Below are 111906 nucleotides of genomic sequence, written 5' to 3'. Positions count from 1 at the left end.
GCGTGACGCTGGCTCCCGTGCGCGCCGCCGACACCGCGGCGGAGATGCCAGCCGGTCCGCCGCCGACGACGACCACGTCGGAGCGGTCGACGATCCTGGCATTGCGCAAGGGTTCTCTGATTGTTTCCATAATCGTTCCTCCATAGGGGACCTGTCCGGCGAAATGTGAGGAGCTCACAGCCAGTGACTTCGTCGGTTGACCGGACCCGGATACATCCAGGTCCAGCAGCAAAGGGTTTGTGGGTCAGTGGTCCGTCGTCGGTTTCCAGCGGACGATCTTCGATTCCGCGAACGAAACAGCGAAGAAGAGAACCACGGCAAGCGAGGCCGCAATCACCACCGTCGCATAGAGCAGAGGCGAACGGAAATTGTAGGTCGCCTCGATGATCAGGGCGCCGAGGCCGTAGCTGGAGCCGATCCACTCGGCGACGATAGCGCCCATCACGCTGCTGGTTGCCGCAATCTTCAGCGCGGCGAAAAGGAAAGGCAGCGAGCCTGGCAGCCGAACCTTCCAGAAGATTTCGGAGTTGCTGGCAGACAGGATGCGCATCAGGTCGAGCATTGCGGGGCTCGCCGACTTCAGTCCCTGCACCATGTTGACGAGGGTCGGGAAGAAACAGATCAGGCCCGCGATGATGATCTTCGGTGCGATGCCGTTGCCGACGAGCAGCACCAGGATCGGCGCCAGTGCGATGATCGGGATCGACTTGATGATCACGGCGATCGGATAGAAGGCTCGCTCGGCGAGCGGGCTGTGGACGAACCAGACCGCTAGAAGGACGGCAATGACATTGCCGAATATGAAGCCGAGAACCGCTTCCATGAGCGTCGGCCAGAAGTTCGTCCATAGGATGCCGGCGTTTTCGCCGAAGGCCTTGATGACGTCGACTGGCCCGGGCGCCATGAACGTTGGCACCGAAAAGCCCCAGACGACGAGCTGCCAAAGCAGGATGCAGCCAAGGATCGCAAGCGTCGCCGGCAGATGTCGCAGGGCAGCGCTGACGGCAGCGTCGATCGCCCTGAACCTGTTGCCGTCGGTCAAGTCGCGGCCATCCGCTTGTGATGGAAGGGCATTTGCCATCAGCATTCTCCCAAAAGTTTGCGCAGGTAGGCGGTAACCTGAATGAACTCGACCGTGTCGCGCATCGCGAGAGATCGCGGATAGGGCAAGTCGACCTTCATGAACTCCTTCACTCGGCCCGGATGGGCCGCGAGCATCAGCACATGTTGACCGAGAAAGACCGCCTCGGGGATCGAATGGGTAACAAAGAGGATGGTGGTCCCGGTTTCCTGCCAGAGGCGCAGCAACTCTTCGTTCAACTTGTCGCGCGTAATCTCGTCGAGCGCGCCGAAGGGCTCATCCATCAACAGGATGCGGGGCCGGGTCACCAGCGCGCGGGCGATCGCCACGCGTTGGCGCTGGCCGCCCGACAGTTCGTGCGGCATCGCCTTTTCGCGCCCCTTCAGCCCGACGAGGGCGAGCAATTCTTCCGGATCGGCATAGGTCGCGCCCGCTTCGCGTTTTCCCACCAGCAGCGGGAGACGCACATTGTCGATCACATTGCGCCATGGCAGCAACGTCGCCTCCTGGAAGACGAAGGCGAAATCGCGGCCCTCGCGCGCCTTGCGCGGCGTCTGGCCATGCACGGACACGGAGCCATCGGTGATGTGCACGAGATCCGCGACCGTTCGCAACAGGGTGGACTTGCCGCAGCCGGACGGGCCGAGCATGGTCACGAGCGAGCCGGCAGGTATCTCGACCGAGACGTCGGAGAGTGCGGTGAAGCCGGAATCATCTGCGCCGAAGCGGATATGAAGATTCTTCACCGACACGGCGGCGCTACCGACTGCTGCATGGTTGGGTCTGCTACGCGTTTCCAGCATCGCCTTACCCTACGCTCTTGCGGACATCGGCCGTCGCATCCAGGATTGCCATGGTGTAGACGTCGTCAGCATTCGGGACCGGGCCCTTGAACTGGCCGAGGTCCGCATAGGTCTTGATCTGCTCTTCCCAGTTCGCACGTTCCATGCCACCCCAGCCGACGGCAGCTGTCGTTTCGTTGAACACGAATTTCATCAGCGGCCCGATGGCCTCCAGTTCGCTTGCCTTGTCCAGGTTCGGATAGGATTCGAGCAGGATGTCGACGGCCTCTTCCTGGTGATCGCGCGCATAGCCCCATCCCCGCGCCGAACCCGACACGAATGCAGCAAGATGGTCCGCGTGATTTTGCAGCTGGTCGTCGGTGGTATAGTAGACGTTGGCATAGAGGCGGATACCGCCGTCCCATAGGGTCAGGTCGACCCGGTCATCACCCAGAACCTTCAAGGCGTTGACGTTCGTCAGCCAGCCACAGACCGCATCGGCCTGGCCGGTCACGAGCTGGTTCATGTCCGAACCCATGTTGACGATCTTGACCTGGTCTTCCGATATCCCGTTCTTGGCGAGGAGCGCGCGAAGCAGAATGACCGAAGTCGGGATCGCTGCGATCGTCTTGCCGATCATGTCCTGAGGCTTGGCAATCGGGTTTGCCTTGCGGGAGAAGTACGCGAAGGGATGTTTCTGGTAGCCGGCTGCGAATGCCTTGATCGGCGCACCGGCCGAACGTGCCAGCATCACCGATGGGCTGGAGGAGATCTGGCCAATCGTCGACTGGCCGACGGCGACGCCAGCAACGCCGTCGACATTCGGTCCGCCAGGCACGATTTCGAGCTCGATGCCCTTCTCGGCATAATAACCCTTCTTGCGGGCAACGAGTTCTCCGAGAAGCCCGTTGGAAGGCAGCCAACCGAGCTGCATCCGAATCGTCGTGGAATCGGCGGCTAGGCCGGGTGAAACATTGATAAGGCTATGGGTCGCAGCAATCGCGCCCATTGCGGCCGCATTCGAAAGGAAACCTCGGCGGTTCATCATAAAACGAGACATATCGTTCCCCTTGCTTGTTATGGGGTCGATGATGATGGAATTTGGCATCTCATAAAGCACAATTTTTAGCGGTTGGTATTGCCGATATGGCAACGCTCAAGGGCCATTCAGGTTTGCCGTTTCGGCAATGTCGGGCTCGAAAGATTGTGCTTTGTGCGAGTTCGATCCCGTCCGATAAGCGAAGACAGGATCAAAGTCTGAACGCCGCGGAGGTATAGATATGGTGCAGAAGAACCTGATCGACGGGGAATGGATCGCCAGTAGCGAAGTGTCCCGCAACATCAATCCATCGAACACCAACGATGTGGTGGGCGAATATGCCCGTGCGTCTGCCGATGATGCCCGCGCCGCGATCGCCGCTGCCAAGGCGGCGTTTCCAGCCTGGTCGCGCTCCGGCATCCTCGAGCGCCACGCGATCCTGAGGAAGACCGCCGACGAGATCCTTGCCCGCAAGGACGAGCTCGGAAGGCTGTTGTCGCGCGAGGAAGGCAAGACGCTTGTCGAAGGCATCGGCGAGACGGTGCGTGCCGGCCAGATCTTCGACTTCTTCGCCGGCGAATGCCTGCGACTGGCGGGCGAAGTGCTGCCGTCGGCGCGACCCAATATCGGCGTCGAGATCACCCGCGAGCCGGTCGGCGTCGTCGGCATCATCACGCCCTGGAACTTCCCGATCGCCATTCCCGCCTGGAAGATCGCGCCGGCGCTTTGTTACGGCAACACCGTCGTCTTCAAGCCGGCCGAGCTGGTGCCCGGCAGTTCCTGGGCCATCGTCGACATCCTCCATCGTGCCGGCCTGCCGAAGGGTGTGTTGAACCTCGTGATGGGCAAGGGCTCGGTGGTCGGCCAGGCGATGCTCGATAGCCCCGATGTGCACGCCATCACCTTCACCGGCTCGACCGGCACCGGCAAACGGGTGGCGCTCGCCTCGGTCGAGCACAATCGCAAATACCAGCTGGAGATGGGCGGCAAGAACCCGTTCGTCGTGCTTGACGATGCCGATCTGTCCGTGGCGGTCGAGGCGGCGGTCAACTCCGCCTTTTTCTCCACCGGCCAGCGCTGCACGGCGTCTTCCCGCCTCATCGTCACCGAGGGCATTCACGACCGCTTCGTGGCCGCAATGGGCGAACGGATCAAGGGGCTGACAATCGACGACGCGCTGAAGGCCGGCACCCATATCGGTCCGGTGGTCGATCAAAGCCAGCTCAACCAGGACACCGATTATATCGCCATCGGCCAGCAGGAGGGCGCCAAACTCGCCTTTGGCGGCGAACTGCTGAAGCGCGACACGCCCGGCTTCTACCTGCAGCCGGCACTGTTCACCGAGGCGACCAACCAGATGCGCATTTCGCGGGAAGAAATCTTCGGGCCGGTCGCGTCCGTCATCCGCGTCCGCGATTATGACGAGGCGCTCACGGTGGCCAACGACACCCCCTTCGGCCTGTCCTCGGGGATCGCCACCACCAGCCTCAAGCATGCGACCCATTTCAAGCGCAATGCCGAGGCCGGCATGGTGATGGTCAACCTGCCGACGGCGGGCGTCGATTTCCACGTGCCGTTCGGCGGCCGCAAGGGCTCGTCCCATGGCTCGCGCGAGCAGGGACGCTACGCCGCCGAATTCTACACAACCGTCAAGACGGCCTACACGTCGGCGTAGATGTGAGCATTCACCCCGCCGTTCGACTGGCGATTAACGTGTTGAACGGCGGGGCAATTCCAATGATCCGACTGACGCAGCAACCGCTAACACGCGGCTCATCAACTCTGGGGATTAAATCCGCTCTCAGAGGACGGCATAGAGGGAGCGCGACGACACCACATACTGGATCGCCGCAAGCAGGAGCGCGACCGCAACGATCACGCCGATACGCAAAATCCTATCAAGGAAGGTTTCCTGGCCCTGCATCGTCAAACCTCGTTCTTCAACAGGTGTATTCGACAATCGCCAAAGCCAAAGGACCACCCTCGCGAGTCTCAGGACAGACCCGCGATGGTGGTCGCAGACGCGATGGATGACTTTGTAGGCCCGTCCGCGGCTCTTGATCAGCTACGAACGGGCTCAGGGAGGTCGAACTGACTAGAGGGCAGCGCGCTTGTCATGCCTTGCGACGCGAGCAAGCAGATAGTCGACTTCTGCTCGCGCTGTCGGGGTCAGCATCTGGGCCGGCTTGCGTTGGGCGTCGGAGGCGATGACGCCGCGGCGTTTCAAAACGTGCTTGCGAACGGCAAGGCCGATGCCAAGCTGTTGCTCGTAACGGATCAAAGGCAGGTGCGCATCGAAGAGGTCGTGCGCTTCATCCCTCTTTCCAGCCGCAAACAATCGCATCAGTTCGGTGAGCATGTCCGGGAATCCATAGCCGGTCATGGCTCCGTCCGCGCCTCGTTCGGGCTCAAAGTCGAGGAACATGCCGCCGTTGCCGCAGAGCACGGAAAAGTCGCGAAGTTCTCCCGCCTTCTGCAGGGCGCGCAGCTTCGATATCTTTTCAAGGCCGGGCCAGTCCTCGTGCTTCAGCATCAGGCAGGACGTGTGGTTGGACATGATCTTCGCGATGACACCAGGCGTCATGACGACCGTGAGGGTCAGCGGATAGTCCTGTAGAACCCACGGCACATCCTCGCCGACAGCTTCCACCGCGCCTGCGAAATAGTTGACGATCTGGTCATCGGTGCGCAGGGCGGGAGGCGGAGCGATCATCACGCCAGCGGCACCCATGTCCATCGAGTGACGCGCCAACGAGCGCATGCTGGCAAAACCTGGAGCGGAGACGCCGACGATCACCGGAATTTTGGACCGAGAGACCACGCGCTTGACGATGGCTCTACTTTCCTCCGGCTCGAGCTTTGGGGCCTCGCCCATGATGCCGAGGATCGTGATGCCGGTGCAGCCGCTCTCCTCATAAAACTCCGTCAGCTTGTCGATCGATTTGAAATCGATCGAGCCGTCCTCGAGGAACGGTGTGGTTGCGATGGCGTAGACGCCCTTGGATTGCGTGCTGAACGTCATTTCTGGCTGTCCTTCCAGGCCTCATACCGGGCCTTCGTTTCTGCATTCATTGGGTAAAGACCGGGAAGCGGCACGCCCCGATCGACTTCACTCATGATCCAGGCCTCCATGCGCTCCTGTTCAGGCGCTTCGGCGAGCACCTCGTCGAGAAGCGCTGCCGGGATGAGGACTGCACCGTCGTCATCGACCACGACAATGTCGTCCGGAAGCACGGCAACGCCGCCGCAATTGATCGGCTCCTGCCATCCGACAAAGGTCAGCCCTGCGACCGACGGCGGTGCTGCGATGCCATTGCACCACACCTTCATGCCGCTCGCCAACACTCCCTCGGCGTCGCGCATCACGCCGTCGGTGACGAGGCCGACAACGTTGCGTTTCGCCATCCGGGCACACAGGATGTCGCCGAAGATGCCGGCATCGCCGATGCCCATCGCGTCGACGACCGCGACACAGCCCTCGGGCATCGCCTCGATCGCCGCCCGGGTGGAGATCGGCGATGCCCAGCTCGCAGGCGTGGCGAGGTCCTCCCGGGCAGGGATGAAGCGCAGGGTAAATGCCTTGCCGACAACCCGCCCCTGGCCAGGCTTCAGCGGCTTGGTGCCACGCATCCAGACATTGCGAAGCCCTCTTTTGAGCAGAACCGTCGTTAGCGTCGCAGTGGATACGCCCTTCAGGGTTTCAACGACGTGAGGCTCAAGTGTCATGATCGATCTCGCCCAAATCAGATGCTGTTGATCAGACCGCCATCGACGCGGATGACGGAGCCGGTGATGTAGGATGCGCGGGGGCTGGCAAGGAAGGTGACGGTGTCACCGTATTCCTTCGGGTCGCCGTAGCGCCCGACTGGAATGGACCCGGTACTTTCGGCGGTGACGTCGGCGACCGGCCGGTTTTCACGCTTCGCCTTCTGCTCGTCCAGGAACACGATCCGCCCGGTGGCGATCCGTCCCGGCAACACGATGTTTGCGGTGATGCCATCGCGCCCGACCTCGCGCGCCAAGGTTTTTGACCAGCCCACAAGCGCCAGGCGCAGGCTGTTCGAAATCCCGAGATTTGCAATCGGTGCGACGACGCCTGAAGACGTGGAGGTGATGATGCGTCCCCATTTGCGCTCGCGCATCGTCGGCAGAACGGCATCGGTGACCGCGATCACCGAGCGAACCATGAGGTCGAAGTACTTCGACCAATCGTCGGGCGACTGGCCTGCGGCCGGCGTCGGCGGCGGGCCGCCGGTGTTGTTGACCAGGATGTCGACCGGGCCAAACGCATTGTTTATGGCGTCGAGCTTCCGACCAACCAGGGACAGGTCGCCAATATCCCAGGTGAGCGGAATGGCCTTGCCACCCTCGGCCTTGATTGCATCCGCGGTCGCCTTGGCGCTTTCCTCGTGGATGTCGGCGACGACGACGGAAACATCTTCGGCCGCAAGCGACCTTGCGATTGCGCCGCCAAGTCCACCGCCGGCGCCGAAGACAAGCGCCGTCTTGCCGTTCAAATGTAGATCCACCTCTTCCTCCTTTGTTTCCGGGGCACTATGGCAACGCGCAAACAAGAGAAAAACCTTCCTTTTTATTCCTTCAGACGATAGTAAAAGTATCGATGGAAACCCGCTTTCTCGAAACCTTCCTGGCCGTCGTTCAACACGGCTCTCTGGCTGAGGCGTCGCGCCGCCTGGGTGTGACGCCGGCCGCGGTCGCGCAACGTATCCAGGCGTTGGAAGACGAGATCGGGCTGCCCCTTCTGGCGCGATCAGGCCGGCGGGTGAAGCCAACCGAAGCGGGCGTCGCGATCCTTGAAAAGAGCCGACGCGTTCTATCGGAAGTCAGACAGTTGAAAGGACTGGCACACGACGACCAGGCATTCGGAGAACTGCGGCTTGGTGCCATCTCGACGGCACTGACGGGCCTGCTTCCGAATGCGCTACGAAAAGTGTTCGACACGACGCCGGGCGTCGACATCTTCCTGCTGCCGGGAACGTCGGCAGAGCTCTATAACAGCGTGCTGGAGGAAAAGATCGACGCGGCGATCCTCGTCAAACCGCCCTTCCCGATACCCAAGACCTTACATTGGGAACTGATCCGGTCGGAGCCGTTCGTCCTTCTGGCGCCGCCCGACCTCGCGAACTTCACCGCCGACCGCTTGCTTCGCGAGCAACCATTCATCCGATACGACAGAAGCAATTGGGGCGGCCGCTTGGCAGATGCCTATCTTCAATCCCAGCGGATTCTTCCTCGCGAGTGGCTGGAACTCGACTCGCTCGAAGCCATATCGGTCATGGTTGAAGCTGGACTAGGCGTATCGCTCATGCCCGACTGGCGTTCGTCCCTCTTCGACAACCTGCGCGTTGCCCGGCTTCCGCTGCGCAACGCACCGTGCCGCGAGATCGGCTTGCTCAGACCTCGCAACGTGCCATCAGCCCGACTGATACAGGCCATTCTCGATGCCATTCGATTATAGAGCGGACCGAACTTCCGGCCGCAGGGGCCGTCCTCGTTCTGGTCTTTACGCGCACCACGATGGCTCGAAGCCGACCCGACGATGGGCTCGTAGACCAACAGTGGATATCTCCGAGAGATCAGTGACTTTCCGGGCCCTGCATCCACTGCGGGATATCCCGTTTGGCATGAAGCACACGCCAAACGTCGATATAATCAGCCTGCTCGCGATAGAAGACGAGATATGGGTATCTCTTCAAATAGACGTTCCGCAAATCAGGTAATCCCAATTCGTACGAATATCTCAATGATCCAGATTCCGGATGGTTCGCGATCAAATCGTATGCCGTTTGAAGAGCGTCGATAAATCCGTGGGCAACTTCAGGTCCCGCCTCGCTTGCGTAATAGTCGACGGCCGCTTCGGCATCATTGCGAGCCAATTCACGTGGAATAATCCGTTTGTAACTCACTTGGCCTGCCGAACTCGTTCGCGCAACCTGGTGAAATAATCAGCGTCGGCCGGTTCAGTCTGATCAGAGGAAGCACCGTCAAGCAACAGCCTGCGCAATGTGAGCCGGTCCTGATCTCGACGAATCAACTCCCGGATATACTCACTGCTCGTCCCATAGCCCCGCCCGGCGACTTGCTCATCGACGAAGCTCTTCAAATAGTCCGGCAGAGAAATGTTCATTGTGCTCATGTGAAAAAGAATACCGTCCTTGGCAAAAAATGGCAAGGACGGTTGATTCCAACAACTTTCACGAGACGCGATAATGCCTAACGCGGTGGCGTTCACCTGATGCGGATTCTACTCGGCCGGCACGGGCCTTGTTTCGCACAGGCGGATGGCGGTGCACCGCCGGGGCCGCCTGAGCTATGCCGGCGTACCCGCAGAGCGCATGCGGTCCTATCTCGGCCGCTTCGCCGAGGCGCTTTCCTGGCCTTGAGGCTGCTGCCGTCGAGCCCCAAGGGACCAGCCGGCAAAGCGGACCAGGAGCCCGCGAAAATGCGCCTCTATGAAGCGCGCCCAATCGCGCGGCTCCTCGGGATTGTCCAGATCCCGCCGGGCAACCACATAGCCGATCCCCCGCAACATCGCGGCCGCCTCAGTGCCGAAAGGCACGCAGCGGTTTGCCGCTGCGCTGGGTGACGCCGACGCCGGGAGCCGCGCCGACCTCCGCATTGGAGGCAGCAAGCAGCGGCTTGCCGCGCACCATGTCTGAGCCACGCTCGGCGAGCATGATCGTCGGCGCGTTGAGGTTGGCGTTCGGCTCTGCCGGGAAGACGGAGCTGTCGATGACCCGGAGGCCGCCGATGCCGCGCACCCGGAGTTCGCTGTCGACGACGGCCATCTCGTCCTCGCCCATGCGGCAGGAGCCGCAGGGGTGGTAGGTGCTTTCCATGGTCTCACGCACCCAGGCGTCGATCTCGTCGTTGCTGCGCACATCCTTGCCGGGCGCGATCTCCTCGCCGCGGAAGCGGTCGAAGGCGGGTTGGGCGATGATTTCGCGGGTGAGCCGCAGGCAGCGCCGAAAACCTTCGCGGTCCTCCTCGCGGTCGAGATAGTTGAAGAGGATATCCGGCTGCTCGTGCGCCTCCGGCGAGCGCAGCCGCACATAACCGCGGCTCTTCGGCTTGTTCGGCCCCGTCAGCACCATGAAACCGTGACCGTCGAGCGGCTTCTTGCCGTCATAGCGCATGGCGGCGGGCAGGAAGTGAAACTGGATATCCGGCCACTGGAGGGAGGCGTCGGAACGAATGAAGCCGCCGCTCTCGAAATGGTTGGAGACCGAAAGCCCCTTCTTGAAGAGCAGCCACTCCGCACCGATCAGGGCTTTGCTCAAAAGCCCCATCTTGCCGTTGAGCGTGATCGGCTCCTTGCAGGCATACTGGATGTAGACCTCGGAGTGGTCCTGCAGATTCTCGCCGACGCCCGGCAGATCGTGCAGCACCTCGACGCCCGCCTTTTGCAGCACGGCAGCCGGGCCGATGCCGGAGCGTTGCAGGAGGTGCGGCGAGCCGATCGGGCCGGAGGAAATCAGCACTTCGCGGCTTGCCTTCGCCACGACGCGCTCCCCACCCAGCTCGTATTCAACGCCGACGGCACGTTTTCCCTCGAGCAGTACACGCCGCGTCATGGCGTGGGTGACGACCGTGAGGTTCGGCCGGCTCATCGCCGGCTTGAGATAGGCATTGGCCGTCGACCAGCGCACGCCGTCCTTGACGGTCATGTGCATCGGCCCGAAGCCCTCCTGCATATGGCCGTTCGGGTCTTTCGTCGTGATATAGCCCGCCTCGCGGCCGGCATCGACGAAGGCCCGGTAGAGCGGGTTCCGCATCCTGTTGCCGGCATTGGTGGCGAGCGGGCCGGCGGCGCCGCGATAGGCGTCGCCCCCGTCCTGCCAGCTTTCGGCGCGCTGGAAATAGGGCAGGCAATTGGCATAGCGCCAGCCGCGCGCCCCAAGCTCCTCCCACTCGTCGAAGTCGCGGGCATGGCCGCGCATGTAGACAAGCCCGTTGATCGAGGAGGAACCGCCGATGACCTTTCCACGCGGGCAGTGGACCCGGCGGCCGTCGAGGCCGGGCTCCGGCAGGGTCATGTATTTCCAGTTGTATTTCGTGCCGTTCATCGGGATGGACAGCGCCGTCGGCATCTGAATGAAGATCGACTTGTCGCTGCCGCCGTATTCGAGGACCAGGACTTTTACGGCCGGGTCTTCCGAAAGGCGGTTGGCGAGCACGCAGCCGGCCGATCCGGCACCGATGATGATGTAGTCGTAGGTATCGCTCATGGCGGTCATCCCGATATTACGGATAGAGGCCCCAGCCACGCCCGCGGGCGAAAAGTCGGGTCAGGACATAGTGGACCGCGCCGGCTGCAAGGCAGGAAGGCACGGAGGCGGTGAGGTACTTGAACGCCGGCAGGCTCGCGAGTGTCTGCGGATTGAAGACGAGCACGTAGACCGCGAAACCGACGGCAAGCGCAAAGAGGCCGATGGGATTGAAGCCACCCCAGAAACGGTAGGGACCGTTTTCCTGCGGACCGTGCAGGCTGCGCATGTCGAGCTTCTGCCCGCGCAGGAAGAAGTAATCGGCAATGCCGATGCCGGCGAGCGCGGAATTGAGCGCCGAGGTCCAGACGAGGAAGATGAAGAAGCCGTCATACATCTGCGGATAGAAGACCACGAGGCCGAGCGGGATGACGCAGAACAGGAAGAGGATCGCCCCCCAGGAGATGGCCCGCACCGAGGCCGTGCCCACCTGCCGCAGACCGACGATGGAGGTGTAAAGGATGTTGGCCATCGAGGTCATGTTGGCGAAGGCGACGAAGAGCAGCGCGATGATGCCGATGACGGGGCCGGCGATCTTGGTCATCCAGATCGTCGGGTCGCTGTCGCCGAGTGCGACGGCGGCGAGCAGGCCGACAATTTCGCCGAGTGCGGCGGCACCGAAAATGCCGAGGATGTTCGGCCAGAAGGCGGTGCGTTCGTTCTGGGTGAGGCGGGCGAGATTGCCGATATAGGGCCACCAGGAGAAGCCGGCGGCAAGGTTCACTTCGATAGCGATAATGAAGTTGAGCGTATTATCCTCAAACGGCGGGGAAAGCGCCGGCATCGCCAGCAGCTCGGAGAAGGAGCGGTGCTGGAGAATGAGGTAGAGCATCACGATCATCAGGATCACCAGCGCGGGCGAGACGACCATGTTGAAGAACTTGATCGAGGTCGGCCCTTTGGCGACGATGACCCAGGTAACGAGGATGGCGCCGACGGCGGCGACGATCATCTTGATGCCGGTCGGGTTGGTGGCCTCGCCGGAGCTCAGCGCCGTCAACCCGTCGATCGAGCGGCCGAACATCATGGCCAGCACCGCAAGCCAGCCCATGGTGAGCACCACGACGGCCAGCACATAGACGACGCGGCTGCCGTTATAACCGAACTGGCTGCGCAGCGCGACGAACTGCTCGATGCCGTAGCGGCCGGAAAGCGGCGTGGTGGCAAGTGCCGTCAACATGACACCGACGATGTTGCCGATGATGATGGCGGCGATGCCCTCCTTCGGTCCGACGAAGAGGCCTACGGAGCCGCCGATCAGGAAGGCCCAGGTGGCGATGGCGAGCGCCGAATTGGCGTAGGTGAATTCCCAGAAACCCCAGAGCCGTTCAGCGGGCAGGAGCGGTGCATCGCCGCGTTCGGCCGCGGCTCGGTTGGCGGAGGCTTCCTCCCGTTGGATTTCTGCGGCGGCAAGCCCGCCATTGGCGACGTGATCGGTCATGTCATGCCCCCCAGAACCAGGAACCGAGGACCAGCACGAGCGTCAGCACGGTCATGCCGGCATAGTCGAGGACGGTCATCGTGCCTTCGAAGCGGTGACCCGCCTCGATGTCTTCATAGATGCGGGCGCGGCGTCCCAGTTCGTTCTGCCAGGCGATATCGTTTTCCATTTTTGGTTCCCCTATCGCGTCGCGCCTTCGGCGTCTTTCTGCGATGAAAGGCGGCTCCATCAGCCGCCGGTGGTGCGAAGCGGCCGCCCATGGGCGGCGGCCGCAAGGTTTACGGCAACGTGATCCACACCGCCTTGGTCTCCATGAGGTAGTCGAGTTGCTCCGGCCCCAGGTCCTTGCCGAAGCCCGAAGCCTTGAAGCCGCCGAAGGGCATGGAAGGATCGATCGTGCTGTGGGCATTGACGTAGACAGAGCCCGCATGCAGGCGCGGGATGAGCGTGTGCACGCGCGCGAGATCGTTCGAGTAGATCGCGGCGGCAAGGCCGAACGGCGTGTCGTTCGCCAGCGAAACTGCGTCCTCCGGCGTGTCGAAAGGGCTGGTGACCAGCACAGGCCCAAAAATCTCCTCGCGCACGATGCTCATCTCCGGCTTGCAATAGGCAAAGATGGCGGGTTCGACGAAATGGCCCGGTCGGTCGGGGCTGCCGCCGCCATGGATCAGCTCCGCGCCCTCGCGGCGGCCGGCCTCGATATAGCTGGAAACCACCTTCTTCTGCTGCGCCGAGACCATGGGGCCGATGTAGCAATCATGGTCGAGGCCTGGCGCGAGCTTCAGCGTGCGGGTGACAGCGACCAGTTCTTCGAGGAAGGCGTCATGGACCGACCGCTGGACATAGACGCGGGTGCCGGCATCGCAGACCTGGCCGGAATTGAAGAACACGCCGTTTGCCACCGCCCGGGCAGCACTTGCCAGATCGGCATCGTCGAGCACCAGCACCGGTGATTTGCCGCCGAGTTCCAGCGTGACGTGCTTCAGATTGCCGACCGCCGTGCGGCCGACCTCCTGCCCGACGGGCGTCGATCCGGTGAAGGTCACCTTGTCGATGCCCGGATGGGTGGACATGGCCGCGCCGATGACGCTGCCCTTGCCCGTGACGATATTGACCACGCCATCGGGAATGCCGGCCTCCTGCACCAGTTCGGCAAAGCGCAGGGTGGATAGCGAGGTGAGTTCCGCCGGCTTGACGATGACGGTGCAGCCGACAGCAAGGGCAGCTGCGAGCTTCCACGCCATGGTCTGCAGCGGAAAGTTCCACGGCACGATGGCGGCGACGACGCCGAGCGGTTCCTTGCGGGTATAGGCGAGATAATTTCCGGGAATGGAAGGTTCGACGGTGCGGCCGTGCAGCTTTGTCGGCCAGCCGGCGAAATAGCGGAACGTATCAACCGTGCCCTGGATATCGATCTCGCGGGCAAAGGTCACCGACTTGCCCATGTCGATAGCTTCGATTTCCGCCAGCTCGTCGGCATGGGTCTCGATGAGGTCGGCGAGGCGGTGCAGCAGGCGTTCGCGTTCGAGCGGCTTGAGGAGACGCCACGCGCCGCCATCGAACTGGGCGCGGGCAGCGCGGACGGCCCGGTCGAGATCGTCCGTAGTGCCCGAGGGGGCGCGGGTGATCAGGCCGCCGGTGGAGGGCTCGAAAATGTCGAAGGTCGCGCCGTTGCCGCTGTCGACCCAGGCGCCGCCGATGAACATCTTCTGGGGCTTGGCCAGAAACCGCCGCGTCGCATCGCTGACGCCGTATTGATCCAGATAATTGCGGACGCATTCGTCCATGTCTCTTCCTCCTCGTCGGCCGCCGCAGGCGTGCCGGCCCTCCCAGGGTCTTCGCTCAGCGTTTTTCGGCTCTCGCATGCATGACGCGGCCGATGAGGTTCATGAGAACCTGCGCGGCCAGAATCGAGGTGCCTCCGGTGTGGTCGTAGTCTGGCGCCACCTCGACGAGATCGATGCCGACGATGTTCCCGCGCTTGGCAAGCGCCGCCACGATCTCCAGCACCTCGTAGTAGATGAAGCCGCCATGCGACGGCGTGCCGGTGCCCGGCGCGATCGACGGATCGAAGCCGTCGATATCGATGGTGACGTAATAGCGCGCGCCGGCCGGCACCCGGTCCACCACGGCGTCGGTGCCGAGTGCCCGGATCTGACGGACCGAAAGGATGTCGGAGCCCATCTTGCGGGCATCCTCATAACCTTCCTTGGCGGTGGAGGAGACGTTGCGGATGCCGAGTTGCGACAGGCCGCTGACATAGGGCTTTTCCGCCGCACGGCGCATCGGGTTGCCGTGGCCGTAGCGCACGCCATGGCGCTCGTCGACGAAATCGAGATGGGCGTCGATCTGCACGATGTGGATCGGCCCGTTCTTCTCGCAGTCGTCGGCAAAGGCATTGACGCAGGGGATGTTGATGGAATGGTCACCGCCGAGCACCACCGGCAGTGCGCCGGCGGCCAAAATCTTGCGCACACCGAACTCGATGTTCGCGTGGCTCTTCATCGTGTCGGTGTGGACGATGTCGGCATCGCCGATATCGACGATCGAGACCGCGCCGCTCGGCAGATAGGTGACGTCGTCCTCGTGATCGTAGGCGCCGCCGTGGCCGAAGGAAAAGAGGGTCGAGGCCTCGCGGATCGAGCGCGGTCCGAAGCGGGTGCCGGCACGCCACTGGGTGCCGCAGTCGAACGGAGCGCCGAGGATCGCCACGTCGGCGTCGATCGCGTCCCAGTCCGGCTGGTAGGGATATTTGCCGAAGGTGCAGATGCCGACGAACGGCAAGTTCAGACGCCCGGTTTCATAGGAATTGCTGGTCATGTGTCTCCTCCACAGATGAAGGAGTGTGCGGAAGGCCGATACACTTAAAAATATCTATGATTGGATGTTTAGTTGTGACTTAATCAATGCATGATCAACAAGGTTCGCCACCGCGTTCTCAACCTATCGCTGGGCGATGCCGAGCTCCGGCTGCTGCGCGTCTTTGCTTCAGTCGTGCAGCACGGCGGCTTTTCTGCCGCGCAGTCAGCGCTCGGCATGACGCAGGCGACAATCTCCACCCATATGCGCAATCTGGAACAGCGGCTGGCCTTGCGCCTGTGCACCCGCGGCCGCAGCGGCTTCCAGCTAACCGAGGAAGGGCGGCTCGTCTATGACGCGGCGCTCGAGCTCTTCGGCTCGCTGGAGAAATTCCAGAGCCGCATCGGCGAGGCGCAGGGTGAGCTTTCCGGCAATCTCAGCTTCGGCACCGTCGATGCGATGATCACCAATCGCGAACTCGACCTTCAGGGCGCGCTCGCCAGCTTCCATGCGAAAGCGCCGCGCGTGCATCTGGAAATTGATGTCGCAGCACCGCAGGTGCTGCACCAGGGGCTACTGAACGGCTCCTACCAGGTCGTGCTCATGCCATCGGTCGGCAGCGTCACGCCGCATGTCCGCAGCCAGCCGGTGTTTTCCGAAGTCCAGAAACTCTACTGCGCTGAGCGCCACCAGCTCTTTGCCCGCCCCGACGAAGAGCTCACCGACGCGGTGCTGGCATCCCAGTCCTTTGCCGGCCGCACCTATATGCTCAACGAGACGATCTGCGGCGTGAACTTCACCTGGGCCGCCGCAACGCCGCATATGGAGGGCACACTGCTGCTTCTGCTTTCCGGCGCATATATCGGCTTCCTGCCCGATCACTATGCAGACGAATGGGTGCGCACCGGCCGTCTCAGGATACTTGCCCCCGAGCGCATGACCTTCGAGGATATGTTCCATATCGCCTATCCCCGCAACAAGCCTTCACGCGCGGCCGAAACCCTGGCAGAGGCGATCACCGAGAGCGTACGAAAGCCGCGCTGATGTTTTCCGCTGCCCCGGAAACCGGGCCAGACGGCTCAGTCCTAGGACAATTTCAGGAAATGTGTGAAACGGTTTCCGTCCGGAATTGCGTTGCTTCAACGAGTTGGATCATTTCACTGTTTCGATGAAACGATGAAATGATCTGGGGCCGGTCCAGGTGTAGCAACCGCCGCATCGCTGAGGGCAGACATGGTGCAAAGCGGCGCAGCATGCGCCCTGCCCAGCCGGAAAACGCAAGGCAGACCGCAGTTTCACTCACGTCCTCACCGCCCCGCTTTGCAACCACGTAGCCGATGCCGCGCAGCATTTTCCGCTCCCTGCCCTACCGAACCCGAACGGGCTCGGCGTAGTAGGGCAGCCGGTCGATCCGCGGCGACCACAGTCCCTTGTCGACGACCGTGCGCACATGCGCCGCGATCTCCTCCGTCGGCGCGAACCAGACGTCCCCGCGCTGAAGAACCTGCTCAAGGAAGCGGTGCACTACTTCCCAGCGCGCAAGGCGTCCGGTGGCGAATGGATGCACGACCGGCACCCAGAGCGCGCCGTGCCGGTAGGCGGCCTCGAACTCCTGCGCGAAGGCGGCAAAGCCCTGCTCGGGCGCGCGGATCGGCATCATGTAGTCGAGATCCATAGACTGGACATATTGCGCCCAGTCGTCGAGACCCCAATGCGAGGGCAGCTCCACCAGGCGGCCCGCATCGCATTCCAACCCGCGGTGCAAATTCCTTCGCCCAGGAGCGCACCAGCCCGAGCACCCCATGCTTGGAGGCGACATAGGGCGATAAGGTCTCGCGGCGGTAATAGACCAGGTCGGACGCGGTCATGATCAGACGGGGCGGCACCTCCACTGTCCCCTCCATCAGCCCGATCGCCATTCTTCCAACGAAGAAGCTGCCGCGCAGGTTAATGGAGATCACTCGGTCGAAATCGGCGGCTGGAGTTTGCTATTGGGAGACGGTGCGCGTGCGTCCGAAGGCGCGCAGTAGCAGGTTCACCGAAACAGCGATCTTGTCGATGTCGGGGACGTCTCGGGAGTAGCGCCCGGTATAGAGCTTGACGATCATCTGGTCGCGCTCTTTGCCGCTGAGTTCGTAGTGAAGGTGAAGGTAGAAGCGCCTCTTGTCTCCGGCGCGCGAGATGTCGCCGCGCCGCTGCGTCACTTGCCTGAGATCTGCATGTAGCGGCTCGAAGCCATCAAGTCTGAGCGTCACCTGTGTGGACTGGAAACGCACTTCAGTCGGAACGGCGACCACCGCCTTGTCGAGTGAGAGGCTGACCACGCGCCCCGGCGTGCCGTCGACATTGGCGGGCTCATCGAGCCTAAAAGCCTGGAAAAGGCGACACGGTTTCTCAAAGCAGATGAGAGAAGCGATGACAAGGACGACGATGTTGATCCCCGACCATACGGCCCCAATCGCCGAAAAAGAGCCGTGTATCCGCGCCGTTTCCGGAACAATGTTGATCAGGAGCCCCAGTGCTGTGGCAGTGATGAAGCCCGCGATCCAAGAGAACGTGTAGGCATCGAAGGCGTTGGCCTCGTTACCGGTGCCTTTCGGGGTCACCTTGAACGGCTTGCCGAAGGGCCGTACGAGGCTGGAAACGACCGTCGGCAGCATGCGAAAGGTTGCGAACGTCCCGACGGCGCTGGAAACTACAGGGAGGTAGCGCGTCGGGGTGATCCACAGCATCAACAGGAAATAGGCCGCCAGAACGGGGAGCTGGTTAGAGACATAGTCGGCAACGCCGGTGAAGTGCAGCGGCAAGGCGCCGAACCAGAGATAGGCGATTGGCACCATCAGGACGATCAGGCGCACGACGTACTGCACGAGCCAGGACATGGGAAGAAACATGATCCGCTGGAACAACGACAAGCCCGGTCCGCGCAAGGGGCCGTTGTGGAGATAGAGCGTCTGGATGCCGCCCTGGCACCAGCGCTCTCGCTGGACGAAATAGCCCGTCAGGTTCTCGGCTGCCAACCCCATCGACAGGCGCTCGTTCAAGTAACGGGTCTTGTAGCCTTTGTTCAGCATCGACAGTGTCGTCAACAAATCTTCGGTGATCGACTCCGTCGGGAAGCCGCCAATCGCGTCGACTGCCTTGCGGCGGGCGATCGAGCACGACCCACAGCAGAAGCTGACATCCCAGACGTCGCGGCTCGGAGCGATCTCGTCGAAAAAGAGGCGCTGTTCGTCCGGCCAGATGTTCTCCAGGCCCAGGTTTGACTGGACCGGATCGACATTGAAGAAATGCTGCGGCGTCTGGACGATCCCGATCTCCTCGTCCGAGAAGAACGGCAAGGTACGCTTGAGAAAATGGCGATAGGGGACGAAGTCGGCATCGAAAATGGCAATGAAGTCGCCCGAACTCGCTCGGAGCCCGTTGTTCATGTTTCCGGCTTTCGCGTGCGCATTGTCCGTTCGCGTCAAGTGGACCGCGCCTCGCTCTGCGCAGAAGGACTTCAGCCAATCACGCCGGCCGTCATCGAGGACATAGACCTTGAACTTGTCTTTCGGATAGTCGAGTGCCAACGCCCCGACGATCGTCCGCTCCAAGACATCGAGCGGTTCATTGTAGGTCGGAATAAAAACGTCGACTGTAGGCAAATCCTGTTGTTCGCGAGCGAAGTACGTCTTTCCCAAGCGGTCCGCTTCGGAACTCCGGTCAACGTATCGGCTCATCAAAATGAGGAAAAGAACGACCTCGGTGAAGGCAAGGAGCTCGATGATGAAGACAACCCAAACCCACCACGCGTTCGCGCCATCGGCTGGATAGGGAAGAACGGTCTCGAAAAGACGCCAGACCATATAGCGCAGTGCGACAGCGCCAACGACGGCGCAGGTGATGGCGCGCGCCCAGCTTTGATGCCGTGACCAGTTGGATGGCCCAAGCAGGAAGAAGGCGATAACCAGCAATGTGGGCGCGAGCGCTAAAAGAGGTTGAACCACAAGCCTTTGATCCACTGCGTCAGTTGCAGATTGTGCCTGGAGATGCGTACCTGGGCGGTCCGCCCCACCTGGCAAAAATTGCCGAAATCGGTGTTGAGCGCTGAGGGTATGAGTTGAACGCGGATCCTGGCATCGCGCTCCTCGGCCTCCGGCTCCTTGGCAGCTAGATTGTCCTTCTCGACAACGGCAGAAGAGCCTTTGACTGCCTGCACTTTCGCCTTGAAGACTTCGCTCCGACCGAGGAGCCGAACCTCCGCTTCGCGACCCGGATAGATCTCGTCGTAATCGACTTCGGGAACGAGGATATCGACGAAAAGCTCGCGGCAATCGAGGATACGCAGCAGCTCGTTGTTCAAGATGACATTGGAACCGTTGACGACGTTCCGGGTCCACACCACGCCGCTGAATGGCGAAGAGACCGCCGCCAATTCGAGACTGCGAACGCGCTTCTCTTCCTCGACCAATTGATGGTCTATCTGGTCGGCGCGCGTGCTGTTTTCGACTATGCGGGTGTTGATATCGTTTATGCGAACGATCACCTCGTCCTGGCGCTGGCGGGAATAGGGTACATCGTTTTGACCATCGCCCACGATGAATATCCCCTGACGAAGCGCCGTCAGTCGTTGTTCGAGCAGCTCGAGCGACAGATTGCTGATCTCGACCTCGCCGCCCGTGGCGGCGCCCGCGGCAGCGGCCGACTCCACCATTTTGCGCGTAAAAATCCCTTTCGACTCCAACTCCTGCCGTCGGTCGAGGTCTACCTTGGCGACGAAGTCCTGGGCGCGAGATACCTCGACCCGCTTCTGCAGGATGCGAAGCTCGCGTTCCAGACTTGCAATGGTGGCGTTCTTGAAATTCTCGAGCCGATCGGCGAGTTGGGTGCGCAACGCGACAAGTTCGTCCCGTTCCCGTTCGAGCGCCGCAACGCGATCAACCGCGGTCTTTCCTTCCGCCTGCAGCGAAGCAAGGATCGCCCGATTGACCCGATCATTGCGGATCGTCAGAAGCGTCTCGTTTGCGGCTACCGGGGTGCCGATCCGGGGTGGTGCCTGCTCAATCTCGCCATCGATCGGCGCGTTGATCACTGCAAAGCGAGCGTTGACCGTGCCATCAAGGCTGGTAAAGCCCGTGAGCCCCGGCAAGAGCACGACAATGGCAAGTGCCAGAAGCAGGATCCCAACGACAATGCGTGTGACGCGATGGTTCAGGAGCTGCATGCGCAATCCCACTCACTACCGTTGACAACGACGACGGGGCTAGCGACATGCTCCCACCGCCGGGTTAACTTCCGGTGAGATGACGAGATGAACAACCCTCAAAATTGTATGTTTTGCAGCTGAAATTTGTCCCATTTTCGGAAGATTCGGACGGGCTACCGCCTTGTGTGCGGCCGATTTTCAGACAGAGGCGCGGGCGTCCGCGGGCCTCCTCTTCTCTCAGCAAACCATCGCACTTGAGTGATCGTGCACTTCTCCGCCAAATAGCGGAGCGAGGGTAGGTTCGGAGAGCAGAAACCCTTGAACATGTGTTGCTCCCGCGGCCTGCGCGGCTTCAAACTGCGCATAGGTTTCGACGCCTTCAATGACCACGACCGGGGCGACGCAGGATGCGAGACCGACCATGTGCGAGAGAAAGCGCTCCGCGTCGTCACGACCCAGACGCAAAAAGAATCCGTCGATCTTCACGATGTCGACGGGCAGCGACAAAAGCGCCTCAGGTGTCGAGAACCCAGTGCCAAAGTCGTCGACGGCGATCCTGTAACCAAGCGCCTGCACACTTTGCAGAAACCGGCCGGCTATCGGAAGTCCCGATACGGGCAGACTTTCCGTCAACTCGAGCACAAGCCGCGATGCAAATCTCGTATTTGCAGACAGCAGATCGAAGAGAAGTGCTCTGTTGCGTTCGTCGGAAATACTTTCGACTGAAATGTTGCACCCGAGGACACCGGATGGCTGGCACGCGAGCCAGTTAAAAGCGAGGGCGAGCATATGCCTGTCAAGCGCGGCAACACGGCCTGCCGCCTCCAGATAGCCTATGAACTCGCTGGCTGCCATGATCTCGCCATCGGGTTTGACGAGCCTTCCCAGGCATTCCGAGTAAAGGACGCGGCCGACGTCGGCGACTGAGTTGATGTGTTGAAGAGAAAAGCCGACACGTCCCTGTTTCATTGCGTGGTCGAAGGCTTCCGCAACACGATCAAACATTCGAATTCCGCCTGGTTTGGCAACCGGCCCGACAACAATCAACCGGAGCCGGCTGCCTGTCTTTGTTTTACTGGACGCTTTCTACTTCCGGATCCGTTTCTACTTCCGGATCCGTCTCATCTACCGTCGATGGCGGCAGCGTTTCGCGGATTTCGTCGATCTTGCCGACCGCAGGGCCAACGCCGAGTATCTCCTTGGCTTCATCGACCATGTCGTCAGTCACCACACCGTCCTTGGTGAAGCTGGCAAGCGCATCACGCAGCGCTTCGTCGCTCAGCGCCGGGTCCGTGGGGATGGCATCCTCACCGTTTTCAGCCTCAAACTCGGCATAGGCGATCGCATAGGCCCGAACCCCGGCCATCTTGGGATCGTTCGAATTGAGGTAAGCGTGGTAATTCCGGTTGAGCGAACCAAAGCCCGGCGCGTTCCCCGGCGTTACCGGTTCAACAACCGGATCCGACTCCACCGGCGCCGATTTGACGACCTTCTCGGCCTTCGCCGGCTTGGACGCTTTTTCCTTGCCGCTTGATGTGTGGGTCTTCTTATGCGATTTCTCGCCGGACTTGTTTCCCTTCGTCTCCTTACTTCCGCGCGCATTATCGGACTTGCCGTGGCCGGAACTGCCACCACGATCACTGCCGTGGCCGCCACCATGGTCACCACCGTTTCCGCCACCATGGTCGCCGCCGTTGCCGCCCTTGGCATAGGCGAAACCGTTCAGCCCCAAGTTGCCGCCAGCCACCGGCGCGATTGCCAGTGTCAGTGTCATGATGCTTCGCGCGATCAGTCTCGTCATGGCCATGATAATCTCCTTATTCCAACTTGCTGTTCACTGTCCTTTCGCGGACTCAGGCGAACGATCATTGATGCACGGACGATATCTGCGCCCCGGACACGGCGCCATTGGCCCCAGACCATTGCCTTCGCGCTTGGGACTTAGGTCCGGGCCCAAAGCATCAAAGGTCCGATCAAGCTCGCGTCGATCGTCCTGCCATTGACCGCGTTTCGAGAGTGGTTAGGTTGAGCTGAGCTTGCTACAATCGTCGCGCCGCACGAGCCGGCGGCCCGATCCGAGAGACCTGGTGCGCTTCAATCAACTTATCACCCGCTGGAATTCTCAATCGCTCGCCAGGCAGTTTCTGCTGATTGGGGGAGCAGTCTCCGCATGCGCCATGGTGTTGATCGGAGCCTTTGTTTCGAACCGGATCGAAGATGCGGTCACCCGGAACTCGGCCGCGACGACTGCACTCTATGTCGATAGTGTGATTGCGCCGCTGCTGCCCGACATGCAGAGGAACGAAGTCCTAGACGGGACCGTGGCACGCGCGCTGGATGAGACCCTCGGCCAAGGCGCACTGGGTGACCGGCTTCTCTCTTTCCGCCTTTGGCGCGCGGACGGCACGCTCCTCTATTCGAGTGATCGGGCCGCTGTCGGCACGAAGGTTGAGCTTAGCGGTGAATTGCAAACCGCATTTTCCGGCAAGATGGCCGCGCGCTTCGATCGGGAAAGGAACATAGCGACTGATAAAGGTTCAAGGGTACCGGCGCTTGTGATCTACAATCCCGTACTGCAGCCCTGGTCCGGGCAGGTGGTTGCCGTGTCGGAATTCCACGAGGTCGCCAATGAGTTTCAGCAAAGTCTCAATGAGGCGCGCATGCATACTTGGTTGGCGGTCGCGGCCTTCACACTTGCCTTCTTTGTCGTGCTGTCGGCAATCGTGCTTCGCGGTAGCAAGACGATCGAGAGCCAGCGCCATGCCCTCAAGCAACGGGTCGAGGAACTCTCGGAATCGCTCGCGCAGAACGAAAAGTTGCGGGGTCGCCTCCAACGCGCTTCGCAGCGCGCCACCGCGTTGAACGAAAGTTATCTGAGACGTATCGGAGCGGACCTGCATGATGGCCCGGCCCAACTCGTCGCCTACGCCTCGCTCAGGTTGGATAGTGAAGCCTTGAAGCGCAGCAAAACGCCGGCCGGCACGCGCGACCGCGAAATTGGTGCGATAAAGGCGAGCTTGGACGAAGCGATGCAGGAGATTCGCACGATCTGCGGCGGCCTGGTCCTTCCGCAGATAGAAACGGCGGGTCTGACCGAAATCCTGCAGCGGTGCGTAAAGGCGCATCAGCAGCGGACTGGTTCACCCGTCGAGCTGCACTTGACGAAGCCTCCCGAACGCCTCTCGCAGGCGGCGAAAATATGCATCTACCGGTTCGTGCAAGAGACCCTCAACAACGGCTTTCACCACGCCGGCGGTGTCGGACAGCAGGTTACGCAGCGGACGGATGGCGACCGTGTCACGATCGAGGTTACCGATAGTGGACCCGGTTTTGACCCGGACACAGTTCTGCCCACAAGTCTTGGTCTTGCCGGCTTGCGAGAACGGATCGAAAGTCTCGGAGGAACGTTCGAGCTCGTTGTGGCAGCGACAGGTACAACCGTTCGCATGACGACCAGCGTCAAGGAGATATGACAATCATGGTGTTTCCCATTCGCGTTGCTATCGTGGACGATCACCCCTTGTTTCGGGAAGGTGTGACGCGGAGCCTGTCGGAGATCGAGGGCTTTGAAATTGTCGCCGAGGGCAGCTCGAAGGACGATGCCACCCAGATCGCGGAGCGCCTTGGACCGGATATCATGCTCATGGATATCTCCATGCCCGGTGGTGGTTTGGAGGCCATACCGGCGATCCTGAAAATCGCCCCATTACAGAAGATTATCATGCTCACCGTTTCCGAAGACGGCGACGACGTGACAACTGCGCTGGATCGAGGTGCCACCGGGTATGTGCTGAAGGGCGTCGGTGCAAGAGCGCTTGCCGAGGTCATTCGCACCGTGGCTTCGGGAGAGCGCTATGTGGCGCCGACCTTGTCTGCCAAGCTTCTGTCCAGCCGGACACCAGCGGCAGGCGGCAAGTCCGGCCTGATCGCCGGTCTAACGCCTCGTGAAAGGGAAGTTCTGGAATTGGTGGCAGCAGGTATGAGCAACAAGCATGTCGCAATCCAACTGGACCTGCAGGAAAAGACCGTAAAGCATCATATGACGCAGATCATGACAAAGCTGGGTGTCGGCAACCGCACTGAAGCGGCCATGGTACTACGCGACGCGCGCGAAGTCTGATCCACGTCGAACAAGGATGGCGCAACCGGCTTCGTGCGCCTACCCTCACCTAATGCAAGAATGAATCTATCCGTTTTCTATCGTTTGCCGTCGCGCGGCGGTTGATGATGGTGCGTCCGCGGGCATCCTTCATGATGTAGCGGCCATTCGCGATCTCTTCGGTAATGCCGCCTTCGTGGCGAACGCCGACATCCTGTCCATTGGCCTTTGCGTTCCCACGATTGGAGTTCTTGGAACGCTCGCTGTTGGAATTGGAGCGGTCACTGCCATTTGAACTCCCACCACCGTTCCCGCCGCCGCCTCCACCATTCCCGCCGCCGTTGCCGCCACCGTTCCCGCCATTTCCGCCCCCGCCTCCATTACCATTGCCACTGTTGGCGAAGGCGACCGTCTTGACGATCGTAAGCCCAGCGCTCGACGTTTCGAGGCTGTAGGGTAAGGAGATGGCGAGGGTGCAGACTGCCGGCAAGAATGCTGTCAGGATCATCCGACGCGTGATCATAATGTCTCCAAGGTCATTTCGTGCGCAAGCGCACTCAGCGCGGCGGGTATCCAACCGACTTTGCCCTTGACCGAGACGCACAGTCAACTCGCTCCAGCAAAGATCCTGGCTGCACAGGACCTTTCCCTTACCCCGGCTGGACCTTCGTCCCATCCAAGCCAGACTATGGTCGGAAGACCGGGCGGGGGTCCGCTGGTGCGATCCGGCGGATCAGCCAGGCAAACGCGCTTGAGCCGGTCTCTGACTGGAGGGTTGCCGGGTTTAGCCTGATGCCGCCGTCTGGTTAAAAAGACGGCCCCCGGAGGAGCCGATGAGGTAAGCGAAGGGGCCAAATGTCAGGATCACCGATCTATGAAGGCTCCTGGTTGACCCCATTTGAAGGGCATGCTGTTCGGGCGGGGCTAGATATTCGTCGATTGCCGCGCCGGCGTATGGTACTTCTCCAAAAGGTAGAGTGGTGCCAAAGGTTCCGCCATGGGACTTCAGTCTCACTCCTCGCGGCAAAGGTCTTAGTTCCGTTGTCGCGCGTTCCGTTCACCCTAGTCTTCCTGTTCAGCCCATGGCACTTCGGCCCGTACCGCCATGGGAGGGTAGCGGCTTCGGAGCGGTCCTATCGTCCCCGCCCGACGGCTCTGGTGCCGCTGCCCCATCTTTCCGGAGGGTCGTCAGAAGTACTTTCGAAACCTCTCATCGCGGCGTGAGATAGGTGTCCGGGAATTCTCGTTCTGAAACGGCAAAACTCTCGCCTGGTAGGAATCCCAGAGGACAAAAGCCTATCGGGCAGGTCCCCTTCCGTTGAGGCTCAGGCGGTCATCGCGAAAAAAGAGCCTCTACCCGCCAAGGAAGAGGCTCAGTCGGTGCTTGCGATTGGCCTCTGCAGCGGGGACTGCATCGAGGGTGGCAATCGCAATGAGAAAAGGGTGACTGAGGCCCCGCCCAAAGACAACTTCCCTAAAGGGACTAGCCCTGATTAGCCGAAGATATAACCGGGTGCCTGCACAACAAAATGCCGGGCAGCGGTATAAGAGCGTGGCAGCCGCACACCTTACAATCTATTCCTCATGAGCGATTTCAAAGCCAGCGTCCTGCGCAAGAACCAACGTCTCAATCGGAACAGTGGCGTTGCAACAGTCGACCAAAAGGCCTGTCGTCGTATACCAAGACGGGCGGACGCCCGGTTGAGGATTAGATTGCTTGTCGGCCTCGCTGCTGGGGTCCTGTCCGACATAAGACCTAAGTCCTATTTGCGCCGGCAAAGGTCCTACTCTGCTTGTGACGCAATTCAATCCCAGAATATCCTAACTACAACCATGGCGTCATCCACCGCCACGGCCGCAAAAGTGGTTCCAGAGTCGCTTGTGACGCCTTTCCGGGCGACTCTGGATCACAGCGCCAAACTTGCTCGCAGGTTCATTAATAATAATTAAGAATCCGAACCTGCTGCATCTCATCTCTGCTTTTCGCTGGGACATTTATGCCAGACGGCTCGGCCGCTCAGCCGCAACGCTATCGATGCCCTTACGCTGATCCGGCTTCGCGAAGCGGCACAACTTCTGATATATTAGATAGTCCTTAAGGATGACTTGAAGGGCCCATACGAGAGGCGTAGCGTCACAGTCTAAACCAGGGGCCTCATCGTAGAGCACCTGACAAGGCGTGATGAGAACACGCATAGGGGGGGAATTTCCCAGAACAAATCTGCTTTTCCTAAGTGGATAGAGGCCATAACGCTTCGAGGGCCCCTATCCCTTTTCTTTGGCCAATTCATTTTCGTGGAGGATAACCTCGATGGCGCTGGACATCCAGCCTCAAGACATCATCATCGACGAGAGTACTCTACTTCAGGACGACGATATTAACCCGTCGGATCCGCCTCACGACACCAACCCCACCCTGTTGTATCTCCTAACTCTCGACGATACGGGCGGGCTGACCTCACCAGAGGTCGCTTACCAAGCCAATTTCGTGCAGGCCTCGGCGAGCGCAGGGGAAACCATCTCCGGGATCGTTCTCGCGCAGGATGCCTCCGGCACACCCTTTTCCAAAACCGTCGGCGTGAACAGCGGCATCCAAACGGTCGATGGCAACTATGTCTGGCTGTTCCAGGACCCAACGAATCCCAACGTCGTGATCGGCGTCATCGGAACCTCCGACCCGGACGTCCCGCCCGCTGCTGACGGGTCGCTCGCCTTTGCGTTTGGGCTGGACCCCACAAGCGCCACTAAAGCGGACCTTTACCTGGTTCAGTACGTGCCGCTACTCCATCCGGATGAGACCGACCCGGACGACCGGATCGATCTGACTGATCACGTGTTCGCCTCGGTCGCGGGGACCTCGGTGGTCAGTTTTACCGGTGAGAATGCCCATCCCGGCAGCAATGATGACGGGGCTCGTGCGGTCCTCCCAGGCCGACCCGAACAGCGCGCTGGTCAACAGCGAGTGCAACGTGAGTCAGCAGGGTTTTGGCGTCGATAACCAGAGCATCCAACCGGACACGGACGGGCAAAATCAACCACTCGGACGCGAAGTGCTGCAGATTGATTTTGTGACCGGCGGCACCCCCGATGCAGGTGATGGCGCGGACATCGCGTACGGCAGCCATCTCGAAAACATCACGCAGGCTGGCTTCATAATCAACCAGCTCACGCCGTCTCAATCGGCTGGGCGGGCGGACATCGCGATCCGCGCCTTCAACGTTCAGGGCAACGAGCAAGGCTCGGACTTCTTCAACGGCAGCCCGACCACCGCCGTGGACATCACCAGCATCAAGCTGACTGGTGCATCGGGGTTTGCTTCCACCATCACCGCGGACGGAACCTATGCCACCGCGAGCGGCAACGTCACCATCACCGGGCTCAGCGGGACCGGGAATGCTGTCACCATCACCGGGCTGGATAACACCACAACCGTCGATATCACTACCAGCGGCTTTATGGATCAACTGCATGTCGAGTCGGTCGATTCGAATGAAGGGATCGACATCACCGAGGTCCATTTCTCAGCGACGAACACCAACGCCCACACCGAAGAGGTCGGCTCGTTCATCAACTTCGATGACTCTGGACCGACGCTGTTGATCACGGCCGCACCGGTGGTTGGCGCCGCCGAGGTTGTCGAGGCAAGCGGAGTTGCCGGGCAGAGCCAGGCGACGATCACGCCCCCGACCTTTGATTCCAGCGCGGTTGACGGCAAGACGACCAATGTGACCTACGCACTCGCCCTGGCGGGCGGAGCCGCGACCGGGCTCACGACGACGGACGGCAACCATGCGATCACGCTGGTGGCCGACTCGGCCAGCCAGATCTCGGGCAAATACGACAGCGACGGTAACGCCTCGCTCGATGCGACGGCGTTCACGGTGACGCTGTCTGGCACGACGGTGACGCTGACCTCGTTGGTCGCCCTTGAGCACTCGAACGCGCCGCAAGGTGCTGGTGAGGACAACACCCTCGATCTCAACGGCCTGATCAACGTCGTTGCGACGGTGATGGTGACGGACGGCGACGAAGACGTCGTGTCGCAGCAAAGCACGAGTGCCGGGCTGTCGCTGACCTTCAACGACACCGATCCGACGCTGTTGATCACGGCCGCACCGGTGGTTGGCGCCGCCGTGGTGGGTGAGGCGAGCGGGGCTAGCGGGCAGAATCAGGTAACGATCACGCCCCCGACCTTCAACTCAAGCGCGGTCGACGGCAAAACGACGAATGTGAGCTATGCTCTCGCCCTGGCGGGCGGAGCGGCGACCGGGCTCACGACGACGGACGGCAACCATGCGATCACGCTGGTGGCCGACTCGGCCAGCCAGATCTCGGGCAAATACGACAGCGACGGTAACGCCTCGCTCGATGCGACGGCGTTCACGGTGACGCTGTCTGGCACGACGGTGACGCTGACCTCGTTGGTCGCCCTTGAGCACTCGAACGCGCCGCAAGGTGCTGGCGAGGACAACACCCTCGATCTCAACGGCCTGATCAACGTCGTTGCGACGGTGATGGTGACGGACGGCGACGAAGACGTCGTGTCGCAGCAAAGCACGAGTGCCGGGCTGTCGCTGACCTTCAACGACACCGATCCGACGATCACGGCAGCGTTCGACGCTGATCCCGGCACTCCTGGCATCCAAACCCCGGAGCACCTTGCCAACACCGCGGCAGCAACGGCCAGCGGAACCTTTGGCTACGACATGACCGACAGGCACACGGCCGCGGAGTATGTGGCGGGTATCAGTGACTTTGTCGATGCCAACGGTGCTTTGGCAGGCACCAGATCGGGCTCACCGGTACGGTCGAGAACGTGCAGAACCCGAACATCACCCAAGCGGTCGCAACCCTCACGGCTGAGACCGAAACATCTGCCACGTTCAACTTCTCGTTCCACTACGACAAGGATCCGATCACCGCTGGCGTGCAGGACGCAACGGCGGGCGGCACTCTTGTCTTCGACAAGGTGGCCGACACCTACACCTTCACCTTGACGGACGTGATCGACGGGTTCAGCTTCGACGTGCTGCACACCAGTGAGTTGGTGGCCAAGGCCCCCACCGGCAACACCGGCCATCCGCTGATCGTAGCGGAGCAGCTCACGCCCAACGGCGATCCGGATCCGTTCTTTGTACAGTTCACCGCGAACACGATCACCCAGAAGATCGGGTTCGGGTTCAACTCAACCGGCGATGGAGCGCCGACTGGGCCGCCGACCGATGTCGCATTCACGCAGGGTGCACATGACATGGTCACCAACGTCAACGAAGACTGGGTTAGTGCAACCCAAGCGACAAACGGGGTCGCCGGCGACACGATCCAGAAGGGTGAACTTCTGACCTTGCGATTCTTCCAAGAGAACATTCTGGGGGATGTAAACCCGGGCGCCCCCGATGGTGGCACTGAGCGGCTGGATCCGACCGCGAAAGCTGGCGGCATTGTCATCAAGTTCGATGGCATCGGCAACAGTGAAGACCTGATCGTGATCCTCGACCTGAAGGATGCCAACGGGAACGAGGTGACGAGGGCGGTCAACGTGCAGAACGCGGACCTGATCAAAGGGAACGCAAATGTCCCAGCCCCGTACAACACCGAGTTCACGCTCGATAACAACGATGCCCTGCTCATCATCGAACAGAACGACTACACGGTCGCTGGCGAGACCTACCAGATACAGGGCGTCCAGATCATGCAGAGCGCCGACATCGGGTTTGTCCAAAACACGTCGGGGACGATCCCGGCCGACCTCGACTTCGCCTTCCAGGTCGCGGACGCGGACGCCGACCAGACAGCGACGCAGCACATACTTGTTGACGTCAGCTGACACTTCTCCACGGGGGCAGCCAAGCCTGCCCCCGTGGTTTGCCGGGGCGTCGTCCCGCTAAGCGTTCGTCTTGTTCCTCGTCCTAGAGTTATAGAAGATGAAAACCAGCCAACTACGCCCCGCCCTGCAGGTTGTGATGACAGAAGCCAGACGCGCCATCCGGCCGCTAATCTGGTTCAGTGCCGGCATCAACGTGCTGATGCTGACCGGCGCGATCTATATGCTCCAGGTCTACCATCGCGTGTTGTCCAGCCACAGCCTGGAAACGTTGGGGATGCTGTCGCTGATGGCGGTGGGCGCGCTCGCCACAATGGCGGGGCTGGAAATCGTGCGCGGGCGTCTGCTCGCAACAGTCGGATCCTGGATGAATGCGCGGTTGGCGCCGGTGCTCCTGACAGCAGCGGTGGAATATGCCGCTTCAGCGCCCGGTCAGGTCAATGCCCGCCCATTGCGCGACCTGGATCAAGTCCGGAATTTCTTCACAAGCCCGAGCATCTTCCCGATCCTTGACGCACCTTGGGCACCGCTGTTTCTCGGGGCCATATTCCTCATGCACCCTTGGCTCGGTTGGCTGGCGCTGGGTGGCGGGATCGTCCTGTTCTCGTTGGCATTGCTCAACGAATACCTCACACGCAAGCCATTGACCGAGGCCCAAAGCGCCCAATCGCGCGCATACGTGCAGGCCGAGGCGGCTATCCGCAATGCAGAGGTCGTGCAGGCGATGGGCATGCTGAAGCCACTGCTTGAGGGATGGAAGGCGCAGCAGGACGAGGCAAACCATGGACAGGTTCTCGCCGCCAACCGTGGCGGCTTCATCGCGGCCATCGCGCGGTGTCACCGACTGGCCTTGCAAATGGCCATACTGGGCCTCGGGGCCTATCTCGTACTTCGCAACGAGGCTTCGCCCGGCATCGTGATCTCCGCCTCGATCCTCATGGGTCGCGCATTGTCCCCGGTCGAGCAAGCGATCGGCACCTGGAAGGCGACTGTTGGAGCGCGGGCCGCCTACCGTCGTCTTGCCGCAGTCGCCGGCAAACACCTGGAGGCCACACCGGTTCTGCCACTACCGCGGCCGAAGGGTAGGTTTGAGGCCGACAATCTTGTGCTTGCCCGGCCGGGCGGCGAACATATCCTGAAAGGGATCAGCTTCCAGCTCAAACCGGGCGAGGTCATGGCGCTGATTGGCCCAAGCGCGGCCGGCAAGACGAGTCTGGCGCGGATACTGGCCGGTGCCTGGCGCCCATCCGGAGGACGCGCGTTGCTTGACGGCATGGATGTCGCCCAATGGGCGGCAGAGGACCGTGGCCGCTATGTCGGTTACTTGCCGCAGGACATCGAGCTCTTCGCCGGCACTGTCTCCGAGAACATCTGCCGCTTCGCGAAGCTCGACACGCCGGTCTTCAACAACGTCGTCAAGGCCGCGCAACTGGCAGGAGTTCACGAACTGATCAAGGGACTGCCGAAGGGTTACGCTACCGAGATCGGCGAGTCGGGCGCGACACTGTCGGGCGGGCAGCGTCAACGCATCGGGCTAGCGAGGGCACTTTACGGCGATCCGGCACTCCTTATCCTGGACGAACCAAATTCCAATCTCGACCGCGAAGGTGAGGATGCGTTGACCGTAGCCATCAGCGCGATCAAGGCCGCAGGCACGACGATTATTCTGATCGCGCACCGACCGAGCATCATGCAGAAAGTTGACAAGATACTGGTCCTCAACCGAGGCCAACAAGATCTCTTCGGTCCGCGTGACCATGTCTTCAACGAACTTGCCAAGCGCAACGGCGCGGTAACCCGGATCACAGCCATAGCCGCGAACCAAGGCGTCGGCGCTGGTCCGGCCGGTCGATTCACAGTCCGAAATTCGTCACCTATGTCAGAAATTGTTGCCGGAAGCATTTCAGGAGGAGATGCAGACGCGGCACAAGCACCCGAATGGAAAAAGATATGACCGTTGTGCCGCTACCCGCGCCACCGTCCCCGATGCCGAAGCCGATACCCTTGCGTATCGCGGGCGTGACGTGGGCCGGATTTGCCATCATGTTCCTGTTCTTCGGGATGGCCGGAGGTTGGGCGGCACTGGCGCCGTTGGACAGCGCCGCAGTGGCACCGGGCGTTGTCAAGGTCGCCGGCGACCGCAAGCTCATCCAGCACCTTGAGGGCGGCATCATCGCGGAGTTGAACGCCGCCAACGGTGACATCGTCAAGGCTGGCAAGGTTCTGATCCGGCTCGACGACACGCAAGCCAAAGCACAACTGGACCTGGTTCAGAACCGGATCACAACGCGCGAGGCGCTGGCCGCGCGGCTCAGGGCGGAGCGTGACGACAAGGCCGAGATCGACTTTGATCCGGCGCTGCTCGCAAACCGTGCGACCGCTGCCAAGAAAGCGGTGGCCACGCAGCGCGACGTGTTCGCGGCAAAGCGCCACAACTTGAACGACGAGCGGACCATTCTCGGACAACGCCGCCACCAGGCCGAGGAGGAGATAACGGGACTGGAGAGACTCGTTGCGACCGAGGACAAGCAGATCGAGGCTCTCGAAGGGGAGACCAAGGATCTTGAAACTCTGCTCAAGAAAGCACTCACCACCCGCGCACGGAACCTGCTGCTCAGACAACAACAGCGCGAGATCGAGGGGGAGCGCGCTACCAATATCGCGGCGATCGCTCGTGCCAGAAGCGCCATGGCCGAAATTGACGCGCAGATTCTGAAGCTTAACACCGTGCGGCTGAAAGATGCTGTCGAGGAATTGAGCAAGGTCGAGGCGGATTTGTTCGACCTCAAACAGCAGGAGCGTTCCGCCAACGACGTGCTTGCCCGCACCGACATCGTCGCACCGGTTGACGGTATCATCATGGACCTGAAGGTCCACACGGACGGCGGTGTCGTGAAGCCCGGCGAAACCTTAATGACCATGGTGCCTCTCGGACAGCAACTCGTGGTCGAGGCTATGGTCAGGCCGGAGGATGTCGAGACGATCGCCCCCGGACAGCCGGCGCGTGTCAGCTTTCCAGCCTTCGCACGCTACAACCTGCCGCCACTCGACGGCGTCGTGGAGATCGTATCGGCTGACCGCATGGTAGAGGAACGCAGCGGGGTGCCATACTTCACCGCAACCGTGTTGATTGACAGACACGAACTCGCCAAGCTCGAGGGTCGCAAACTGTTGCCCGGCATGTCGAGCGAGGCAATGATCCGGACGGGTGTCCGCACCGTGCTTGCCTACCTTGCAGAACCAATCACGCAGAACTTCCGCCGGGCGCTACGGGAAAAATAGGGAGCCAGCCCGGTTGCGGTAGAAGAGCGACGAACGGGTTCGTTTGGCTTTGGGCGAGCGAGAAGGGACGTGATGAGCCTCTGGTCGTTTCAACCGAGCGGATGATGCGTGGATAGATTTGCTCCTCAAATGCAATGCGACGCCCGACACCACGGTCCAACATCTGCCAAGAAAGCCCACGCCACGCGCGTCGTTGCCCGATAGTCGTTCCGACCTCAATTCTCCCGCATAGCCCTACGAAACGTTCGTGTTCGACCGACCGAGCTCAGAGGTCTGTCCCCTATTCCGATGGGGAGCCCAACGGATGCACTTGATAGGCGCAGTGGTCGATTTTCGGGGGGCCATTTTGAGATCTTATCAGACCTAGGTCTGGTGCGCTCTGGCAAAGGTCCTAGCGGCGTTGCTCATTCCGAATCCGCCCGCCATGCTGTTTAAGCGCCAAAGAGCCAAGGACTGCCCTCCGTCATTGGCGCTAGTGATCCCAGAGCGCTCGCCCCAGTCCCATTCGACTAAGCGCTCTGGGATCCCCCCCACTCCTCGTTCCGGCACAAACGCGTTTGGTCATTGGAGGGCCGAGACGCGGCTGTCGAGCGAGTGACCTCGGCAACAACACTCTTGACGCTACTGATCTCACTGGTCGGATTGAGGATTTCCATCTCGCGGTCCTGCCGCGCTCAATTGCCGCTACAGAGCCTGCACGGTCATATTCATGTTGCTACCCCTCGGATTGTGGAGGACACTGGCCTTCAGGCGTTACCTGAAGGCGGAAACGATGGATTTTGAGAAGATCGGACGGGCACGCCTGATGATGCGGCTGCCGAGGCATCGGCAACAGCTTGCGGAGCTAAGGTTCCTTTCCCTGAGTACCCTGTTAGAGGCTTATGGCATCGCGGTGATCACCCGGGATGAACTCCGAGAACACGCGATCTCAGGCGAACCTCTGACCGCCCGATACGAGAACGACTGTCAGGCGATCGAAGACAAAGTCGTGAGTTTGCTTACCAATGTTAGTCCTCGCTTTGTCAATTGATTGCTCGCCTCTTGGCTCCTGAAGGGATCGAACGGTCGCAATTTCTGGGTGCCGGCTAAAAGCCACTGCCCCAAGGTCCGTGATGGCTGTCGGCACCGTCAATGCGGTCGAAGCCGTGGGCGCCGAAGAAGTCGCGCTGCGCCTGGATGACGTTGGCCGTGCCGCGACCGCGGCGGTAGCTGTCGAAATAGCCGAGCGCTGAGGCAAGTGCCGGCACCGGCAGGCCGCCGAGAGCCGCTGCCGAGACGACGCGGCGCAGGGCTGCGTCGGTTTCCTTGACCATGGCGGCAAAGGCCGGGGTGACGATCAGATTGGCGGCATCCGGCGCCTTGGTAAAGGCGGTGGTGATCTCGTCGAGGAACTGCGAGCGGATGATGCAGCCGGCGCGCCAGATCTTGGCGATCGTCGGCATCGGCAGGTTCCAGTTGAACTCCTTCGATGCCGCCGACATCACCGCGAAGCCTTGCGCATAGGCGCCGATCTTGGCGGCCAGCAGCGCGCTTTCGAGATCCCTGATGAAGGCGGCCTTGTCGGCGACCTTGAAGTCGCCGACTCAGGCAGCCCGAGGATCTTCTCGGCCGCCTCGCGCTCGTCCTTCATCGAGGAGATGCTGCGTGCGGCAACCGCCGCCTCGATGCCGGTTGCCGGCACGCCCATATTCTGCGCCTCGATCACCGACCACTTGCCGGTGCCCTTCTGGCCGGCCTTGTCGAGGATCAAATCGACGATCGGCTTGCCGGTCAAAGGATCGGCGGCCTTCAGCACCTTCTCGGTGATCTCGATCAGGTAGGAGTTGAGGCGGCCCTTGTTCCAGGCGCCGAAGACCTCGCCGATTTCGGTCGCCGACATCTTCAGGCCATCGCGCAGGATGCCGTAGATTTCGGCGATCATCTGCATGTCGGCATATTCGATGCCGTTGTGGATGGTCTTGACGAAATGGCCGGCGCCGTTTTCACCGAGCCAGGCAACGCAAGGGTCGTTGTCGTATTTCGCGGCAATCGAGGTCAAAACGCTCTCGACGCGTTTCCAGGACTCCTCCTTGCCGCCGACCATGATCGACGGACCGTGGCGCGCGCCTTCTTCACCGCCGGAAACGCCCATGCCGATGAAGGTCAGGCCGCTGTCCTTCAGCGCCTCGAAGCGGCGCATCGTGTCGCGGAAGTTGGCGTTGCCCGCATCGATCATGATGTCGCCCTTGGAAAGATAGGGCTTCAGGATTTCCATCTGCTGATCGACCGGCTCGCCGGCCTTGATCATGATGATGATCGGCCGCGGCGGGCGGATGGCGGCGACAAACGTCTCAATGGTGTCGCAGGGCACGATCTGGCCCTTCAGCTCGCCGGCTTCCGCGTAGAATTTATGCGTCGCCTCGACGGTGCGGTTGAACACCGCGATCTTGTTGCCCTTTTCAGCGATGTTGAGCGCCAGGTTCGAGCCCATGACGCCGAGACCGATTAGGCCGATTTCCGCCTGTGACACGTGATTGCCTCCATTTGATTGGACGCTAGCTGATGTTTCCGAGCGTTCGGGGTGAAGGCTCCATGCGATCACAGTCTCCCGCGGCCGCATGGAGCAATGGCGGCTAGAAGGCGAGTTGCACCTTCATCGAACGACTGCGGTCGCCGGCCGTCTCGAAGGCGCACACCGCGTCTTCCAGGGGGAAGATCCCGGTCAACAATGGGGTCAGGTCCACCCGGCCGGCGTTGATGAGATCGACGGCCAGCCCGAACTCCTCGTGGAACCGGAATGTGCCGCGCATCTCGATCTCTTTTGCCACCACGAGGTTTTGCGGGATGGCGACGTCGCCGCCAAGCCCGAGCTGGACGAGCACTGACCTGGGTTTGAGGACGTCGAGACCGGAGCGCACCGCCTGCGCATTGCCCGAGGCCTCGAACTGAACGTCGAAGGTGCCCTTGTTGGCGGCATAGGCGGCAAGCTGATCGGGATTGTTGGCAACGTTGATCACCCGGTCAGCGCCGATCGATAGCGCCTTGTCGAGCACACCGTCCATGACGTCGGTCGCGACGATCTCACGCGCGCCGTGCGCTCGGGCGGCGATGATCGCCAGCGCCCCGATCGGCCCGCAGCCGGTGACCAGGACCCGCTTGCCGAGTAGCGAGCCTGCACGCGCCACGGCGTGAAGCGTCACGGCAAAGGGCTCGGCCATTGCCGCTTCGTTGCTCGAGACACCGTTAGAAATCTTGTGGCACTGCCACGCCTCGGCAACCAGCCGCTGCCGGAACGCCCCCTGGATATGCGGCATCGGCATGGCGCTGCCGTAGAAGCGCATGTTCAGGCAATGGTTCTGCTGGCCGCGCTGGCAATAATCGCAGGACCCGCAGGGGCGACTCGGCGACACCGCCACTCGGTCGCCGACGGCCAACGTCGAGACACCGTCGCCGAGCGCCTTGACCGTGCCGGCAACCTCATGACCGAGGATCATCGGTTCGCGCAGCCGCACGGTGCCGAAGCCGCCATGGTTGTAGTAGTGGAGATCCGACCCGCAGATGCCGCCGGCCTCGATCTGAACCTCGACCTGGCCCTTACCAGGCGCGTGCGTCTCCCGATCCTCGATCCGCAAATCCTTGGCGGCGTGAATGACAACGGCTTTCATTTCAGGACCTCAAACGACTGGGGTGGGCAGAGCTTCGCCGGCAAAATGCGCAGCGAGATTGTCGCGCACCAGCTTGCCCATCGCCTTGCGGGTCTCGATAGTGCCGGAGGCGTGATGCGGCTGCAGCAGGACGTTGTCGAGCTTGAGGAAGCGGGGATTGAGCATCGGCTCACCCTCGAAAACATCGAGCGCCGCCGAACCGAGCGCACCGCTCTCGAGCGCATCGAGCAGCGCATCCTCGTCGATGTTGGAGGCGCGCGAGATGTTGATCAGCATGCCCTCGGGACCGAGCGCCTCGATCACCTGCTTTGAGATGATGTGGCGGGTCGCGGCAGAGGCCGCGAGCGTCACGAACAGCACATCTGACCGTTCTGCCAGAGCAACCGGATCGGCGATGAAGGTCATGCCGTCCGCGTAGGGCTTTTCGGCAACGTCGCTATAGGCGATGTCCATATCGAAGCCCTTGAGGCGCTTGGCCACCTCAAAGCCGATGCGACCGAGGCCGAGAACACCGGCGCGTTGCCCCCAGACCCGCCGTTTCAACGGGTATAGGCCCTTGGCTGCCCAGCTTCCGTCCTTCACCCAGCCTTCCGCGCCGATCATCCCCCGCGAGTGGCAGAGCATCATGGCGACGCCGAGATCGGCAACGTCGTTGGTCAGCACGTCAGGGGTGTTGGTGACGCGGATCCCGCGCTCCCGGCAGGCGGCGAGATCGACGGCATCGTAGCCGACACCATAGACGGAGACGATTTCGACCTGCGGCAGCTTGCCGATCAGATCCGCCGATGCGCCGAGCTCGCCACGGGTCGCAATCGCCTGGATGTTCGGCCCATGCGTTGCAAGGAAGGCGTCCCGATCCTCGGCCTCGTAGATCTTGTGGACTGCGTAGCGCGCTTCCAGTTCCACCAGGTCCCAATCCGGATAGGGGCCCATCAGCAGGATGTCCGGTTTCGTCATCAGTTTTCTCCCGTGGTTTGTTCACTGGTCGCGCGTTCGGCGCGGATCGCCAGCGTGTTCATCGCCAACGCAACGATGCGCTCCAGCGACTGATCGATTTCAATGGTAACGACGTCCGCCTCCCCCGAGGGCAGTTCGAGGGTGGCAAGTTGGCTGTCGAGCAGCGACAGCGGCATATAATGTCCCTTTCGCTCTCCCAGCCGTGCCGCGAGCAGTGCCCGGGTGCCCTGCAGAAAGACGAAGGTGATCGGCTGCCAGGCGACTTCCCTCAGCCGTTCGCGATAGGCTCGTTTCAATGCCGAGCACGACACGACGGTCGCGGCCGGACTGGCCAGACGGGTGCCGATCTCGTCGAGCCAGGGCCAGCGGTCAGCATCGGTCAGCGGGGTGCCGCTGCGCATCTTCTCGACATTGGCGGCCGAATGCAGGCTGTCGCCCTCGATGAAGCGCGCGCCGAGATAGCTGGCGAGCCGTTCGCCGACCGCGGACTTGCCGCAGCCGGATACGCCCATGACGACGACCGGGCCAAGGCCGCGACGGAGTTCAGAGACTGGTCGTGATGCCGCCATCGACATAGAGCGTGTGTCCGTTGACAAAAGAGGAGGCGTTGCTCGCCAGGAAGACCGCTGCACCCACCAGTTCTTCGACGTCACCCCAACGGGCCGCCGGCGTGCGCTTTTCCAGCCAGGAGGAAAACTCGGCGCTGTCGACCAGCGCCTGGTTCAAGGGCGTCTTGAAGTAGCCGGGCGCGATCGCATTCACCTGCAATCCATACTTTGCCCAGTCGGTGCACATGCCGCGCGTCAGGTTCCTGACTGCACCCTTCGTCGCCGTGTAGGGCGCGATCGACGGGCGCGCGAGCTCGCTCTGCACCGAGGCGATGTTGATGATCTTGCCGGCGCCGCGACCGATCATGTGCCGGGCGACCGCCTTGCCGACATAAAAAACGCTGGAGACATTCGTCTTCAGCAATTCCTCCCAGCGCTCGGCGGGAAAGTCTTCAAGCGGCGCGCGAAACTGCATGCCGGCATTGTTCACGAGGATGTCGATGGCGCCGACATCCTGCTCGATCTGATCGACGCCGCGCTTTACCGCGTCCGCGTCCGTGACGTCGAAATCCGCGACATCGACAGTGTAGCCGGCATCCTTCAATGCGGCAGCGGCCGCCTCCAGCTTCGAACGGTCGCGACCGTTGAGGACAAGTGCCGCGCCGTGTTCGGCAAGACCACGCGCCAGCGCCAAACCTATCCCTTGCGACGAGCCCGTCACCAAGGCGCGTCGCCCTTTGAGGTCAAAAAGTGGAAATGACAAACCTGTTCTCCTTCACCGCCGGGCGCTCGCACGAGACGTCCCGGCCCTTGGTCAGCGTTCGATCACGAACCCTTTTGCCTTCAGCACCGGCTCGAGCTTGCTGACTTCGATGACCGATTTTCCTGCCTTGTACGCGGCAATGTACTCGGCTTCGGCATCCTCGCGCGCCTGCGACAGCTTTGCGACCTCAAATGCTTCTTCCCGCCGCACTACGACCAGGCCATCAGCGTCGCCGACGATGATGTCGCCGGGATGGACAACCTCTCCACCGATGATGATCGGGTCGTTGGTCGAGGTCAGGGTTTCCTTGACCGTGCCCTTGATGCAGACGCTGAGCGAAAACACAGGGAAACTGAGTTCGCGCAGTTGCAGAGTGTCGCGCACGCCGCTGTCGGTCACAAGACCGCCAATTCCCTTGGCAAGGCAGGCGTTGGCTAGCACGTCGCCAAACGATCCGGCCTCTTCGTATTCGCCCGCCGAAACGACGATGATGTCGCCCGGCTGAGCGTAGTTGATTGCAAGCTGCAGCATGATGTTGTCGCGCGGTGCGCAACGGACCGTAAAGGCCGGACCGCAGAGCTTCATGCGGTAGTCGACGGGCTTGATGCGGGAGGACAATGCCCCCCGGCGTCCCTGCGCCTCATGGATCGTTGCCGGCGAAAACTTGGCCACCGCTTCCACTTCGGCGGCACTCGGGCGAACGGGCATTTTCTTGATATGCGTCATGATTTTTCCCATGGGTGGTCGCGGCGGGCGCGATGCCCGCCGTTTGCGTTGTTCAAGTCATTCGGAAAAACGGGGTCGCTTACGCGTGACCCGGCCCCATCAGGGGATCGGGTCGAACTTCAGTTCGGAGAGCGGTGCAACCTTGTCGGTGCGAGCCATCTTGTATTCGGTGTTCGGGCCGAGCCACTTGTCCCAGATCTGGTTGATCTCGCCGCTATCATCGAGCTTGTGCAGCACTTCGTTGATCTTGGCCGTCAGTGCCGGCTGATCCTTCGCCATGCCGACGCCGATCGGCTGGAACAGCATGGGCTCAGGGATCATGCGCATTTCTTTGCCGCGGGTCTTCGATTCGTTGACCAGCTTGGTGGTCGTCATCGTGTTGGCGACCATGCCGCGGGCCTTGCCCTGCTGCACGGCGAGATAGGCCGATGCCGTGTCCTGGAAGGTGAGCGGCTCGGACTTGTTGAGCTTGATCGACATTTCTGAGGTCGAGCCCTTGGTGGAGGCAAGGCGCTGTCCGGCATAGTCTGTCTTTGCCTTGCCTGCATCGTCGGCCGGCACGATCAGCATTTCCTTGGCGAGGTAATAGGGGTCGCTGAACTGGATCTGTTCGGCACGGCTCTGGGTATAGGCAAGGTTGGCGACGGTGATATCGACACGGCCAAGTTTGACCTCCGGTACGCGGGCTTCAACGGAAACCGGTTTGATCTCGGCCTTCACGCCGAGTTCACGGGCGATCGCGCCGCAGAGATCGACGTCGAAGCCGACCATTTCACGCGTCTTTGCGTCCGTAGCGGCGAAGGGCGGCACGTCCGCGAAAGTCGCACACCGCAGTGTCTTGTTTGCGAGGATATCTTCAAGCTGATCAGCCTTCGCCGGACCTGCGAGCGATGCCGCCGCGACGGTCATTCCAAGAATAAGATGGCTGCACTTCATTGCTGTTCTCCTTCGTTGTTGGTCTTGTTTGTTCTAGTGGCGCAGGTCGGCGAGAAACCGCTGCGCACGCGGATGCTTGGGGTTCTTGAAGAATTCATCAGGCGTTGCGGTCTCGATGATCTGGCCTGCATCGATGAACCAGATGCGGTCGGCGACATCACGGGCGAAACCCATTTCGTGCGTGACGCACATCATGGTCATGCCTTCGGCGGCGAGCGACTTCATGACGTTCAGCACTTCTCCGACCATTTCCGGGTCGAGCGCGCTGGTCGGCTCATCGAACAGCATCACGGGCGGCTCCATGGCGAGCGCGCGAGCGATCGCCACGCGCTGCTGCTGCCCGCCGGACAATTGGCCCGGATAGGAGTTGGCCTTTTCGCGAAGTCCGACACGGTCGAGCAGCTTCAGCGCCTTCTCGTGTGCCTCCGCTGGCGCCACCCCCTTCACCCGGATCGGGGACATCGCGATATTGTCGACCGCGGAAAGGTGCGGGAAGAGATTGAAGCTCTGGAAAACGAAGCCGATGCGGCTGCGCAGGCGGTTGAGGTCCCGCCCGCTCATCTGCGCGTGAACGTCCTGCCCTTCGAAGAAGATCGAACCGCTATTGATCTCCTCGAGCCGGTTCACCGTGCGGATCAAGGTTGACTTCCCCGAGCCTGAGGGACCACAGATGACAACCACCTCGCCCCGCGCCACGGTCGCGTCGATGCCTTTCAAGACGTCATAGTCGCCATAGCTCTTGCGGACATCGGCGAGCCGGATTGCCTGATCCTTTGCAATAGTGGAGGTTGACGCGGTCATGGCTGCTCCGTGGCGTTCGGTGTCAGGGAAATCGGCAACTGCCCACGGCGTTTCGGGGCGATAAGGCCAGCGCGACGGCGTGTAATGCGCCGCTCGACGACATTGGTGAGCCAGGTGAGCGACCAGCAGATCACGTAGTAGGTCAGCGCCAGGATGAGGAAGACCTGGAAGGGCTGCGTGAGGAGCTGGTTGTTGACCTGGCTGGCAGCGAAGGTGAGATCCGGCACGTTGATGACGTAGCCGAGCGTCGTGTCCTTGATGGTTGCGACGAAGGTCGACAGCATGCTCGGGATCATGTTGTAGAGCGCCTGCGGCAGGATCACGTAGCGCATCGCGCTGAAATAGTTGTGACCGAGCGCACGAGCTGCATCCATCTGGCCCTGCCCCAAGGCAACGATGCCTGCCCGGATGATCTCGCTCAGGAACGCGCCCTGGTAGACAACCAGGGTCGTCAGCATGGTGAGGAAGCTCGGCACATCGGCGCCCGTCAGCAGCGGCACGAGGAAGTAGCTCCAGAGCACGAGCATCAGGAGCGGCACGCCGCGCGTCACATAGACGAGTACGGTCACCGGCCAGCGCAGGACCCGGTATTTAGAGAGCCTGGCGAAAGCGAGAAGGATCGCGAACGGAAAGGCAATCGCGATGCTAAGCGCCGAAAGGATCAGCGTATTGGCAAGGCCGCCGAGCGGTCCGTTCGGGTACTGCCCAATAAGGAGCAGCAACCAGTATTGGTCGACGATGGCGATCAGGTCATGGATCATCGTCTCGCTCCATTCGCCGGATCAGCTCGCCAGGTGAGGTAGGCACCAGCGGCCATGATTATCAGGGTGAAGAAGAGATAGAGGACCGTACCGACCAGGTAGATTTCGAAGGTTCGGAAGGAGAGGTTCTCGATCTCCTTGACGGCATGGGTGAGCTCCGGCGCGCCGATCACGATGGCAAGGCTGCTGTTCTTGAAGAGCGAAACGCTGTGATTGACAAGCGCCGGCAAGGCATTGCGAACACCCTGCGGGATCAGCACGAAGCGCATTGCTGAGAGATAGCCATGACCCAGGGCACGTGCCGCCTCCATCTGGCCGGGATTGACCGAGCGCAGGCCGGAGCGCAGATCCTCGCTGAAGTAAGCCGCCTGGCAGAGGCCAAGGCCGACGACGGCGAAGATCATTTCGGCCGAATGCGCAGAGAGCCAGTCAGCCAGCCCGGAGGGCAGGATGGTGTAGATGCCGAAGTACCAGAGCATGAGCTGCACGAGCGTCGGCACATTTCGGTGATAGGAGACGTAAGCTGCGACCACCGCATTGCCGATGCGGCCGGGAGAAAAACGGACGGCGAGCAGGATGACCGCAAGTGTCATCGCCAGGGTCCACGAGCACACGGCGATGATGAAGGTCATCTCGATGCCATGCAGCAGCATGGCCACGTATTCCGGGTTCCCGAGGATCGCGGCGAGTTCGAAGCCCTTCACGACCGTGGTTCCTTCCGCTGCGGTTTGGCCGTCTGCAGTCCACCCATCACCTGAAGCGTCGGGGTGATTTCCATGTGCCCGATGTTGACAGCGACGGGTGCGGCGATCGCAAAGGCGATCGCATCGGCGATGTCGCTCGCCTGCGGCAGTTCGAAACCGTCGATGAAGCGCTCGCGGATGGAAGGATCGTTGCCGTGAACATGGTTGAAGATGTCGGTTGCGACCCGACCCGGGCAGATCTCGGTTACGCGCACGCGCTTGCCGAAGGTGTCGATGCGCAGCTGGTTGGACAGCATGCTGACGCCGGCCTTGGTTGCGTGATAGGTGGAGTTGCCATTGAAGTTGTAGTTGCCGGCAATCGAAGAAATGTTGATGACATGGCCGCGGTCGCGTTCAGCCATGCCAGGCACGATCAGCCGGCAGAGATGGAGGACGGCGCGCAGGTTGACATCGACGAGGAGATCGATGTCGCCATCCTCTGCTTCGAGAAATTTCTTCGGCCGGTCGACGCCGGCATTGTTCACCAGAATGTCGAACTCAACTTCACCGGCAAGCTTCGCCAGTGCGGCACGGTCGGTTACGTCGATTGCGTGAGAAATGCAGCCGGTGCGCTCGGCAAGTGCCTTCAGCGCATCGGCGCTACGGGCAACCGCGTGCACCTCGAGGCTCTCGCGGCGGAGCCGCTCGACGACCGCAGCACCGATCCCGGAGGATGCGCCCGTCACGAGTGCGGTTCTGTAATCGGAAAAGGACATTTTGGTTCCCCTGTTGTTGAAAGAGAGAGTAGCGAAGCTTTCCGGCTCTGAATAAGACCGTTTGAATCTGGATGGATAAGGATGGCTTATGGACTTGCGGCGAGCCCGTTGCTCTGTAACATCCGGGGCGAACAGGCAGGCAGGGCATATGGATATTAGGCGTCTCAAATCCTTCATCGTCATCGTCGACACCGGTAGCATCACGCGGGCAGCCGACGTTCTCCACATCGCCCAACCGGCCCTCAGCCAGCAGCTTGCCGCGCTGGAAGACCATTTCCGCCAGAAGCTTCTGATCCGCAGCCAGCAGGGGGTCTCGATGACCGAGGCCGGCAAGGCCGTTTACCGTCACGCCCAAATCATCCTGCGGCAAATGGACCAGGCACAGGCGGACGTAAAGGCAGCCGGCGATACGCTTGTCGGGCGCGTCTCGGTTGGTCTCGTGCCCTTTTCGAGTGCGGCCACGCTCTCCGTCGAGCTGTTGACAGAAACGCGTAAGCGCCATCCCGGCATCTTACTGCATCTGACCGAAAGTGTGGGTCAGACCTACAGCCAGATGATCATGAATGGCCGGCTGGAAATGGCACTGATCCATGGTACCGGACCCATCAAGGGTGTTCGGTTCGAGCCTGTGTTCGTGGAAGAATTTCACCTTGTGGCGCACCGCGATTTCGGCATCGAACCGGGTGACGCGCCGCTGCCGTTGAGTGCTCTCAACGACGTTCCGCTGCTCCTGCCGCCGCCCTACAATTTCGTGCGCCGGGCGATCGACCTTGCCTTCACGCGCGCCCGCTTCTCGCTGAATGTCGTGGCCGAGGTCGAGATCGTCCGCACACTCGCGCGCGCCGTCAGCGGCGGGGTCGGGGCGACCATCATGCCACGCGCCATAGCTGAACGGATCATTGCAGAGTCGCCGGAACCTCTCGTCTCGCGCATGGTCACGCCGAAGATCGAAGAGACCCTTTCGCTCTGTGTTTCCGATCAGAGCGAACTGTCGGAGCCGGCACTGGCGGTGAGATCTATCCTCATGGAGCTCACCGCCCGCCTCAAGGTTTAACGACTGGTCGCTTAGCGCAGACCGGCGCAGAAATCAGCGATGCGGTCGCAGGCCTCACTCAACTGCTCCATGCTGGTGGCATAGGAAATGCGGAGGAACGGGCTCATGCCGTAGGCAGCCCCCTGCACGGTCGTCACGTGATGTTCGTCGAGCAGCGCCAATACGAAATCCGTGTCGTTCTCGATCCTGCGACCTTTCTTGCTGGTCCGGCCGATGAGCTCGGCAATGTTCGGGAAAACGTAGAATGCACCTTCCGGCTTATGGCAGCGGATCCCTTCGATTGCACTCAGCTGCTCAACCACGAAGTCGCGCCGCTTCCTGTAGATCGCCGCCCGTTCCCTAAGGATGTCCTGCGGACCATCCAGCACGGCGGTAACGGCAGCCTGAGTGATCGTCGACGTACCGCCGCTGTTCTGGCCGTTGACGTTGCTGATCGCCTTGATCAGATCCTTCGGACCGCCGCAGAAACCAAGACGCCAGCCGGTCATCGCATAGGCTTTCGAAGCACCGTTGACCGTCAGCACGCGATCCCTAAGGCGCGGTTCGACTTCCGCAATCGTGCAGAACTCGAAGTCGTCGTAGATCAGGTGTTCGTACATGTCATCGGTCATGATCCAGACATCCGGGTGCCTGAGCATCACCTCGGCAATCTCTTTCATCTCGGCGCGTGAGCAGGCAGCACCGGTCGGGTTGTTCGGGAAGTTCAGAAACAGCCACTTAGTGCCCGGCGTGATCGCGGCTTCGAGGTCTTCGGCCCTGAGTTTGAATCCGTTCTGTTGCGGGCAATCGACCGGAACCGGTACCGCGCCGGCGAATTTCACGATATCCGCATAGCTGATCCATGAGGGCGAAGGGATGACGACCTCGTCGCCGGGATTGCAGGTGGCAAGGACTGCGTTGAAGATGATCTGCTTGCCGCCGCCAGCTACGACGATCTCGGAGGGATCGTAGTCGAGGTTGTTGTCCCGCTTGAACTTGCGGGCGATGGCCTGCCGAAGTGGCGGCGTTCCGTCGAGTGGTGGATACTTCGTGTCGCCTGCAAGAGCTGCGGCATGGGCCGCCTCGACGGCGTTGGTGGGCGTCGGAAAATCCGGCTCGCCGGAGGAGAGGCTGATAACCTTGACGCCGTTTGCCGCAAGGTCGCGGGCGCGCTGGCTCATGGTGGCAGAAGCGGAAACGGAAACGTTCCTCAGGCGGTCGGCAATAGCGGGCATGATCGTTGCTTTCGATAGGGACGGATAAGGTTTTGCAGTGTGCGAGGGCTCAACCCAGAAGCTTGGAGACGGGCGTGACCACGCCGCCAGCCGCCTCGATTTCGCTGCGGACGGTACGGGCAAGTTCGAGCGAACCCGGCGTATCGCTGTGCACGAGGATGGAACGAGCCAGCATGGGGATCTCGGTCCCGTCGATGGCGGTTACGGTCCCCTCGATCAGAAACTGCCGCACCCTTGCGCGTAACCGAGGCTCCTCCTTGACGAGGGCACCGGGCTTGCCACGCGGCACGAGTTTGCCTTCGGCGTCATAGGCGCGGTCCGCAAGGAAGAGGGTCAGCGTCTTGAGCCCGGCATCGAGCGCCGCGCGTTCGATGGTGCTGCCGGACGTGCCAAAGACAATCAATTCGGGATCGACCGCACGGATCGCCGCCATCATCGCAGCCGCCAGGGTCGGGTCGCGATTGACCATGTTGCCCATTGCAGCGTGGAAACTGACATGGGAGACGCGCACATCTTGAGCCCGGGCGATCGCAATCAGCGCGCCGAGTTGATAGAGCATCTGCTGGCGCAGTTCGTCGGGCCCGAAAGGCAGTTCGCGACGGCCGAAACCTTGCCGGTCCGGCAAACCCGGATGCGCACCGACATCAACTCCCCTCGCCCGCGCGAGCCCCACCATCCGGGCCATCGTCTCAGGGTCGCCGGCATGAAAGCCGCAGGCGACGTTGGCAGAGGTCACGACATCCATCATCGCCTCATCATCGCAAAGCGAATAGGGTCCGAAGCCCTCGCCCATGTCGGAATTGAGGTCCACCTTCATGAATGTCTCCTAAGCCATGGCGGCGAGCGCCTTGCTGACGAGGCGCGCGGTATTTCTGATGTCATCGACATAGGCAGCGAGCGCCTTCTCAGCGGCCTTCGCTTCTGCGTGCGTGGCCGGCACGAAGCGCAGCGTCGAACCGATGCGAGCCTGCCCCATCCGCCAGAGATCCGCCTCGATGGCACCGGCGATCTTCGGATAGCCTCCGGCCGTGTTGGCATCGCTCATCTGGACGATCGGTTCGCCTGCAGGCGGCACCTGGATCACACCAGGCACGACGCCGTGCGAACGCATCTCCACCACCTCCACCGGATGGATCGGGTCTCCGCTGAGGCGATAGCCGGTGCGGTCGCTGCGCGCCGAGATCTTCCACGGCTGGCGCCAGAACCGGTCCGCGTCAGCCCCGAAGAGATCGTGTTCGCCGGCCGGCAGTGCGCGAATGAGAAGCGCACCGCCTTCGTCGACAGGAAACACATCCTTTAAGGCAACCGCCGGCGGCACAACGCCGAAACCGCCTTTCGGCAGGACAGCCGGTTCAACCGGACCGGTCGCAATGCCGTCGCCGACGGCAAGGGTCCTGCCGGAAAGGCCGCCGAAGCTTCCACGCAGCGACGTGCTGCGCGATCCCATCACCTGCGCCACATCGATCCCGCCAGCCAGGCTCACATAGGCCCGTGCATCGCGAAGCGGTGGGAAGAGCTCCAGCATCTGACCGGCCTCAGCTTCCGCAGCCCACCAGGGCGGCAGGGCGACACCATCGAGCTTCGCCCGGCAATCGGCACCCGTAAGTGCGAATGCGCCACCTTTGGCAAAACATAGCCGGAAGGGGAAAGTCTGGACCTCGATGACAGCGGCACCCTGCGGATTGCTAAGGAGAATGTTGCCTATCTCGAGTGCCAGGGGATCCATTGCTCCCGATGCCGTGACCCCTATATTCCGATAGCCCGGACGCCCCAGGTCCTGGACGGTGTTCAGCGGGCCGGTTTCGACGATCTCGATCACAACTCGATCCTTTCAGGGCGGAAGCGCACGGTATCGCCAGGGGCCATCAAGGCGGGCGCTGCGGCCAGCGGATCGAACATCTGAAGTTCGGCAAAGCCGATCGAATTCCATCCGTTCGGGCCGGTCAGCACGGCGACACCGGTCTGCATGCCGCCGATCGTGACGCAGCCCCGCGCCATTTTGAGCGAGGGCACGGTCTTTCGCGGCATGTGGATGCGTGGATCGAGCCCGTGCAGATACCCGAAGCCCGGCGCACTGCCGAGGGCGAAGACGCGATAGATGCCTTCGTGATGAATACGCACGACTTCCCGGTCGCTGAGACCGCTGAGGTCACAGAGCGCCGGCAGATCCGTGGCATGTTCGCCGCCATAGGTGACGGAGATCTCAATTTGTCGACCGGCCAGATCGATGCCCTGCGAACGCTGCCATTCGTCCTGCAGTTGCCGGACGACCGCTTGCGCATCGTCCGGGGTCTCCTTCAAGATCACGAGCAGGTTGGTCATGCCAGGAACGATCTCGGCGACGTCGTCGTGCGTCTCTAGCGCGCGGGAGAGCGCCCAGACGCGCCTCTGGTTCGGCAGGTCGAAGGCCCCGGGTGCTTCGAGCAGAAAGGCACGCGTGCCGATGAAGGAGATCTTCGCCAGTTCGTCGGTATTCGGGACGGTTAAGGCAGGCGACGGGAACGGGGCCTGTTGCAGGAGGCTCATTGGGCGTGTTCCATGGTCAAAACGGGGTCTCCGTAGCCGATCAACTCTCCGGCACGGGCATGAACGCCAGCGACGATCGCAGTCGCCGGCGCGATCACCGGGAGCAGGATGGGTCCGACCTCCACGAAACCGGCGATGCCGCCCACCTCAAGCGTGCAGCCCTCACCGGCAAGCGGTGAAGCATCCAAGCTACCGGGATGTCGATCACGAAACACCCCGGCGAGCGGCGCCTTGACGGCCCATCCCTCAGTCACCGGCGAGGTGACACCCTGAGCCTCGTCACGACGCCTCACCGGGTTGGCGTCGGGGGCCAGCACAATCTTCAGGGCGTGGCCGTCCTTCGTGCTGATCTCCAACTCGCTCGCGCCGGAAGCGCCAATCCAGGTGGTCAGAGTGGAGATGAGAGCCGGATCGGAGAAGTCAACGATCCCGGATCTGCCTGACGAGCGGTCACGCCTTGACACCGGCTTCCTCCCTCAAACGTTTTTCAAGATGATGGATATCGACGCAGCCCTGCATGAAGTCAGGATCGGCAAAAATCCTTTCGTGCAGCGGAAGGTTCGTGGAAATGCCCTCGATCCTGGTTTCGGACAGGGCGACCTGCATGCGCCGGATCGCGTCGTCGCGGGTCGGCGCATGGACGATCAGCTTGGCGATCAGGGAATCATAGTACGGGGAAACCCGGTATCCGGCCGAGACATGGGTATCGACGCGAATGCCCGGTCCGCTTGGAAAACGAACCGCTGAAATGCGACCGGGAGCGGCCACGAAAGTGGTCGGGTCCTCTGCATTGATACGGCATTCGAAGGCGTGTCCTTGCGCCTCTCCGCGGAAACGGCGCGTGTCGAGCACGTCGCCCTGGGCCGAACGCAGCTGCTCGTGCACGAGATCGACGCCGGCTGTCGCCTCCGTCACGGGATGTTCGACCTGCAGCCGGGTGTTCATTTCGATGAAGTAGAACTCGCCGTGCTCGTAAAGAAACTCGAAGGTCCCAACCCCACGATAACCGATCTGCCGGCAGGCTTCAGCACAGCGCGCGCCGATCCTCTCTGCGAGTTCCGGTGCGATACCGGGTGCCGGCGCCTCCTCGACGACCTTCTGGTGCCGTCGCTGAACGGAGCAATCGCGATGACCAACCCACACGGCATTGCCGTGATTGTCGCAGAGCACCTGGAATTCGACATGGCGCGGGTGCTCGAGAAACTTTTCCACGTAGAGCTCAGGCTTGCCGAAGGCCCGGCGCGCCTCCTCGCGCGTGATCGCGACCGCATCGGCCATATCGGCGCCATCGCGCACGACGCGCATGCCCCGGCCGCCGCCGCCGCCGGCCGCTTTGACGATGACCGGGTAGCCAATGGCCTCGGCGATGGTGCGCACGGCCCCCACGTCATCAGGTAGAGGTTCGCCCGGTCCCGGCACACAAGGGACGCCGGCCACCATCATCGCGCGCTTGGCGGCGATCTTGTCGCCCATGATGCGGATCGCCGAGGCCGGAGGGCCGACGAAAACCAGCCCGGCCTTTTCGACTGCTTCGGCGAAATCGGCATTCTCCGAGAGAAAACCGTAACCGGGATGGATCGCCTCCGCGCCGGTCACACCCGCCGCAAGGAGGATCGCCGCCTGGTTGAGATAGCTCCTTGTTGGTGCCGACGGTCCGATCGAAAGTGGACCACCTTCGCCCGGTGCTGCCGCGCCAGCCCTATCCGCCTCGGATGCAACACGGATCGCGCGAAGGCCGAGTTCCTTGCAGGCCCGTTCGATCCGCACGGCGATTTCTCCGCGATTGGCGATGAGGACGGACTGGAATGGATGGCCGATTTTCCGGGAGGCCTCGAAAGACGCGTCCATCACCCGATCTCCACGAGCGGGTCGCCGAAGGCGACCTCCTGGCCGTCCTCAAAGAAGATGCGCTTGACGATGCCGCCGAACGGAGCCGATATAGTCGTGAAGACCTTCATCGCCTCCACGATGCAAAGAGCTTGCCCCACTTCTACCGGCTCGCCTGCCGCCACCATTGGAGCGGATCCCGGGCTGGTTGACTGATGTACGATGCCTGAGGTCGAAGCACGAACAAGCTGCGTTTGCGGCTGGTCGTCCAACCTTGGCGACTCGACCGTCGATGGCGTTGCCTGCACTGTGGTTGGGATTTCCAGGTTGGCTACCCGAGCCGGATTGCGAATGACGACAGTCGTGTCCGCATCGCTGACTGTCAGCTCCGAGACACGCGAACGCCCGACAAAGTCGAGAAGCGTCTTGATCTTTTGCAGATCCATTGTTTTCCCCACGGAACGAAGATCACCGGGGTGCGGCCCTGAGAGCCTTGATCCGTCCGGTGCAGTTGGGGAAATCTTACACAGCATCCTGTTTGATGGGGGCAGACAAACTTTGAATAGAGAGACCACCGCTCCGTCTCCCGCTGCTCCACGAGGACTCGAGTTGGTCTCGAAGATCACAGATAATCCGGGCCGCTGTCACAACATCGTCACGAAACACACGAACAACTCGCTGCGTATAGATGGCGGAGGCTCAGATGGACTACTTCAGGCGCTTCACCTTTTTGTTCGCGACACCCGCCTTCGACAGCGAGGACCTGGAGGGGGCCCGCTACCACCAAATCGTCGAGGAGATCGAACGATCCGGTTTCGAGGTGGTGCGCGCGCGCAATCTCGAAGACGCTGAAATCGCCGTCCAGACGGACGCGGCCATCGGCTGCATGATGGTCGATTGGGGCAAGAAGGGTATGGAGGGCAAGACAGCCTCCCTCATCAATCTGATGCGCCGTCGCGGCCTCGAATTCCCCATCATTCTCTTGATCCGCCGCAAGCGCTTCGAGGATGTACCGGTCGAAGTGCTCGACTTCATCGACGGCTATGTCTTCCTGTCCGAGGAGACCCCTGCCTTCATCGCAAAGAACCTCATCAGCCGCCTCAAGCAGTACGCCGAGACGATGAAGACACCTTTCTTTGGCGCGCTGGTGGATTACGCCGAGGAAGGCAACCAGCTCTGGACATGTCCCGGCCATAATGGCGGCGTGTTCTATAGCCGCAGCCCGGTCGGACGCGTGTTTATGGAGCATCTGGGCGAAGCGGTATTCCGCGACGATCTCGACAATTCCGTGCTCGACCTCGGCGATCTCCTGACCCATGAGGGCCCGGCGCTCGCGGCGCAGAAGGAGGCCGCCAAGATTTTTGGCGCGGAGAAGACTTATTTCGTCCTCAACGGCACCTCGACCTCCAACAAGGTCGCGCTCTCCGCGCTCGTCACCGACGGCGACCTGGTTCTGTTCGACCGCAACAACCACAAGGCAGCGCATCACGGCGCGCTGATGATCTCCGGCGGTATCCCGGTCTATGTGCCGACCGCGCGAAACGCCCATGGCCTCATAGGGCCCATGGACATTGGCTCTCTGAACGAGGAGACGCTGCGGCAGCGCATCCGCACCCACCCATTGGTCAAAGACCCCAACGCCTGGCAAAAGCCGCGCCCGTTTCGGGTGGCGGTGGTGGAACAGTGCACCTATGACGGCACGATCCACAATGCGGAGATGATCCTGAAGGCCATCGGGCATCTGTGCGACTACATCCTGTTCGATGAGGCCTGGGCGGGCTTCATGAAGTTTCATCCGCTCTATGCCGGACGTTTTGCCATGGGCCTTGCAGAACTCGGACCCGAAGCGCCGGGCATCATCGCCACGCAATCCACGCACAAGCAGCTTGCGAGCTTTTCACAGGCTTCGCAGATCCACATGAAGGATCGGCACATCACCGGCCAGAAGCGGCGGGTCGAACACCGGCGCTTCAATGAGAGCTTCATGCAGCACGCGTCGACATCGCCCTTCTATCCGCTCTTCGCCTCCCTGGACGTCGGTGCGCAGATGATGAAGGGCCGCTCTGGCGAAGTGCTGTGGGACGATACGATCCGCCTCGGCATCGAACTGCGCAAGAAGATACGGGCTGTTCGTCGGGAGTTCGAGGAGAAGGAGCGTCGGCCCGAGCGCCGCTGGTTTTTCGAGCCCTTCGTGCCGGACCGTGTGGCGATGCCGGATGTGGCAAGCCCTGGAGCGGTGCACGACGTGCCCTGGGAGAGTGTTGCCACCGATCAGCTCGCCACAAACCCGGCCTTCTGGCACCTCGCCCCAGGTGCTGCGTGGCACGGCTTTTCCGATATGGCCCCGGGCTTCGCAATGACCGATCCCAACAAACTCACGCTGCTCACGCCCGGATTCGACAGGGCGACCGGCGCATATACCGAGCACGGCATTCCGGCGCCGATTGTCGCGCAATACTTGCGTGAAAACCGGATCGTCGCGGAAAAGAACGACCTGAATTCCCTGCTGTTCCTGCTCACGCCCGGCGTCGAGGCAAGCAAGGCGGGCACGTTGATCAGCGGCCTCGTCGCCTTCAAGAGGCTTCATGACGACAATGCGCCCCTGGAAGAGGCAATCCCGGAATTCTATCGCCGCCGACCCGGTCGTTACGCTGGCGTGCGGTTGCGCGACCTGTGCGGCGACATGCATCGCTTCTTCCGCGACGCCAATGTCAGCGCGCTGCAGGCGAAGCAATTTTCCGAACCGCACCTGCCTGATATTGCCCTTTCGCCCCACGACGCGGCGCGCTGCCTCGTGCGCAACGATGTAGACTATCTTCCGATCGACGCCATCGCCGGGCGGATCGCAACGACGCCTTTCGTCGTCTATCCGCCGGGGATCGCCACCATCGTGCCGGGCGAGCGGTTGACCGAGCGAGCGCAGCCGATGATCGACTATCTCAAGATGTTCGAAGCCTGTTTCAACACGTTTCCCGGCTTTGACGTTGAGATCCAAGGTCTCTACCGTGAAACGGACGCATCGGGCCGCGTACGACTTCATACCTACGTCGTCGCCGAATAGGATTTAGGAAATTCGGATCCCTCATGCAGCAGGACAAGTCAATTGTCATTCGCCCGTCGCGGGACGGCGACGTGGACGCGATGCTGGCGATCTATCGCCGCCACATTCGCCGCGGCATCGAGGAGGGTGTGGACGAGGGCGACACGCCGCAGCCGGACGATCTGCGCGAGCGGCGGAAGAACTTGAAGAGCCGCCGCTTCCCGCACCTTGTCGCGATCAAGGAGGGCGCAGTGGTCGGCTACGCCTATGTCGTACTGTTTCGCAAGCGACCTGCCTACCGCTATACCGTCAAGCACTCGATCTATGTTCATCACGAGCATCTGGGCCAGGGCATCGGAGGTCTGCTGATGCGCGGCCTGATCGACGCTTGTGCGGCAGCCGGCTTCCGGCAGATGATCGGCTATATCGATGCCGAGAATGTTGCCTCGCTGTCGCTGCACGAACGGTTCAACTTCGTTCGCGTTGGCCTCCTGCAGGGGGTAGCCTATCGCTACGGGCGCTGGGCGGACAGCGTCATGGTCCAACGCTCGCTCGGCACCGGCGCGACGACACCACCGCCTCCCCCGCCCCTCTCCACCCGTTGACGATCGAAGTTCGAAAACCCGGTGGGCTGCGCCCGCTTGAGCCCCCGCCGAGAGGCGGCCGCGACTCCCCGACCTTCATTCAGCACTCGATCTCTGACGCCGGCTAAAAGCCTTTGCGTAAACTGAGGGTGTCTTTCCGACATAACCAGAGAACGCACTTGAAAACGCGGAGATTGAACCGAAAGCAGTCTCCTTTATGGAACGACCCTCCTTGCGCAGAAGCTCCAGCGCCCGGTTCATCCGCTGTCCACAGGTGTACTCCCGCCAGCTTTGGCCAAGCTAGGCCTCTAGATGACGACGCAACGTCCGTTCCGACATGCCGGCGTACTCTGCCACCTCAGGCAAAGTAACCCTCGTGCGTGACCAGCCTCCGGAAGAGATGGCACTTCATGGTGCGTTGTAACGGATCCAGAAATCGAGAGGGCCGCACAGCCGGGTCATGCGCGGAGCCGCCCAAACAAGCCTGACTACCAGATGGGTGTTTCCCGATCGCCAGGCCGCATTTCTCAAAACCTTCGCGTGCGCAAGCTGGTTGGGCCATAGCGGTGCTCGAGGAGGCCGCCCCATGGTCCCGCCGTTCTGTCGCTCAGAGCATGATATCACCCTCGCCCTCCGGACCTGGTTCGACGAGTTCGATCAGCACATTGTCCGGCCCCTTCAGATAGATAACCCGCCGCCCGGCCCAAGGGCCCTTCGCCACGACCTGTGGCAGGCCGAAGGCGGTCCAGCCATAGGGCGCCGCCATGCGCAGTATGGCATCGATGTCCCGCACCATGAGACCGATGTGCGATGCCCCGCTGTCGCACGCCTGGAAGGTGAGCGCCTTTCGCCCATGCGCTGTCTTGTACTCCAGAAGTTCGACGACATGCGGGCCCTTTGCCAGCATGGCGAGCTCAATGGACCCATCACGAACTCCTGTCACGTCACGAACGAAATCACGGTCCTCCAATAAATCCCTTCCGATGAGCTCAAAGCCGAGAATGTTGATCCAGAAGTTCAGCGACGTTTTTAGGGACGAGACGGTGACGCCGATATGATGGATCGCTATGCCTGATACGTCCTCAGGCATGGCCTCTGTCCTCCCGAAACAGATACAGCGCCTGTTGAATGGGCCGATCGGAGAAGGAGAAGAGCACACTGTCCTCGTCGCTCTCATGCCGCACTTCGTGCCACGAGGGCACGACGAAGATGTCGCGCTTGCCCCATTCGATCACGGTATCGCCGATATGCGATCGCCCGCGCCCTTCGATCGGTACGAAAACGGTGGCATCGGTCGAGCGGTAACGGGCGGTGGTAAACCCCTTTGGCAAGAGCTGGATGAAGGTGCCGATGGTCGCCATGGCGTGGTTGCCGGTGATCGGATTGGTGTAGCGCATCTTCAGTCCGTGACACGGATCCCAGGCATCGTGTCGGCGCATGCGTTCCAGTGCGTCGCGTGTGCGCTCGTAAGGGTAGTTGAAGACGGGGGACGTGCCTCCACCAACGCCATGGTCGACTGGCAGGAGGTTGGCACCGTAGCGGGCGTCGCTGTCGCCGATCGGGCGGTCGAGCGGCTGCTCGTCCCGGTCGAGATGTTCCGCGAACGAGGCGTCGAGGAACTGGACGATGGGGATGTCGAGCCCGTCGAGCCAGAAGATCGGCTCCGAGCTCTGGTTGCCGTGATCGTGCCAGGCCATCGGCGGGGTGATGATGAAATCGCCCTCGTGCATGATAGTCTTTTCGCCGTTGACCGTGGTATGAGCGCCGCTGCCTTCCAACACGAAGCGGAGCGCGCTTTGCGTATGGCGGTGGGCCGGGGCGACCTCGCCGGGAAGAACCAGCTGCACCCCGGCATAGAGGTCGGTGGTGATCTTCGATTGTCCGCGCAGGCCGGGATTTTCGAGCACGAGGACGCGCCGCTCGGCCTCTTTGGCGGTGATCAGCACGCCCGCTTCCAGGATCGCCTCGCGGATCGTCGGAAAGCTCCAATGCGCCGGGCGGCAGTGGCTGCGTGGCGTCGGTGTGACGAGATCGGCCAGCGACGTCCACAACGGCGTCATGTTGCTACGGCCAATCCGGTCGTAGAAGTCCTGACGCAGGGCCTCCGTCGAGGCGGTCGCGCGATGATCAGCCGACATTGACGCCTCCTGTCGCGATGGATTCGACCACAGCCTTGCCGCGAAGACGGATGGGAGCGGTTTCCTTGAGAAGCAGGATGACGACGATGCCGAGGCCGAGCGCATAGAGCGGGACCGCCGCGGCATGCTCGATGCCGTAATGTTTTGCGATGGTGCCGGCGATGGCGGGCGCAAAGCCGCCGCCGAAGATTTCACCGATGCCGATGACCATCCCGGAGCCCGTGGCCATCAGTCGAGCGGGCACGGATTCGGCCGTGATCGGACCGACCGTCAGCGTGAGGAGCGCATAAAGGCTGCCCATCGCCACCATCATGCAGAGGAAGAGGACGGTGACGTTCGCGCCTGCTCCGCCGAAAATCCAGAAGGCGCCGAAGGCCAGCACGGCCGACAGGAGCATGACGGGCTTGCGACCGACCCGATCGGACAGCGCTGGCAGCAGCAACGCGCCGATTGCCCCGCCAAAACCCATGGAGGAGAGGATGAAACCCATCTGGTCCATGTTGAGGTGCAGATGGTCGACAAGGTAGCTCGGAAACAGCGCCGCGACGACGATGATGCAGGTCAGCCAGAACAGCTGGCAGAGAATGGCGAGCGGCACGTTCCTGTAGGCGAAAACCTCGTACCAACGGTGCGTTCCGGCATCATGCGTCGTACTATGGGTCGCGATTTCCGAAGGCGCCGGCTGCTCCAGGGTCCGGTGCAGGAGATAGGCGACGATCAGCCCCGGAATAGCGACCATCAGGAAGATCCAAGGCCAATCGACGACCTTGAGCAACTGCGTCACCGCGAGCGGCGCGAGGCCGAGGCCGAGCAATGCCGGCATGGTCTGCTGGATGCCGACGTTCAGCCCATGGCGTTTCGGCGGCGAGGCATCCATCGTCGCGATGATGCTGGCCGGCGTGAACGCGCCTTCTGCCAGACCCATCAAGACGCGGGCAAGCACAAGCGAGGCGAGGCCCGTCGCAAGACCGCTGAAGCCTGCGATCAACGAGAAGATGAAGAGCGCCGGCACCATGATCTTCTTGAAACCGAAGCGATCGGAGAGGTTACCGGTGAAGAGCGAGGACAGACCCCAGGCCACCGCGAGCGCCCCGGTGATGATGCCAAGATCCTGGTAATCGAGGCCGAGATCGCGGCCGAGAACCGGCATCATCGGCACGATAATGAACCGGTCGACACCGACGAGACCGAGGCCGAGCGACAACAGCGTCACCGCCTTCCACTCGTAGCCCTTCGGCCGCCCGGATCGGTCGACCGTATCGTTTGCATTCGTTACGACGGGTATCATTCTGCGTCCTCCTGGTTGGCTGGCAAAGCGCGTTCGAAAGCGGCCAGCAAGAGCGCCGCATCCGCGATGCGTTTGACTGTGGGAAAGGGAGAGAGGTCCAAGGCGTAGGTCTTCGCGTTGATGATCTGCGGCACGAGGCAGACATCGGCGATCGAGACTGTGTCGCCATGGCAGAACCGTCCGGTATGGCGGCTCTTCGAAAGCAGGGCCTCGAGCGCTTGAAACCCTTCGCAGATCCAATGGTTGTACCAACGGGCGACGGCCTCGTCCGGCTGACCGAGCGGCCCGCGCAAGTAGTTCAGCACCCGCAGATTGTCGATCGGATGCACATCACAGGCGATGATCTGCGAGAGCGAGCGCACGCGAGCACGGCCAGCGGCATCTTCGGGCAGCAGCGGCGGATCGCGCCGCGTCTCGTCCAGATACTCGATGATCGCCAGCGACTGCGTAAAGAGCTGGCCGTCGATCTCCGCCGCCGGAACCAGACCCTGCGGATTGATGTGCCGGTAGTCCGGTAGATTCTGCTCACCGCGCCTCAGGTGATGGGACACGGTCCGGTAGGCCAACCCCTTGAGGTTGAGCGCGATGCGCACCCGGAACGAAGCCGAGGAGCGGTAGTAGCCGTGGAGGGTAATGGGCTCGCTCATGTGATCGACACCCGAAGCGGCGGCAGCCCATTGATGCGGGCGTCGAGCCTGTCGCCGCTCACCACGGCACCGACGCCCTCGGGCGTGCCGGTATAGACGAGGTCGCCGGGGGCGAGGTTCATGTAGCGCGACAGCCAGTGGATGATCTCGTCGACCGACCAGATCAGCTTGGAGAGCCTGCTTTCCTGCCGGCGCTCGCCGTTGACGTCGAGCGTCACCGTCGCCTCCGCAACCGCATCCCACCTAGTAACGGGGACGATTTCGCCGATCGGTGCGGAGCGATCGAAGGCCTTGCCCATATCCCAGGGCCGGCCTTTTTCGCGGGCGGCGATCTGCACGTCGCGGCGCGTCATGTCGAGGCCGACGGCGTAACCGAAGATATGTGACGCAGCGGCCTCAATCGGAATGTCAGCGCCTGACTTGCCGATGGCGACCACGAGTTCCACTTCGTAGTGGTAGTTGCCGGTCATCCGCGGATAGGGAATGCGCGCACCGTCCAGCTCCACCGTGTCGGCAGGCTTCAAGAAGAAGAACGGCTCCTCGCGGTCGACTGCAAAACCCATTTCCCGCGCATGGGCCTCGTAGTTCCGGCCGACGCAATAGATGCGCCGGACCGGAAAGGTGCCCCCGCCGACGATCGGGACGGCCGGAACGGCCGGGGGCTGGAAGACATGGCTGTTTGTCATGACACTCTCCGTCGAGATCGGGGTCTCACCAGGCCGTGAGACCGCCATCCACCTTGATGTCCGTGCCGGTGACCCAGCTCGCCTCATCGGAGACGAGGTAAACGATGGCCCAGGCAACATCCTCGGGCTTGCCGTGGCGGCCGATCATCGTGTTGGCTTTCATCGAGTCCTCGAAGCCCGGAAGGTTGTCGAAGGCGAACTGGGCGGCGGGCGTGTGGATGATGCCGGGCGAGACCGAGTTGGCGCGGATGCCGTGCGGCGCGCCCTCATAGGCCATCTGGCGGGTCATCGAGAGCACGCCGCCCTTGCCGGTGGAATGGGCGATGGCGCCCATGTTGCGGGTCGCGCCCCAGGCGGAGATCGAAGCGAAGTTGACGATGCTGCCGCCGCCGCGCTTGATCATGTGCGGCCAGGCGGCGCGTACGGGCAGAAACACGATGTCGAGTTCGCCCTTCAACGTCTTGTGCCACTGCGCCAGCGTCATCTCGGGCACGGATGCGAACTCGACGAATCCCGCCGCCGTCACCAGCGTGTCGATGCCGCCGTATTTTTGCGCGACATAGTCCATGAGTGCCGCCGCGCCCGCTTCGCTGGTGAGGTCATAGGAGACGGCGTCGATCTCGAAACCGTCGGCCTTCGCGGTAGCGACGGTGCCGGCCAGCGCCTCCTGATTGACGTCGACGCCGACGACGGTCGCGCCTTCCCTGGCGAACAGCAGCGCTGTCCCCTGGCCGATGCCGCTGGCAGCACCCGTGACAATTGCGACTTTTCCCTTGAGACGATTGGCCATGTCTTGCTCCCTTATTGGTTGGTGATGGGGTCCCTGCCCCGTTTTCGGGCGCAGGCATTCGCCGCCGCCGCTTTTGCGGCGGGATCGGTTGTTGCGAAAATCGTTCGGTATTCGCCCGTGCCGGTCAGGCCGCGGCGGGCTGTCCGGCCTTATCCGTCAGGAAATCGAGGAGAAGATCACCTACGATGTCCGGCCGTTCGATGTTGGCGCAATGGCCGCAACCCGGAATGACGGCAACCTTGCTGTCGGCAATGCGCTTTGCAACGTCAGTGGCGTAACCGGGCAGACGCAGCTTGTCTTCGGCGCCGGCGATCAGCAGCGTCGGGACGCCGATCGCTTCGTAGTTGGTCGCGTCCGCCTGGCCAAACTCCCTGCGCTCCAGCGCATTTGGCGACCGGAAGCGGGCGGCGGCCACCGCCTCCCAGGCACCCGGCGCCATGCTCAGGGCATGGCGCCGGCGCACATAATCCTCGTCGGCGTGCCAGACACTGCCCTCGAACAGCGACTGTAGGATGCCTGCCATACCGTCCAGGCTGCCGTCGTAATCCGTGAGACGTTTGCGTGCCGCATTCTCCGGCATCCAGCCGCCGCCGCTGATTGCAACAAGCCGGTCGATGGCAAAGCCGGGATGCCGTTCCGCCGCGATCTGCAACAGGAAGGTCGCGCCCATGGAATTGCCGACGAACGAGGCGCGGCCGATCGCCAGCACCGCCAGGAAGCGCGCCATATGCGCGATCATGCGCGCCCGCTTGCCCTCGAAATCATGGAGCTTCGCCGACTTTCCGAAACCCAGCCAATCCGGGGCGATCACCCGGTAGCGTTCCGCAAGCCTCGGGATCAGATACTCCCAACTCAGCTCTGCGCAGCCGCCGAACTCGCCGCTGTGCAGCAGCACGATGACCGGCCCCTCGCCGGCCTCCAGGTAATGCGTGCGGACCCCGTCGACATCGACAATACGGCTGCGATAGGCCTTTTCGACCGGCGGAACTTTTTCGGCGGCGTTCACGGCCGCGCCTCCGGCAAGGGGCGCAGGCGGCGCAGGCGCGCCGTCGCGTCCGGGTGCATCATGTCGGGCACCCACTGCGCCCGGCCGTTCAGCGCGCAGTCCACGCTGTCGACCTCCGGCAGCGCACCGACCGCCTTTTCGACCATGGCGATGATGTTGGCCGCCTGCCAGCAGACGGGGCTTGTCAGCCGGAGCGTCACCCGCACCGCGCCGCCATCGATATCGATTGCCTCGATCATGCCCATTTCACGAAGGGTGATCGGCGCGCCTGTCGCGATCGAGCACGGGTCGACGACCCTTTCGAGGGCGCCATAGATTGCTGCCTCGTCAAGCATGGGTCGGCTCCTTCATGGTCGAGAAGGGTGCTGCCACGCCGGCACGCCGGCGCTTGGCGAATTCGTCGTCCTTCGTCGCGGCAATGCGCGATTCCAGGTCGAGGCCGGTCATGCGGGCGTAGTTGTCGAAGAGGATCTTCTTCTTCGCCGCCCGGTCGATCTGCGGCAGGCCCGCGCCGGAGACGAGTTCGTCCGGGAAGGCGAACTTGTGCACGAAGGCTTCCAGAAGAGGCTGCGGATGGAAGGCCATCGCGCCCGTTCCCCATAAAATTCGGTCGATCGCGTTCGGTCCGCCGGGGCCGACGAGCGACGCCATGATGTGCTGGAAGGCGGCGGGCCGGGTCGCGGCGAGCGCGCAGGTGATTTCAAAATTTACGTAGACATTGGGGAAGCGCGCGAGTTGCCAGGCGGTTTCCTCCGCAAAAGCCATGCCGCCGTGGATGATCTCGAAATTGAGGTCCGGGAAGGCCATGCAGGCGCGGTCGATGTCACTGACACGATAATGGTCGATGGCGACCGGGCCGAGCGGCAGCGCCTTGTGGATCGCCACCACCTTGATGCCGAGTTCCTGGGCACGCTGGAACAGCGGGAAGGCCACCTCCGGATCGTCCATCTTCCAGCCCTGGATTTCCTGTCCGACCCAGCTGTTGGGATAGAGTTTCAGGCCGACGGGTTTCAGGATCTCGACCTGACGTTCGAGTTCGTCGAGCGCGGCGGCACCCATCAGTGGATCGACGCCGCAATAGGTGATCATCCGGTTCGGCCACCGCTCCTTCGCCTCGACGGCCTTTTCGAAACTACAGAGGCCATCGTGGAAGGAGTAGATCGGCAGGGCGTGGTAAACTGCCAGATCGGTGTCGCTCTCGACGAAAACCTGATCGACCGTCTCCTCAATACTCCAGTCCCGGTAGAATTGTTTCCGCGTCGGTGCATAACCGGGAAGCGCGGATGCGATGACCGAGTCATAGACAAGATCGCACAAAGGTTTTGCGAAGCGATTGGCGAAATTTTTCTCATCCATATTGTAGGCATGGATGACAGCGTCTATCACGTTCAGACCGTCTATCATTGGGATCCTCCCATCTCAATTTTTGCGTTGCTTGAAGTCTTCTTGAAATTGCGATCTTCGTCCAACGAGGATTAATGACCTCGTGATCTTGTTTTGAGATTACGACCTGACGGCCCGCGGAGCCCCCAGGATCATTTCAACGACGTCGTGCGCCACCTCGCGGAAGGTCACCGCAGACGGGTTCGCCTCGTCGTCCTTCCAGGCAAGCAACAGTTCATAGGGGGTGGAAAAGTCCGCCAAGTCGCGAAAGACGACCCCCGGTTGGGGAAGCTGCGCCACCCATTTTGGCACCAGCGTCACGCCGAGCCCGGCGCTGACGAGGGAGAGCAGCGTGTGCAACTGCCCTCCTTCTTGAGCGATGCGCGGAGCAAAACCCGCCCCCGCGCAAGCCGTCTTGAGCAGGTCGAGAATGCGGCTGTTCATCTGAAGGGGAAAGGTCACGAAGGGCTCGGCGGCAAGCTCGGCCATCTCGACTTTGGCCCTCAACGCCAGCACGTTCGCGGATGGAAGAGCGACCATCAGCGGCGCGGAGATTAGCACCTCGGTCCTGACGGCGTCGGCAAGATGGGAGGGCGCCGGGATAATGCCGATATCGACCGTGCCGGCGGCGATGGCCTCCACCTGAACGTCCCGGTCCATTGGGATCAGCTTGAGATCGACATGCGGCCAACGCTCGCGAAAGTCGCGGATGATCGGCGACAGTAGCGTCCACAGCACGTTGTCGACGAAGCCGATGGACAGGCGCCCGACAATGCCGCTCGCCGATGCCTTCAGCCGGCCCACGGCCTCCTCCGTGCGCTGCAGGATCTCGCGCGCCTCGGGAAGAAAGACCTCGCCGAGCAGGGTGAGGCTGACATCCTGGCGCGAGCGCCGGATCAGGGTGAAGCCGAGTTCGTCTTCCAGAAGTTTCAGTTGCTGGCTGACGGCCGATTGCACGACATGCACCCGCTCGGCGGCCCGGCCGAAATGAAGCTCCTCGGCCACGGCAACGAAATAGCGAAGTCTGCGCAAATCCATGACCGCCTCCCTTCCCCAGCACACTCGCTTGCTTCCCGCAGAAGGCTACACGCCTGAAATTTCGGCAAAAGCGGCAAAGATTCGAGGATTACGGTCGAAGAAATCGAACGGTCGGGCTACCGCATCTCGCGCTATATCGTTCGATTTTCTCGACCGTAACCAATCATTTTATTCGACTATTCCCCTAAGCTATTTGATGCGAGCTTTTTCCCAAGCCGCAAGGGCGACTGCTTCAATCCAACGGAGAACAACAATGGCGAAAGTACTGGTCCTCTATTATTCTACCTACGGACATATCGAGACGATGGCCTATGCCATCGCGGAGGGCGCCCGAAAGGCGGGAGCCCATGTCGACGTCAAGCGCGTTCCGGAGACCGTTCCGGAGGAGATCGCGCGCAACAATCATTTCAAGCTCGATCAGGTAGCTCCGGTCGCCACCATTGCCGAGCTTGCGGGCTATGATGCGATCGTGGTTGGGACCGGCACGCGCTTTGGCCGTATGTCCTCGCAGATGGCTGCGTTTCTCGATCAGGCGGGCGGCCTGTGGGTCAAGGGGGCCTTGCATGGAAAGATTGGTGCGGCCTTTTCTTCCAGCGCAACCCAGCATGGCGGACAGGAAACCACCCTGTTCTCGATCATCACCAACCTCTTACATTTCGGCATGATGATCGTCGGGCTTCCTTACAGCCACCAGGGCCAGATGAGCGTCGACGAAATCGTCGGCGGCGCGCCCTACGGCGCAACCACGGTGGCCGGCGGCGACGGATCGCGCCGGCCGACCGAAATCGACCTCGCCGGTGCCCGCCACCAGGGCGAACTGGTAGCCGCTGCTGCCATCAAGGTCTTCGGCTAGGCCGATCCGTCGGAGGCTAGCGCCTTCGGCTTCCAATCAACCCCGACAATTCCAAGGAAACATCGTCCCGCGCGCGGGCGAGGAGCGAAGCCATGTCAGCGGATTTCGACGGCAAAGTGGTCCTGGTCACTGGCGCAGGCTCGGGGATCGGCCGGGAGGCGGCAAGGCTGTTTGTCGAGCGCGGTGCCCATGTTTTCGCGGCCGACCTCAATCAGAGCGGCCTTGAGGAAACGAAGGACATCGCGGCGACGGGAAAGATCGATATCTTCAGCGTCGACGTTTCGAGCGAAGAGGAGGTGAAGGCCTTCCTAGCGCGCGTCGAGAAGGACGCCGGTCGGCTGGATGCGGCGTTCAACAACGCGGGCATCACCGGCGGTACTCACCGGATCGAGGACTACCCGACCGACGATTTCGACCGGGTGCTGACCGTCAACCTGCGCAGCGTGTTCCTCGGCATGAAATACGAGATCCCGCTGATCGCAAAGACAGGTGCGGGCGCGATCACCAACACGGCTTCCGTCGCGGCGCTGACCGGACCGGGCGGCATGAGCGCCTATGCCGCCTCCAAACACGGCATCCATGGTCTGACGCGCGTCGCGGCGATGGAGAACGCCAGCCGCAACATTCGCGTCAACGCGCTTGCCCCCGGCTGGACCGAAACACCGATGGTGGTGGCCAACAGCGCCCAGAACCCGGCTTTTGCCGACCTTGCCCGAAAAGCCATCCCCGCCAAGCGGGGCGGCCAGCCGCGCGAACTCGCCGAAGTGGCCGTGTGGCTCAGTTCCCCGGCCGCAAGCTACGTCTTCGGCCAGATGATCGTCGTCGACGGCGGCATGACCATCGGCGGTTTCGAACTCTAACCCCTGACATCGAAGGATACGACCATGACCAGAAGTGCAGAAAGCGAAGCGGCGATCGCAGTGGTTCGCCGGAACACCGAGGAAGTACAGGGAAAGGGCAATTTCGCCGTCTTCGACGAAGTGTTTTCCGAAGATTTTCTCGACCATACGCCGCAACCGAACATGGTGCCAGACAAGGAGGGTGTGCGCGGCCTCTATGCCGGCCTGCGCAAGGCTTTCCCGGATTTCCATGCGGTCATCCACTGGCAGACGGCCGACGGCAACCTCGTGACGACCTTCAAGACCTATTACGGCACGCATGAGGGAACCTTCCTCGGCATCGAGCCCACCGGCAAGACGATCCAGTTCGAGACGGTCGATGCCATGCGCGTCGTCGACGGCAAGATCACCGAACACTGGGGCGTTGCCAACCTCTATTCGCTTGTCGGCCAACTCGGCCTCCAGCTTCAGCCGAAGAGCTGAGCCATCCCATCTCGCCGAAGGAAACTTGCCATGAGTGACATTCTGAAGAACAAGGTGGTCGTCGTGACCGGCGCTTCGAGCGGCATCGGCCGCGCCATCGCCATCCGCGCCGCCGAACATGGGGCGAAAGCCGTGATCGTGGCCGATATCACCGAGGCGCCGCGCGAAGGCGGCCGACCGACGGTCGCGGAAATCGAGGCAGTCGGATCGGCCGCCCGCTTCGTCAAAACCGACGTCAGCAAACGCGCCGACAATGACGCCCTCATCGAAGCGTCGGCTGAATTCGGCGGCGTCGATGTCATGGTCGCCAATGCCGGGATCACGCTGCGCACCGACGGCGCGGACGTACCTGAGGAAGATTACCACCGGCTGTTGTCGATCAATCTCGATGGCCCGCTGTTCGGCGCGCAGGCCGCCGCCCGCCAGATGAAGGCGAATGGCAAGGGCGGCAGCATCGTGCTGATGGCCAGCATGGGCGGGATATCGGGCGCCGGCATCACGGTTGCCTATTCCACCAGCAAGGGCGGCGTCGTTCTCATGGCGAAATCGCTTGCCGACGCGCTCGGCCCCGACGGCATCCGCGTCAACGCCGTCGCACCGGGGACCATCGACACTGAGCTTTTGCGCACCAGCCCCGGCATTGCCGAGGCAGCGGAAGGGTTTCGCAAGCGCACGCCGCTACGCCGCCTCGGCCAGCCCTCCGAGGTGGGCGACGCGGTCGCCTATCTCGGCTCGGATCTCTCCAGCTACGTCTCGGGCATCGCGCTGCTCGTGGACGGCGGCCTGCTGGCTGTCCTCTGACCCCTAAAGGAACTCGACAATGAAAGCCCTTCGTTTCGAACAATTCGGCACGCCGGATGTGCTTGTTCACCGGGATATCCCCACCCCCGCCCTCAATGCCGGCGAAGTTCTCGTCAAGATCCACGCTGCGGCGATCAATCCGAGCGACGCCAAGATCGTCAGCGGATTGTTTGGCGGCGCGGTTCCGCGCACACCTGGGCGGGATTTCGCCGGCGTGGTCGTCGAAGGCAACGCACTTGTCGGCAAGCATGTCTGGGGCAGCGGCGCCGGCTTCGGGTTTCGGCGCGACGGTGCGCATGCCGACTATGTCGTCCTGCCGGCAAGCTGGTTGTCGGAGAAGCCCGCGAGCCTGTCGATGGCCCAGGCGGCCGCGGTCGGGGCCCCCTTCGTCACCGCCTGGCATGCACTCGTCGATGTCGGCTCGCTGAAGAAGGGCGAGACGCTTCTGATTACCGGCGGTCTCGGAGCCGTCGGTCGGGCCGCCACACAGGTCGCTCGTCATCTTGGCGCCCGCGTCATCGTGGCCGCCAGAAGCGAAGCTGCAAACGACGCCGATGATTTCATCGACCTATCGAAAGCGAACCTGCCAGACGCCGTCCGCAAAGCGACCTGGGGCAAGGGAACCGATCTGGTTCTGGATGCGGTGGGCGGCGCCATGTTCGAGCCGTCGCTCAAATCACTGGCTGTGGGCGGCCGCCATCTCGCCATCACCAGCGTCGGCCAGAAGCGCGTCGAGTTCGATCTCGCCGATTTCTACCACAACCGTTCGGAGCTCTTGGGGGTCGACACCGCAAAGCTGTCGGGTGAAGAGATCGCAGGCATCCTCGACCGGCTAAGGGCCGCGTTCGACGATGGTTCCTTCAAGAAACCAGCCTTGCGGCAATGGGCATTCGACCAGGCGGGCGATGCCTATCGCAGCACCGCTTCGGGTGAAGCCGCAGCCAAGAATGTCCTCATCATGAATTGACCGTGGCGGCCGGTGCGCTCAGCGTAGTCGGTTCGCTTCTCGTCGGCCGATGCCCTGACCGCCCGGTTGATTGCCAGGGTCAGCTCTGTGTGAAGAACGCTCGAAGTGCGACGCCTACCAACGGTTGGAATAGACCATGTCGTCGCCTTCGGCTTGGCCTTCGAAATGCGATATCAGGAAGCGGCCGGCGGGACCGGGAGGGACATCCGTGCGGTGGACCGCCTGGAGCCGATAGGGACCGCCCTTGCAGTCCGGTAGGTCGAGATGAACCAGGCGGCCGGTTCGAATGTCTTCTCTGACCATCGGCTCGGGCATGTTTCCCCAACCCATCCCCTCTTTCAAGAGCATATGCTTGGAGCCGAGATCGGCCAGGCGCCAGGTCCTGGCGCCGACAACGCCCAGCTCAAACCCTTCTGTCAATTTCGAACGATCGGTGAGAACGAGCTGGACGTGCTCGCGCCCGGCGCCCGGAAGGTTCCTGCCCGCCTTTGCCAACGGATGGGATGGTGCTGCCACGGGAACAAGCTGGACGAAGCCGGCGCCGATCCGCTCAATGCCATCAATCTCGATATCGAGCGGCCCGCTGACGCCGATCACCGCCTTGCGATCCAGCACCATCTGCGCAACCGCGCCCAACGCTTCCACATAGAGATGGAGTGTGACAGACGGAAACTCTTCGCTGAACGCCTTCAATGCATCGGTAACGCGTGCAGCGGGCAGCATGACGTCCAGCGCCACATGAATCTCGGGCTCAACGCCCTCGAGCATTGCCCTTACCTTCGCCCGCAGACCGCTGACGCCGTTCGACACGATCCTCGCCTCGGCGAGCACCGTGCGTCCTTCGGTCGTCAGCTGCGGCTTCTTCGTCGTGTCGCGATCGAACAGGGAAATTCCGAGCTGTGCCTCAAGGTTCGCGATCGAGTAGCTGATGACCGATGTGGCCCTGCCCAGCTTGCGCGCGGCCCCCGCGAAACTGCCGACATCCACCACGGTGAGAAACACCTTAAGTTGATCAAGGGTCGGCATGCCCGGATTCTGCATATCTATTTCCTCGAACGTTTGCCTTCATTTTATGTCAGTTTTTTCCACAAGCGACCAGCGGTAATTTCGAACTCGACAGCAGCGTCCCCCTCGCCTCCCGGCTGAGACTGGATCGTTGAAGGAGCGAAAATGACTTATGCCTCGAATACACGAATAGAACAGATCATCCTCCCGGCGACGCGCGACCTTGGCGGGTTCTCGGTCAAGCGTGCGCTTCCGTCACCGCTGCGACGCACGGTCGGTCCCTTCATATTTCTGGACAGCTTCGGACCCGTGACGTTCGGTCCCGGCGCCGGGATCGACTCGCGACCGCACCCGCATATCGGACTGTCGACGATCAGCTATCTGATCAACGGAGAAATCATCCATCGCGACAGCGAGAATTATGTCCAGAAGATAAGGCCGGGTGAAGTCAACGTGATGACCGCAGGTAGGGGGATTGTCCACTCCGAGCGAAGCAGCGACACGCTACGCCAGAGAGGAGGACGTCTGTTCGGCTTTCAAAGCTGGGTGGCGCTTCCGACCACGCACGAGGAAACGGACCCTGGCTTCCAGCATATTGCGGCGGATGCGCTGCCGCGCATCGAGGGGGAAGGCGTCGACATGCGCCTGATCGCAGGCTCGCTTCATGGCGAGCGCGCGCCGGCAAAAATGTTCTCCGACATGTTCAATGCCGACGTGGCCCTGGCGGCCGGCGCGCGCTTCCGCCTCGACGGTGAGCACATCGAGCGGGCCGTCTTCGTCATCAGTGGAACGATCGAAGTCACCCGACAGCAAGAGCGGTTCAGGCAGGATCAACTGGTTGTCTTCAAACCCGGCTCCGAAATCGTCCTCCAGGCGATTGGCCCAGCGCGGCTCATGGTGCTGGGCGGCGAACCGCTCGCCGAGAAACGGCACATTTTCTGGAATTTCGTGTCGAGCCGCCGCGACCGCATCGAGCAGGCGGCCCTCGACTGGCAAGACCGGGTGTTCCCAGGTGTGCCGGGAGAAACGGAGTTTACGCCGCTGCCCGACGGGCCCAGAAACATCACCTAGCCCCATCCCAAACAAGGAAACTGAAGGAAATCGAAATGACCTACGCAATCATCGGATCCGGTGCCATCGGCTCGGCGCTCATCGCACATTTCGCGTCAAAGGAAATACCTGTCAAAGTGGCCAACAGCCGAGGGCCCGCATCGCTTGCCGCCGCCAGGAAGTCCGGCGACACGACAATCCCCGTCGAGATCGACGAAGCCGTGGCGCAGGATATCGTCATCCTCGCCCTGCCGTTCACGGCGGTGCCCGACCTGGCAAAGGTTCGCAAGGACTGGACGGGGACGATCGTCATCGACGCCACCAATGCGATCACCTTCCCCGAATTCCGCCCCGCCGACCTTGGCGGCAGGCTATCGAGCGAGATCGTCGCGGAGACGCTTCCAGGCGCAAAAGTGGTCAAGGCCTTCAATACGCTTCCGGCCGCCGTGCTCGCAGCCGACCCCGCCGAGGCATCGGGACGCCGGGTCGTGTTGTTGTCCGGCGACGATCAAAACGCCAACACCCGCGTCGCAGACCTTGTCGAGAAACTAGGCTTTGCGGCACTCGATCTCGGTGGCCTCAAGGCCGCCGCGCCCATGCAACAGTTCGGCGGTCCACTGGTGGCGGTCAATCTGATCAAGAAGGGCTGACGGAGCCCTTTCACGGCCCGCCCATACTCAGCGTCAACGCCCTCATCGCGCCAGCGATGGGGGTTTTTCGCATGGGAATCCGTGGCTGGAACGCAGCCCAAAACGTTCGAAATTATAGAGCGTTATCGTCTATTTTATTCGGCTTTTGCGATGAGTTCGATCGCGGCATAGTTGTTTCCACAGAGCGGCCATGGTGGCTGCCGATTTCAAAGGAAACCAGCATGTCGCATATCGCAACCGCTCGTCAGACCGAAGACCTGACGTCCTCCGCCGCCGTTCAGGCCGTTCTGCCGGCCATCGGTCGCATCCTCATCAGCCTGATCTTTCTGCTGTCGGGCTTCAGCAAGCTCACCGCCCCGGCGATGACGATCGGCTATATCGCATCCGTCGGCCTGCCGTTCCCGACGCTGGCCTATGGCGCAGCACTCGCCGTGGAACTCATCGGCGGCGCCGCCCTTGTCTTCGGCTACCAGACGCGCCTCGTCGCAGCGGGTCTTGCCGTGTTCTCCGTCGCCACAGCAGTCAGCTTCCACAACGACCTCGCAGACCTGAACCAGTTCGTTCACTTCTTCAAGAACATCGCCATGGCCGGTGGCCTGTTGCATGTCGTCGCTTTCGGCGGCGGCAAGTTCAGCATCGATGGCTGGCGCCGCTAGGCGGAAGGACCGCGCCGGCTTTCGAGCCGGCGCTCCTGTGTCAGCTTCCATTCCAAGCAAGAAAGGCAGATCCCATGCGCGTCCTGAAGATCCTTCCGTTGGTCGCTTCGCTGCTTGCCGGCGGCTGGGCAATGGCAGCACCGCAGAACGAGGAAACGGTAATCGCGGTCAAATGGTACGAAGCCTTCGACAAGAACAAGCCGGAGATCCTTGAAGCCATTCTCGCCGACGGTTGGCGTGACATTCCCGATGCACCCGACGCCCCTCGCGGAGCGCAATCCGCGAAGGCCGTCCTGAGAATGCATTACACCGCCTTCCCGGACTTTCAGATCACGGTCGAGGACATCATCTCTGACGGAAACAAGGACGTCGTCCGATCGACAATCTCGGGTACCCACAAGGGTTCATTTGCCGGGTTCCCGGCATCCGGGCGGAAACTGCTCATCCAGGCCGTCGATATTCACCTTGTCGAGGACGGCAGGATCCAAAAGACCTGGCACACCGAGGATTGGATGTCCGGTCTCACCCAACTCGGTGCGTTCAAGCGCTGACGCTGTAAGCCGAAATACCAGTCTCACTCACCCCGAAGTCCGATCAACAGGTCGGCAGGCCCCGCCTGCCCATGGAGAAAGCCATGACCTACGTCGTCAAATACAGCCAGTGGGGCGGTCCATCCGTCCTGCGCGTCGAACAGGAAAATGCCCGCGCACCCGGCGCCGGCGAAGTGCTGATCAGGCAGCAGGCGATCGGCGTGAACTTCGTCGACACCATGTTCCGGGACGGCACGTTCAAGGTCGGTCTGCCCGCTGTGGCCGGCGTGGAGGGCGCCGGTATAGTCGAAACGGTCGGTCCGGGCGTCACCCGCTTTGCCCCCGGCGACCGTGTCGCCTATTTCTTCGCCCCCGGCAGCTACGCCGCAGAGCGCGTTGTGAGCGAGGACGTCCTCGTGAAACTGCCCGACGACGTTTCGGCTGAGACGGCAGCGACCGTTCTCACCAAGGGTCTGACCACCTGGATGGCAATCAACGCCATGGCGAAACCCGGCGAAGGCGACCGCGTGCTCGTTCAGGGTGCGACCGGCGGCGTCGGAAACCTGCTTGCCCGCTGGCTGCGGGCGCGCGGGATCACGGTGATCGGAACCGGGTCGCAACGTAAGCTCGCCGGTCTGGAGCAGGCGGTCGACCACGCATTTGCATATGAGACCGTCGCGCTCGACGCGCACATCCGCACCGTCGCCCCCAATGGCGTCGATATCGTCTATGAACTGGTCGGCGCAACGACCTTTGCCACGACGCTCGGCGTGATCCGCGATGGCGGAACGATTGCTGTGATCGGCGCGGCATCGGGTGGCGCCGCCATCGATGAGGCGGGACTCAGCCGTCGCGGCATCCGCCTGGTGCGTGGCAGCACCGGCCAGCATGTGACGAAGGACAACCTTCAGGCCGCCGCCGACGAAGTGTTCGATGCCTGGCGGAACGGGGTGTTCGGCACGGTCAGCGCCCGGAAATATCCTCTGTCGGAAGCGCAGCGCGCGCATGCCGACATTCTCGAACGCCGCGGCGACGGCCCCATGGTGCTCGTCCCCTGATCGGCTTCGAAGGAAACCGTCATGTCCGGTTGTGACAATCTTCATCCCGCTTTCCGGGATATTGCGGCGGCCGACGATGCCCGCCGCAGGCGCCCCCGCCCGTCGCTGGTCGAAGCTCTCGCCGCAGCGGTCGTCCTGCTGCTCGTGCTTGCGGTCAACTTCGATCGATGGACGGGCAATGCCAATGCCGGAGCGCCCTCGGCGCTAACCGCTTTCGACGAGACTAGGCCGGAGCTCGACCATTGCCGAGGGGCTTTCCAGCCCGGGGACTGCTAAGTCGGCGATGGCGTCACCTCGGAAGGTGACGCCATTTCACCATATGCTCGCTGAGATCGAGCACATCGCCATCGGTGGCAAAAACACCGTCGCCGCGATGATGCAGGGTCCGCCGCTCCTTGCGGTCCGTGTCGATCCACAGCCGCTCGGCCTGCAGGATGAAGAGGTTATAGGCCTCGGCGGTATCGACCACCCTGCATTCGATGTTGGCAGGGCACTCGCCGATCAGTGGCGCCGCGACACTGCGTGCCGGCTGCGGCGTCAGGCCGAAACGCTCGAACTTGTCGACCGGTGCCGCCCGAGCAATTGCCGATATCGACGACCGCCCTTGCAAGATCGATGGTCGGGACGGCGATGACGCATTCACCGGTCGCTCTCAGAGCGCGGTAGCTATGATCCCAGGGACCGATGAGACAGCCGATCAAGGGCGGTGTGTGCTGGATCATCATGTGGAAGCCCATCGTCATGACGTTGGGCGTTCCTTCGTAGCTGGTCGTCACGAGCACAATCGGACCCGGTTCGAGCTGACGAAAGGCCCCGGAGGCTGGTACTTCCTTCATGGGAAGACTCCTTGATCGACGGCCTCCCCATCTCGGACGGGAAGGCCGATGGTTCACGACTACCAGCCCTGTTCAACCGGCAGGACGAAGAGCTCGGCCACATTTACGTGCGCGGGTGCCTGGGCCGCAAACACGATCGTGTCGGCCACGTCGGCGCTTTGCAGGAAAGTCATCTGCTTTGCGAGATCATCGATCTGCTGGCGGTAGCCCGGATCCGTGATCTGGTCATAAAGTTCGGTCGCGACCGCGCCGGGCTGGATGCAGGTGACGCGGATGTTGTGCTTCTGGCCGACCTCCATGCGCAGACCGTCGGAGAAGGCGGTCACGGCATGCTTCGTGGCGCAATAGACCGACAGTCCCTTGAAGACCTTGCGGCCGGCGATCGAGGAGGTGTTGAAGATGTGGCCGGAATTCTGCTTGATCATCTGCGGCAGCACGGCCGCCGTCGTGTTCAAGAGGCCCTTCACGTTGACGTCGACCATGCGAAGCCATTCGGCCGTCTTGAACTGGTCGATGTCGGAAAGCGGCATCAGGCCGGCATTGTTAAAGAGAATGTCGATCGCACCATAGGCATCGATCAGCTTCTTCACGCCAGCTTCGACGGAAGCCGGATCGACCACGTCCATCTCGATGACCAGGGCTTCACCACCCTTCTCAGTGATTTCGGCCTTCAGCTCTTCCAGACGATCGGCGCGCCGTGCCGCGATGCCAACCTTTACGCCGGCTCCGGCAAGCGCAAGCGCCGTTGCTGCGCCAATGCCGCTCGAAGCACCGGTGACCAGTGCGACTTTGCCGTTGATATTCGTCATGATGATATCTCCTTGTTGCTTTCAAACCCGCTCCGAAAGCGGAGAGGTGTTTGCTTTCGACAAGGAGAACCCTATGAAATCCGGGATTTTTCCTCTCCCGGTGGCTTGCCGAGGCTATCGGGATTTTGCTCAATTCTGCGCCGAATGAGCCTAGCCCCTGCGATAGTCGCTCGGCGTAAGCCCCGTTTCACGGCGGAAAATCTGGGCGAAGTGGCTGGGACTGGAATAGCCGACCGAAAGGCCGATCTCGATGATGCTGGTGTCGGTTTCCTGCAGCAACTGCTGGGCCTTGGCCACCCGCTGCCGGATGAAATAGTGCGAGGGAGGAAGACCCGTCGCCTTCTTGAACAACCGGCTGAAGTGGAATTCGCTGATGCCGACCTCCTGTGCCAGGCGGCCGAGATCGAACGGCTCCTCGAGATGTTTCTCCATGAAGGCGATCGCTCTCCTGAGTTTTGCGCCGGGCAAGGCGTTCTGCGCACGCATCTCGGTATTGGCGACCGCATAGTGGCGCACGAGATGGACGGCAAGGCTTTGCGCCAACCCTTCGACATAAAGCGGGCTGCAACCGCCATCCGCTGCCAGTTCCTCGTGGAGGAGACTAAGGATATGCGAGAGCGTCGCGTCGCGGCCGCCGGAGACGTCCTTCAAGGTTACGTTCCCGCCGTCCCTGCCGAACATCGCCTCGACCACCCGCTCGAACAGCGGCACGGAAACGTAAAGATGCATGACGCGAAAGGATTGGTCGCCCTCGGCCTGCCAGCGCATTTCATAAGGCACCGGCGAGCATGTCAGGAAGAAATCGCCGACCTCGACGCGGTTTGCCATCCATTCGCCGCCGAGATCCCGCTCCTCGACAACGGCACTGCCAGACATGATCCAGACGATAAGAGGCTCGGCGACGGCGGGCACCAGGAAGGGATGTTGAGCGCGGTGTCGCGAGAGCACCTGCACGAAGACATCTCTCCACGCCGGTCCGTCGCCGCTTTCCAGCGTGTTTCCGCTGATGTAACTTTCGAGACCGACCGGGGAGGTTCGCTCGGGGATGGGCAGATACGCGGATGGTTCGTCCAAAGCCACGATCGTCTCCCCTACCCATGGATCGCTCAAGCAAATGTGGCGCCGGAATCAAGGATATCCGGCGCCAGGGAAAAGGGAAGAACGAAGACTTCGCCGCTTAGTCCGGTTTCTTTCCGTCGCGATGGAGGATCATGCCGGCATGGTGCAGCACTCCGTCGATGAAATCGCCATCGGCGGTAAATCCGGTATCGTCCCAGTAGTCGATGTGATTGCCGCGGACTTCGTATCGTCCCTGATAGGCGCTTTCCCGTCGGCCACGCGCCTCGTCATAGCGGCCGTTCGGCAACAGGTTGTGACGAATGCGGCCATCCGCGGTGATCCACATACCGACATAGGGATGCGCCTGGTCTGGTAGAGTTGTGTTCCGGATCATTGTCATCTGGGAATATCCTTCCTGGGCGGAGGCCATGCAAAACAGCATCGCGGCAAGGTCCGCCGTTGCACGTCCGGATCGGTTCGGCATCCCGTCCTCCGATCACATGCTTGCAGTGGGTCGGATGACGATTTCGCTGGTATCGACATCCGCGGGTTGGCCGATCACATGCACGATCGCGTCAGCGATGGCCTCCGGCTTCAGGGCTATCTGGCGATAGGCGACCATCGCTTCGGCGGCAGTCGGATCGGTGATGCTATCGGCCAGTTCCGATTCCACGACGCCCGGATACACGCAGGTCACGCGGATCCGGTCGTTTTCCTGCCGCAACCCATCGGAAATAGGCCGCACGGCATATTTGGTGGCGCAGTAGACGGCGGCGGTCGGCGATACCGAAAGGCCTCCGACGGACGAGACGTTGATCACCTGCCCGGCGCCCTGCCGGTTCATGGCGGGCAGCACGGAGGCGATGCCGTAAAGCACGCCCTTGATGTTGACGTCGACCATCCGGTCCCATTCATCCACTTTCAGCGAAGCCATTGGCGAAAGCGGCATGACGCCGGCATTGTTGACGATCACGTCGATGCGCCCAAAGGCATCGAGCGCGGTATCGGCGAAGGCCTGGACATCCGCGCGGGACGTGACGTCGAGGCTCCGGTAGAGTGCCTTGCCGCCTGTGGCAGTGATCTCGGCGGCCAGGGTTTCGAGGCGGTCGATGCGTCGTGCCCCAAGCACGACCACGGCGCCGGCCTTGGCAAGGGCGCGCGCCGTCGCCTCGCCGATGCCGCTGCTGGCGCCGGTGACGAGAACGATCTTGTCTGTGATGTTGCTCATAGGAATGTCCTTTCTTGAGGTGTGATGGTGATCTTGAGGTGTGATGGTCATGTTGCGGCTTCGCACCAACGATCGTCACGCCGGCTCGAAGCCGCGCAGGGCGATGATCCGCGAGCCCGCCGCAGACTGTCTTTGTCTTGCGAGAGGCGTATAGGCCGGCGACGCGAAAAGATCGCGGATCGCCTGCATGTCGGGGAATTCGATGATCAGCATGTTGCTGGCCTCCCAGCCTTCGAGCTGGAGCGGGGCATCATCAAGGGCAATGAGCCGGCCGCCGGCTTCGGCGACGAGCGGCAGTGCCTTGGAACGGTAATCGGCAATCGCATCATGATCTTGAATGTCGAGATCGACAACGAGGTAGGCTGACATGGGTGGCTCCTGTCTGCTGCGGCCTCATCCAATCCGGATGGGTCGACTGGACCTAGGCCCATCACGGGCAGAACTCTCTTGCCGGCTTGCGCGAGCCGTCGGGATCTTGCGCAAGGCGCTTCTCTGGCTATGCCGCAGGCGCCTGTCTGGCATCGAACAGCGACATGCGCTCCTGCGTGATCAGCAGAGCTTTTTCCTCCAGCGGATAACCGGCATGGCGAATGACGTTGAAAAGCGTTTCGACGATTTCTTTTCGGGAAGCCCCAAGGGACGCTTTGTGGCCATCTTGCGGGCAAGCGGCATCCTGAGCGGTAACCTGGCCGGCAAGTGCGCCGACGATTGCCCCGGTGGCAAACATGAACTTCAAAGAGGTCATCGTACTTCCTTTCATCGCGGGTGCCGTTTCGATCCCCATTCGGCGCCTGCGCCGTGGGATGAAGGAAGAATAGATGCGGTTGATTGTCGTCGGTATTCCGTTGTAACTAATCAGATTGGTTAGCATGGTGCGACAATGATGCTGGATCTGAACCTGCTGCCGCTTTTCCTCGCGGTGGCCGAGGAGGCGAATTTCGTGGCCGCCGCCGCCCGCCTCGGCGTCACGCGCTCGGCCGTCAGCCAGGGCATCCGGCGGCTGGAAGACGGCTGCGGGATAGCGCTAGTCACCCGCACCACGCGCAGCGTCCGACTCACCGAAGCGGGTGAGCGCCTGCGCGACACGCTTTCGCGTCCAATGGCCGACGTACTGTCTGCGCTCGAAGATGTCGGCGGCAACGCCAACCCCCACGGTGTGCTTCGCATCGCGGTGACCTCGATTGCCGAAGATTTTCTCTCCGGGCCGCTTGTCGCCTCCTTTGCCGAGGCCTACCCCAATATCATCGTCGACGTGACGGTGACGGACGATACGTTCGATATCGTCGCCGGGGGCTTCGATGCAGGGGTGCGGCTGGGGGATGTCATCGAGCAGGACATGGTGGCCGTTCCGCTGTCGGGCGAACAAAAGGAAGTCGTCGTGGCGAGCCCCGCCTATTTCGAAGCCCACGGGTTTCCGACACATCCGAGGGACCTGATCCATCACCGCTGCATCGGATGGCGTCCGTCACGGGACACGGCACCCTACCGGTGGGAATTCGCCCAGGAAGGGGAAGCCTTCGACGTTTCAGTCGAACCCCAGATCACCACGAATGACCTGCGCCTTATGATACGGGCGGCGCTGGCCGGCGGCGGCATTACATTCGCGCTGGAGGAGACCTTTCGCCCCTATCTCGAACGAGGCGAGTTGGTTTCAATCCTGGAAGACTATCTGCCGCCCTTCCCGGGATTTTTTCTCTATTTCCGCAGCCGGCACAATATGGCGCCCAAGTTGCGCGCCCTGGTTGACCACGTCCAACGTTTCAGACGCGAACGCCTCAGGACCAAAACAGGTGCTACGCCCTTGGCGTGAGCCATCCGGTTTCCAGCAAGATCGACAAGTACCCGTGATGCCAAATGGCTGGCCGCAAGCCGGCGAAGCCGTAGGGCCGCTGCCCGAACTTTCGGGCAACGGCAACTTTCCTTACTTGATCTGAACGCTGTAGCCACCGTCAGCCATGACAACGGAACCGACAATGAAGCTCGCGCGGTCGGAGGCAAGGAACGCGACGATTTCCGCGATCTCCGAAGGCTGAGCAGCGCGGCCGATCGGCGCGCCCTTGCCGTGCTCGGTCAAAAAGCCGGGACCGTCTTCCATGAAGCTGTTCAATAGGTTGGTGACGACGTCACCGGAACCGATCGCGTTGACGCGAATGCCGTGTTCGGCAAGCTCCAGTGCCATGGTCCGGGTCAATTGCGCCAACGCCCCCTTTGACGAGGTGTAGGCGGCAATGGTCGGGAAAGCGAAATAGGACGCGTAGGACGCGATGTTGACGATCGCTCCGCTCTTCTGCCTGATCATCACCTTTGCGGCTTCGCGCGAATGAAGGAACGAACCGGTCACGTTCGTTTCCATCACGTAATCCCAATCCTCTCGGGTCATTTCGACGACGGGCTTGTAGACGATGCGAGCGGCATTGTTCACCAACAGATCAAGCTTTCCGAAGTTCTCGATGGCGAGTGCAACCGCTTTCTCAGCTCTGCCGTCCTTGGAAATGTCGGCGACGAATGGCACGATGCCGTCTTTTCTGAGGGCCTCGACCTGGGGGTCAATATCCTCGGCGATGACTTTCGCACCGCGGGACTGGAGCAGTTCGACGGTGGCCTTGCCGATTCCGCTGGCGGCGCCCGTAACGATTGCTACCTTGCCTTCGACTTCGTTTACCTGATTTACAGTCATGCTCTTTCTCCTAGTCCTGATCAGTTGACATGTTCAGACTAGACAACACCCCCCGTCCGCTCTCTCCGAGGCTTGCTGGTATCGTCGGTGATTTGCTAACTTCCGCCTGCTCAGCAAGCTGCAACCGTGTGCTGCCCACCAGAACTCCGTCCCAACCTGAATTGTTCAACCAGGACGATAGGCAGCGACCCGATCTGCGAGGCAGACATGCTTTGCGCCCTGCGCCACAACGGCGAACATCGGTTCGGTAAATTACCGGCCGGCAGCGTCGGCACGCAGTTGCTCACGAGCACAACGCTTGGAAGCATCCGACGGGCATCTCCGCCGTCAGCATGCCGGGCGTTCTCGTGAAAAAAAGTGCTGTCCACGTGCCACGATAGCACGCCCCGACCATAATCTCGTGGCGAACACCGTCGTTGGCAGGATTGTGCATGGAACTGGCAGTTTCAGCGTTTTGCCTCGACCGCGCAGCCAATCCCCCTCATGGCCAACTCGCAGGTTCCGTGGGGCGTCGAGGCGCTTCAGGGCGAAGTCAGAACCCCGTATCCCTTGGCAGGCACCGGGATCGCACGCCTGTTCGATTACGAAGATACATTATGCGATGCTCAAAGCACAAAACGAGAACTTCGCAGATCAAAGCCGCACAGAATCGATGCCGGGAACCCTCCCCCGTTCCATACGGCGAGTAGCGAGGCGCTCGTCAGTGAGGAATTCGTCCTCCCAAGGCGCAAATTCCCGCGCACGAGACGGATCTGAGGAGTACCAGGCGGGAAACTCGCAAATCCGTATTTGCCTCACCTTTCGCAATGCACCATATACTGGGACCGTTTTTAGCGGTTCGATCCAGGAGACCTCATGCCCACCTCGCATAGCGAAGCTTTCGAGCCTCAAACGGAGACGCGAAACTTCCTTGTTCTCCTGCTTGGATGCGTTGGCGTCGTTTATGGCGACATCGGGACGAGTCCGCTTTACGCATTTCGCGAAGCACTCCGCCCTTTCTCGAGCGACGGTGTACAGGGTGAAGAAGTCATCGGCCTTATTTCCCTTATGGTCTGGACGCTGACGATCATCGTCACGTTCAAGTACGTGCTCTTCCTGCTGCGCGCCGACAATGACGGGGAAGGCGGAACCCTATCGCTTCTCGCGCTTCTGATGAAAAAGACAGGCAGCTTCATGCCGGTGTTGTTTTTTGCAGGGTTGGTTGGGGCGGCACTGTTCATCGGCGATGCCATGATCACCCCTGCCCTTTCGGTCATGTCGGCGCTTGAAGGCATGAAGCTCGTCACGCCCGCCCTTTCTGAATACGTGCTGCCACTGTCCGCGGCCGTGATGGTCGCGCTCTTTGCGGTCCAGTCAAAGGGCACGCAAGCGGTCGCAAAGTTCTTTGGGCCGATTACGGTGGTCTGGTTCCTCGCGATGGCCTGGGGCGGTCTTATCCACATTGGCGACGACTGGACGATCCTTGAGGCGTTGAACCCTATCAATGCCTTTTGGTTCATCACCCACGCGGGCTGGGCAGGCCTGATCGTGCTCGGCGCCGTCTTCCTGACGGTCACGGGAGCAGAAGCCCTATACGCGGATCTCGGTCACTTCGGGCGCAAGCCGATCAGCACCGCATGGTTTGCGCTTGTGTTCCCCGCATTGGCGGTGAACTACCTCGGACAGGGTGCGCTCGTGCTCAGTCACCCCGAGGCAATGCACAATCCTTTTTACCTTCTCTATCCGGACTGGGCTCTGCTGCCGATGGTCATCCTCGCCACCATGGCCACAATCATTGCCAGCCAGGCGGTCATCACGGGGGCGTTCTCGCTCGCACGGCAGGCGGTTCATTTGGGCTTCCTCCCTCGGCTGCTGATCAAGTTCACCTCCGAGACCAACACCGGCCAGATTTATGTGCCTGCCGTAAACGTGCTCCTGTTTGTTGGCGTCATCGTGCTCATCTTCTCGTTCGGCGACTCGGAGTCCCTTGCCACCGCCTACGGGATCTCGGTGACCGGCGCCATGGTCGTGACAACAGTGATGGCTTTCCAGTTCCTCCGTTCCGTCTGGGGCTACTCCACCCTTCTCGCGGGACTGATACTTGCACCTTTGCTTGTTATCGAGACCGTCTTTTTGCTCGCCAATTTGCTCAAGATCCATGATGGCGGCTGGGTGCCTGTAGCGTTGGCATTGACGATCATGGTCGTGATGTGGACCTGGACGCGCGGATCCCAAATGCTTCGCGAAAAGACCGCGCGCAACGACATCCCTCTCGAAACGTTTATCCGCTCGATCGAAAAATCCACCCATGCGCCCCAGACCGTTCGCGGGACGGCCGTCTTTCTGACCAGCGTGGGCGACAAGACTCCCGCCGTCCTCCTCCACAACATCAAGCACAATCACGTCCTCCACGAACAAAACGTCATCCTGACCATCCGGACGACCGAGCACCCGTATGTGGCAGAGGAAGACCGCGTATCACTGACCGAACTTTCGGACAGGTTTGCAAGGCTAGAACTTTGCTTTGGTTTCATGGACGAGCCGAACGTCTCGAAAGCGCTGTCGCTCTGCAAGAAAGCAGGGTTCAAGTTCGAGATCATGCAGACGTCGTTCTATCTGGGGCGCAGAACCCTTATCAGTGATCCAAACTCCGGTCTGCCGGGCTGGCAGGACAAGCTCTACATCGCGCTCGCGGGGCTCGGCATTGATCCATCGTCATACTTCAAGCTGCCCGCCAATCGGGTCGTCGAGATCGGTGAGCAGGTCACGATTTAGTCTCCGCTCAGACGCTGAACGCGCGACCAACGCAATTTCGGAAAGCTTAAATGACAGTCGTCGCCTCCTATCTGTATCGTTCAGGCAAGCGCGCCGAAGAAGTGCCCCTTGCTGCCCAGCCATTCGAGGCGTCAGACGGCGAGTTTGCCTGGATCGGCCTGACGGATCCCTCCACAGACGAGATGGCGAGCCTTCAGGCGATGTTCGGCCTTCATCCTTTGGCGGTTGAGGACGCCCTCAACGGCAATCAAGTGCCGAAGGTGGACATCTACGGAGACCAGTTGTTCGTTGTCGCCAAGACGGCCCATCTTGAGGGTGACAAGATTGCCTACGGCGAAACCTGCATCTTTGTGGGGAAGCACCACCTGATTTCGGTTCGCCATGGTTCAGCCCGCTCCCACAAGGAACTGCGCCTGCAACTCGAGCAGTCCCCACGGCTTCTCGAACACGGTCCCGACTACGTCCTCCACGGCATCATTGACTTCGTTGTCGACGGCTACCTGCCGGTGGTCGAGACGCTCGAGGACAAGGTTCTGGAGCTTGAGAAGCATGTTCTCGTGTCGCTGCTGCAGCCGGAGCAAATCCGGCGCATCTTCCGCATGCGTCGCCAAGTGATCCGCTTTCAGCGAGTCCTCGGACCCATGGGGGAAGTGGCAGGAAAGCTCAGCCACCTCGAACTCCCTTGCATCGACGACAATGCGAAACCCTTCTTCAAGGATGTGTATGACCATGTGAGGCGCGTTGAGGGGTTGGTCGGCGGCCTTCGCGAGGTGATGACGTCCGTGTTCGAGGCCTCCAATCTCCTGGAGCAGCAGCGCCAGGGCACCATTACTCGGCAGCTTGCGGCCTGGGCGGCAATCCTCGCCGTGCCGACAGCCATCGCCGGCATCTACGGGATGAACTTCGAAAACATGCCCGAGCTTGCGACGCGCTACGGCTACTTTGCCGTCCTCGGCGTTATCGTCACGCTTTGCGCCATCCTGTATTGGCGTTTCAAAAGGTCTGGCTGGCTTTAGGAAGTCTGCTGGCGATCGAGTGCCAACGCCAAGATGCTGCTGATAACGTCGATCAATGTCTCCGGTATGTCGGGGCGCCGGTCGGGATCGAACGCGCTGTTTTGCGAGGCCTCATCTCGGAGGTCCCTCGTTTCTAGGCCGCTTTCTGGTCGGCCGGCGACCACCCGAGCTCCGGAGCAATGAGAGCAACAAAGTCATGGACGATCTGGCGGTAGTCCTCGTCCTCGAATTCGTAGGGGAGTTCGAGCCTGAGTTCGCTGACATGCGGCAGGATCGGGTCTGCAAACAACCGTGCAAGGATTTCATCCGAAGTTCCGACGAGGTCGCGGGCATAAAGCGTGCGCCGATCGCCCTGCGGCGCCAGCGTTCGCTCGGTGCGTCCGTCCGCGTAGTCAAGATAGCGCTTGCGCGTTTTCGCGTCCGCACCATCCAGCGGAACAATGACCCGGCCAAGCGCGACCCTCCTTTCCGTACCGCCCGCCGCGCGATAGGTCTCGAGCTGGCGCTGCTGCGCGAGGAAGAAATCGTCGGTCCCTTCCCCGGTCGTGACATTGCCGATCAGGAGATTGAGATCATTGCGCCCTGCCCATCCGGCAGACTTCAACGAGCCGCCGCCGTACCAGATCCGCTCCGTCAGTCCCTTGGCGTGGGGCTGGAGCCGGGGCCGCTGCGGGCCAAACGGCGTCTTGATGAAGGTGTTTTCGTCGCCGATCGGGCGACTGCGCAGATTTTGGACGAAGCGCAGCACACGAGCGTGCGTGAAGTCGAAACCTTCCCAGCCATCGTCGAAGACAAGGCGGCCGATCAGATCGGCATGCAGCGGACGTCCGGCGCTGAGGCCGATGTTTAGACGACCGCGTGAGAGCACATCGACGGTCGAGAGATCCTCTGCCAGCCGGTACGGGCTTTCGTAGCCAATCGGGATGACGGCAGTGCCAAGCTCGATGCGGTTTGTCCTTTGCGTCGCCGCCGCGAGAAAGGCGGCGGCCGACGATATCCCGGGTTCGAGGTGTCGCTGGCGCACCCAGGCGCTGGCAAAACCGAGCGCCTCGCCATACTGCAGCAGCGCCAAGGTCTTCTCTAGCCCATCCAACGGGTCCTCCGCCGGGTAGTTGCCCGGGCTCAGGAAGCCAATATGGCTGATCGATATCTTGTTCCGCGTCACGCCAAGGCTCCTTAGAATTTCGGAAGACCGGGTGGGTTGGTCTCGGACTTCGGCAAAGCCTCCTCCCGGAGGTGCCAGCGTTCCAGAACCTTGCCATAGGTGCCATCCGCAATCAGACCGTTGGTGGCGATCGTCAGAGCGTTGGCGAGCCCACTGCCCTTGCGCGTTGTGATCGCCACGTCCGAACGCTCCGGCCAGCCGGCGCTCAGCGTACCGACACGCTTGATGTTGTTGTCTCGCGCGGCAATGAACACGAGCTGCGCATGCGGCTGGACGATGACGTCGGCACGCCCGGAAGCGAGCGCCACGAGGCTCGTCGCCTCGTCGTCGTAATATTGCAGCTCCAGCGGCTTCAGCCCCGCTGCGACGTTCTCGTCGCTCCATTTCACGAGAATGCGCTCCTGGTTGGTGCCGGCGCCGACGATGATCCTGAGACCCGCCGCATCCTTCGGTTCCTTGATCGAAGTGATGCCGCTATCGGATTTGACGAAGAAGCCGTGCAGCCCCTGCCGATAGGTCGAGAAGTCGAACTTCTCCTTGCGCTGCTCGGTGACCCCGACATTGGAGATCACGGCATCGTACTTGCCGGACGTCAGCCCCAGCGGCCAGTCGATCCAGGCGACCGGGACGAGCTCAAGCTCGAGACCTAAGCTGTTGGCAATCGCGCCGGCATATTCCGGATCGGCCCCAATGACCGTGCGCGCGTCGGTAGCGTAGGTGGCAAGCGGCGGGCCGCCGGGGCTGACGGCGACCGTGAACTTGCCTGACGTGACGAATTTGAAATCCGTGGGGATGGCCGCAACTGCAGTTTCGTTGCGAACGGCATGGACGCGTCCGGGCTGTTCGGGGCTGAGATCAAAGGCAGTGTCGGCCTGCGCCGAGCCGACATGAAGAAGGGCCGCCGCGGCGGCAAGAAGAGTGCGAAATCGGGTCGTGCCGTTCATGCTGCTAGTCTCCGGGTGAAATGCAGGAGCTGAACCGGCGGCGGCGCCGTCGATCCAGCGAGGCCAGATCAGGAACCACTCTTAGGCAGGCCGGGCGGGTTGGTCTGGGCCTTGTCGACCGCCTCGGCACCCAGGCTCCAGCGCTTCAGCACCTCGCCATATTTGCCGCTCTTGATCAGATCGTTGAGCGCGACAGTGATCGCGTCGGCGAGACCGCCGCCCTTGTGCGTGGTGACGGCGATCTCGGCCGTCAGCGGCCAGCCGCCGCTGGCGATTCCGACCACCTTGGTGTCGTTCTTGATCGACGCGGCATAGGCTCTGGTGGCATTCGGGTTGAACTCGACGTCGGCGCGGCCCGACTGCAAGGCGAGATCGCTGGCGGCGCGATCGTCGTAGTATTGCACCTCGATCGGCTTCAGTCCGGCTGCGACGTTCTGCCGGTCCCATTCCAGAATGATCTTCTCCTGGTTGGTGCCGGCGCCGGTGATCACTTTCAGCCCGGCGACGTCCTTCGGTTCCTTGATTTCATTGATCTTGCTGTCGGACTTGACGAAGAAGCCGAGCACGTCCTTGCGATAGGTGGAGAAATCGAACTTCTCCTTGCGCTCCTCGGTCACCGTGACGTTGCTGATCACGGCGTCGTACTTGCCGGAGCTGACGCCGAGCGGCCAATCGGCCCAGGCGACGGGCACGAGTTCGAGCTCAAGACCGAAGCTGTCGGCGAGCAGCGAGGCGATATCCGGATCGGCGCCGACAACCGTCTTGGAGTCCGATGCGTAAGTGGCAATCGGCGGATCCCAGGGATTGACGGCAACGGTAAACTTGCCCGGATTGACGAACTTGAAGTCAGCAGCGATCGCCTTGATCGCCGCTTCGTTCTTTTCCGCGCGGATGCGGTTGGAGGTGTCGGGGCTGAGATCGAATTTCTCCTCGGCCTGGACGGGACCCAAGCCGAGGGTCACGGCTGTGACGGCACCGGCGAGAAGCAACTTTGCAGTGTCGAATATTGTCATAGTGCTCTCCTTTTCAATCATTGATTGTTGATGATGGCAAAGCTTCCCCATCGTGAAAGGCGGACAGTTTTTTTCAGAGAACGCGCGCGAGGAATTCGCGGGTGCGCGGATGGCTTGCTTCGGCGAAGATCTGCGCCGGCGGTCCGGCCTCGAGCACGCGCCCCGCCTCCATGAAGATCACGGTGTCGGCGACCTCGCGGGCAAAGCCGACTTCGTGGGTGACGATGACAAGTGTCGTGCCGGTGCGGGCCAATTCCTTGATGACGTCGAGCACTTCGCCGACGAGCTCCGGATCGAGAGCCGACGTCGGCTCATCGAAGAGCAGCACCTTCGGGCGTAGCGCAAGCGCACGGGCAATCGCGACGCGCTGCTGCTGTCCGCCGGAGAGCTGACGCGGATAGGCGTTGATCTTGTCGCTCAAGCCGACGCGGTCCAGCAGATCCCGAGCGAGGCGCACCGCGTCATCCCGGCTGAGACCACGCACGTGAATGGGCGCCTCAATCAGGTTTTCAAGCACGGTCAGGTGCGGGAAAAGATTGAAGTTCTGGAACACCATGCCGATGTCGGCACGCCGTTTCAGGATGTCCTTTTCCTTCAGTTCGTAGAGCGTGTCGCCCTTCTGGCTGTAGCCGACGAGTTCGTCGTCGATCGCTATGAAACCATCGTCGACGCGCTCGAGATGATTGATGGCGCGCAGGAGCGTGGACTTGCCCGAACCGGACGGTCCGAGGATCGCTGTCACGCTGCCGGCCGGCAGGTTCAGCTCGACCCGGTCGAGCACCTTCAGCGGCCCGAAGCTCTTCGATATGCCGTGCACACGCACCGCGCCGCCGGAGCGCAGGACCTGCGCATCGCGAAAGCCGACCTTTGCCGCTGCGACTGGCTGGACCACGACCTCGGGTAGAGGCCGGCGGAAGCGCGCGGCGAGTGCCTCAAACGGGAGTGGCACCGGATTGCGCACCGCACCTCTCGAATAATAGCGCTCGATGTAGTGCTGGGCGATCGAAAGGCCGGTCATGATCACCAGGTACCAAACGGTCGCGACCATCAGGAGCGGAATGACCTCAAGATTACGGCGATAGATGACCTGCACTGTATAAAAGAGCTCCGGTAGCGCCAGCACGTAGACCATCGAGGTGCCCTTGGCGAGGCCGATGATCTCGTTGAAGCCGGTCGGCAGGATCGAGCGCATGGCCTGCGGCAGCACGATGCGAAAGGCCTGGCGGCGGCGCGGAAGGCCAAGAGCCGCGGCGGCCTCGTGTTGTCCCTGGTCGACGGCGAGAATGCCGCCACGCACGATCTCGGCGAAGAAGGCCGACTGATTGAGCGTGAGGCCAAGGAAGGCGGCGGCAAAGGGCGTCAGCAGCTGTGTCGTCGGATAGTTCAGCCAGACGGTATCGGTGAACGGCACGCCGATCGCGATCGTCTCGTAGAGGTAACCGAGATTGTTGAGCACCAGCAGCAGAACGATCAGCGGGATGGAGCGCAGCAGCCAGATATAGCCGAAGGAAAGACTGGCAAGCAGCGGCGACTTCGACACGCGGGCAAGCGCCAACGCGGTTCCGAGCAACGAGCCCGAGACGGTGGCGAGCGCCGTCAACAGCAGGGTCCGGCCGAGACCCGCGAGCACCGGCTCGGCGAAGAACCATTCGGCAAACACCGGCCAGCCCCAACGCGGGTTGGTCAGCACCGAATAGAGCATGCCGGCAATCACGAGCGCCGCAAACAGCGTGCCGAGCGCGCGGCCCGGATGGCGAGCCGGTACGATGCGGTAGTGCGCATAGCCCGGATTGGGCTCGCTGGTCCGGCTGACATCGGGCGCGCCGGCGAGATCGCTCAGAACTGCCATGTTGGATCCTCTCTTGAAAGTCGGTTGGCGGCCGGACTTGCGACCGGCGCGATCGCTCGGGGTCAGGCGTGGCTTGCGGTCTGGGGATGGGAAGGCGGCACTTCGCCGAGAAACGCAAGCGTCGTGACGAGGTGGGTGACGTCCTTCTCGAAAGGCAGAGTCTTGTAGACCTCCGGATCGGCCTCGACGTCGAAGAGCGCGGTATAGCCGTTGGCGAGATAGAGGCCGACCGCTTCCGGTTGACGGAAGCCGGTGGTCAGATAGATGCGCGAATAGCCTTGCCGCGCCGCCTGCGCCTCGAGCTCGAAGAGCACCTTGCGCGCCAGGCCTTGGCGCCGCAGATCGGAGCGGGTCCAGATGCGCTTGAACTCAGCGGTGTGGTCGTCATAGTGCTTGAAGGCGCCCCCGCCGATGGTTTCGCCGTTGCGGATCAGAAGCACGAAATTGCCGTGCGGCGGGGCAAAGGCCTCCGGTGGATAGCGGTTCATTTCGGCCGCCGCCCCGTCTTCGCTGAAGTAGTTGCCGTAGCGGCTGTCGTATTCCACGATCAGCTCGTCGATCAGCGGCTTGGCGCGCGGGTCGAGGGGCGTGGTGTAGAGAAACGTGTCGCTCATGTCTTTCGCCATCCCATGGTCGTCATGCGAGAAAGGTTTCCACCAGCCGGATCCAGTAGCGGGCGGCTGGCGCAATGATCGCGTCGTTGAAATCGTATTGAGCGCTGTGAAGGGAGGCGCTGTTGCCGTTGCCGACGAAGGCGTAGTTGCCCGCCTTCTCTTCCAGGAAGAACGCGAAGTCCTCGCTGGCGGTGCGCGGCTTGAAGTCGGCAATGACCGCGTCCGGGCCAAGGGCCTGCAGCGCGACGTTGTGGGCGAAATCCGTTTCGCGCCGGTGGTTGACGAGCGCCGGGAAGCCCAGCCTGTAGTCGACATTTGCGGTGGCGCCAAAGCTTTCGGCCTGCGCCCGTGCCAACGCTTGGACACGTTCGCCGAGCAGACGGCGAACCTCGCCATTGAAGGCACGCAAGGTCAGCCTCAGCGAGACGTTCTCGGGAATGACGTTTGATGCCTGGCCGCCATGAATGGAGCCGACTGTGACGACAGCCATGTCCTGCGGGTCGACATTGCGCGAAACGAGGCTCTGCAGGGCCGTGATCAGCGATGCCGTCGCCAGTACCGGATCAATCGTCAGATGCGGCTCGGCCCCATGACCGCCCTTGCCGACGACCGTGATATTCGCCTGATCGACGGAGGCCATGGCAGCGCCGGCAACGAAGCTGAAGCGGCCGGCGGGCACGCCCGGCCAATTGTGTAGGCCGAAGACCGCATCGACCGGGAACCGCTCGAACAGCCCTTCCGACAGCATCTTGCGGGCGCCGGCGCCGATTTCCTCAGCCGGCTGGAAGATCAGCCGCAGCGTGCCATCGAAACGGCCCTCGGCCGCCAGAAAGCGCGCGGCGGCGAGCAGGATCGCCGTGTGCCCGTCATGACCGCAGGCGTGCATGACGCCCTTGTGGCGGCTGGCATAGGCAAGCCCGGTCGCCTCCTCGATCGGCAGCGCATCCATGTCGGCGCGAAGACCGATCGCCTTTTCGCCTTGTCCGCGCCGAAGCGTGGCGACGATGCCGGTGCCGGCGATGCCGCGGCTGACCTCATAACCCCAGGAGGTAAGCAGATCGGCGACGAGGCCGCTGGTGCGCTTCTCCTGAAAGGCAAGCTCCGGATGCTGGTGCAGGTCATGGCGAATGGCGACGATCTCATCGAGAAAGGCGGCAAGGCCTCGCTCGACCGCGGCGGACCTCTGGGTGTCGGTGAGAATGAGGTTCATGTGCGCGCCTCCAGCGATAATATCAGGCTCCGACTGCCCTTCCCCGTTCGATATCCGGGGCCGGCGCGGCGTAGCGGCTCTCGCGGTAGGAGAGCCCGAGGTGGTCGCGCAGCGTTTCGCCTTCGAGCTCGCGCTTGAAGTAGCCGCGGCGCTCAAGCAGCGGCAGCACATGTTCGGCGAAATCGGCGAGCCCTTCGGCGATCACCGGGAAACCGAGAATGAAGCCGTCGGCGGCATCCTCTTCGATCCAGCGGATGATCTCGTCGGCGATATGCTCGGCCGTGCCGATGAAGGCGGTCCTTGGCGTTGCGACATCGAGCGCGATCTCGCGCAGGGTCGCCCCGGTCTCCCGCGCCGTCTTCTTGATGCGGTCGGTCGTTGCCCGGAAACTGTTCTTGCCGATGTCGCCGATGTCTGGGAACGGCGCGTCCAGGGGATAGGCGCTGAAGTCGTGGTGGTCGAAGAAGCGGCCGAGATAGAGAAGCGCCTCCTCGATCGTCACCAGATCGCGAATGGCACGGTACTTCGCCTCGGCTTCCTCGGCAGTCGCCCCCACGATTGGGCCGATACCCGGGAAGATGCCGATCTCGGAGGTGCTGCGCCCTTGAGCCACCGCACTTTGCTTGACCTGCTTGTAGAACGCTTTCGCATCCTCGATCGGGCCGCCATTGGTGAACACCGCGTCGGCATGTTTGCCGGCAAGGCGGATACCGGAATCCGAGGCTCCCGCCTGGAACACGACCGGCTGTCCCTGTCTGGAGCGTTCGATATTGAGCGGCCCCTCGATCCGGAAGAACCGCCCCTTGTGGTTGAGCCGGCGCAGCTTCGTCTTGTCCACATAGACGCCGGCTGCCCGGTCGCGTACGAAGGCGTTGTCGTCCCAACTGTCCCAGAGCCCCTTGATGGCATCGAGGTACTCGTCGGCGATCTCGTAGCGCAGCTCGTGCTCCGGATGCTCGCGCCCGTAGTTGCGGCCCGAACCTTCAAGCGGTGAGGTCACCGCATTCCAGCCGGCGCGGCCACCACTGATCAGGTCGAGTGAAGCGAACTGGCGGGCAATGGTGAACGGATCGCTGTAGGAGGTCGAAACCGTGCCGACGAGACCGATCCTCGACGTCGAAGCTGCAAGGGCAGACAGGATCGTCAGCGGTTCAAAGCGATTGAGAAAATGCGGGATCGACTGCTCGTTGATGTAGAGGCCGTCAGCGACGAAGGCGAAGGCGATGCCGGCGGCTTCGGCCTTGCGCGCCGTTTCGACGAAAAAGCCGAAATTGACGCTGGCATCGGCTGGCCCGCTCGGGTGTTTCCAGGCGTTCATGTGCCCGCCCGGGCCCTGCAGCATGATACCGAAAGTCACATTCTTCTTGGTCATGACAGTTCCTTCCCGGAATGATCAGGCGGCGAGAGACAGTCGTTCTCGTGCAATGAGTTCGATCGAGGCGAAGCGTTCGGAAACAGCAACCGAAGGCGTATCGATGATGAATTCCTGGACGCCGTAGCGACGATGCAAGTCGTCGAGCTCCCGGCGCACCTGCCGCGGCGTGCCGGTGAGCACGCTAGGCGTCTTTTCCTCGATGCGGTAATCGGTGATGCCGGCCTGGCGGGCGTATTCGACTGCCTGCTCCTTACTGCCGACATTGACGCTCTGGCCGTTTGCAAGCAGCACCTTGAAGATCTTCAGATCGGCAACGCGTTCGCGCGCCCGCTGTTCACTTTCGGCCGCGAAAGCTGCGAGAGCGAGGAGCGGCCGCTCGCCCTTCGTTGCGCGATCATAGGCGTCGAAGGTTCTTTGCAGATTGTCCGGATCGCCGTTGAGATGGCCGGCAAAGACAAGCTTCCAGCCCTTTTCGGCAGCCAGCAACGCGCTGTCGACGCTCGCTCCCAGAAGGAAACGTTCCGGCGGAACAGGCGGCAGTGGTGTCGCCAGCAACTCGGCGCCCGGTCCAGCCTGCGAAAGCAGATAGCGATTGAGATCGCTCAATTGCTCCGGGAAACTCGGTCGCAATGCCGGGTCAACTCCGACCTGCAACGCTTTGGTGGAGAACGGAAAACCACCAGGAGCCTTGCCCACACCGAGATCGACCCGGGATGGCGCGAGACTGGCAAGCAGGTTGAAGGTCTCGGCGACCTTGTAAGCACTATAGTGCTGCAGCATGACGCCACCGGAACCGATGCGGATCTTCGACGTCTTCGCCAGGAGGTACGCGATCAAGGTTTCCGGCGCGGAGCTCGCGAGGCCGGCTATGTTATGGTGCTCCGCGACCCAGAAGCGATGGTAGCCCCATTCCTCCGCCTTCACGGCGAGGTTGGCCGTCGCATGCAGGGCGTGTGTCGGCGTGCCTCCGGGATCGACGGGACTCTTGTCGAGAAGGCTGAGCAGATAGGACATGGGTTCTGAGTTCCGGCATAGTTGATAGCATAACATCATTAAATACATATTTTTTATAGATTATAGGAATGACGTTCTCTTTCGCTGCCCAAAACAAGAAAAGTTCCCGCTTTCGCTAACGTCCTGAGAGGTGCCTTTCTCCAATCGTGGATCGGGCCCGGATGGCTGCCGATGTTCGGGGCGTCTCAAGCGTCCGTTGTTCGACGAGGCGACACCTTATAGATTGGAACGCCACCCTGGAGATTGGAAGCATGGCGCTCAAGCGGATGGACAACGTAGGAATCGTCGTCGAAGACCTGGCAGCGGCGATTGATTTCTTTCGCGAACTCGGCCTCGAGCTCGAAGGCCAGGCAACGATCGAAGGAGAATGGGCTGGACGTGTCACCGGACTGGGTGATCAGCGTGTCGAGATTGCCATGATGCGCACACCGGACGGCCACAGCCGGCTCGAGCTCTCCCGCTTCCTCACGCCACCTGTGGTCGCAGATCACCGGAACGCCCCGGTCAACCCCCTGGGCTACCTCCGCGTCATGTTCGCCGTGGACGACATCGACGAGATGCTTGAAAGGCTCCTCAAGCGCGGCGCGCAGCTCGTAGGCGAAGTAGTCCAGTACAAGGACGCGTATCGGCTCTGCTACATCCGTGGACCTGAAGGGCTTCTCATCGGACTCGCCCAAGAACTCAGCTGAGCGCAATACGAAGATAAATGGTAAAAAGTGAGCAATGTCGGCGGGCGGGTCTGGGGCCGACCCGCCTGTTCAAAGAGAGAACAAGGGCCATTGCGTACGACCTTCAAATAGCACATGCTCTCATCTTCAGTAGCCATTTTCAGGGCGCTGCTGCTTCGGGGCGTTAGTGTCCTGGCCCCAACGAAAGGAGGACCGCGTGTCTTCCGAGCTTCACCTTCACAGTACCGCGCGTAATCTCGTCAACGTCAGCGGGTTTGGATACCGCGAACGCGGGCGGCTTCAGCAAATTTGTAAAGGTGAAACTACGGCCGCACTCCGTATCAAGCGGTTCAGTTCGGCAGCACGAGGCCCCAGGCTTTCCTGCCTCCGTGGCGGAACGTTCCGTCCTTGCTGAGTGGACACAAAGGCACGGTCATGTCGCAGCATTGAAATTCTGCAACCCATAATCAACCGAAAATCCAGGAGGATCAGATGGCCAAAGGCCAGGTAAGAAGCAATCGCGAAGTTCGAAAGCCGAAAAAGGACAAGTCCGCGGCACCGGCCGCCGCCGCCACGCAGGGCAATCAGGTCAAGTTCGCCACGAGCGCGCCCAGCGTAGGCAAGAAGCAGAAATAGCTCTAGTGGAGCAGAGGCGACTTGCATGCCGCCTCTGCCAAAGCTGATGACGCCAAGGTTATCGGCTTATCGACGGCGAGCGGTGGGCAGCTTTGATTAAGGCGGTGGCTCATCTATGGAGCTTCCGTTTTCATCCGTTCGGCTACCTGATCCGGCACGGCTCGTTCGGGGTGCGAGGCGACCCCCGATTTGCAAGCTTATCGAACGCCGCCCTGCAGGAGATAATCGCGGTCAACGCTATTGCATTGCGCATCCACTTCGTAGGATACGTTCCGGCACGCAGCGCCCGAAGGTTCAATGCTGCCAAGCTATGGCATCCTCCCGCGACATTCACCTTGCCACCAGAAGCGCACCCATGACGACATTTTGACCGACGAGGCCGAGCGCGATTGCCGTTATGCGGCGCGCATGGCGCGTCGGGCCTGACACTCTCCACCATTGCGCTTGAAACTCCGGCGCAAGCCATAGGCCTGGCAGGTTATTTGCGAGGCGAGGAAATACGGACCAGTTTTGATGAACACACATGTCTACTCACCGGCATCACTTGTAGAAAATGATGCCCGAGCGTGGTTGAAGATCCTCGCGAAATACCGTCAGCCCCGCATTGGGCGCAGCGCCTTGGAGCTTCTTGTCACAGTCGTGCCGTTCGCCGGCTTCTGGGCCATCGCCTATTTTGCCCTCGCGTATGGGTTCTGGTACGGGCTGATCGCAATCATTCCCGCCGCAGCCTTCCTCCTGCGCCTTTTCATGATCCAGCACGATTGCGGCCACGGTTCGTTCTTCGCCCGTCGCGGCCCCGACGATTGGACAGGTCGTGTCATCGGTGTGCTTACGTTGACGCCTTACGACTACTGGCGCCGGGCGCACGCCGCTCATCACGCCTCGGCTGGCAATCTGGACGAGCGGGGTACCGGCGACATCACCACGCTCACGATCTCGGAATACCGTGCACTTTCACCCGTGAAACGCCTGGGCTATCGCCTGTACCGGCACCCGCTTGTGATGTTCGGCATCGGCCCTGCCTGGCTCTTTCTCCTTAAGCAGCGTATGCCTTTCGGGATGATGAAGGGAGGTGCCCTGCCCTGGGTCTCCACCATGGCGACGAACGCTGCGATCCTGGTGTGCGCCGCCTTGGTGGCTTGGATGGTTGGGCTCCTGCCTTTCCTTGTGATCCACCTGCCGATCGTGCTCTTGGCCGGCGCCGCCGGCATCTGGCTCTTCTACGTGCAGCACCAATTTGAGGAGACGCACTGGTCGGCCGGCGAGGATTGGCAGTTTCCCCAGGCAGCCCTCCATGGCGCATCCCACTATGACCTGCCGCTGGTGCTGAGATGGCTGACCGGCAATATCGGCATTCATCACGTGCATCACCTGTCGAGCAGGATCCCTTACTACAGATTGCCGGAAGTTCTGCGCGACCACCCCCAACTCGCGGATATCGGCCGCATCACTTTTTGGGAAAGCTTGCGCTGCGTTAGGCTGGTCTTGTGGGATGACGGACGCAAGAGACTCGTCTCATTCCGCGATGCCGCCAATAAGGCCATTCACCCTTAACAGGTGGGTTCCGGCTTCGTCTGGGTGTTGGTCATAGGCCAAGGATCCTGCGATGATCTCGGCATTCGCCGTCAAGCACAGAGCTGGAAGCAGTAGCTTGTCCACAGCCGCCGTTTCGTGAGAGAATCGAGAAATCGGAAGTACCGAAGCGCTCAACGGGTAAGCTCGGCCAAGTGCAGTCGTGTTTCAGCCCGTTGACTAGTTGGCCGCGGAACATGGAACTTCTCTTCGCTCTTGGCCTGATCGCCATCAAGATCGCGTTGCTGATCGCAATGCTGCTTCTTTTGCCTTTGCCGCTGACCTGGCTGGAACGCAAGATTGCCGGCCATATGCAGCAACGGATGGGTCCCATGCGCGTGGGGTGGCACGGGTTGTTGCAGCCCGTGGCGGACGGTATCAAGCTTCTGACGAAAGAAGACCACATCCCTGCAGAGGCTGACCGCTTTCTGTTTAAGCTGGCGCCGATCCTGGCGCTCGCTCCGCCCTTTGTCGTATTCGTCGCGATCCCCTTTGGGGAGACAGTTTCAGTGCTCAATGCCGAGATCACGCTCTACGTTTCCAACCTGAACGTGGCACTGCTTTTCGTCTTCGCAGTGATTGGCCTAGAGGTCTATGGCGTCATCTTCGGCGGCTGGGCCGCCAACAGCAAATACGCGGTTCTAGGCAGTCTCAGGACCTGCGCGCAGATGATCAGCTACGAAATCCCCATGGGGTTCGCGGTCGTCGGCGTCGTCATGCTGGCACAGTCGATGAGCCTCGTGGACATCGTGCGCGCCCAGAGCGATCTCTGGAACATCGTCTATCAGCCGATCGGGTTCTTCGTCTTCTTCGTCGCGGGCTTGGCCGAAGCGCAGCGCATTCCCTTCGACCTGGCCGAGGCGGAAGGGGATCTCGGCGCCGGGTTCCACACCGAATACAGCGGTATCCGTTTCGCGCTCTTCATGGTCAGCGAATACGTCATCGTGCTCTTGGTATCGGTCCTCTCCGTCATCCTGTTTTTCGGCGGCTGGAACGGTATTCTGATTCCGTTGCCTCCGCTTCTCTGGTTTGCGCTCAAGGTGGCATTCTTCATTTATGTTTTTATGTGGTTCCGCTTCACTTTGCCTCGCTATCGCTATGACCAACTGATGGCGATCGGATGGAAGGTCTTGCTTCCTTTGTCGATGGCGAACATAATTATCACTGGTATTGCTTTCACTTAGGGGCCATGGCGGCTCCTCCGCGTGCGTTCCTGGATCGGTGTCGATCCGAGGAAGGTACGTGCAGCGATCGAAGGGACTACAGCGACCCTCCTGCGTCGGAATAAACGCACGCCGCTGTAGAATGGCGCGACGATGTCACGCGTAGTCGACAGAGCTGCAACATGGATCGGCTGGGCGCTTTTTGCGGATCTGGCAAGCGCCTTTACGCTGACCTTTGGCTATATGTTCTCCAAGCCGGTGACCATGCAGTATCCGGACAAGGAGAAATGGCTCCCCTACTCGCGCTATCGCGGACATCACTTCCTGAAACGGGACGAAGAGGGCGAAATCAAATGCGTCGCGTGCGAACTCTGCGCTCGCATCTGCCCCTGCGATTGCATCGAAGTCGTTCCTTATGAGGACGAGAAGGGCAACCGCCATCCAGCAAAATTCGAGATCGACACGGCCCGGTGCCTGTTCTGCGGCCTGTGCGAGGACGCCTGCCCTGCGGACGCCATCGCACTTGGCCAGCAGTATGAGTTCTCGAGTTTCTCGTCACGTGACCTGGTGATCGGACGTGACGATCTGCTTGGCAAACCTGGAAAGGCAATGACCGGCGGTGGCGTCGTCACCGCACGCCTGAACACGGAACAGGACGTGCTGGTCGAGACGAGCGAGCCGCATGGCTATAACTGGTGGCGCAACATCCGGCGAACGTGAGGAGCAACGATCAAACCGGCGCGCGCAGATAGGAGGCTCAGATGCTTGTCGGTGAAATCGTGAAAGACAAGGGCGCTGGAGTGATCGCGGTCGCTCCCGACCAGACGATGGTGGAGATCCTGCGGCTCTTTCGTGACAACAATATCGGCTTCGTGGTCGTCAGCCACGCGCCCGGAAGGTATCTGGGCACGCTGTCGGAACGGGACTGCTGCAACGCACTTGCGGAATACGGGCCCGAGGCGGCGCTGATGCCGGTCGCCGATATTATGAACCGCAACGTGGCGATTTGCTCGGCTGTCGACGGGCTGCCCCTGGTGATGTCGATCATGACCCAGAGACGGACACGTCACGTGCTGGTCATCGAGGAGGAGGCCATTGTGGGCGTCGTCAGCATCGGCGATGTGGTCAAGCATCGGCTGGACGAAGCGCAGCGCACGGAGCGGCACCTGCACGAATACATTGCCGGGGCCGGTTACCACTGATTAGGTTCGCGCCGGCCGAATGGCGAGAATGCAGGGAACAGTGCCTCGCGCCCAACCTCACGCTCCACGCCAGATCCGATTCGTACCCTTGATTTCGTGGGCGGCTTGCGCCTTTTGAACCTCGACCGGACACGGGTATTCACCCCGCTGCATCAAGCTGTTGAGGCGCAGAGACCGATAGTTTTCGGGGATAAAGACGAGGCCCTTGGGAAACGGCTTCTCGACCTTAAGCTGCGCGCTCAGTTCGCCACGGGTTGACCGAACGACAACCTGATCACCATCTGCAAGGCCAAGCTGCGCAGCATCCTCAGCGCTCATCGCGACATAGGGGTCGTTGGCGACCGTATTCAGAATCTCCGAGCGCTCCGAAAGATAGCCATTGTGAAACAGGCAGTTGCCGGTGACGAGCATGAGCCCGTCGCTCGCCTGCGAAACAGCTGGCGGTGCGTGAAAAGCGCCCAAGGGTGGTGTCGGATCCGCCTTGGTGAAGGCACCGTCGGCGCCAAGCCCGGCCCAAGTCAATGCCTGATAGGCCGGAAGCAGCCGGGCGATCTCATCGAAAATCTCGACGTGCGTCGAATGCTGCAATGTTTGGCCGCGCAGTGCTGCGACAAAATCGAAGATAGCGAGATTGCCCCGCGCCTCGAAGACTGGTTCCCGGAACTTGCGGACCTGCTGGATGCGACCTTCGTTGTTGGTAAAGCTGCCGTGCTCTTCACCGTAGCCCGCCGCTGGCAAAACGACCTCGGCCAGTGCGGCCGTCTCCGTAAGGAAACTGTCCTGCACGATCAGCAGAGCAGCAGCCCCAAGGGCCCGTGCCACGAACTCCCTGTCCGGATAGGCGATCAGCGGGTCGGTCCCGACAAGGTAGAGGGCGCCAATCTGCCCAGCGACGGACAGATCCAGCATCGCATCGAGATCAGAACCAGGCTCGTGAGGGATTTCGGTGCGCCAGTTCCGGGCAAAAGCGCTGCGCACCGTATCGTCGGCGACCGCCTGCAGGCCAGGGAAGGCGCCCGCCAAAGCCCCCATATCCCACGCGCCCATCTGGTTGGCGCGGTCGAAAAGGATCTGCAATGCTGGGGTCTTGCCGAGGAGGCGGAGCAGTTGCAGGAGGTTGTTGAGCTGGTGCAACACCACCCGCGCTTCGGACGATCTCAGGAGGTCGACACCGACGAGCACGGTGACGGTGCCGTCTTTGTTGAGCGCGGCGGCCAGACGATCCGGTCCGTCGCTGCCATCGCGAGCCGCCGGGCCGCCGATTGTTACTCCGATCTCGGCAAGAACGTCACTCGATAGTTTCTCGCCGGCTGCCGCTGCAAGCGCGGCGACAACGGCCGCAAGGCTCGTGGCCTCTCCGCCGGGCGGTACACGAACCACAACCTCCGCATCGGCGTCGAGACGGGACGGCCGCGTCGTGAGCATGAGCAATCCGGCGCCGCGTCGCCGGGCGGCATCCCGCAGCAGATATTCCGTAACCGGGTTTTCCTCGGTCACGTTGCCACCGATGACAAGCACGCGGTCGACGCCGATCACCTCCTGCAGCGGCGCGCGCGTGTAGCTCGCCATCAGAGGGGCGAGTGCATCGAAGGGCGTAGACCAGCGCGACGAGCAGTCGATGTTGTTGGTCCGGAAAACCGTGCGCATGAGCTTCTGGAACTGATAGAGCACCTCATTGGGCAGGCGCGGCGAGACAACTCCGCCAGAAGCCTTGCTTTCGACCGCCGCCAGCCGCCGGCGCAGATAGTCTCCTGCTTCGTCCCAGGAAACCGGAACCAGCGCGCCATCGCGGCGGATCATTGGTCGTTTGATCCGGTCGTGTCCTTCGATGAAGTCAAGGCCGAACCGGCCGCGTGCGCATAGCGTTTCGCGGTTAACGCCGTGTTCCTCCTTGGATCGGACCCGCATGAACTCGCCCTTGCGCGCGCCGACCGTCAGTTGACATCCGGTGCCGCAATGCGGGCAGATCGTGTCGACCTCGGCGAGGTCCCAGGGCCGCGCCTTGTAGCGATAGGGGAAACTCATCAGCGCGCCGACCGGACAGACTTCGATGCAGTTGCCGCACTGGTCGCAACTGGCGAGACTGCCCTCGAAGCCGGTGACGGCCGTATCCATGCCTTTCTCGACGGTGCCGAGGGCGACCGCGCCGACGACCTCCTCACACATCCGCACGCAGCGCTGGCACTGGATGCAGCGGTTGACGTTCATGATGACGACGGGACTGAGGCGAATATCGCGAGAATGGAAGACGCGCTTGGGATCATGAAAGCGGCTTCTCCCCGGACCATAGGCCATCACCATGTCCTGAAGCTCACATTCGCCACCCTTGTCGCAGATCGGACAGTCGAGCGGGTGGTTGGCGAGCAGCATGTCCAGCATGGAAGAACGCGTTTCATCAATCAGCGGCGTGTCCGTTCGCACGACCATGCCTTCAGTGACGGCCGTGGCGCAGGACGGCTGTAGCCGCCGCAGCCCCTCGATCTCGATGAGACACATGCGGCAGGAGGCAAGCGGCGGCAGGCGCTTCAGGTAGCAGAAGGTCGGAATTTCGATGCCCAATCGCTGGGCGGCCTGCAACACAGTCGAGCCGGCCTCGACTTCCAGTGTTTGCCCATTGATCGTAACGCTAACCATGGCCTACTCGCCCGCGCTAGAGCGCTCCTCAGTGGAACGGACACTTCCGCTCCTCGATATGGGCGACGAACTCCTCGCGGAAATGCGCAAGCGAGGCCCGCAATCCCATCGCCGCACCGTCACCCAAAGCACAAAACGTATTGCCGAAAATGCCTTTGCAGAGCATATCCAGCTGCTCCATGTCGCCGGGGGCGCCCTCGCCCGCTTCGATCCGGCGCAGCACTTTCACCACCCAGTTCAGCCCCTCGCGGCAGGGTGTGCACTTGCCACAGGACTCGTGGTGAAAGAACTCGATGATGCGGGTGGCGACCTTGACCATGCAGGTCGTGTCGTCGACGACGATCACCCCCGCCGAGCCCAGCATCGTGCCGGCGGCAGCAAGCGAGTCAAAGTCCATTCCGATGTCCAGGCCCGGCTCAGGGATCACCGGCGCGGAAACACCACCTGGGATCACCGCCTTGATCTTGCGACCGGCCGGCGGCCCGCCGGCATGGTCCTCGACGAGTTCGCGAAGCGGAATTCCCATCGGCAGTTCGTAAAGCCCGGGTTTGCGCACCTGCCCGCTGACGCAATAGAGCTTCGGTCCGGGGCTCTTCTCCGGTCCGATGCTGCGGAACCAATCGGCGCCCCGCGCCACGATATGCGGCACGCAGACCAGCGTCTCGACATTGTTGATGACGGTCGGGCTGGCATAGAGCCCGGCAACCGCCGGGAATGGCGGCTTCAGGCGCGGCTGCGCCCTCTTGCCCTCGAGCGAGTCGAGCATCGCGGTCTCCTCGCCGCAGATATAAGCGCCGGCGCCGCAATGAACATGCACGACGAAATTGAAATCCGAGCCCAGTATCCTCGCTCCGAGATAGCCCTTGGCGTTGGCCTCCGCGATCGCCTGATCCAGCCGTCGGATCGCCAGCACATACTCTCCGCGAATATAGACATAGGCGACCTCGGCCCCGATCGCGTAGGCGCTAATCGCCATGCCTTCGATCAGTTGGTGCGGGTCCCGCTCCATAACGATACGGTCCTTGAAGGTGCCAGGCTCCCCTTCGTCGGCATTGCAGCAGAGATATTTCGGCTTGTCGGCCCGCTTCGGCACGAAGCTCCACTTCATGCCGGTCGGAAACCCGGCTCCGCCGCGGCCGCGCAGGTTCGATCTTTTTATGACCTCGATGATCTCGTCGGGCGTGTATTCCTTGAGGGCTTTGGCAAGCCCTCGGTAGCCACCGCCGGCCTCATAGGTGGAGAGGAGATGTCCATCCGGCACGTGCACGTTCTTCAGAAGAACCGGTTCGTACATGGCGCTATTCCCCCGGTGGTTCGGCGGCAGCAAGATCGGCGCCGTTCGTCTCGGGCACCGTCGCGCACAGCCGGGCGAGGAGCGCATCGATCCGCTCGATGTCGAGATTGCCGTGATAGTCGTCGCCGACCTGCATCACCGGGGCCATCTCGCAGGCACCGAGGCATTCGACGGTCGAGAGCGTGAACAGCCCATCGGGGGTCGTGCCGCCCTTCTTGATCCTAAGGACCTTCTCCAGATGCGTCAGCAGCTCCTCGGATCGCCGCAGCATGCAGGATACGTTGTCGCAGAGCTGTAGATGGAACCTCCCCACCGGCTCGGTATGGAAAAGCGTATAGAAGGTCGCCAGCTCGTAGACCCAGATCCGCTCGACGCCGAGGATTTCGGCGACCTCTTCCAGCACCGGCCCGGGCAGATGGCCATGTTCCCTTTGCGCGATCAGAAGCGCGGGCATGATCGCCGAGCGCTGGTCGGGGTACCGCGCCGCCGCCTGTTCGATCTTTTCGCGCATCGTCATCACGTCCAAATCCCTGCTACTTGTCCACCTCCGCCATCACAGGATCGAGGCTGCCGAGCACGGCGATCATGTCCGCCAGATAGCGAGCGTTCGTCACTCCGAAGACCGCCTGGAGGTTGACGAACGAGGGTGCCCTGACCTTCATGCGAAACGGTTTCGGCGACCCGTCGCTGATGATGTAGAACCCCAGCTCACCCTTGGGTGCCTCGATTGCCGAATAGACCTCCCCCTTCGGCACGTTGAAGCCATAGGCCGACAGGTCGAAATGCTGGATCAACGCCTCCATCGAGCAATGCACGCGCTCCTTGTCGACGGGGAAGGCGATCGTCGGCATGTCGACCTGGAACGGCCCCTCGGGCATCTGGTCGATGCATTGTTCGATGATCCGCATGCTTTCGCGCATCTCGTCGACCCGGCACCGCCAACGCGCATAACAATCGCCCTCGGTGCGGGTGATGACATTGAAATCGAGCCGGTCGTAGATCTCGTAAGGCTCGTCACGGCGGATGTCCCAGTCGACGCCGGAGGCCCGCAGGTTCGGACCGCTGAGGCCCAGATCAATGGCGTCTTCGGCAGAGATCACGCCAATCCCCTGAGTGCGTTTGAGGAACACCCGGTTGTCTTCGAGCAGCCGCTCATAGTCGCGGATCCGGTTCGGGAAGATCTCGCAAAACTCCCGGATCTTCGGGAAGAATTCGTCAGGAAGGTCCTCGCGCACGCCACCAACCCGGCAGAAGGAAGTGTGCATACGCGCACCGGTGATCATTTCCATGAGATCCATGATCATTTCACGCTCGCGCATGACGTAAAGCAGCGCGGTCATGGCGCCGAGGTCCATCGGCAGCGCGCCGGTGATCAGCAGATGACCGGAGATGCGCGCGAGTTCCGCCATCATCACGCGGATATATTGCGCCCGGATCGGTGCCTCGATGCCAAGGAGTTTCTCCACCGCGAGCGCGAAGGCCAGGTTGTTCGAAGGGGGGCAGAGATAGTCAAGCCGGTCGGTCAGCGGGAAGATCTGCGTATAGGTGAAGCTTTCCGCCAGTTTTTCGGTGCCGCGATGCAGGTAGCCGATGTGGGGGTCCAGCCGCTTGACATATTCGCCGTCCAGTTCGAGGACGAGCCGGAGGACCCCATGGGTGCTGGGGTGCTGGGGCCCGAGATTGAGAAGCACTTCCTTGCTGTTGAGCGCTTCTCCTTCCGGCCTCGTGAGCTCGGTGACTTCGGTCATCTCAACTCTCCGGCGTCGATCGGTCTCCGTAGTTCATGATGATTTCGGATCGGTCCCAGCGGAAAACCGCCCGCACCAGTCCTTCTCCCTCCCTATGGAATCTCCCGCGTGGCGAGGTCTGGCTGTGTCGGCGGCGGACCTTCGGCACCAAACGGGTTCAGCTTGTCCTTGTAACCCCTGAGCGGGAAATCCTTGCGCTGAGGAAAGCCCTCGAAGCCCTCCCACATGTAGATCCGGCGCAAATCGGGATGCCCCTGGAACCGGATGCCATACATGTCCCAGGCCTCGCGCTCATGCCAGTTGGCGGTGCGCCAGACTGCGGTGACCGAGGGGACCTCAGGCGGGTCGCCAAGCCGACACTTGATGCGGACCCGCCAGCGGTTGGGCAGCGAATAGAGGTGATAGACCGCCTCGAAGCGCGGCGTTTCGGGATAGTGGTCGACGCCGCAGATGTCGGAAAGGAAATTGAACCTGAGCTCCGGATCGTCTTTCAGGAACCGGCAGAACTCGACGATCTTTTCGGGCGGAACCACAAAGACATCGATGCCATGCTTAGTGCCGAGATCCTCGATCGTTTCCCCGAAGCGCTCCAGGATCGGAGCGCGATTGAGAGATGGCTCGACACTCATGATGCCGCAGCCCGATCGAGAGGCGTTCCGGCCAGCGCGCGGGACCTCTTGATCTTTTCTTGCAGCAGCAGAAAGCCATGCATCAGCGCCTCGGGGCGCGGTGGGCATCCGGGGACGTGCACGTCAACCGGAACGAAGGTTTCAGACCCTTGCACAACGGCATAGGTGTTGTAGACGCCGCCCGATATAGCGCAGGTACCCATGGCGATCACCCAGCGCGGCTCCGGCATCTGGTCGTAGAGCCGGCGCACGACGGGCGCGAATTTACGGGTCACAGTGCCAGCGATGATCATCACATCGGACTGCCGCGGTGAAGGGCGGAACACCACGCCGAACCGGTCGAGGTCGTAGCGCGCGCAACCGGCCGAGATCATTTCGATGGCACAACAGGCGATACCGAAGGTCTCGGGCCACAAGGCCGAGCTTCGGCTCCAATTGATGACGCTCTCGGCCGTGGTGAACAGCACGCTGTCCTGGATCGTGTTTCCTACTCCTCCCATTCCAGCGCTCCCTTCAGCCAGGCGTAGGCGAAGCCCACGAGAAGCAGGACGATGAAGACGAACATCTCAAGATAGCCGACGATACCGATCTCTTTGAGGACGACCGCCCAGGGAAAGAGAAACATCGCCTCGACATCGAAGACGACCAGGAGGATCGCGAGGATGAAGAACTGCACCCTGAAGCGCCCCCCGGCGGCTTCGCCTGCCGGGTCCATGCCGCATTCATAGGGCATGTTCTTTTCGAGATAAGGATTGGATGGCCGCAAGAGCGAGGAAACAAAAAGCGTCGCCCCCACCACCAGAACAATTCCGGCGATCATGAAAAGAACCGGGAGGAATTCCGCTGCAGACATATTGCACAGCCCGGTCACCCATCGGGGACGTTGCTCAAGCCGCGATCGGCTCCTTCGGGCCGGTAACGCGGTCGCCCCGGGAAGTGACTAAGGGCATTCCTTTCCTAAACCGCTAGTTTATTCCGTCGCATAGGCCAATGCAAATGCGATCGCTCAGCCGCCGAAGGCCGACTGCTGAGCGAGCTTCAGAAACCACGCTGGAAACAGACCGATGCCGACCGTGCCGGCGGCAGTGACGGCGAGAGCGGCGCCGACCAGAGGCGTCAGCGCCGGCTCGAACACCCGTTCCGGCTCGCGCATGAACATCACCATGACGATGCGGATGTAGAAATAGGCGGCGACAGCGCTCAAGAGTACTGCGATCACGGCGAGCAGGACAAAACCACGCTCGACGAGCGCGACCAGCACGTAGAACTTGGCAAAAAAGCCGGCCGTTGGCGGAATACCCGCGAGCGAGAACAGATAGAGCAACATCAGTAGAGCCAGCCCCGGATGCAGCTTGGCGAAACCGGCATAGTCCTCGATAACCTCGCCCGAGAAATTGCCGTTTCGCATCATGATGACGGCGCCGAAGATGCCGAGATTCATGAAGGTGTAGATCAAGAGGTAGAGCATCACGCTGGCGACCCCGTCGGCACCGCCGGCCACGATCCCGAAAATGGCAAAGCCGGCGTGGGCGATGCTGGAATAGGCGAGCAGACGCTTGAAATTTTCCTGCACCAGCGCCACGAAACTGCCGAGCGCCATCGTTACGACCGCGATCACGGCCAATATGATCCAGACGTTGGAGCCCGCGACCAGCGGGTTGAGAAACACCCTGAGGATCACCGCGAAGCCCGCCGCCTTCGGCCCGACGGACATGAAGGCGGTTATCGTCGTCGGTGCACCCTCGTAGACATCCGGCACCCACATGTGGAACGGCACCGCGCCAATCTTGAAGACCAGTCCGGCGACAATGAAGACCACCGCCAAAAGCAAGCCCGGATCGAGCGGATCACCGGTGACTGCTGCCGCCATCCGGTCCAGTTGGGTCGTGCCGGTGAGGCCGTAGACCAGCGAGACGCCATAAAGGAATATCCCGGTCGAGACTGCGCCGAGGATCACATATTTCAGCGCCGCCTCGTTTGACCGTTGCTCACGCCGCAGGAAGCCGGTCAGCACGTAGGTGCAGAGCACCATCAGTTCGAGACCGACATAGATCGCGAGAAGGTCGGTCGCCGAGGCCATGATCATCATGCCGGAAAGCGCAAGGAGCAGCAGGACGTAATATTCGCTGCCGCCAATCCCTTCGATGTCAGCATAGTTTCGCGAGAGCAGGAACGTCAGGACGATCGCCAGGTAGAACAGGGACTTGAAGAAGACAGAGAACGGGTCGGCGACGAACATGCCCGCATAGGCCGGCTGCGCCCCACCCGACAGTGTGAATGTCCCCAGGGCGGCAAGCAGCACGATTGCGACCGAGGACCAGACAAGGACAGCGTCCCGCCCCTTCGGCACGAACTGTCCGGCGATCAGCAGGATGCAGGCCCCCGTAACCACGATGATTTCGGGCAGGCTCGCGAGGATCGACGGAAGGAGCGCTGCGGCGGTCATGGGCCGTTCCCCTTGTCGTGCACCTGCTGCAAGAGATGCGTGACCGAGCTATCGATGATGGCGAGAAAGGGCTTTGGGTAGAGCCCGACCCAAAACACGAAGACAGCGAGCGGCAGGATCGCCGCCATCTCGCGGCCGTTGACATCGCGGACCTTGAAGCGCGTACCGACACTCGCCGGACCAAGCGCGACCTTCCGGTACATGCCGAGCAGATAGGCTGCGCCCAGCAATGCACCCAAAACGGCGACCGCGCCAAGCGTGAGGTTGGCCGCAAACCCGCCCGACAGCACCAGCAACTCACCCACGAACGCGTTCGTTCCCGGCAGCGCCATGGAGGACAGCACGAACAACGCCAGAAATCCGGTGTAGACAGGCGCGACCTTCATCAAGCCGCCATAGTCGGCGATGCTGCGGGTGTGGGTCCGCTCGTAGATCAGGCCGACGAACAGAAACAGGGCGCCGGTCGTCACGCCATGATTGAACATCTGCAGGATGCTGCCTTGGAGCCCGAGCGGGTTGAGGGCAAAAATCCCAAGCGTCACGAAACCCATATGGCTGATGCTGGAATAGGCCACCAGCTTCTTCAGGTCGTCCTGCGCCAGCGCCAGCAGGCCGCCATAGACGATCGCGAGCGCCGAAAGCGCCATCATCAGGGTCGAATAATGGACCGAGGCCTCCGGCAGCATCGGCAGCGAGAACCTCAGGAACCCGTAGGCGCCCATCTTCAGGAGCACGCCGGCAAGGATGATGCTGCCTGCTGTTGGAGCCTGCACATGGGCGTCCGGCAGCCAGGTATGAAGCGGGACCATCGGCACCTTGACCGCGAATGCGACGAGGAAGGCGAAGAACAGCCAGGACTGAACCTCGAACGGCAGGTCGAGCTCCATCAAGACGAGGATGTCGAAGGTCCTGCCGCCCTCGAAATACAGCACGATGATGCCGATCAGGAACAGGAGGCTGCCCGCCAGCGTGTAAAGGAAGAACTTGAACGCCGCATAGACGCGGCCGTCGCCGCCCCAGATACCGATGATCAGATACATCGGGATCAGCATCGCCTCCCAGCAGACATAGAACAGAAACAGGTCGAGCGCCGAGAACACACCCAACATCAGGGCCTGCATGGTGAGCAGGCTGATCATGAACTGCTTCACCTTGCGGTCGATGGCGATCCATGAGGCGAGCACCGAGATCCAGCCCAACAGCGCCGTGAGGAACACGAAAAGCGCGCTGATTCCGTCGACGCCGAGCGCAAAAGTAATGCCGAGTGCCGGCACCCACGGGCGCGTCTCGACGAACTGCATCTGGGAGGTCCCGGTGTCAAAACCGGCGAGCATCGCGATGGCGAGCGCCAAGTCGAGCACGGTGAAGCCGAGCGCCGCCCACCGCGCGAGATCGTCGCTGCGCATGAACATCACGACCGCTGCCCCAGCGGCAGGTACGAAGACGATGAGGCTGAGCAGCGGGAACGCCATCACACCCCCTACTGCCACACCATGGCAAAAACGGCGATCGCCGCGATCACACCGGCGATCATCGCCAGCGCGTAGTGAGTGACGACGCCGGTCTGCAGACGCCGCAGCGCACCGCCGCCACTAAGGATGGCACGCGCGAAGCCATTCACTGCGGCATCGACGCCGTTGAGATCGACCCGCAGCCCGGCGCGCGCCGTCCCGTGCAGAAGCGGCAGCGCTAAGGTGTCGGACACGTTGCTCACCGCCTTTTCGTAGCGCGCCAGGGGTTTCTCGGCGAGCCACAGGAAGGCGCGCGCGCCCTTTCGGTAGAACCAGTCAGTGTCGATGCTGATTGTGTTTTCCGGATCGAGCGCTTTCAGGAACAGGACGAAGCCCAGCGCGGTAAACATCAGCAAGCCCAGGCTCTCGGTCACATGGACGCCCGTATAGGGCTCAAAAGCGACCGGATAGGGAAGCAGCGCGTAAAGCGGTTCCGGGAACACGCCGATCACGATGCAAAACACCGCCGCTATCCCCATGGCAACCAGCATGTTGCGGGGCGGCTCCCGCGCCTCCAGCTTTCGGTTCGTGCCGAAAAACATGTAGTAGGGCAGCTTGAGGCCGGTGTGCAGGAACGTCCCTGACGATGCCATCGTGAGCGCCAGAACCACGAGCGCCCGGTGGTCCTGCCCGGCGGCGGCTATCACCATCGACTTGGTGACGAAGCCCGAGAAGAACGGAAAGGCCGAGATCGCGAAGGCGCCGACCATGTAGAGGGCAACCGTCAGCGGCATGGTTTTGTAGAGGCCGCCCAACTCGGTGAGCTTACGCCGCCCGGTGACCTCAATCACCGCCCCCGCGCCCATGAAGAGAAGCGCCTTGTAGAGGATATGGGCGAAGGCGTGGCTGGTGGCTCCGTTCACGGCCATCTCGGTGCCGATGCCGATACCCGCCACCATGTAACCCACCTGGCTGACGATGTGATAGGCAAGCAGCCGCCGACAGTCGTTCTCAAGCACCGCGTAGATGACGCCGTAGAGCGCCATCACAGCGCCGAGCCAGACGAGAAGCTCGGTTCCAGGAAATGCGCGCGCCAGCACGTAGACGGCCGTCTTGGTGGTGAAGGCGCTCATGAACACCGCCCCCGTGACGGTCGCCTCGGGGTAGGCATCGGTCAGCCAGGCGTTGAGCGGCGGCACCGCGGCATTGAGCAGGAACCCGGCCAGGATCAGATAGCCGCCGACGTCCATTGTTCCCCCGAGAGCGCCGCCCGCGATCGGGCCAAAGAGCAGCGAGCCGGCCGCGAGCCTGTGAAGCACGATACCGCCGAGCAGAGCGACGCCACCCGTGACATGCACCATCAGATAGCGGAACGCCGCACGGATTGCCCGTTCGCCCCCTTGCGCGAAGACCAGATAGGCCGACGCAAACGCCATGCCCTCCCAGAAGAGGTAAAGGGTGAGGTAGTCGCCGGCGAATACAACGCCGAGCGCGCTGCCGACATAGACGAAGGCGGCCACATGCTGGCCGGCTTGCGACAGATGCAGCGCGTAGACCATGCCGATCAGCGCCATGATGGTGAAAACGGTGGCGAAAACGATGCTGAGCTTGTCGACCTTTGCAAACAGGATTTCCTGTCCGATGAAGCGCCCCGCGCCATAGCTGCCCGGCTCCATCGCGAGGACCGCGGCGATCGCCAGAGCCGGGATTAGCACCAGGTAGGTCTTGCGGATCGATCCCTTCAGGAACGGGATCGGCACGGCACCGAGAATGAACAGAAGGGCGGGATGGACGAACTCAATCATAATAGTCCTCGCGCCGCATGAGCCCGCCCTGATGGCCGAGGAACTTGGAAACGAAGATGAGCAGCAGGCAGGAGCCGAAGCCATAGACGGCAGACCAGCCAGGCAAACGGTCCCAGAGATATTCGGCGTGTTCGCGCGGAACCAGAAAATCGGCGACGACGATGAGAGCGAGCACCATATAGAACAACCGGCGGCGCGACCGCGCATGGCCCTCGTCACCAAAGAAATCGACGACACGCTTGATCATCTGACCACTCCTTCCGCCAAGGCGAGGAAATAACCGGGGAAGATACCCATCAACACCGACAAGGCAGCGGTGGCGACCAGCGGGATCGTCACCAGCGGAATCTCACGGACAGGTTCCGCCGCTCCCGGCGCCTCCGCTTTGAAAAAGGCGATATAGCTGACGGGCAGGAAGTAGGCGGCGTTGAGGACCGAGCTCGCCAAGAGGACGGCCAGGAACGCCATCTCGCCTGCTTCGACCGAGCCGAGCGTCAGATACCACTTGCTGATGAAACCGGCGGTTGGCGGCACGCCGATCATGCTGAGTGAAGCGACGAAGAATGCCCCCATCGTCCAGGGCAGCCGGCGCCCGATGCCGGCCATGTCGCTGATGTTTCGTTTTCCCGAGGCGCAGTAGATCGACCCGGCGCAGAAGAACAGCGTGATCTTGGAGAAGGCGTGCACTGCGATATGAAGGATGCCGCCAATCATCGCCACGGGAGACAAAAGCACCGCGCCCAGCACCACGTAGGAGAGCTGGCTGACCGTCGAATAGGCGAGCCGCGCCTTGAGGTCGTCCCGGGTCAGGGCATAGATCGACGCCATCAGGATGGTGAAGGAGACGAGGTAGGCCGTCGCAATGCCGAGACCCAGCCTGCCCACCAGTTCCACGCCGAAGACATGGAACACCACCCGCAACACGCAGAATACGCCCATCTTGACCACCGCCACGGCATGCAAGAGCGCGCTGACCGGCGTCGGTGCAACCATTGCAGCAGGCAGCCAGGCATGCATCGGCATCACTGCGGCCTTGGCGAAGCCGAACAGGTAGCAGAAATAGATAACCGTCAGCAGCGGCGCCGAGGCATCGACCCTCGCCAGCAACCCTCCGGGTACAAAGTCGAGGGACCCGGCAATTTGATAGGTCAGCGCCAGCGCGGCGAGAAGCACGCTTTTCGACGCGCCCATCAGGTAGACGAGGTACTTGCGGCTGCCCGCCCAGGCCTCTTCGTCCTCATGGTGGTAGACGAGCGGATAGGTCACGAGGCTCAGCACCTCGTAGAAGATCACCAGCGTGAACAGATTGGCAGCAAAAGCACCACCGACGGCGGCGGCGAGACTAGTGGCAAAGCAGGCGAAGAAGCGGGTCTGCGCGTGCTCGTTCAGGTGCCGCATGTAGCCGATCGAATAGACCGCTGCGACGATCCACAACAGCGACGAGACGGTGGCAAACACCATGCCGAGCGCGTCGACCCGAAAAACGAAGTCGATCCCCGGCAGGATCTCGAACAGGCGCAGTTCGACGGTGCCGCCCGCCAGCACGATGGGCGCCATCGAGATGACGATCGCGAACATGGCGACCGCAGCCAGAGGCGAGACGGCATCCCGGATTTTCTCGTGCTTGTTCAGGAGGAGAACTGCAAGTGCCGCCAGGCCGGCGATGGCGACGGCAAGTAGCGGCCGGACTGATAGCACCGGTTCCAAGCCGCTATCCTTTCATCGCCGTCACGTCGTCGATCTTGAGGGTGGACTTGTTCCTCACGAGGGCGACCAGAATGCCGAGGGCGACGGCAACCTCCGCCGCGGTGATGGCGATGACGAAGATCGCGAAGATCTGCCCGCGAAAATCATCGTAGTAACGTCCGAACGCGATGAAATTGATGTTGACCGAGTTGAGCAGCAGTTCGAGCGACATCAGCACGACCAGGATATTGCGCCTGAGCAGCACACCCGCGGCTCCGATCACGAACAGGACCACTGCGAGTGAAATGTACCACCAGAGCGGAACCATCACCCGGACTCCTTTCGTGCCAGCACAATGGCGCCGACAAGTGCCGCGAGAAGGATGATCGAAGCGACTTCAAACGGCAGGAGATAGTCGGCGAAAAGTGTCGTGCTGAGCTGCCTGACTTGATCACCGGCGCGCCGTGCTATCGGCTCAACCGCCGAGAAGCGGCCGCTCCAGAGCACCAGTGCCAGCATCTCGACCCCAAGCAGGACGAGCAGGGTCAATGCAGGCAGATTTCGCCCCGGCAGAAACCGCTGCAGCACCGCCTCGCGCACATCGATCATCATGATCACGAACAGGAAGAGGACCATGATGGCGCCGACATAGACGAAGATCTGCACGACCGCGAGCAGCGGCGCCTCGAGCAGGACGAAGATTGCCGAAATCTGCAGGAAACATGCCATCAGCGCCAATGCGCTGTGAACAGGGTTGCGCGCCAGGACGACTGTCAGGGCGGTGATCACGGCCCCCGCAGCAAACAGAAGGAAGAACCCCTGGCCCATTGACGCAGCCTCTCCCGCGCGAACCGTTCCGCGGCGCGTGACGGCCGGAA

The 111906-nt window shown here is 61.7% G+C and carries 114 protein-coding genes and 3 pseudogenes (1 of these 117 running past the window's edge); 34 read left to right on the top strand and 83 right to left on the bottom strand.

Annotated elements, in window-relative coordinates; translation table 11 throughout:
- From AC070A_RS26685 to AC070A_RS26670, 4 genes are all read right to left on the bottom strand, one after another.
- On the bottom strand, positions 1-130 hold the start of the coding sequence (locus AC070A_RS26685; RefSeq protein WP_492383979.1) for an FAD-dependent oxidoreductase. 1226 nt of this gene lie to the left of the window's left edge; only the first 130 of its 1356 coding nucleotides appear in the window; its start codon is at positions 128-130; the stop codon falls past the left edge of the window.
- Between the two features lie 114 nt (positions 131-244).
- Positions 245-1081, bottom strand: coding sequence for an ABC transporter permease (locus AC070A_RS26680; protein WP_375374135.1), 837 nt, complete (start codon positions 1079-1081; stop codon positions 245-247).
- Entirely contained in the window at positions 1081-1884 is an 804-nt protein-coding gene (locus AC070A_RS26675) for an ABC transporter ATP-binding protein (RefSeq protein WP_492383980.1), read from the bottom strand. Before AC070A_RS26675 ends, AC070A_RS26680 begins: the two co-directional genes overlap by 1 nt.
- Before the next feature lie 4 nt (positions 1885-1888).
- A complete protein-coding gene (locus tag AC070A_RS26670; RefSeq protein ID WP_113737773.1) occupies positions 1889-2923 on the bottom strand; it encodes an ABC transporter substrate-binding protein in 1035 nt (344 codons plus the stop codon).
- A 220-nt stretch (positions 2924-3143) separates the two neighbouring features.
- Here AC070A_RS26670 and AC070A_RS26665 point away from each other — a divergent pair, with 220 nt between their 5' ends.
- Positions 3144-4577 (top strand): aldehyde dehydrogenase family protein, encoded by a 1434-nt coding sequence (locus AC070A_RS26665; protein WP_492383981.1) that lies wholly within the window; start codon positions 3144-3146, stop codon positions 4575-4577.
- A gap of 126 nt (positions 4578-4703) precedes the next feature.
- Here AC070A_RS26665 and AC070A_RS26660 read toward each other — a convergent pair whose 3' ends face one another.
- The 4 genes from AC070A_RS26660 to AC070A_RS26645 all read right to left on the bottom strand — a co-directional run bounded on the left by AC070A_RS26660 (position 4704) and on the right by AC070A_RS26645 (position 7431).
- Positions 4704-4826, bottom strand: coding sequence for a hypothetical protein (locus AC070A_RS26660; protein ID WP_256436675.1), 123 nt, complete (start codon positions 4824-4826; stop codon positions 4704-4706).
- A gap of 171 nt (positions 4827-4997) precedes the next feature.
- The gene (locus AC070A_RS26655) at positions 4998-5924 is read right to left on the bottom strand and encodes a dihydrodipicolinate synthase family protein (protein WP_218373805.1); all 927 of its coding nucleotides are present in this window, start codon (positions 5922-5924) and stop codon (positions 4998-5000) included.
- Positions 5921-6628 (bottom strand): ribonuclease activity regulator RraA, encoded by a 708-nt coding sequence (locus tag AC070A_RS26650; RefSeq protein ID WP_057248677.1) that lies wholly within the window; start codon positions 6626-6628, stop codon positions 5921-5923. The genes AC070A_RS26655 and AC070A_RS26650 overlap by 4 nt, the downstream gene beginning before the upstream one ends.
- 17 nt (positions 6629-6645) lie before the next feature.
- The gene (locus AC070A_RS26645) at positions 6646-7431 is read right to left on the bottom strand and encodes an SDR family oxidoreductase (protein WP_057248678.1); all 786 of its coding nucleotides are present in this window, start codon (positions 7429-7431) and stop codon (positions 6646-6648) included.
- A gap of 92 nt (positions 7432-7523) precedes the next feature.
- Here AC070A_RS26645 and AC070A_RS26640 point away from each other — a divergent pair, with 92 nt between their 5' ends.
- On the top strand, positions 7524-8381 hold the full coding sequence (locus AC070A_RS26640) for a LysR family transcriptional regulator (protein WP_057248679.1): 858 nt from the start codon (positions 7524-7526) through the stop codon (positions 8379-8381).
- Positions 8382-8499: 118 nt separating this feature from the next.
- Here the strand turns inward: AC070A_RS26640 and AC070A_RS26635 are convergent, their stop codons facing one another.
- The 8 genes from AC070A_RS26635 to speB form a co-directional block, all read right to left on the bottom strand.
- On the bottom strand, positions 8500-8829 hold the full coding sequence (locus AC070A_RS26635; RefSeq protein WP_057248680.1) for a type II toxin-antitoxin system RelE/ParE family toxin: 330 nt from the start codon (positions 8827-8829) through the stop codon (positions 8500-8502).
- The gene (locus tag AC070A_RS26630) at positions 8826-9059 is read right to left on the bottom strand and encodes a type II toxin-antitoxin system ParD family antitoxin (protein WP_057248799.1); all 234 of its coding nucleotides are present in this window, start codon (positions 9057-9059) and stop codon (positions 8826-8828) included. Before AC070A_RS26630 ends, AC070A_RS26635 begins: the two co-directional genes overlap by 4 nt.
- 207 nt (positions 9060-9266) lie before the next feature.
- A complete protein-coding gene (locus AC070A_RS26625; protein ID WP_494773602.1) occupies positions 9267-9455 on the bottom strand; it encodes a hypothetical protein in 189 nt (62 codons plus the stop codon).
- A 10-nt stretch (positions 9456-9465) separates the two neighbouring features.
- On the bottom strand, positions 9466-11151 hold the full coding sequence (gene betA, locus AC070A_RS26620) for a choline dehydrogenase (protein ID WP_057248682.1): 1686 nt from the start codon (positions 11149-11151) through the stop codon (positions 9466-9468).
- Positions 11152-11167: 16 nt separating this feature from the next.
- Positions 11168-12631: a cytosine permease gene (locus AC070A_RS26615; RefSeq protein ID WP_492383982.1), complete on the bottom strand. Its 1464-nt coding sequence runs from the start codon at positions 12629-12631 to the stop codon at positions 11168-11170.
- 1 nt (position 12632) lies between these two features.
- The gene (locus tag AC070A_RS26610) at positions 12633-12800 is read right to left on the bottom strand and encodes a hypothetical protein (RefSeq protein ID WP_113737984.1); all 168 of its coding nucleotides are present in this window, start codon (positions 12798-12800) and stop codon (positions 12633-12635) included.
- Between the two features lie 109 nt (positions 12801-12909).
- Complete coding sequence (locus AC070A_RS26605; protein ID WP_492383983.1) at positions 12910-14418, bottom strand: aldehyde dehydrogenase family protein; 1509 nt, start codon at positions 14416-14418, stop codon at positions 12910-12912.
- Between the two features lie 55 nt (positions 14419-14473).
- Entirely contained in the window at positions 14474-15451 is a 978-nt protein-coding gene (speB, locus tag AC070A_RS26600; RefSeq protein ID WP_218373797.1) for an agmatinase, read from the bottom strand.
- A gap of 90 nt (positions 15452-15541) precedes the next feature.
- Between speB and AC070A_RS26595 the strand changes: the two genes are divergently transcribed.
- Positions 15542-16474: a LysR family transcriptional regulator gene (locus AC070A_RS26595; protein ID WP_113737981.1), complete on the top strand. Its 933-nt coding sequence runs from the start codon at positions 15542-15544 to the stop codon at positions 16472-16474.
- 52 nt (positions 16475-16526) lie between these two features.
- On the opposite strand, the gene AC070A_RS26590 is transcribed toward AC070A_RS26595, so the two are convergent.
- From AC070A_RS26590 to AC070A_RS26560, 7 genes and pseudogenes are all read right to left on the bottom strand, one after another.
- Positions 16527-16781: a hypothetical protein gene (locus AC070A_RS26590; protein WP_492383984.1), complete on the bottom strand. Its 255-nt coding sequence runs from the start codon at positions 16779-16781 to the stop codon at positions 16527-16529.
- Positions 16782-16796: 15 nt separating this feature from the next.
- Positions 16797-17183: a polysaccharide deacetylase family protein gene (locus AC070A_RS26585; protein ID WP_492383985.1), complete on the bottom strand. Its 387-nt coding sequence runs from the start codon at positions 17181-17183 to the stop codon at positions 16797-16799.
- Between the two features lie 13 nt (positions 17184-17196).
- A pseudogene (locus AC070A_RS26580) lies at positions 17197-17403 on the bottom strand (SDR family oxidoreductase); the annotation flags it as partial.
- Positions 17404-17418: 15 nt separating this feature from the next.
- A complete protein-coding gene (locus AC070A_RS26575) occupies positions 17419-19419 on the bottom strand; it encodes a glycosyltransferase (protein ID WP_218373790.1) in 2001 nt (666 codons plus the stop codon).
- Positions 19401-20636, bottom strand: a complete 1236-nt coding sequence (locus AC070A_RS26570) for an HlyD family secretion protein (RefSeq protein ID WP_112994705.1) — start codon at positions 20634-20636, stop codon at positions 19401-19403. The genes AC070A_RS26575 and AC070A_RS26570 overlap by 19 nt, the downstream gene beginning before the upstream one ends.
- Before the next feature lie 219 nt (positions 20637-20855).
- On the bottom strand, positions 20856-21623 hold the full coding sequence (locus AC070A_RS26565) for an EAL domain-containing protein (RefSeq protein ID WP_218373788.1): 768 nt from the start codon (positions 21621-21623) through the stop codon (positions 20856-20858).
- Positions 21624-21690: 67 nt separating this feature from the next.
- Positions 21691-22425, bottom strand: coding sequence for a hypothetical protein (locus AC070A_RS26560; RefSeq protein ID WP_218373786.1), 735 nt, complete (start codon positions 22423-22425; stop codon positions 21691-21693).
- Between the two features lie 280 nt (positions 22426-22705).
- Between AC070A_RS26560 and AC070A_RS26555 the strand changes: the two genes are divergently transcribed.
- Both AC070A_RS26555 and AC070A_RS26550 read left to right on the top strand, forming a co-directional pair.
- Positions 22706-24091 (top strand): sensor histidine kinase, encoded by a 1386-nt coding sequence (locus AC070A_RS26555; RefSeq protein WP_309239063.1) that lies wholly within the window; start codon positions 22706-22708, stop codon positions 24089-24091.
- Positions 24092-24096: 5 nt separating this feature from the next.
- Complete coding sequence (locus AC070A_RS26550) at positions 24097-24738, top strand: response regulator (RefSeq protein WP_218373781.1); 642 nt, start codon at positions 24097-24099, stop codon at positions 24736-24738.
- Between the two features lie 49 nt (positions 24739-24787).
- Here AC070A_RS26550 and AC070A_RS26545 read toward each other — a convergent pair whose 3' ends face one another.
- Entirely contained in the window at positions 24788-25240 is a 453-nt protein-coding gene (locus tag AC070A_RS26545; RefSeq protein ID WP_057248693.1) for a hypothetical protein, read from the bottom strand.
- A gap of 1788 nt (positions 25241-27028) precedes the next feature.
- On the opposite strand from AC070A_RS26545, the gene AC070A_RS26540 reads away from it, so the two are divergent.
- The 6 genes from AC070A_RS26540 to AC070A_RS26515 all read left to right on the top strand — a co-directional run bounded on the left by AC070A_RS26540 (position 27029) and on the right by AC070A_RS26515 (position 34853).
- The gene (locus AC070A_RS26540; protein ID WP_494773601.1) at positions 27029-27715 is read left to right on the top strand and encodes a DUF5801 repeats-in-toxin domain-containing protein; all 687 of its coding nucleotides are present in this window, start codon (positions 27029-27031) and stop codon (positions 27713-27715) included.
- On the top strand, positions 27621-29714 hold the full coding sequence (locus tag AC070A_RS26535) for a hypothetical protein (RefSeq protein ID WP_494773600.1): 2094 nt from the start codon (positions 27621-27623) through the stop codon (positions 29712-29714). Before AC070A_RS26540 ends, AC070A_RS26535 begins: the two co-directional genes overlap by 95 nt.
- Positions 29645-30544 carry a hypothetical protein gene (locus tag AC070A_RS26530; RefSeq protein WP_492383989.1) on the top strand — a complete coding sequence of 300 codons (900 nt, stop codon included), beginning with the start codon at positions 29645-29647 and terminating at the stop codon, positions 30542-30544. The genes AC070A_RS26535 and AC070A_RS26530 overlap by 70 nt, the downstream gene beginning before the upstream one ends.
- A 97-nt stretch (positions 30545-30641) precedes the next feature.
- Positions 30642-32495, top strand: a complete 1854-nt coding sequence (locus AC070A_RS26525) for a type I secretion system permease/ATPase (RefSeq protein ID WP_492383990.1) — start codon at positions 30642-30644, stop codon at positions 32493-32495.
- On the top strand, positions 32492-33823 hold the full coding sequence (locus AC070A_RS26520) for an HlyD family type I secretion periplasmic adaptor subunit (RefSeq protein ID WP_218373777.1): 1332 nt from the start codon (positions 32492-32494) through the stop codon (positions 33821-33823). Before AC070A_RS26525 ends, AC070A_RS26520 begins: the two co-directional genes overlap by 4 nt.
- A 772-nt stretch (positions 33824-34595) precedes the next feature.
- The gene (locus AC070A_RS26515) at positions 34596-34853 is read left to right on the top strand and encodes a hypothetical protein (protein ID WP_058324660.1); all 258 of its coding nucleotides are present in this window, start codon (positions 34596-34598) and stop codon (positions 34851-34853) included.
- A 55-nt stretch (positions 34854-34908) separates the two neighbouring features.
- Here AC070A_RS26515 and gnd read toward each other — a convergent pair.
- The 11 genes and pseudogenes from gnd to AC070A_RS26460 all read right to left on the bottom strand — a co-directional run bounded on the left by gnd (position 34909) and on the right by AC070A_RS26460 (position 44418).
- Positions 34909-36332, bottom strand: a pseudogene (gene gnd, locus AC070A_RS26510) (NADP-dependent phosphogluconate dehydrogenase).
- 103 nt (positions 36333-36435) lie between these two features.
- Positions 36436-37467, bottom strand: coding sequence for an L-idonate 5-dehydrogenase (locus AC070A_RS26505; RefSeq protein WP_492383991.1), 1032 nt, complete (start codon positions 37465-37467; stop codon positions 36436-36438).
- 9 nt (positions 37468-37476) lie between these two features.
- Positions 37477-38424, bottom strand: coding sequence for a 2-hydroxyacid dehydrogenase (locus tag AC070A_RS26500; protein WP_218373774.1), 948 nt, complete (start codon positions 38422-38424; stop codon positions 37477-37479).
- Positions 38424-38999 (bottom strand): gluconokinase, encoded by a 576-nt coding sequence (locus AC070A_RS26495; protein ID WP_375374134.1) that lies wholly within the window; start codon positions 38997-38999, stop codon positions 38424-38426. Before AC070A_RS26495 ends, AC070A_RS26500 begins: the two co-directional genes overlap by 1 nt.
- Positions 38968-39735, bottom strand: coding sequence for an SDR family oxidoreductase (locus tag AC070A_RS26490; protein WP_218373773.1), 768 nt, complete (start codon positions 39733-39735; stop codon positions 38968-38970). Before AC070A_RS26490 ends, AC070A_RS26495 begins: the two co-directional genes overlap by 32 nt.
- Positions 39736-39786: 51 nt before the next feature.
- Positions 39787-40461 (bottom strand): 4-carboxy-4-hydroxy-2-oxoadipate aldolase/oxaloacetate decarboxylase, encoded by a 675-nt coding sequence (locus tag AC070A_RS26485; protein WP_218373772.1) that lies wholly within the window; start codon positions 40459-40461, stop codon positions 39787-39789.
- A 99-nt stretch (positions 40462-40560) separates the two neighbouring features.
- Complete coding sequence (locus AC070A_RS26480; RefSeq protein WP_218373771.1) at positions 40561-41397, bottom strand: ABC transporter substrate-binding protein; 837 nt, start codon at positions 41395-41397, stop codon at positions 40561-40563.
- A 33-nt stretch (positions 41398-41430) separates the two neighbouring features.
- Entirely contained in the window at positions 41431-42198 is a 768-nt protein-coding gene (locus AC070A_RS26475) for an amino acid ABC transporter ATP-binding protein (RefSeq protein WP_218373769.1), read from the bottom strand.
- A complete protein-coding gene (locus AC070A_RS26470) occupies positions 42195-42959 on the bottom strand; it encodes an amino acid ABC transporter permease (RefSeq protein ID WP_492383993.1) in 765 nt (254 codons plus the stop codon). The genes AC070A_RS26475 and AC070A_RS26470 overlap by 4 nt, the downstream gene beginning before the upstream one ends.
- Positions 42956-43663, bottom strand: a complete 708-nt coding sequence (locus AC070A_RS26465) for an amino acid ABC transporter permease (RefSeq protein WP_093233868.1) — start codon at positions 43661-43663, stop codon at positions 42956-42958. Before AC070A_RS26465 ends, AC070A_RS26470 begins: the two co-directional genes overlap by 4 nt.
- Positions 43660-44418, bottom strand: coding sequence for an SDR family oxidoreductase (locus tag AC070A_RS26460; RefSeq protein ID WP_218373766.1), 759 nt, complete (start codon positions 44416-44418; stop codon positions 43660-43662). Before AC070A_RS26460 ends, AC070A_RS26465 begins: the two co-directional genes overlap by 4 nt.
- 148 nt (positions 44419-44566) lie before the next feature.
- Between AC070A_RS26460 and nac the strand changes: the two genes are divergently transcribed.
- Complete coding sequence (gene nac, locus AC070A_RS26455) at positions 44567-45472, top strand: nitrogen assimilation transcriptional regulator NAC (RefSeq protein ID WP_093233866.1); 906 nt, start codon at positions 44567-44569, stop codon at positions 45470-45472.
- 11 nt (positions 45473-45483) lie between these two features.
- On the opposite strand, the gene AC070A_RS26450 is transcribed toward nac, so the two are convergent.
- Genes AC070A_RS26450 through AC070A_RS26420 form a run of 7 tightly spaced genes read right to left on the bottom strand, consistent with a single transcriptional unit; the run spans position 45484 to position 51485 of the window.
- Positions 45484-46686 (bottom strand): pyridoxal phosphate-dependent aminotransferase, encoded by a 1203-nt coding sequence (locus tag AC070A_RS26450; protein ID WP_218373761.1) that lies wholly within the window; start codon positions 46684-46686, stop codon positions 45484-45486.
- 49 nt (positions 46687-46735) lie between these two features.
- On the bottom strand, positions 46736-47503 hold the full coding sequence (locus AC070A_RS26445) for a LamB/YcsF family protein (protein WP_218373760.1): 768 nt from the start codon (positions 47501-47503) through the stop codon (positions 46736-46738).
- A gap of 9 nt (positions 47504-47512) precedes the next feature.
- Positions 47513-48505, bottom strand: coding sequence for a 5-oxoprolinase subunit C family protein (locus tag AC070A_RS26440; RefSeq protein WP_218373753.1), 993 nt, complete (start codon positions 48503-48505; stop codon positions 47513-47515).
- Complete coding sequence (gene pxpB, locus AC070A_RS26435; RefSeq protein WP_218373751.1) at positions 48502-49212, bottom strand: 5-oxoprolinase subunit PxpB; 711 nt, start codon at positions 49210-49212, stop codon at positions 48502-48504. The genes AC070A_RS26440 and pxpB overlap by 4 nt, the downstream gene beginning before the upstream one ends.
- Positions 49209-49676: a biotin/lipoyl attachment domain-containing protein gene (locus AC070A_RS26430; RefSeq protein ID WP_218373750.1), complete on the bottom strand. Its 468-nt coding sequence runs from the start codon at positions 49674-49676 to the stop codon at positions 49209-49211. The genes pxpB and AC070A_RS26430 overlap by 4 nt, the downstream gene beginning before the upstream one ends.
- Positions 49663-51060, bottom strand: a complete 1398-nt coding sequence (locus AC070A_RS26425) for an acetyl-CoA carboxylase biotin carboxylase subunit (protein WP_492383994.1) — start codon at positions 51058-51060, stop codon at positions 49663-49665. The genes AC070A_RS26430 and AC070A_RS26425 overlap by 14 nt, the downstream gene beginning before the upstream one ends.
- Entirely contained in the window at positions 51060-51485 is a 426-nt protein-coding gene (locus AC070A_RS26420) for an acetyl-CoA carboxylase biotin carboxyl carrier protein (RefSeq protein ID WP_112947754.1), read from the bottom strand. Before AC070A_RS26420 ends, AC070A_RS26425 begins: the two co-directional genes overlap by 1 nt.
- Before the next feature lie 257 nt (positions 51486-51742).
- On the opposite strand from AC070A_RS26420, the gene AC070A_RS26415 reads away from it, so the two are divergent.
- Both AC070A_RS26415 and AC070A_RS26410 read left to right on the top strand, forming a co-directional pair.
- Positions 51743-54100: an Orn/Lys/Arg family decarboxylase gene (locus tag AC070A_RS26415; protein ID WP_218373748.1), complete on the top strand. Its 2358-nt coding sequence runs from the start codon at positions 51743-51745 to the stop codon at positions 54098-54100.
- Positions 54101-54123: 23 nt separating this feature from the next.
- Positions 54124-54684, top strand: a complete 561-nt coding sequence (locus AC070A_RS26410) for a GNAT family N-acetyltransferase (protein WP_113131832.1) — start codon at positions 54124-54126, stop codon at positions 54682-54684.
- A gap of 586 nt (positions 54685-55270) precedes the next feature.
- On the opposite strand, the gene AC070A_RS26405 is transcribed toward AC070A_RS26410, so the two are convergent.
- From AC070A_RS26405 to AC070A_RS26360, 10 genes are all read right to left on the bottom strand, one after another.
- The gene (locus AC070A_RS26405) at positions 55271-55753 is read right to left on the bottom strand and encodes a VOC family protein (RefSeq protein WP_492383995.1); all 483 of its coding nucleotides are present in this window, start codon (positions 55751-55753) and stop codon (positions 55271-55273) included.
- Positions 55746-56801, bottom strand: a complete 1056-nt coding sequence (gene gtdA / locus AC070A_RS26400) for a gentisate 1,2-dioxygenase (protein ID WP_112947749.1) — start codon at positions 56799-56801, stop codon at positions 55746-55748. Before gtdA ends, AC070A_RS26405 begins: the two co-directional genes overlap by 8 nt.
- Positions 56791-58089, bottom strand: a complete 1299-nt coding sequence (locus AC070A_RS26395; protein WP_492383996.1) for an MFS transporter — start codon at positions 58087-58089, stop codon at positions 56791-56793. The genes gtdA and AC070A_RS26395 overlap by 11 nt, the downstream gene beginning before the upstream one ends.
- Positions 58086-58736, bottom strand: a complete 651-nt coding sequence (maiA, locus tag AC070A_RS26390; RefSeq protein WP_492383997.1) for a maleylacetoacetate isomerase — start codon at positions 58734-58736, stop codon at positions 58086-58088. The genes AC070A_RS26395 and maiA overlap by 4 nt, the downstream gene beginning before the upstream one ends.
- Positions 58733-59422, bottom strand: coding sequence for a fumarylacetoacetate hydrolase family protein (locus AC070A_RS26385; RefSeq protein WP_492383998.1), 690 nt, complete (start codon positions 59420-59422; stop codon positions 58733-58735). The genes maiA and AC070A_RS26385 overlap by 4 nt, the downstream gene beginning before the upstream one ends.
- 25 nt (positions 59423-59447) lie before the next feature.
- Positions 59448-60212 carry an SDR family NAD(P)-dependent oxidoreductase gene (locus AC070A_RS26380; protein ID WP_112947747.1) on the bottom strand — a complete coding sequence of 255 codons (765 nt, stop codon included), beginning with the start codon at positions 60210-60212 and terminating at the stop codon, positions 59448-59450.
- Positions 60213-60336: 124 nt separating this feature from the next.
- On the bottom strand, positions 60337-61218 hold the full coding sequence (locus AC070A_RS26375; protein WP_492383999.1) for an alpha/beta fold hydrolase: 882 nt from the start codon (positions 61216-61218) through the stop codon (positions 60337-60339).
- Positions 61215-61553, bottom strand: a complete 339-nt coding sequence (locus AC070A_RS26370; protein WP_218373740.1) for a metal-sulfur cluster assembly factor — start codon at positions 61551-61553, stop codon at positions 61215-61217. The genes AC070A_RS26375 and AC070A_RS26370 overlap by 4 nt, the downstream gene beginning before the upstream one ends.
- Entirely contained in the window at positions 61546-62622 is a 1077-nt protein-coding gene (locus AC070A_RS26365; protein WP_492384000.1) for an amidohydrolase family protein, read from the bottom strand. The genes AC070A_RS26370 and AC070A_RS26365 overlap by 8 nt, the downstream gene beginning before the upstream one ends.
- A 99-nt stretch (positions 62623-62721) precedes the next feature.
- On the bottom strand, positions 62722-63639 hold the full coding sequence (locus tag AC070A_RS26360; RefSeq protein WP_218373736.1) for a LysR family transcriptional regulator: 918 nt from the start codon (positions 63637-63639) through the stop codon (positions 62722-62724).
- A 253-nt stretch (positions 63640-63892) separates the two neighbouring features.
- Between AC070A_RS26360 and wrbA the strand changes: the two genes are divergently transcribed.
- The 5 genes from wrbA to AC070A_RS26335 all read left to right on the top strand — a co-directional run bounded on the left by wrbA (position 63893) and on the right by AC070A_RS26335 (position 67582).
- Positions 63893-64492, top strand: a complete 600-nt coding sequence (wrbA, locus tag AC070A_RS26355; protein ID WP_093233854.1) for an NAD(P)H:quinone oxidoreductase — start codon at positions 63893-63895, stop codon at positions 64490-64492.
- Between the two features lie 92 nt (positions 64493-64584).
- Positions 64585-65352, top strand: coding sequence for an SDR family NAD(P)-dependent oxidoreductase (locus AC070A_RS26350; protein ID WP_218373734.1), 768 nt, complete (start codon positions 64585-64587; stop codon positions 65350-65352).
- A gap of 24 nt (positions 65353-65376) precedes the next feature.
- The gene (locus AC070A_RS26345) at positions 65377-65814 is read left to right on the top strand and encodes an ester cyclase (protein WP_218373733.1); all 438 of its coding nucleotides are present in this window, start codon (positions 65377-65379) and stop codon (positions 65812-65814) included.
- Between the two features lie 30 nt (positions 65815-65844).
- Complete coding sequence (locus tag AC070A_RS26340; RefSeq protein ID WP_112947742.1) at positions 65845-66615, top strand: SDR family NAD(P)-dependent oxidoreductase; 771 nt, start codon at positions 65845-65847, stop codon at positions 66613-66615.
- A 19-nt stretch (positions 66616-66634) separates the two neighbouring features.
- The gene (locus AC070A_RS26335) at positions 66635-67582 is read left to right on the top strand and encodes a quinone oxidoreductase family protein (protein WP_492384001.1); all 948 of its coding nucleotides are present in this window, start codon (positions 66635-66637) and stop codon (positions 67580-67582) included.
- A 114-nt stretch (positions 67583-67696) separates the two neighbouring features.
- On the opposite strand, the gene AC070A_RS26330 is transcribed toward AC070A_RS26335, so the two are convergent.
- Positions 67697-68623, bottom strand: a complete 927-nt coding sequence (locus tag AC070A_RS26330) for a LysR family transcriptional regulator (RefSeq protein ID WP_093233849.1) — start codon at positions 68621-68623, stop codon at positions 67697-67699.
- 129 nt (positions 68624-68752) lie between these two features.
- Here AC070A_RS26330 and AC070A_RS26325 point away from each other — a divergent pair, with 129 nt between their 5' ends.
- The 6 genes from AC070A_RS26325 to AC070A_RS26300 all read left to right on the top strand — a co-directional run bounded on the left by AC070A_RS26325 (position 68753) and on the right by AC070A_RS26300 (position 72807).
- Entirely contained in the window at positions 68753-69658 is a 906-nt protein-coding gene (locus AC070A_RS26325; RefSeq protein ID WP_218373730.1) for a pirin family protein, read from the top strand.
- 35 nt (positions 69659-69693) lie between these two features.
- Positions 69694-70287, top strand: coding sequence for an NADPH-dependent F420 reductase (locus AC070A_RS26320; protein WP_492384002.1), 594 nt, complete (start codon positions 69694-69696; stop codon positions 70285-70287).
- Between the two features lie 221 nt (positions 70288-70508).
- Positions 70509-70943, top strand: coding sequence for a DoxX family protein (locus tag AC070A_RS26315; protein WP_218373728.1), 435 nt, complete (start codon positions 70509-70511; stop codon positions 70941-70943).
- A 74-nt stretch (positions 70944-71017) separates the two neighbouring features.
- A complete protein-coding gene (locus AC070A_RS26310) occupies positions 71018-71494 on the top strand; it encodes an ester cyclase (protein ID WP_492384003.1) in 477 nt (158 codons plus the stop codon).
- A gap of 83 nt (positions 71495-71577) precedes the next feature.
- Positions 71578-72531, top strand: a complete 954-nt coding sequence (locus AC070A_RS26305) for an alcohol dehydrogenase catalytic domain-containing protein (RefSeq protein ID WP_492384004.1) — start codon at positions 71578-71580, stop codon at positions 72529-72531.
- A gap of 21 nt (positions 72532-72552) precedes the next feature.
- Positions 72553-72807, top strand: coding sequence for a hypothetical protein (locus AC070A_RS26300; RefSeq protein WP_492384005.1), 255 nt, complete (start codon positions 72553-72555; stop codon positions 72805-72807).
- Positions 72808-72820: 13 nt separating this feature from the next.
- On the opposite strand, the pseudogene AC070A_RS26295 reads toward AC070A_RS26300, so the two are convergent.
- The 7 genes and pseudogenes from AC070A_RS26295 to AC070A_RS26265 form a co-directional block, all read right to left on the bottom strand.
- Positions 72821-73367: pseudogene (locus AC070A_RS26295) on the bottom strand (flavin reductase family protein).
- A gap of 59 nt (positions 73368-73426) precedes the next feature.
- Positions 73427-74176: an SDR family oxidoreductase gene (locus AC070A_RS26290; RefSeq protein WP_492384006.1), complete on the bottom strand. Its 750-nt coding sequence runs from the start codon at positions 74174-74176 to the stop codon at positions 73427-73429.
- Positions 74177-74326: 150 nt separating this feature from the next.
- Entirely contained in the window at positions 74327-75256 is a 930-nt protein-coding gene (locus AC070A_RS26285) for a helix-turn-helix domain-containing protein (protein WP_492384007.1), read from the bottom strand.
- A gap of 97 nt (positions 75257-75353) precedes the next feature.
- The gene (locus tag AC070A_RS26280; protein ID WP_492384008.1) at positions 75354-75719 is read right to left on the bottom strand and encodes an Atu4866 domain-containing protein; all 366 of its coding nucleotides are present in this window, start codon (positions 75717-75719) and stop codon (positions 75354-75356) included.
- A 12-nt stretch (positions 75720-75731) separates the two neighbouring features.
- Positions 75732-76463 (bottom strand): SDR family oxidoreductase, encoded by a 732-nt coding sequence (locus AC070A_RS26275; protein WP_492384009.1) that lies wholly within the window; start codon positions 76461-76463, stop codon positions 75732-75734.
- Positions 76464-76538: 75 nt separating this feature from the next.
- Positions 76539-76832 carry a DUF1330 domain-containing protein gene (locus AC070A_RS26270; RefSeq protein ID WP_093233838.1) on the bottom strand — a complete coding sequence of 98 codons (294 nt, stop codon included), beginning with the start codon at positions 76830-76832 and terminating at the stop codon, positions 76539-76541.
- Between the two features lie 127 nt (positions 76833-76959).
- Positions 76960-77247, bottom strand: a complete 288-nt coding sequence (locus AC070A_RS26265) for a hypothetical protein (RefSeq protein WP_492384010.1) — start codon at positions 77245-77247, stop codon at positions 76960-76962.
- Between the two features lie 96 nt (positions 77248-77343).
- Between AC070A_RS26265 and AC070A_RS26260 the strand changes: the two genes are divergently transcribed.
- Positions 77344-78273 carry a LysR family transcriptional regulator gene (locus tag AC070A_RS26260; protein WP_492384011.1) on the top strand — a complete coding sequence of 310 codons (930 nt, stop codon included), beginning with the start codon at positions 77344-77346 and terminating at the stop codon, positions 78271-78273.
- A gap of 111 nt (positions 78274-78384) precedes the next feature.
- Here the strand turns inward: AC070A_RS26260 and AC070A_RS26255 are convergent, their stop codons facing one another.
- On the bottom strand, positions 78385-79140 hold the full coding sequence (locus AC070A_RS26255; RefSeq protein WP_492384012.1) for an SDR family NAD(P)-dependent oxidoreductase: 756 nt from the start codon (positions 79138-79140) through the stop codon (positions 78385-78387).
- A gap of 855 nt (positions 79141-79995) precedes the next feature.
- Here AC070A_RS26255 and AC070A_RS26250 point away from each other — a divergent pair.
- A complete protein-coding gene (locus AC070A_RS26250; RefSeq protein ID WP_093233834.1) occupies positions 79996-81894 on the top strand; it encodes a potassium transporter Kup in 1899 nt (632 codons plus the stop codon).
- A 50-nt stretch (positions 81895-81944) separates the two neighbouring features.
- Positions 81945-82910: a magnesium and cobalt transport protein CorA gene (locus tag AC070A_RS26245; RefSeq protein WP_113478428.1), complete on the top strand. Its 966-nt coding sequence runs from the start codon at positions 81945-81947 to the stop codon at positions 82908-82910.
- Between the two features lie 133 nt (positions 82911-83043).
- On the opposite strand, the gene AC070A_RS26240 is transcribed toward AC070A_RS26245, so the two are convergent.
- From AC070A_RS26240 to AC070A_RS26205, 8 genes are all read right to left on the bottom strand, one after another.
- On the bottom strand, positions 83044-84075 hold the full coding sequence (locus AC070A_RS26240; RefSeq protein ID WP_492384013.1) for an LLM class flavin-dependent oxidoreductase: 1032 nt from the start codon (positions 84073-84075) through the stop codon (positions 83044-83046).
- An 11-nt stretch (positions 84076-84086) separates the two neighbouring features.
- Entirely contained in the window at positions 84087-85019 is a 933-nt protein-coding gene (locus AC070A_RS26235; RefSeq protein WP_492384014.1) for an ABC transporter substrate-binding protein, read from the bottom strand.
- Between the two features lie 68 nt (positions 85020-85087).
- Positions 85088-86032 carry an ABC transporter substrate-binding protein gene (locus AC070A_RS26230; protein WP_494773599.1) on the bottom strand — a complete coding sequence of 315 codons (945 nt, stop codon included), beginning with the start codon at positions 86030-86032 and terminating at the stop codon, positions 85088-85090.
- 73 nt (positions 86033-86105) lie between these two features.
- Positions 86106-87881 carry an amino acid ABC transporter permease/ATP-binding protein gene (locus AC070A_RS26225; protein WP_492384016.1) on the bottom strand — a complete coding sequence of 592 codons (1776 nt, stop codon included), beginning with the start codon at positions 87879-87881 and terminating at the stop codon, positions 86106-86108.
- A 62-nt stretch (positions 87882-87943) separates the two neighbouring features.
- Positions 87944-88495 (bottom strand): GNAT family N-acetyltransferase, encoded by a 552-nt coding sequence (locus AC070A_RS26220; protein ID WP_492384017.1) that lies wholly within the window; start codon positions 88493-88495, stop codon positions 87944-87946.
- A 22-nt stretch (positions 88496-88517) separates the two neighbouring features.
- Positions 88518-89705: a M20 aminoacylase family protein gene (locus tag AC070A_RS26215; protein WP_492384018.1), complete on the bottom strand. Its 1188-nt coding sequence runs from the start codon at positions 89703-89705 to the stop codon at positions 88518-88520.
- 22 nt (positions 89706-89727) lie between these two features.
- Positions 89728-91077, bottom strand: a complete 1350-nt coding sequence (locus AC070A_RS26210; protein WP_492384019.1) for an LLM class flavin-dependent oxidoreductase — start codon at positions 91075-91077, stop codon at positions 89728-89730.
- A 21-nt stretch (positions 91078-91098) separates the two neighbouring features.
- Complete coding sequence (locus AC070A_RS26205; RefSeq protein WP_492384020.1) at positions 91099-92094, bottom strand: MsnO8 family LLM class oxidoreductase; 996 nt, start codon at positions 92092-92094, stop codon at positions 91099-91101.
- Positions 92095-92345: 251 nt separating this feature from the next.
- Between AC070A_RS26205 and AC070A_RS26200 the strand changes: the two genes are divergently transcribed.
- The 6 genes from AC070A_RS26200 (at position 92346) to AC070A_RS26175 (ending at position 97335) form a co-directional block, all read left to right on the top strand.
- The gene (locus AC070A_RS26200) at positions 92346-92783 is read left to right on the top strand and encodes a VOC family protein (RefSeq protein ID WP_492384021.1); all 438 of its coding nucleotides are present in this window, start codon (positions 92346-92348) and stop codon (positions 92781-92783) included.
- Positions 92784-93254: 471 nt separating this feature from the next.
- Positions 93255-93398 (top strand): hypothetical protein, encoded by a 144-nt coding sequence (locus tag AC070A_RS26195; RefSeq protein ID WP_218373690.1) that lies wholly within the window; start codon positions 93255-93257, stop codon positions 93396-93398.
- Between the two features lie 513 nt (positions 93399-93911).
- On the top strand, positions 93912-94952 hold the full coding sequence (locus AC070A_RS26190; RefSeq protein WP_218373689.1) for a fatty acid desaturase: 1041 nt from the start codon (positions 93912-93914) through the stop codon (positions 94950-94952).
- A 215-nt stretch (positions 94953-95167) separates the two neighbouring features.
- On the top strand, positions 95168-96154 hold the full coding sequence (nuoH, locus tag AC070A_RS26185; RefSeq protein WP_218373688.1) for an NADH-quinone oxidoreductase subunit NuoH: 987 nt from the start codon (positions 95168-95170) through the stop codon (positions 96152-96154).
- A gap of 132 nt (positions 96155-96286) precedes the next feature.
- Entirely contained in the window at positions 96287-96853 is a 567-nt protein-coding gene (locus tag AC070A_RS26180) for an NADH-quinone oxidoreductase subunit I (protein ID WP_218373687.1), read from the top strand.
- A 41-nt stretch (positions 96854-96894) separates the two neighbouring features.
- The gene (locus AC070A_RS26175) at positions 96895-97335 is read left to right on the top strand and encodes a CBS domain-containing protein (protein ID WP_057248726.1); all 441 of its coding nucleotides are present in this window, start codon (positions 96895-96897) and stop codon (positions 97333-97335) included.
- 57 nt (positions 97336-97392) lie between these two features.
- Here AC070A_RS26175 and nuoG read toward each other — a convergent pair whose 3' ends face one another.
- The 14 genes from nuoG to AC070A_RS26105 all read right to left on the bottom strand — a co-directional run bounded on the left by nuoG (position 97393) and on the right by AC070A_RS26105 (position 111856).
- On the bottom strand, positions 97393-99969 hold the full coding sequence (gene nuoG / locus AC070A_RS26170) for an NADH-quinone oxidoreductase subunit NuoG (protein WP_492384022.1): 2577 nt from the start codon (positions 99967-99969) through the stop codon (positions 97393-97395).
- A gap of 28 nt (positions 99970-99997) precedes the next feature.
- On the bottom strand, positions 99998-101263 hold the full coding sequence (gene nuoF, locus AC070A_RS26165) for an NADH-quinone oxidoreductase subunit NuoF (protein WP_494773598.1): 1266 nt from the start codon (positions 101261-101263) through the stop codon (positions 99998-100000).
- Positions 101264-101267: 4 nt separating this feature from the next.
- Positions 101268-101780 (bottom strand): NADH-quinone oxidoreductase subunit NuoE, encoded by a 513-nt coding sequence (gene nuoE / locus AC070A_RS26160; protein ID WP_218373681.1) that lies wholly within the window; start codon positions 101778-101780, stop codon positions 101268-101270.
- A gap of 16 nt (positions 101781-101796) precedes the next feature.
- Positions 101797-103011 carry an NADH dehydrogenase (quinone) subunit D gene (gene nuoD, locus AC070A_RS26155; RefSeq protein ID WP_492384024.1) on the bottom strand — a complete coding sequence of 405 codons (1215 nt, stop codon included), beginning with the start codon at positions 103009-103011 and terminating at the stop codon, positions 101797-101799.
- A 92-nt stretch (positions 103012-103103) separates the two neighbouring features.
- Entirely contained in the window at positions 103104-103640 is a 537-nt protein-coding gene (locus AC070A_RS26150; RefSeq protein ID WP_492384025.1) for an NADH-quinone oxidoreductase subunit C, read from the bottom strand.
- A complete protein-coding gene (locus AC070A_RS26145; protein WP_057248732.1) occupies positions 103637-104140 on the bottom strand; it encodes a NuoB/complex I 20 kDa subunit family protein in 504 nt (167 codons plus the stop codon). The genes AC070A_RS26150 and AC070A_RS26145 overlap by 4 nt, the downstream gene beginning before the upstream one ends.
- A complete protein-coding gene (locus AC070A_RS26140) occupies positions 104128-104493 on the bottom strand; it encodes an NADH-quinone oxidoreductase subunit A (RefSeq protein WP_057248733.1) in 366 nt (121 codons plus the stop codon). Before AC070A_RS26140 ends, AC070A_RS26145 begins: the two co-directional genes overlap by 13 nt.
- A gap of 153 nt (positions 104494-104646) precedes the next feature.
- Entirely contained in the window at positions 104647-106086 is a 1440-nt protein-coding gene (locus tag AC070A_RS26135; RefSeq protein ID WP_492384026.1) for an NADH-quinone oxidoreductase subunit N, read from the bottom strand.
- Positions 106083-107558 (bottom strand): complex I subunit 4 family protein, encoded by a 1476-nt coding sequence (locus AC070A_RS26130; RefSeq protein WP_492384027.1) that lies wholly within the window; start codon positions 107556-107558, stop codon positions 106083-106085. Before AC070A_RS26130 ends, AC070A_RS26135 begins: the two co-directional genes overlap by 4 nt.
- Before the next feature lie 8 nt (positions 107559-107566).
- The gene (locus tag AC070A_RS26125; RefSeq protein WP_492384028.1) at positions 107567-109342 is read right to left on the bottom strand and encodes a Na(+)/H(+) antiporter subunit D; all 1776 of its coding nucleotides are present in this window, start codon (positions 109340-109342) and stop codon (positions 107567-107569) included.
- Positions 109335-109589: a hypothetical protein gene (locus AC070A_RS26120; protein ID WP_113736430.1), complete on the bottom strand. Its 255-nt coding sequence runs from the start codon at positions 109587-109589 to the stop codon at positions 109335-109337. The genes AC070A_RS26125 and AC070A_RS26120 overlap by 8 nt, the downstream gene beginning before the upstream one ends.
- Positions 109586-111049, bottom strand: a complete 1464-nt coding sequence (locus AC070A_RS26115) for a monovalent cation/H+ antiporter subunit D family protein (protein ID WP_492384029.1) — start codon at positions 111047-111049, stop codon at positions 109586-109588. Before AC070A_RS26115 ends, AC070A_RS26120 begins: the two co-directional genes overlap by 4 nt.
- Before the next feature lie 4 nt (positions 111050-111053).
- On the bottom strand, positions 111054-111356 hold the full coding sequence (gene nuoK, locus AC070A_RS26110; protein WP_057248739.1) for an NADH-quinone oxidoreductase subunit NuoK: 303 nt from the start codon (positions 111354-111356) through the stop codon (positions 111054-111056).
- Positions 111356-111856, bottom strand: a complete 501-nt coding sequence (locus tag AC070A_RS26105; RefSeq protein WP_492384030.1) for an NADH-quinone oxidoreductase subunit J family protein — start codon at positions 111854-111856, stop codon at positions 111356-111358. The genes nuoK and AC070A_RS26105 overlap by 1 nt, the downstream gene beginning before the upstream one ends.
- Between the last annotated feature and the right edge of the window lie 50 nt (positions 111857-111906).

The organism is Ensifer sp. GW101-20A05 (assembly GCF_059424735.1).
This window is presented reverse-complemented; position numbering and strand designations above follow the sequence as displayed.

What these genes read in the sequence shown, in the direction of transcription:
- AC070A_RS26680 (WP_375374135.1), bottom strand. Translation starts at nt 1,081, where the DNA reads ATGGCAAATGCCCTTCCATCACAAGCGGATGGCCGCGACTTGACCGAC.
- AC070A_RS26675 (WP_492383980.1), bottom strand. Translation starts at nt 1,884, where the DNA reads ATGCTGGAAACGCGTAGCAGACCCAACCATGCAGCAGTCGGTAGCGCC.
- AC070A_RS26670 (WP_113737773.1), bottom strand. Translation starts at nt 2,923, where the DNA reads ATGTCTCGTTTTATGATGAACCGCCGAGGTTTCCTTTCGAATGCGGCC.
- AC070A_RS26665 (WP_492383981.1), top strand. Translation starts at nt 3,144, where the DNA reads ATGGTGCAGAAGAACCTGATCGACGGGGAATGGATCGCCAGTAGCGAA.
- AC070A_RS26660 (WP_256436675.1), bottom strand. Translation starts at nt 4,826, where the DNA reads ATGCAGGGCCAGGAAACCTTCCTTGATAGGATTTTGCGTATCGGCGTG.
- AC070A_RS26655 (WP_218373805.1), bottom strand. Translation starts at nt 5,924, where the DNA reads ATGACGTTCAGCACGCAATCCAAGGGCGTCTACGCCATCGCAACCACA.
- AC070A_RS26650 (WP_057248677.1), bottom strand. Translation starts at nt 6,628, where the DNA reads ATGACACTTGAGCCTCACGTCGTTGAAACCCTGAAGGGCGTATCCACT.
- AC070A_RS26640 (WP_057248679.1), top strand. Translation starts at nt 7,524, where the DNA reads ATGGAAACCCGCTTTCTCGAAACCTTCCTGGCCGTCGTTCAACACGGC.
- AC070A_RS26630 (WP_057248799.1), bottom strand. Translation starts at nt 9,059, where the DNA reads ATGAGCACAATGAACATTTCTCTGCCGGACTATTTGAAGAGCTTCGTC.
- AC070A_RS26625 (WP_494773602.1), bottom strand. Translation starts at nt 9,455, where the DNA reads ATGTTGCGGGGGATCGGCTATGTGGTTGCCCGGCGGGATCTGGACAAT.
- betA (WP_057248682.1), bottom strand. Translation starts at nt 11,151, where the DNA reads ATGAGCGATACCTACGACTACATCATCATCGGTGCCGGATCGGCCGGC.
- AC070A_RS26615 (WP_492383982.1), bottom strand. Translation starts at nt 12,631, where the DNA reads ATGACCGATCACGTCGCCAATGGCGGGCTTGCCGCCGCAGAAATCCAA.
- AC070A_RS26610 (WP_113737984.1), bottom strand. Translation starts at nt 12,800, where the DNA reads ATGGAAAACGATATCGCCTGGCAGAACGAACTGGGACGCCGCGCCCGC.
- AC070A_RS26605 (WP_492383983.1), bottom strand. Translation starts at nt 14,418, where the DNA reads ATGGACGAATGCGTCCGCAATTATCTGGATCAATACGGCGTCAGCGAT.
- speB (WP_218373797.1), bottom strand. Translation starts at nt 15,451, where the DNA reads ATGACCAGCAATTCCTATGAAACCGGGCGTCTGAACTTGCCGTTCGTC.
- AC070A_RS26595 (WP_113737981.1), top strand. Translation starts at nt 15,542, where the DNA reads ATGATCAACAAGGTTCGCCACCGCGTTCTCAACCTATCGCTGGGCGAT.
- AC070A_RS26590 (WP_492383984.1), bottom strand. Translation starts at nt 16,781, where the DNA reads ATGCTGCGCGGCATCGGCTACGTGGTTGCAAAGCGGGGCGGTGAGGAC.
- AC070A_RS26570 (WP_112994705.1), bottom strand. Translation starts at nt 20,636, where the DNA reads ATGCAGCTCCTGAACCATCGCGTCACACGCATTGTCGTTGGGATCCTG.
- AC070A_RS26565 (WP_218373788.1), bottom strand. Translation starts at nt 21,623, where the DNA reads ATGTTTGATCGTGTTGCGGAAGCCTTCGACCACGCAATGAAACAGGGA.
- AC070A_RS26560 (WP_218373786.1), bottom strand. Translation starts at nt 22,425, where the DNA reads ATGGCCATGACGAGACTGATCGCGCGAAGCATCATGACACTGACACTG.
- AC070A_RS26550 (WP_218373781.1), top strand. Translation starts at nt 24,097, where the DNA reads ATGGTGTTTCCCATTCGCGTTGCTATCGTGGACGATCACCCCTTGTTT.
- AC070A_RS26545 (WP_057248693.1), bottom strand. Translation starts at nt 25,240, where the DNA reads ATGATCACGCGTCGGATGATCCTGACAGCATTCTTGCCGGCAGTCTGC.
- AC070A_RS26540 (WP_494773601.1), top strand. Translation starts at nt 27,029, where the DNA reads ATGGCGCTGGACATCCAGCCTCAAGACATCATCATCGACGAGAGTACT.
- AC070A_RS26535 (WP_494773600.1), top strand. Translation starts at nt 27,621, where the DNA reads ATGACGGGGCTCGTGCGGTCCTCCCAGGCCGACCCGAACAGCGCGCTG.
- AC070A_RS26525 (WP_492383990.1), top strand. Translation starts at nt 30,642, where the DNA reads ATGAAAACCAGCCAACTACGCCCCGCCCTGCAGGTTGTGATGACAGAA.
- AC070A_RS26520 (WP_218373777.1), top strand. Translation starts at nt 32,492, where the DNA reads ATGACCGTTGTGCCGCTACCCGCGCCACCGTCCCCGATGCCGAAGCCG.
- AC070A_RS26515 (WP_058324660.1), top strand. Translation starts at nt 34,596, where the DNA reads ATGGATTTTGAGAAGATCGGACGGGCACGCCTGATGATGCGGCTGCCG.
- AC070A_RS26505 (WP_492383991.1), bottom strand. Translation starts at nt 37,467, where the DNA reads ATGAAAGCCGTTGTCATTCACGCCGCCAAGGATTTGCGGATCGAGGAT.
- AC070A_RS26500 (WP_218373774.1), bottom strand. Translation starts at nt 38,424, where the DNA reads ATGACGAAACCGGACATCCTGCTGATGGGCCCCTATCCGGATTGGGAC.
- AC070A_RS26495 (WP_375374134.1), bottom strand. Translation starts at nt 38,999, where the DNA reads ATGTCGATGGCGGCATCACGACCAGTCTCTGAACTCCGTCGCGGCCTT.
- AC070A_RS26485 (WP_218373772.1), bottom strand. Translation starts at nt 40,461, where the DNA reads ATGACGCATATCAAGAAAATGCCCGTTCGCCCGAGTGCCGCCGAAGTG.
- AC070A_RS26480 (WP_218373771.1), bottom strand. Translation starts at nt 41,397, where the DNA reads ATGAAGTGCAGCCATCTTATTCTTGGAATGACCGTCGCGGCGGCATCG.
- AC070A_RS26475 (WP_218373769.1), bottom strand. Translation starts at nt 42,198, where the DNA reads ATGACCGCGTCAACCTCCACTATTGCAAAGGATCAGGCAATCCGGCTC.
- AC070A_RS26470 (WP_492383993.1), bottom strand. Translation starts at nt 42,959, where the DNA reads ATGATCCATGACCTGATCGCCATCGTCGACCAATACTGGTTGCTGCTC.
- AC070A_RS26460 (WP_218373766.1), bottom strand. Translation starts at nt 44,418, where the DNA reads ATGTCCTTTTCCGATTACAGAACCGCACTCGTGACGGGCGCATCCTCC.
- nac (WP_093233866.1), top strand. Translation starts at nt 44,567, where the DNA reads ATGGATATTAGGCGTCTCAAATCCTTCATCGTCATCGTCGACACCGGT.
- AC070A_RS26450 (WP_218373761.1), bottom strand. Translation starts at nt 46,686, where the DNA reads ATGCCCGCTATTGCCGACCGCCTGAGGAACGTTTCCGTTTCCGCTTCT.
- AC070A_RS26445 (WP_218373760.1), bottom strand. Translation starts at nt 47,503, where the DNA reads ATGAAGGTGGACCTCAATTCCGACATGGGCGAGGGCTTCGGACCCTAT.
- pxpB (WP_218373751.1), bottom strand. Translation starts at nt 49,212, where the DNA reads ATGAGCCTCCTGCAACAGGCCCCGTTCCCGTCGCCTGCCTTAACCGTC.
- AC070A_RS26425 (WP_492383994.1), bottom strand. Translation starts at nt 51,060, where the DNA reads ATGGACGCGTCTTTCGAGGCCTCCCGGAAAATCGGCCATCCATTCCAG.
- AC070A_RS26420 (WP_112947754.1), bottom strand. Translation starts at nt 51,485, where the DNA reads ATGGATCTGCAAAAGATCAAGACGCTTCTCGACTTTGTCGGGCGTTCG.
- AC070A_RS26415 (WP_218373748.1), top strand. Translation starts at nt 51,743, where the DNA reads ATGGACTACTTCAGGCGCTTCACCTTTTTGTTCGCGACACCCGCCTTC.
- AC070A_RS26410 (WP_113131832.1), top strand. Translation starts at nt 54,124, where the DNA reads ATGCAGCAGGACAAGTCAATTGTCATTCGCCCGTCGCGGGACGGCGAC.
- AC070A_RS26405 (WP_492383995.1), bottom strand. Translation starts at nt 55,753, where the DNA reads ATGCCTGAGGACGTATCAGGCATAGCGATCCATCATATCGGCGTCACC.
- gtdA (WP_112947749.1), bottom strand. Translation starts at nt 56,801, where the DNA reads ATGTCGGCTGATCATCGCGCGACCGCCTCGACGGAGGCCCTGCGTCAG.
- AC070A_RS26395 (WP_492383996.1), bottom strand. Translation starts at nt 58,089, where the DNA reads ATGATACCCGTCGTAACGAATGCAAACGATACGGTCGACCGATCCGGG.
- maiA (WP_492383997.1), bottom strand. Translation starts at nt 58,736, where the DNA reads ATGAGCGAGCCCATTACCCTCCACGGCTACTACCGCTCCTCGGCTTCG.
- AC070A_RS26385 (WP_492383998.1), bottom strand. Translation starts at nt 59,422, where the DNA reads ATGACAAACAGCCATGTCTTCCAGCCCCCGGCCGTTCCGGCCGTCCCG.
- AC070A_RS26380 (WP_112947747.1), bottom strand. Translation starts at nt 60,212, where the DNA reads ATGGCCAATCGTCTCAAGGGAAAAGTCGCAATTGTCACGGGTGCTGCC.
- AC070A_RS26370 (WP_218373740.1), bottom strand. Translation starts at nt 61,553, where the DNA reads ATGCTTGACGAGGCAGCAATCTATGGCGCCCTCGAAAGGGTCGTCGAC.
- AC070A_RS26365 (WP_492384000.1), bottom strand. Translation starts at nt 62,622, where the DNA reads ATGATAGACGGTCTGAACGTGATAGACGCTGTCATCCATGCCTACAAT.
- AC070A_RS26360 (WP_218373736.1), bottom strand. Translation starts at nt 63,639, where the DNA reads ATGGATTTGCGCAGACTTCGCTATTTCGTTGCCGTGGCCGAGGAGCTT.
- wrbA (WP_093233854.1), top strand. Translation starts at nt 63,893, where the DNA reads ATGGCGAAAGTACTGGTCCTCTATTATTCTACCTACGGACATATCGAG.
- AC070A_RS26350 (WP_218373734.1), top strand. Translation starts at nt 64,585, where the DNA reads ATGTCAGCGGATTTCGACGGCAAAGTGGTCCTGGTCACTGGCGCAGGC.
- AC070A_RS26345 (WP_218373733.1), top strand. Translation starts at nt 65,377, where the DNA reads ATGACCAGAAGTGCAGAAAGCGAAGCGGCGATCGCAGTGGTTCGCCGG.
- AC070A_RS26340 (WP_112947742.1), top strand. Translation starts at nt 65,845, where the DNA reads ATGAGTGACATTCTGAAGAACAAGGTGGTCGTCGTGACCGGCGCTTCG.
- AC070A_RS26335 (WP_492384001.1), top strand. Translation starts at nt 66,635, where the DNA reads ATGAAAGCCCTTCGTTTCGAACAATTCGGCACGCCGGATGTGCTTGTT.
- AC070A_RS26330 (WP_093233849.1), bottom strand. Translation starts at nt 68,623, where the DNA reads ATGCAGAATCCGGGCATGCCGACCCTTGATCAACTTAAGGTGTTTCTC.
- AC070A_RS26325 (WP_218373730.1), top strand. Translation starts at nt 68,753, where the DNA reads ATGACTTATGCCTCGAATACACGAATAGAACAGATCATCCTCCCGGCG.
- AC070A_RS26320 (WP_492384002.1), top strand. Translation starts at nt 69,694, where the DNA reads ATGACCTACGCAATCATCGGATCCGGTGCCATCGGCTCGGCGCTCATC.
- AC070A_RS26315 (WP_218373728.1), top strand. Translation starts at nt 70,509, where the DNA reads ATGTCGCATATCGCAACCGCTCGTCAGACCGAAGACCTGACGTCCTCC.
- AC070A_RS26310 (WP_492384003.1), top strand. Translation starts at nt 71,018, where the DNA reads ATGCGCGTCCTGAAGATCCTTCCGTTGGTCGCTTCGCTGCTTGCCGGC.
- AC070A_RS26305 (WP_492384004.1), top strand. Translation starts at nt 71,578, where the DNA reads ATGACCTACGTCGTCAAATACAGCCAGTGGGGCGGTCCATCCGTCCTG.
- AC070A_RS26300 (WP_492384005.1), top strand. Translation starts at nt 72,553, where the DNA reads ATGTCCGGTTGTGACAATCTTCATCCCGCTTTCCGGGATATTGCGGCG.
- AC070A_RS26290 (WP_492384006.1), bottom strand. Translation starts at nt 74,176, where the DNA reads ATGACGAATATCAACGGCAAAGTCGCACTGGTCACCGGTGCTTCGAGC.
- AC070A_RS26280 (WP_492384008.1), bottom strand. Translation starts at nt 75,719, where the DNA reads ATGCCGAACCGATCCGGACGTGCAACGGCGGACCTTGCCGCGATGCTG.
- AC070A_RS26275 (WP_492384009.1), bottom strand. Translation starts at nt 76,463, where the DNA reads ATGAGCAACATCACAGACAAGATCGTTCTCGTCACCGGCGCCAGCAGC.
- AC070A_RS26270 (WP_093233838.1), bottom strand. Translation starts at nt 76,832, where the DNA reads ATGTCAGCCTACCTCGTTGTCGATCTCGACATTCAAGATCATGATGCG.
- AC070A_RS26265 (WP_492384010.1), bottom strand. Translation starts at nt 77,247, where the DNA reads ATGGGGATCGAAACGGCACCCGCGATGAAAGGAAGTACGATGACCTCT.
- AC070A_RS26260 (WP_492384011.1), top strand. Translation starts at nt 77,344, where the DNA reads ATGATGCTGGATCTGAACCTGCTGCCGCTTTTCCTCGCGGTGGCCGAG.
- AC070A_RS26255 (WP_492384012.1), bottom strand. Translation starts at nt 79,140, where the DNA reads ATGACTGTAAATCAGGTAAACGAAGTCGAAGGCAAGGTAGCAATCGTT.
- AC070A_RS26250 (WP_093233834.1), top strand. Translation starts at nt 79,996, where the DNA reads ATGCCCACCTCGCATAGCGAAGCTTTCGAGCCTCAAACGGAGACGCGA.
- AC070A_RS26245 (WP_113478428.1), top strand. Translation starts at nt 81,945, where the DNA reads ATGACAGTCGTCGCCTCCTATCTGTATCGTTCAGGCAAGCGCGCCGAA.
- AC070A_RS26235 (WP_492384014.1), bottom strand. Translation starts at nt 85,019, where the DNA reads ATGAACGGCACGACCCGATTTCGCACTCTTCTTGCCGCCGCGGCGGCC.
- AC070A_RS26230 (WP_494773599.1), bottom strand. Translation starts at nt 86,032, where the DNA reads ATGACAATATTCGACACTGCAAAGTTGCTTCTCGCCGGTGCCGTCACA.
- AC070A_RS26225 (WP_492384016.1), bottom strand. Translation starts at nt 87,881, where the DNA reads ATGGCAGTTCTGAGCGATCTCGCCGGCGCGCCCGATGTCAGCCGGACC.
- AC070A_RS26220 (WP_492384017.1), bottom strand. Translation starts at nt 88,495, where the DNA reads ATGAGCGACACGTTTCTCTACACCACGCCCCTCGACCCGCGCGCCAAG.
- AC070A_RS26215 (WP_492384018.1), bottom strand. Translation starts at nt 89,705, where the DNA reads ATGAACCTCATTCTCACCGACACCCAGAGGTCCGCCGCGGTCGAGCGA.
- AC070A_RS26210 (WP_492384019.1), bottom strand. Translation starts at nt 91,077, where the DNA reads ATGACCAAGAAGAATGTGACTTTCGGTATCATGCTGCAGGGCCCGGGC.
- AC070A_RS26205 (WP_492384020.1), bottom strand. Translation starts at nt 92,094, where the DNA reads ATGTCCTATCTGCTCAGCCTTCTCGACAAGAGTCCCGTCGATCCCGGA.
- AC070A_RS26200 (WP_492384021.1), top strand. Translation starts at nt 92,346, where the DNA reads ATGGCGCTCAAGCGGATGGACAACGTAGGAATCGTCGTCGAAGACCTG.
- AC070A_RS26195 (WP_218373690.1), top strand. Translation starts at nt 93,255, where the DNA reads ATGGCCAAAGGCCAGGTAAGAAGCAATCGCGAAGTTCGAAAGCCGAAA.
- AC070A_RS26190 (WP_218373689.1), top strand. Translation starts at nt 93,912, where the DNA reads ATGAACACACATGTCTACTCACCGGCATCACTTGTAGAAAATGATGCC.
- nuoH (WP_218373688.1), top strand. Translation starts at nt 95,168, where the DNA reads ATGGAACTTCTCTTCGCTCTTGGCCTGATCGCCATCAAGATCGCGTTG.
- AC070A_RS26180 (WP_218373687.1), top strand. Translation starts at nt 96,287, where the DNA reads ATGTCACGCGTAGTCGACAGAGCTGCAACATGGATCGGCTGGGCGCTT.
- AC070A_RS26175 (WP_057248726.1), top strand. Translation starts at nt 96,895, where the DNA reads ATGCTTGTCGGTGAAATCGTGAAAGACAAGGGCGCTGGAGTGATCGCG.
- nuoG (WP_492384022.1), bottom strand. Translation starts at nt 99,969, where the DNA reads ATGGTTAGCGTTACGATCAATGGGCAAACACTGGAAGTCGAGGCCGGC.
- nuoF (WP_494773598.1), bottom strand. Translation starts at nt 101,263, where the DNA reads ATGTACGAACCGGTTCTTCTGAAGAACGTGCACGTGCCGGATGGACAT.
- nuoE (WP_218373681.1), bottom strand. Translation starts at nt 101,780, where the DNA reads ATGACGATGCGCGAAAAGATCGAACAGGCGGCGGCGCGGTACCCCGAC.
- nuoD (WP_492384024.1), bottom strand. Translation starts at nt 103,011, where the DNA reads ATGACCGAAGTCACCGAGCTCACGAGGCCGGAAGGAGAAGCGCTCAAC.
- AC070A_RS26150 (WP_492384025.1), bottom strand. Translation starts at nt 103,640, where the DNA reads ATGAGTGTCGAGCCATCTCTCAATCGCGCTCCGATCCTGGAGCGCTTC.
- AC070A_RS26145 (WP_057248732.1), bottom strand. Translation starts at nt 104,140, where the DNA reads ATGGGAGGAGTAGGAAACACGATCCAGGACAGCGTGCTGTTCACCACG.
- AC070A_RS26140 (WP_057248733.1), bottom strand. Translation starts at nt 104,493, where the DNA reads ATGTCTGCAGCGGAATTCCTCCCGGTTCTTTTCATGATCGCCGGAATT.
- AC070A_RS26135 (WP_492384026.1), bottom strand. Translation starts at nt 106,086, where the DNA reads ATGACCGCCGCAGCGCTCCTTCCGTCGATCCTCGCGAGCCTGCCCGAA.
- AC070A_RS26130 (WP_492384027.1), bottom strand. Translation starts at nt 107,558, where the DNA reads ATGGCGTTCCCGCTGCTCAGCCTCATCGTCTTCGTACCTGCCGCTGGG.
- AC070A_RS26125 (WP_492384028.1), bottom strand. Translation starts at nt 109,342, where the DNA reads ATGATTGAGTTCGTCCATCCCGCCCTTCTGTTCATTCTCGGTGCCGTG.
- AC070A_RS26120 (WP_113736430.1), bottom strand. Translation starts at nt 109,589, where the DNA reads ATGATCAAGCGTGTCGTCGATTTCTTTGGTGACGAGGGCCATGCGCGG.
- nuoK (WP_057248739.1), bottom strand. Translation starts at nt 111,356, where the DNA reads ATGGTTCCGCTCTGGTGGTACATTTCACTCGCAGTGGTCCTGTTCGTG.
- AC070A_RS26105 (WP_492384030.1), bottom strand. Translation starts at nt 111,856, where the DNA reads ATGGGCCAGGGGTTCTTCCTTCTGTTTGCTGCGGGGGCCGTGATCACC.